86 protein-coding genes are annotated in these 93051 nt (G+C 37.4%); 28 read left to right on the plus strand and 58 right to left on the minus strand.

Annotated features, from left to right (window positions below):
* Positions 1-102 precede the first annotated feature (102 nt).
* Together PKC55_RS13690 and PKC55_RS13695 are read right to left on the minus strand one after the other, a co-directional pair.
* Positions 103-771, minus strand: coding sequence for a hypothetical protein (locus tag PKC55_RS13690; protein ID WP_291130292.1), 669 nt, complete (start codon positions 769-771; stop codon positions 103-105).
* A gap of 167 nt (positions 772-938) precedes the next feature.
* The gene (locus PKC55_RS13695) at positions 939-1169 is read right to left on the minus strand and encodes an ISAon1 family transposase N-terminal region protein (protein WP_422653383.1); all 231 of its coding nucleotides are present in this window, start codon (positions 1167-1169) and stop codon (positions 939-941) included.
* A gap of 257 nt (positions 1170-1426) precedes the next feature.
* On the opposite strand from PKC55_RS13695, the gene PKC55_RS13700 reads away from it, so the two are divergent.
* From PKC55_RS13700 to pdxB, 3 genes are all read left to right on the plus strand, one after another.
* The gene (locus PKC55_RS13700; RefSeq protein ID WP_135107132.1) at positions 1427-1933 is read left to right on the plus strand and encodes a ferritin; all 507 of its coding nucleotides are present in this window, start codon (positions 1427-1429) and stop codon (positions 1931-1933) included.
* Positions 1934-2019: 86 nt separating this feature from the next.
* The gene (locus PKC55_RS13705) at positions 2020-2712 is read left to right on the plus strand and encodes an ABC transporter ATP-binding protein (RefSeq protein WP_291130284.1); all 693 of its coding nucleotides are present in this window, start codon (positions 2020-2022) and stop codon (positions 2710-2712) included.
* Positions 2696-3811: a 4-phosphoerythronate dehydrogenase PdxB gene (pdxB, locus tag PKC55_RS13710; RefSeq protein WP_291130281.1), complete on the plus strand. Its 1116-nt coding sequence runs from the start codon at positions 2696-2698 to the stop codon at positions 3809-3811. The genes PKC55_RS13705 and pdxB overlap by 17 nt, the downstream gene beginning before the upstream one ends.
* 39 nt (positions 3812-3850) lie before the next feature.
* Here pdxB and PKC55_RS13715 read toward each other — a convergent pair whose 3' ends face one another.
* From PKC55_RS13715 to glyA, 4 genes are all read right to left on the minus strand, one after another.
* Positions 3851-4591 (minus strand): NUDIX hydrolase, encoded by a 741-nt coding sequence (locus PKC55_RS13715; protein WP_283687439.1) that lies wholly within the window; start codon positions 4589-4591, stop codon positions 3851-3853.
* An 11-nt stretch (positions 4592-4602) separates the two neighbouring features.
* The gene (locus tag PKC55_RS13720) at positions 4603-5445 is read right to left on the minus strand and encodes a hypothetical protein (RefSeq protein ID WP_291130279.1); all 843 of its coding nucleotides are present in this window, start codon (positions 5443-5445) and stop codon (positions 4603-4605) included.
* A gap of 227 nt (positions 5446-5672) precedes the next feature.
* On the minus strand, positions 5673-7628 hold the full coding sequence (locus tag PKC55_RS13725; RefSeq protein ID WP_324373444.1) for an LTA synthase family protein: 1956 nt from the start codon (positions 7626-7628) through the stop codon (positions 5673-5675).
* Positions 7629-7740: 112 nt separating this feature from the next.
* Positions 7741-9021: a serine hydroxymethyltransferase gene (gene glyA, locus PKC55_RS13730; RefSeq protein WP_291127124.1), complete on the minus strand. Its 1281-nt coding sequence runs from the start codon at positions 9019-9021 to the stop codon at positions 7741-7743.
* A gap of 381 nt (positions 9022-9402) precedes the next feature.
* Between glyA and PKC55_RS13735 the strand changes: the two genes are divergently transcribed.
* From PKC55_RS13735 to rlmD, 7 genes are all read left to right on the plus strand, one after another.
* Positions 9403-10554 carry a sensor histidine kinase gene (locus PKC55_RS13735; protein ID WP_283687435.1) on the plus strand — a complete coding sequence of 384 codons (1152 nt, stop codon included), beginning with the start codon at positions 9403-9405 and terminating at the stop codon, positions 10552-10554.
* A 91-nt stretch (positions 10555-10645) separates the two neighbouring features.
* Entirely contained in the window at positions 10646-12142 is a 1497-nt protein-coding gene (locus PKC55_RS13740) for a POT-type proton-dependent oligopeptide transporter (RefSeq protein WP_283687434.1), read from the plus strand.
* 122 nt (positions 12143-12264) lie between these two features.
* Complete coding sequence (locus tag PKC55_RS13745) at positions 12265-12762, plus strand: RNA polymerase sigma factor (protein ID WP_291127125.1); 498 nt, start codon at positions 12265-12267, stop codon at positions 12760-12762.
* A gap of 2 nt (positions 12763-12764) precedes the next feature.
* Positions 12765-13358 (plus strand): hypothetical protein, encoded by a 594-nt coding sequence (locus PKC55_RS13750; RefSeq protein WP_291127127.1) that lies wholly within the window; start codon positions 12765-12767, stop codon positions 13356-13358.
* A 162-nt stretch (positions 13359-13520) separates the two neighbouring features.
* Positions 13521-16025, plus strand: coding sequence for a DUF2339 domain-containing protein (locus PKC55_RS13755; RefSeq protein WP_291127129.1), 2505 nt, complete (start codon positions 13521-13523; stop codon positions 16023-16025).
* Positions 16026-16037: 12 nt separating this feature from the next.
* Positions 16038-17243, plus strand: coding sequence for a hypothetical protein (locus tag PKC55_RS13760; protein ID WP_291127131.1), 1206 nt, complete (start codon positions 16038-16040; stop codon positions 17241-17243).
* A gap of 224 nt (positions 17244-17467) precedes the next feature.
* On the plus strand, positions 17468-18877 hold the full coding sequence (rlmD, locus tag PKC55_RS13765) for a 23S rRNA (uracil(1939)-C(5))-methyltransferase RlmD (RefSeq protein WP_291127133.1): 1410 nt from the start codon (positions 17468-17470) through the stop codon (positions 18875-18877).
* Between the two features lie 83 nt (positions 18878-18960).
* Here the strand turns inward: rlmD and PKC55_RS13770 are convergent, their stop codons facing one another.
* The 5 genes from PKC55_RS13770 to PKC55_RS13790 all read right to left on the minus strand — a co-directional run bounded on the left by PKC55_RS13770 (position 18961) and on the right by PKC55_RS13790 (position 23045).
* On the minus strand, positions 18961-19206 hold the full coding sequence (locus PKC55_RS13770) for a GlsB/YeaQ/YmgE family stress response membrane protein (RefSeq protein ID WP_252638448.1): 246 nt from the start codon (positions 19204-19206) through the stop codon (positions 18961-18963).
* Positions 19207-19285: 79 nt separating this feature from the next.
* Positions 19286-19570 carry a winged helix-turn-helix domain-containing protein gene (locus tag PKC55_RS13775; RefSeq protein WP_135107109.1) on the minus strand — a complete coding sequence of 95 codons (285 nt, stop codon included), beginning with the start codon at positions 19568-19570 and terminating at the stop codon, positions 19286-19288.
* The gene (locus tag PKC55_RS13780; protein ID WP_291127135.1) at positions 19563-20183 is read right to left on the minus strand and encodes a hypothetical protein; all 621 of its coding nucleotides are present in this window, start codon (positions 20181-20183) and stop codon (positions 19563-19565) included. Before PKC55_RS13780 ends, PKC55_RS13775 begins: the two co-directional genes overlap by 8 nt.
* 15 nt (positions 20184-20198) lie before the next feature.
* Entirely contained in the window at positions 20199-20852 is a 654-nt protein-coding gene (locus tag PKC55_RS13785) for a hypothetical protein (protein WP_291127136.1), read from the minus strand.
* Positions 20853-20882: 30 nt separating this feature from the next.
* Complete coding sequence (locus PKC55_RS13790; RefSeq protein WP_291127138.1) at positions 20883-23045, minus strand: TonB-dependent receptor; 2163 nt, start codon at positions 23043-23045, stop codon at positions 20883-20885.
* A 162-nt stretch (positions 23046-23207) separates the two neighbouring features.
* Between PKC55_RS13790 and PKC55_RS13795 the strand changes: the two genes are divergently transcribed.
* A complete protein-coding gene (locus PKC55_RS13795; RefSeq protein ID WP_006841975.1) occupies positions 23208-23450 on the plus strand; it encodes a putative signal transducing protein in 243 nt (80 codons plus the stop codon).
* 22 nt (positions 23451-23472) lie between these two features.
* Here the strand turns inward: PKC55_RS13795 and PKC55_RS13800 are convergent, their stop codons facing one another.
* From PKC55_RS13800 to PKC55_RS13845, 10 genes are all read right to left on the minus strand, one after another.
* Complete coding sequence (locus PKC55_RS13800) at positions 23473-24678, minus strand: ABC transporter permease (protein ID WP_006841976.1); 1206 nt, start codon at positions 24676-24678, stop codon at positions 23473-23475.
* On the minus strand, positions 24675-25844 hold the full coding sequence (locus PKC55_RS13805) for an ABC transporter permease (protein WP_291127140.1): 1170 nt from the start codon (positions 25842-25844) through the stop codon (positions 24675-24677). The genes PKC55_RS13800 and PKC55_RS13805 overlap by 4 nt, the downstream gene beginning before the upstream one ends.
* 3 nt (positions 25845-25847) lie before the next feature.
* Positions 25848-26840, minus strand: a complete 993-nt coding sequence (locus PKC55_RS13810) for an HlyD family secretion protein (RefSeq protein ID WP_135107097.1) — start codon at positions 26838-26840, stop codon at positions 25848-25850.
* 155 nt (positions 26841-26995) lie between these two features.
* Positions 26996-28390 carry a TolC family protein gene (locus tag PKC55_RS13815; protein ID WP_291127142.1) on the minus strand — a complete coding sequence of 465 codons (1395 nt, stop codon included), beginning with the start codon at positions 28388-28390 and terminating at the stop codon, positions 26996-26998.
* A gap of 163 nt (positions 28391-28553) precedes the next feature.
* Entirely contained in the window at positions 28554-30347 is a 1794-nt protein-coding gene (gene rpsA / locus PKC55_RS13820; protein ID WP_135107148.1) for a 30S ribosomal protein S1, read from the minus strand.
* Positions 30348-30532: 185 nt separating this feature from the next.
* Entirely contained in the window at positions 30533-31582 is a 1050-nt protein-coding gene (locus PKC55_RS13825; protein WP_135107093.1) for an inorganic phosphate transporter, read from the minus strand.
* Between the two features lie 10 nt (positions 31583-31592).
* On the minus strand, positions 31593-32240 hold the full coding sequence (locus PKC55_RS13830) for a DUF47 domain-containing protein (RefSeq protein ID WP_135107091.1): 648 nt from the start codon (positions 32238-32240) through the stop codon (positions 31593-31595).
* 158 nt (positions 32241-32398) lie between these two features.
* Positions 32399-33040, minus strand: a complete 642-nt coding sequence (locus PKC55_RS13835; RefSeq protein WP_291127146.1) for a carbohydrate-binding family 9-like protein — start codon at positions 33038-33040, stop codon at positions 32399-32401.
* 75 nt (positions 33041-33115) lie between these two features.
* Positions 33116-33721, minus strand: coding sequence for a ribosome biogenesis GTP-binding protein YihA/YsxC (gene yihA / locus PKC55_RS13840; RefSeq protein WP_291127148.1), 606 nt, complete (start codon positions 33719-33721; stop codon positions 33116-33118).
* A 15-nt stretch (positions 33722-33736) separates the two neighbouring features.
* Positions 33737-34099: an MmcQ/YjbR family DNA-binding protein gene (locus PKC55_RS13845; protein WP_291127150.1), complete on the minus strand. Its 363-nt coding sequence runs from the start codon at positions 34097-34099 to the stop codon at positions 33737-33739.
* A 125-nt stretch (positions 34100-34224) separates the two neighbouring features.
* On the opposite strand from PKC55_RS13845, the gene PKC55_RS13850 reads away from it, so the two are divergent.
* Both PKC55_RS13850 and PKC55_RS13855 read left to right on the plus strand, forming a co-directional pair.
* Positions 34225-34641 (plus strand): hypothetical protein, encoded by a 417-nt coding sequence (locus PKC55_RS13850; protein ID WP_252638458.1) that lies wholly within the window; start codon positions 34225-34227, stop codon positions 34639-34641.
* 21 nt (positions 34642-34662) lie between these two features.
* On the plus strand, positions 34663-35148 hold the full coding sequence (locus PKC55_RS13855; RefSeq protein WP_283687421.1) for a GNAT family N-acetyltransferase: 486 nt from the start codon (positions 34663-34665) through the stop codon (positions 35146-35148).
* Here the strand turns inward: PKC55_RS13855 and PKC55_RS13860 are convergent.
* From PKC55_RS13860 to PKC55_RS13875, 4 genes are all read right to left on the minus strand, one after another.
* Entirely contained in the window at positions 35143-36363 is a 1221-nt protein-coding gene (locus PKC55_RS13860; protein WP_252638460.1) for an FtsX-like permease family protein, read from the minus strand. The two genes, PKC55_RS13855 and PKC55_RS13860, sit on opposite strands and share 6 nt — an antisense overlap.
* A 2-nt stretch (positions 36364-36365) precedes the next feature.
* The gene (gene rbfA, locus PKC55_RS13865) at positions 36366-36722 is read right to left on the minus strand and encodes a 30S ribosome-binding factor RbfA (protein ID WP_006841989.1); all 357 of its coding nucleotides are present in this window, start codon (positions 36720-36722) and stop codon (positions 36366-36368) included.
* A 117-nt stretch (positions 36723-36839) separates the two neighbouring features.
* Positions 36840-37484 (minus strand): O-methyltransferase, encoded by a 645-nt coding sequence (locus PKC55_RS13870; protein WP_291028484.1) that lies wholly within the window; start codon positions 37482-37484, stop codon positions 36840-36842.
* 3 nt (positions 37485-37487) lie between these two features.
* Positions 37488-37688, minus strand: a complete 201-nt coding sequence (locus tag PKC55_RS13875) for a bacteriocin immunity protein (RefSeq protein WP_135107076.1) — start codon at positions 37686-37688, stop codon at positions 37488-37490.
* A gap of 233 nt (positions 37689-37921) precedes the next feature.
* On the opposite strand from PKC55_RS13875, the gene PKC55_RS13880 reads away from it, so the two are divergent.
* Positions 37922-38167 (plus strand): cupin domain-containing protein, encoded by a 246-nt coding sequence (locus PKC55_RS13880; RefSeq protein ID WP_245530981.1) that lies wholly within the window; start codon positions 37922-37924, stop codon positions 38165-38167.
* Between the two features lie 46 nt (positions 38168-38213).
* Here PKC55_RS13880 and PKC55_RS13885 read toward each other — a convergent pair whose 3' ends face one another.
* The 7 genes from PKC55_RS13885 to PKC55_RS13915 form a co-directional block, all read right to left on the minus strand.
* Complete coding sequence (locus PKC55_RS13885; RefSeq protein WP_324373467.1) at positions 38214-39821, minus strand: hypothetical protein; 1608 nt, start codon at positions 39819-39821, stop codon at positions 38214-38216.
* Positions 39822-39828: 7 nt separating this feature from the next.
* Complete coding sequence (locus PKC55_RS13890) at positions 39829-40575, minus strand: phage tail-like protein (protein ID WP_291127155.1); 747 nt, start codon at positions 40573-40575, stop codon at positions 39829-39831.
* Between the two features lie 395 nt (positions 40576-40970).
* Positions 40971-42557 (minus strand): SusR-related protein, encoded by a 1587-nt coding sequence (locus PKC55_RS13895; protein WP_291127157.1) that lies wholly within the window; start codon positions 42555-42557, stop codon positions 40971-40973.
* Between the two features lie 181 nt (positions 42558-42738).
* Entirely contained in the window at positions 42739-44205 is a 1467-nt protein-coding gene (gene pyk / locus PKC55_RS13900) for a pyruvate kinase (RefSeq protein ID WP_135107069.1), read from the minus strand.
* Between the two features lie 52 nt (positions 44206-44257).
* Positions 44258-44686 (minus strand): type II 3-dehydroquinate dehydratase, encoded by a 429-nt coding sequence (gene aroQ / locus PKC55_RS13905; protein ID WP_135107067.1) that lies wholly within the window; start codon positions 44684-44686, stop codon positions 44258-44260.
* Between the two features lie 105 nt (positions 44687-44791).
* Positions 44792-46054, minus strand: coding sequence for a PLP-dependent transferase (locus tag PKC55_RS13910; RefSeq protein WP_291127159.1), 1263 nt, complete (start codon positions 46052-46054; stop codon positions 44792-44794).
* A gap of 74 nt (positions 46055-46128) precedes the next feature.
* A complete protein-coding gene (locus PKC55_RS13915) occupies positions 46129-46743 on the minus strand; it encodes a hypothetical protein (protein WP_324373472.1) in 615 nt (204 codons plus the stop codon).
* A 281-nt stretch (positions 46744-47024) separates the two neighbouring features.
* Here PKC55_RS13915 and PKC55_RS13920 point away from each other — a divergent pair, with 281 nt between their 5' ends.
* Positions 47025-49235 carry a RelA/SpoT family protein gene (locus tag PKC55_RS13920; RefSeq protein ID WP_291127162.1) on the plus strand — a complete coding sequence of 737 codons (2211 nt, stop codon included), beginning with the start codon at positions 47025-47027 and terminating at the stop codon, positions 49233-49235.
* Positions 49236-49350: 115 nt separating this feature from the next.
* The gene (locus PKC55_RS13925) at positions 49351-50043 is read left to right on the plus strand and encodes a DUF6146 family protein (RefSeq protein ID WP_291127164.1); all 693 of its coding nucleotides are present in this window, start codon (positions 49351-49353) and stop codon (positions 50041-50043) included.
* Between the two features lie 23 nt (positions 50044-50066).
* Here the strand turns inward: PKC55_RS13925 and PKC55_RS13930 are convergent, their stop codons facing one another.
* From PKC55_RS13930 to ybeY, 7 genes are all read right to left on the minus strand, one after another.
* On the minus strand, positions 50067-50693 hold the full coding sequence (locus PKC55_RS13930) for a 4'-phosphopantetheinyl transferase family protein (RefSeq protein WP_291127166.1): 627 nt from the start codon (positions 50691-50693) through the stop codon (positions 50067-50069).
* Positions 50694-50697: 4 nt separating this feature from the next.
* Positions 50698-51462 (minus strand): DUF5040 domain-containing protein, encoded by a 765-nt coding sequence (locus PKC55_RS13935; protein ID WP_324373475.1) that lies wholly within the window; start codon positions 51460-51462, stop codon positions 50698-50700.
* 197 nt (positions 51463-51659) lie between these two features.
* On the minus strand, positions 51660-53441 hold the full coding sequence (locus tag PKC55_RS13940) for a hydroxymethylglutaryl-CoA lyase-like TIM-barrel protein (RefSeq protein ID WP_006842002.1): 1782 nt from the start codon (positions 53439-53441) through the stop codon (positions 51660-51662).
* Between the two features lie 406 nt (positions 53442-53847).
* A complete protein-coding gene (gene gltA / locus PKC55_RS13945) occupies positions 53848-55320 on the minus strand; it encodes an NADPH-dependent glutamate synthase (RefSeq protein ID WP_006842003.1) in 1473 nt (490 codons plus the stop codon).
* A gap of 78 nt (positions 55321-55398) precedes the next feature.
* Positions 55399-56181, minus strand: a complete 783-nt coding sequence (locus PKC55_RS13950; RefSeq protein WP_135107047.1) for a sulfide/dihydroorotate dehydrogenase-like FAD/NAD-binding protein — start codon at positions 56179-56181, stop codon at positions 55399-55401.
* Complete coding sequence (locus tag PKC55_RS13955; RefSeq protein ID WP_291130859.1) at positions 56181-57104, minus strand: YeiH family protein; 924 nt, start codon at positions 57102-57104, stop codon at positions 56181-56183. The genes PKC55_RS13950 and PKC55_RS13955 overlap by 1 nt, the downstream gene beginning before the upstream one ends.
* A gap of 6 nt (positions 57105-57110) precedes the next feature.
* On the minus strand, positions 57111-57530 hold the full coding sequence (gene ybeY, locus PKC55_RS13960) for an rRNA maturation RNase YbeY (RefSeq protein ID WP_291130857.1): 420 nt from the start codon (positions 57528-57530) through the stop codon (positions 57111-57113).
* 249 nt (positions 57531-57779) lie between these two features.
* Between ybeY and PKC55_RS13965 the strand changes: the two genes are divergently transcribed.
* Both PKC55_RS13965 and PKC55_RS13970 read left to right on the plus strand, forming a co-directional pair.
* The gene (locus PKC55_RS13965) at positions 57780-59006 is read left to right on the plus strand and encodes a peptidase associated/transthyretin-like domain-containing protein (protein ID WP_324373481.1); all 1227 of its coding nucleotides are present in this window, start codon (positions 57780-57782) and stop codon (positions 59004-59006) included.
* 115 nt (positions 59007-59121) lie between these two features.
* Positions 59122-59280, plus strand: coding sequence for a hypothetical protein (locus PKC55_RS13970; RefSeq protein ID WP_006842008.1), 159 nt, complete (start codon positions 59122-59124; stop codon positions 59278-59280).
* Positions 59281-59340: 60 nt separating this feature from the next.
* Here the strand turns inward: PKC55_RS13970 and PKC55_RS13975 are convergent, their stop codons facing one another.
* The 11 genes from PKC55_RS13975 to rnr all read right to left on the minus strand — a co-directional run bounded on the left by PKC55_RS13975 (position 59341) and on the right by rnr (position 70287).
* Entirely contained in the window at positions 59341-59805 is a 465-nt protein-coding gene (locus tag PKC55_RS13975; RefSeq protein ID WP_291128055.1) for a DUF3788 family protein, read from the minus strand.
* A gap of 32 nt (positions 59806-59837) precedes the next feature.
* Positions 59838-61031 carry an MFS transporter gene (locus PKC55_RS13980; RefSeq protein WP_324373483.1) on the minus strand — a complete coding sequence of 398 codons (1194 nt, stop codon included), beginning with the start codon at positions 61029-61031 and terminating at the stop codon, positions 59838-59840.
* A 503-nt stretch (positions 61032-61534) separates the two neighbouring features.
* Positions 61535-62410, minus strand: a complete 876-nt coding sequence (locus PKC55_RS13985; RefSeq protein ID WP_324373485.1) for a carbon-nitrogen hydrolase — start codon at positions 62408-62410, stop codon at positions 61535-61537.
* A 6-nt stretch (positions 62411-62416) separates the two neighbouring features.
* The gene (locus tag PKC55_RS13990; protein WP_006842014.1) at positions 62417-62641 is read right to left on the minus strand and encodes a hypothetical protein; all 225 of its coding nucleotides are present in this window, start codon (positions 62639-62641) and stop codon (positions 62417-62419) included.
* Positions 62642-62654: 13 nt separating this feature from the next.
* The gene (locus PKC55_RS13995) at positions 62655-63689 is read right to left on the minus strand and encodes an agmatine deiminase family protein (RefSeq protein ID WP_291128061.1); all 1035 of its coding nucleotides are present in this window, start codon (positions 63687-63689) and stop codon (positions 62655-62657) included.
* Between the two features lie 49 nt (positions 63690-63738).
* Positions 63739-64548 (minus strand): peptidoglycan editing factor PgeF, encoded by an 810-nt coding sequence (pgeF, locus tag PKC55_RS14000; RefSeq protein WP_291128064.1) that lies wholly within the window; start codon positions 64546-64548, stop codon positions 63739-63741.
* A gap of 56 nt (positions 64549-64604) precedes the next feature.
* Complete coding sequence (gene obgE / locus PKC55_RS14005; protein ID WP_283687400.1) at positions 64605-65783, minus strand: GTPase ObgE; 1179 nt, start codon at positions 65781-65783, stop codon at positions 64605-64607.
* Positions 65784-65868: 85 nt separating this feature from the next.
* Positions 65869-66441: an adenylate kinase gene (locus PKC55_RS14010; protein WP_006842018.1), complete on the minus strand. Its 573-nt coding sequence runs from the start codon at positions 66439-66441 to the stop codon at positions 65869-65871.
* A gap of 67 nt (positions 66442-66508) precedes the next feature.
* Positions 66509-67048 carry a hypoxanthine phosphoribosyltransferase gene (gene hpt, locus PKC55_RS14015; RefSeq protein WP_006842019.1) on the minus strand — a complete coding sequence of 180 codons (540 nt, stop codon included), beginning with the start codon at positions 67046-67048 and terminating at the stop codon, positions 66509-66511.
* Between the two features lie 165 nt (positions 67049-67213).
* On the minus strand, positions 67214-67906 hold the full coding sequence (locus tag PKC55_RS14020; protein ID WP_006842020.1) for an AIM24 family protein: 693 nt from the start codon (positions 67904-67906) through the stop codon (positions 67214-67216).
* A 224-nt stretch (positions 67907-68130) separates the two neighbouring features.
* Positions 68131-70287 (minus strand): ribonuclease R, encoded by a 2157-nt coding sequence (rnr, locus tag PKC55_RS14025; RefSeq protein WP_291028439.1) that lies wholly within the window; start codon positions 70285-70287, stop codon positions 68131-68133.
* 185 nt (positions 70288-70472) lie between these two features.
* Between rnr and tsaB the strand changes: the two genes are divergently transcribed.
* A complete protein-coding gene (gene tsaB / locus PKC55_RS14030) occupies positions 70473-71174 on the plus strand; it encodes a tRNA (adenosine(37)-N6)-threonylcarbamoyltransferase complex dimerization subunit type 1 TsaB (RefSeq protein WP_308600148.1) in 702 nt (233 codons plus the stop codon).
* A 4-nt stretch (positions 71175-71178) separates the two neighbouring features.
* Here the strand turns inward: tsaB and PKC55_RS14035 are convergent, their stop codons facing one another.
* A complete protein-coding gene (locus PKC55_RS14035) occupies positions 71179-71379 on the minus strand; it encodes a helix-turn-helix transcriptional regulator (RefSeq protein ID WP_283687397.1) in 201 nt (66 codons plus the stop codon).
* 7 nt (positions 71380-71386) lie between these two features.
* A complete protein-coding gene (locus PKC55_RS14040) occupies positions 71387-71770 on the minus strand; it encodes a DUF2178 domain-containing protein (protein WP_324373494.1) in 384 nt (127 codons plus the stop codon).
* Between the two features lie 164 nt (positions 71771-71934).
* Here PKC55_RS14040 and PKC55_RS14045 point away from each other — a divergent pair, with 164 nt between their 5' ends.
* The 3 genes from PKC55_RS14045 to PKC55_RS14055 all read left to right on the plus strand — a co-directional run bounded on the left by PKC55_RS14045 (position 71935) and on the right by PKC55_RS14055 (position 75416).
* Positions 71935-72297, plus strand: a complete 363-nt coding sequence (locus PKC55_RS14045) for a BlaI/MecI/CopY family transcriptional regulator (protein WP_135107019.1) — start codon at positions 71935-71937, stop codon at positions 72295-72297.
* A 179-nt stretch (positions 72298-72476) separates the two neighbouring features.
* Positions 72477-74036 carry a TonB family protein gene (locus PKC55_RS14050; protein ID WP_324373496.1) on the plus strand — a complete coding sequence of 520 codons (1560 nt, stop codon included), beginning with the start codon at positions 72477-72479 and terminating at the stop codon, positions 74034-74036.
* 81 nt (positions 74037-74117) lie between these two features.
* Complete coding sequence (locus tag PKC55_RS14055; protein ID WP_324373498.1) at positions 74118-75416, plus strand: tetratricopeptide repeat protein; 1299 nt, start codon at positions 74118-74120, stop codon at positions 75414-75416.
* Here the strand turns inward: PKC55_RS14055 and recG are convergent.
* Positions 75413-77509, minus strand: a complete 2097-nt coding sequence (gene recG, locus PKC55_RS14060) for an ATP-dependent DNA helicase RecG (RefSeq protein WP_291125591.1) — start codon at positions 77507-77509, stop codon at positions 75413-75415. The genes PKC55_RS14055 and recG overlap by 4 nt on opposite strands.
* A gap of 444 nt (positions 77510-77953) precedes the next feature.
* Here recG and PKC55_RS14065 point away from each other — a divergent pair, with 444 nt between their 5' ends.
* The 6 genes from PKC55_RS14065 to clpB all read left to right on the plus strand — a co-directional run bounded on the left by PKC55_RS14065 (position 77954) and on the right by clpB (position 86077).
* Complete coding sequence (locus PKC55_RS14065) at positions 77954-78778, plus strand: ROK family protein (RefSeq protein WP_135107011.1); 825 nt, start codon at positions 77954-77956, stop codon at positions 78776-78778.
* Positions 78779-78825: 47 nt separating this feature from the next.
* Entirely contained in the window at positions 78826-80808 is a 1983-nt protein-coding gene (locus PKC55_RS14070; protein ID WP_324373501.1) for a glucosamine-6-phosphate deaminase, read from the plus strand.
* A gap of 88 nt (positions 80809-80896) precedes the next feature.
* Positions 80897-81706, plus strand: coding sequence for a glucosamine-6-phosphate deaminase (gene nagB / locus PKC55_RS14075; RefSeq protein WP_135107007.1), 810 nt, complete (start codon positions 80897-80899; stop codon positions 81704-81706).
* Positions 81707-81870: 164 nt separating this feature from the next.
* Entirely contained in the window at positions 81871-82650 is a 780-nt protein-coding gene (locus PKC55_RS14080) for an IclR family transcriptional regulator (RefSeq protein ID WP_283687391.1), read from the plus strand.
* Between the two features lie 4 nt (positions 82651-82654).
* Positions 82655-83302, plus strand: a complete 648-nt coding sequence (locus tag PKC55_RS14085) for a DUF1349 domain-containing protein (protein ID WP_283687390.1) — start codon at positions 82655-82657, stop codon at positions 83300-83302.
* Between the two features lie 183 nt (positions 83303-83485).
* Positions 83486-86077: an ATP-dependent chaperone ClpB gene (gene clpB, locus PKC55_RS14090; RefSeq protein WP_283687389.1), complete on the plus strand. Its 2592-nt coding sequence runs from the start codon at positions 83486-83488 to the stop codon at positions 86075-86077.
* A 73-nt stretch (positions 86078-86150) separates the two neighbouring features.
* Here clpB and PKC55_RS14095 read toward each other — a convergent pair whose 3' ends face one another.
* The 5 genes from PKC55_RS14095 to PKC55_RS14115 all read right to left on the minus strand — a co-directional run bounded on the left by PKC55_RS14095 (position 86151) and on the right by PKC55_RS14115 (position 92979).
* Entirely contained in the window at positions 86151-88622 is a 2472-nt protein-coding gene (locus PKC55_RS14095; RefSeq protein WP_324373506.1) for a bifunctional UDP-N-acetylmuramoyl-tripeptide:D-alanyl-D-alanine ligase/alanine racemase, read from the minus strand.
* Positions 88623-88635: 13 nt separating this feature from the next.
* Entirely contained in the window at positions 88636-89616 is a 981-nt protein-coding gene (locus PKC55_RS14100) for a GSCFA domain-containing protein (RefSeq protein WP_291127046.1), read from the minus strand.
* A gap of 193 nt (positions 89617-89809) precedes the next feature.
* Positions 89810-91360, minus strand: a complete 1551-nt coding sequence (gene ahpF, locus PKC55_RS14105) for an alkyl hydroperoxide reductase subunit F (RefSeq protein WP_291127048.1) — start codon at positions 91358-91360, stop codon at positions 89810-89812.
* 66 nt (positions 91361-91426) lie between these two features.
* The gene (ahpC, locus tag PKC55_RS14110; RefSeq protein WP_135106925.1) at positions 91427-91993 is read right to left on the minus strand and encodes an alkyl hydroperoxide reductase subunit C; all 567 of its coding nucleotides are present in this window, start codon (positions 91991-91993) and stop codon (positions 91427-91429) included.
* Positions 91994-92541: 548 nt separating this feature from the next.
* Complete coding sequence (locus PKC55_RS14115) at positions 92542-92979, minus strand: hypothetical protein (protein ID WP_135106927.1); 438 nt, start codon at positions 92977-92979, stop codon at positions 92542-92544.
* Positions 92980-93051: the final 72 nt, after the last annotated feature.

Genomic DNA, 93051 nt, shown 5'->3' on the forward strand with positions numbered 1-93051 from the left:
GTATTGAATAATATATGGTTGATAGGTGTGGTTCACAAGCCCCCGCTTCCGCAAATCGTCTAGTAGATAGATGATTGTAAAACAAAGGGACTAAAATAAGTTTTAGTCCTTTTTCTTTTTCAACCAAGAAAATAATATGCACTTTTTACCTTTTTTTTCTTTCTTGTCATGGAAATCATTTATCATATCGATTTGAGCCTCGAAAAAAGCAACTAATTTTTCCATAACAGTTTTAAAATTTTCTAAGTCTATTGTACTCATCTTTAAACTGTCTTCTCTATTTGGTGCTTTCGTAACAGGATATCTAAAACACATAGAAATTTTATCAATCTCTTCAAACTCTTTAATAAGTTTTCCAACATTTGTCATTATATCTTCATAGAAAGAACATTTTATCTTTTTTAATAGAGACTTATATTCATTCCATTGCGTTGATAAAATATGAATATCTTGAAATGTTCCTCCACCATTGCGCTTTTTTATTTCGTCAATTAAACTCTTTAAAGTTAGTTCTATATATTGTCTATAATTAAAAATCATAGGATAAACCAATGAATTTCGCATATAATTATCAGAATCTTGCGCCAAACATTTATCTAATAATAATTTTCCAGCATTTTTATATCCTTCACTATATAGAAAAAAACCTCCTGCTGGATTTTTAATCCATGCTCCTTTTGCTGAATCAGTTTCATCTATAAAAAGTTTATCCGCTTTTTGTGGGTATTGTTCTTTGGTTAATTGCTCTGATGTTTTTTCTTCATTTTCCATAATTTATATTTTAAAAGTGAACAGCTATAAAATTAGGAATATAAAATGAATAGTTAACTGATAGATAAACAATATATTTTTAAATATATATCAAACTATCTTCTATCTCTCACCAATAAACAAAACTTAAAAATATACAATAACAAACTTCATTCAACTTAACAATATTATTTCTCTTTTTCTTGATTATATAAAATAACACCATTGAGTAGTATATTAATTAAAAGAGCTTTACCTCGTACTGGAAAGTCATTAACTAAAACATTCGGGTAAAAACCCTTGCTTTCTAATTCTGGATTATTTATGTTGTTCTTATCTTCTAAATAAATATTAATCTGACTTTTATCGTCTTCTACTTTCAATGTTTCGAAATAATCTAATAATCCTGAGGGCAGCAAATAACTATAACCATCCTTTTAGCATATCTTTTTATTTCAAAAATAAAACATTTTGATTTCCCTCTCATGTTTTTAAGTTGATTCCATTTTTTTTAATAGGTTTTTTCGATAACTCATTAATGATTATAAATAGTTTTTGAAATAATAATTATATTTTGTAATATTGCATAACGTATTTGTGTATTAGACGAACTATTGAACAATTGCCATTACACAAGTGTTGAAAGAATAAACTAACATCAAAAATATCATCAATTATGTTAAGTAAAAAATTAGAAGCTGCATTAAATGCACAAATCAACGCTGAATTTTGGTCAGCATATTTATATCTGTCTATGGCTGCTTATTTTGCAGCAGACGGAAAACCGGGTTTTGCAAACTGGTTCGAAATCCAGTTTAAGGAAGAACAAGATCACGCAATGAAATTTTTCAAATACGTTACTGATAGAGGCGCAAAAGTAGAATTGAAGCCAATTGAAAAAGTGGATTTGGCTTGGGAATCTCCTCTTCATGCTTTTGAAGAAACTTTGAGACATGAAAAGATCGTAACAGGGAGAATCAATGACTTGGTGGCGTTGGCTAAGGAAGAAAAAGACTATGCAACCGAAAGTATGTTGAAATGGTTTGTAGACGAACAAGTAGAGGAAGAGGCTACAGCACAGGGTTATATCGATGCGTTGAAAATGATTAAAGATAACGGTTTTGGAATCTATACAATGGATAAGGAATTGCAATCAAGATCTTATTCTCCAGTAGCAGGTTAAAAGACAATGTCTAAATTATAAATGTAAATCTCCCCGGAATATTCCGGGGAGATTTATTATTTTTACACCATCATAACAATTATCATTTGATACAAATAGAACACATATCCAAAACGTATGGAGATCAGGTAGCCTTATCTGATGTGAGTTTTTCGATACAGAAAGGTGATATAGTAGGGCTTCTCGGAGTAAATGGTGCGGGGAAGTCTACCTTGATGAAAATTCTTGCTGGTGGTATGACTGCCGATATAGGACGGGTGACTTTTTCAGGAGAAGATATTCTTTCTAACCCTTTAGCGATTAAAAAACGTATAGGCTACCTCTCGGAAGACAATCCTTTATACGAAGATATGTACGTAAAAGAATATCTGGAGTATGTTGCAGGAATCTATAATGTACGGCACGATGCTGTTTCTCGTGTTATTGAACAAACCGGACTGGAGAGGGAATACAAGAAAAAAATAAAGGCTCTTTCAAAAGGAAATCGTCAACGAGTTGGTATTGCTCAGGCATTGGTTCATAACCCTGAATTTCTTATCTTGGATGAAGCTACTTCCGGCTTAGATCCGAATCAACGCGAAAGCCTTAATGCTCTTTTTAAGGAACTGTCGAAAGATAAGATGATACTTTTTTCTACTCATATTCTATTTGATGTAAAAGCTATTTGCTCTCGTGTGATCTTTTTAGATAAAGGAAAGTTGCTGATAGATAAAAATATAGATGAAATAGATTCTATAGAAAATACATTTCATATTCTTGCAAATGAAAATAATAGCTGACAAAAATATACCCTATCTCAAAGGTGTAGCCGAATATTACGGAGACGTTACTTACCTCGATGGTGCTGCTTTTACCCACGATGCGATCAAAGAGGCTGATACCTTAATTGTGCGTACTGTTACTCGCTTTGACGAAGCAATACTAAAAAATACGAATGTAAAGCTTATATGCTCCGCTACTATTGGCTATGATCATATCGATACCGATTACTGTGATGCACATGATATCGTTTGGCATAATGCTCCGGGGTGCAATTCCGGTTCAGTGCAGCAATATATCGTTTCTTCATTGATAAGAATCTCCTGTAAGAAAGGCTTTGTACTCAAAGATAAAACGATAGGTGTTGTTGGTGTTGGCAACGTAGGGAAAAAGGTAGCGAAAGCTTGCGAAATGTTAGGTATGAAGGTTCTGCTAAATGACCCACCACGTCAAAAACCGGAACAGAGTAATTTATTTGTAAGTCTGGATGAAATAATAGATAAAGCTGATATTATCACTTTCCATACTCCTTTAACAAAAGAAGGCGAATATAAGACTTATCATTTAGCAGATTCCGAGTTCTTTTCGTCTCTCAAGAGAAAACCGATTATAATAAATTCGGCGAGAGGAGGCATTGTAGATACAGCGGCTATAAAAATAGCTATAGCTAACAACCTTATATCGGGAGCAATTATCGATTGCTGGGAAAAAGAACCCGATATAGACCTTGAATACATGGAGATGGTTGATATTGCCACTCCGCATATAGCAGGTTATTCGGCAGACGGAAAAGCCAACGCAACGCGTATGTCTCTTGAATCTGTTGCCGATTTCTATGGGATGAGCAAAGAGCCGTTATCTCGCATAATAGCGCCTGATCCTGTAAACCCTATAATAGACCTCACAGGACTAAAAAACTCCGATAATCTTCTCTTTGATGCTATATTGCATACATACGACCCCATGTCTGACTTCGAAAGACTAAAAGCATCTCCTGCGACTTTCAAGCAGCAGCGGAATAACTATCCTTTGCGTAGAGAGTATTTTGCTTATAAAATAACTGCTGATATTTCTTCTGATGTGAGGCAATCCCTTCTGGACTTCGGTTTTGCTGAATAATTATAAATTAATGTTCCGGGTTATTTCCTTATTTTACGATTACAAGTTGTTGCTCATTAACTGAATTCCAAGTCTTTCGGCTTCCTCATATTTTTTCTTGTCGAAAGAGTACAAATTGGGCGATTTGTGAGCTCCTACTTTCCGTGTTTCATTCAATGCCTTTATAAAGCCAATAGAGAGCATTTTGCGCTGGAAGTTTCTACGGTCTAGTTCTCTTCCTAATATTGCCTCGTAGATACTTCTTAATTCGGGCATTGTGAATTTTTCGGGTAGAAGTTCGTAACCGATAGGTATGAATCCAATTTGTTTGCGGAGGGTAGAGAGAGCGGTTTCAAAAATAATCTTATGTTCCGGGTGTAAATCTGAGATATTATTTATTTCGAACCATTCGATATGTTCAGTATCGTTATCTTCGACGAGTTGTGCATCTCCTGATTTGATAAGGGCAAAATATGCCAGACTAATTTCACTAAGTATTTCGGGGTTTTCGTTTTCTTCTTGTTTTTTATCTTTTCTCCCAAAGAATGAGAACTGCTTCAGATAGGTATCGCTTAACCCTGTTTTTGCTTTTAAGATCCGGCGTGCCGTTTCATCCGGTATTTCATCTCTTGTTATAAGCCCTCCGGGAAGCATCCATTTTTCGCCGGCACTGGGTTTACATAGTAGAACTTTGAGGCTTCCTGAGTGAAATCCGAATATTGTACAATCGACCGAGATATTAAGATTGAAAATATCCTTTTCTTTTCTCTGAGGCTCGGCAGTAGATTTTTCTTTTTTCATAAAAATTAGAGTTATTGTAGCTTTGTGTTGTAAGTGTTTGTGCTGTCTTTTTTATTATCCAGATAATAGATGTGAAATTCGGCTTTCTCTTTAGCTGTTTTAAGGCTATCGAGCTGCAACATCATTACTGATAACTGATACGATTTGGAAATCGCAGACTTTACCTGTTGCGATAAAGTATATGTATATTTTCCTTGTCCATCTAAAGTGACTGATAAGGGTTTGCTGGTATTTGAGAAAATGAACTTCGCAATTCCATTTTCCTTACTACCTGAGAATCGGATTACTTCATACGTTTTGCCCATGTTTGAGAAGCGATAGTTCAAACCATCGTCATTCACTGGTATAGACTCTGCGAATGAGCCATCTTTTGACAAAATCTTTATCTTATTATGTTTTTGTCCGCCAATAAATACACTTTCAATATATAACTGTCCATTTTCTTCTACTCCCGAACGAAGAGTTGTAGATGTAATAGATGAGGTTACACTCTCTTTGGGGATATAGCTTCCTGTTTCTTGATATTGCTTGTTTTGTTGAAAGCTAAACTTCGTTTTCTCTTGTTCTACTTTGGGTTCAAAAGAAGATATAAGCGAATCGCATTGCGCTATTATTTGCTCGTTTTCCCCTCTGCGGATCGAGTCTAACAGCAAGATCCCTGCCTGTAATTGTGGAAAAGCTTTCGGGTGATTTGCTTTTAGGCTATCAAGAGTCTGCTTAGCTAAAGCGTATTCAGCCTGCGAATAAAGCTGTCGGGCTGTATTTAATTGTCTTTGTGCTTCTTCGTTTTCAGATGTACAAGCGAATAGTAAAAATGACAAAAGTATAAATATACTTCTATAATAAGTTTTCATTGGACTACACTCTGTATAAGTATTCTGGGAAATTGTACTCATGTAATTTTAGGCTAAATTACAAATTAATTTTTAATTTAACATTACTATTGTTTAATAATTGTCTATATTACACTATACGGTATTGGTTTCCACCTATTTGATATAGATAAAGCTATTTATGTTTTAGTTTGAAAATACTATGCCGCTGAGTGGTTGGTGTCTAGTCCGTTTGGGATATGTGGTTTTTATTTCTTTACTCTTGTCAGTTCATGTTTGAGCATATAGTTAGCAGTTTGAAACATGGCTGCTGAATATAAGTTCATGCTATCTGCTTTCTGTTTGAATTGAGAAAGAACATTGTCGCTACTATTTTCACTATATTTATATAACCCATCTATCTTCGATTTGAAGTTATAAGTATAAAAGTATTTCTCATCGATACATCCAAGGGCATTATCAGAAGAGAAAAACATATACGGACGTTTTGTCTTGAACATGTCTACCCCAAAAGTATTATTCATGTACGAACGGTCTAGTAAACCCATAATGGTAGGGAATACATCAACTTGTCCACCCGGACTGGAAACCGTTGTGGGCATATCTGTAAACGCCGGAGAGTATATGATCAGTGGGATATGGTTTAGCGAAAGAGGCATTTCATAGGTTTGTGTGCCCACTATTTTTCCATGGTCTCCAAGCAGTACAAATATTGTGTTTTTAAACCAGCTTTGTTTTTCTGCATCAGTAAAAAATTGTCGTATAGCATCATCTGCAAATGCTACTATTTGGAATTCGGATTTTGTGCTTACATTTTCAAATTTTTCAGGTACAATATATGGAGGATGATTGCTCACTGTGAGTATTGTTGCAAAAAAAGGAGATGACGTCGGAGCCTTTTCATTTATTTTGTTCAGCGAATAACTGAGTAGAAAATCATCTGCAACACCAAAGCTGTTTTTTCGCATTTTGGGTGGATAGTTTTCTTGAGAATATATTTCTTCAAATCCATTTTCCAATAAGAAAGCATTCATATTGTCATATTGGGACTCGTGCGGCATGAAGAACATCGTTTTATAATTTTGCTCTTGTAAAGTATTTGGTAACCCCTGGCATAAAGGGATTGTTACATTTTTCATCATGTTCTTATCAAACAAGGCCGGTAGTCCGTACAGTGTGGCTAAGATACCATGATTGGTATGTGTGCCGGCTGAATAAAAATGATCGAAATAGTATGATTTCTTTATAAGCTGGTTGAGAAATGGAGTTATTTCTTTTCCGTTTTCTGTGACTTTTAGCAGATTGGCAGACATCGATTCCATGAGTATGACAACTACATTCATATCTTTTGCCGGACTTTCTGCTTTAATATATCGGGCAATAGGCGACTTTAGCTCATCAGCCGGGTTTAGTCCGAAAAACTTCTGTGTATATGAGATAGCGTCTTTTTCTGAAATAACATTGTCTATGCTATGATGAGTTTTCGATGATTCGATAACATCCCGCAAGAAATAAAAAGAGGGGTTTATTCCCAACTGATTTAAGAATGAATTGTTGCAAAAGTAAGCTTGGCTTGTTTTTATCGGATTGTATCCGAAACGCCCCCTGATACCCAATATGCATAGTATGGCAAGGATAAGACAAGTGGGAATGTAAATGAAATATTCTTTTCCTTTTATATTTTCTTGCTGTAGTTTTAAAAGCCTTTTGCTCAACTTGAAAACCAGATATCCAAAAGCAATGACTACTAGAAGAAAAACACCCATATATATGTAATATGATGTTTCTTCGAATATCATTTTGGCAGTTGTACTGCTTTCTTCATTCCAATTGAAGATGGAACTGTTCAGATGTTTGAAGAAATAAGCGAAGTAAGGAATGTCTGCAAAACCAATCGCAAAAACCACTGTATAGATCAGTATATAGTATACGTTGAATGAATTGAAGGTAATTTTATTTACTTTATTAAGAAGACCTAGAATGCAAATAACTATGAGCGGTAATGCTGAGATGTAGGATGCTATAACATTGTCGAACCAGATCCCTCGGAGCAAAGCTGAGAAAATCCAACTGGCTTTTGAGGTTACACTTTCTATATGTTGTAGATTTGTCAGTAATAATAAGGTACGTTGCAGTGACATTATGATTAATGCCATTATATGTATCGACAATACATATAGAATGCTTATTTTTATTTTTTTCATCGGAATACATACAGAAGCTGTTTAAAAGCAAACACTATGAGGTGTAATTGCCTTATTAAACAGCTTCTTATCTTTGTATATTAGTTAAGTTCTATCAAACAGGAATAGTATTCTACCAAGCAAATAATGGATAATCTTTCATTATTCCATTTACTTTCTCACGTACAGCTTTTATTACTTTTCCGTCTTCCGGATTAGAAAGAACTGTATCTATCAATTCCACTATTTCTCCCATCAAAGGCTCTTTTGCTCCACGTGTAGTGATTGCCGGAGTACCGAATCGAAGACCTGATGTAAGGAATGGACTGCGGCTATCGAACGGAACCATATTCTTATTGGTGGTGATATCGGCTTCTACAAGAACTTTTTCGGCAAGCTTTCCTGTCAGTTCAGGGAATTTTGGACGCAAATCTATAAGCATAGAGTGATTGTCTGTTCCTCCTGATACTACTTTGTAGCCTTTATCCATAAAAGCTTGAGCCATAACAGCCGCATTCTTTTTTACTTGAGCCTGATAAACTTTGTATGAAGGATCGAGCGCTTCGCCAAATGATACCGCTTTAGCTGCAATCACATGCTCTAGCGGCCCGCCTTGAATGCCCGGGAATACAGCCGAGTCTAGCAATGCAGACATCATGCGTACTTCTCCTTTCGGGGTTTTCTTGCCCCAAGGATTTTCAAAGTCTTTGCCTAGCATAATTGCACCACCACGTGGTCCACGTAATGTTTTGTGAGTTGTTGTAGTCACAATGTGTGCGTGAGGAAGAGGATTGTTAAGCAATCCTGCTGCAACCAGTCCTGCCGGGTGAGCCATATCTACCATAAATATAGCACCTATTTCGTCGGCTATTTTGCGGATACGTGCATAATCCCAGTCGCGAGAATAGGCCGATGCTCCGGCGATGATAACTTTAGGTTTCTCTGCACGGGCAACTTCTTCCATTTGCTCATAGTCTACTTGCTCTGTTTCTTGTTCTACATTGTATTCCAATGCATGAAACATCAATCCTGAGAAGTTGACAGGCGAACCATGTGATAAGTGTCCTCCGTGTGAAAGGTTCAGTCCAAGAAATTTATCTCCGGCCTGCATACAAGCAAGGAATACTGCTGCATTTGCCTGAGCTCCAGAGTGTGGTTGTACGTTGGCCCACTCCGCTCCGAATATTTCTTTTAGCCTATCTATAGCTAGCTGTTCGCTAAGGTCTACAATTTCGCATCCCCCATAATATCTTTTGCCCGGATACCCTTCTGCATATTTGTTTGTTAAGCATGATCCCATAGCCTCCATTACTTGTTCACTGACAAAGTTTTCAGAGGCGATAAGTTCAATCCCTTTCAGTTGTCGTTGATACTCTTTTTCAATAATATCAAAAATGGCTGTGTCTCTTTTCATAAACTGATAAAATTATGAGGTAAATAAATCATCGAGCAAAGGTAACTATTTTAGTAATTTATATCGTAGTCTTTTCTTTAATTATTTTCTTGATGTAAAAGCTAGTTTGTATCTTAGATGCAGAAAATATATAATTTTTCGAAGGAAGACTTTTCCTTTAAGGGAATGGATAAAAATATTGTCTCTGTGTATATCGCATATAAGAAAGATTAAATTTTATCTATATATACTGGTATCGCAGTAAAGAGAAAAGTGACATCTAAAAACATACGAAAAACTGTCACTTTTGTCACCTTTTATTGAAATGTCTGTTTGTAAGTTGTTTGAAATCAAATATAATAGACGTATAAAGCGTTAGGTGTATAATAAAGCATATATTGAATGAAATTATTCGAAAATAATAAAATACTATTCAGGTATCTGTTTGTAGTCATTGCTCTTCTTATTGTGGTGGCATCTCTTATCGTGTCACATTTTTTGGTCGAAAACCTGTCGAAGGAAGAGAGGAATAAAATTGAGATTTGGGCTGAGGCTACAAAAGAAATGGCAAGCAATGCTGAAAATATGAATATGAATTTGGTTGCTCAGATACTGAAAAGTAATACGACGATACCTGTTATACTATACGATAAAAAAGAGAATTTTTACACTTCGGCAAATATCGATCTTCCCGAGCTTGATGACCAGATCTTTCTGAAGCAAAGAGCAGAATCTTTTAAAAAAAGGCATGAGCCTATCATTATTGAAGCTGAGGGGTTCGATCAGTACATATATTATGATGATTCGTATACATTAAAACAATTGCAGCTATATCCTTATGTTCAATTGGGTGTGCTGTTTATATTTATGATTACAGCTTTCTTCGCTCTGTTTACTACTATGAGAATGGAGCAGGATCGTCTGTGGGTAGGGTTGTCTAAAGAGACTGCTCATCAGTTAGGGACGCCTATATCGTCTTTGTTGGCATGGCTGGAATATCTGAAACTCAAAGAAACGGATCAGTCTATTGTAAGAGATATGGAGAAAGATGTAGACCGACTGCAAATGATTACGGATCGGTTTTCTAAAATAGGTTCGGTTCCTGCCTTAGAATCTCAAAATATGGTAGATATAATTCATCGGTCGATTGCTTATCTCGAAAAGCGGATATCAAAGAAAGTTGTTTTTGTTGTAGAACTGTCAGATAAGCCTCTCTATGCACAGGTGAACGAGCCATTGCTAAGCTGGGTAATAGAAAATCTTACCAAAAATGCCGTTGATGCTATGAGCGGACAAGGGCAAATAATATATCGGCTTTCTGAAAAAGGGAAGTTTGTATCCCTCGATATACAAGATACAGGGAAGGGAATTCCCAAATCTAAGTTCAGAACTATTTTCAATCCCGGTTATACAACAAAATCTAGAGGCTGGGGGCTCGGACTCTCATTGGCGAAGCGTATCATTGAGTCTTATCACAAGGGGCGGATTTATGTCAAAACATCAGAAATCGGTGTGGGGACAACATTCTGTATTGAGTTAAAAAAGGCTGAATAGTGTCATCCGGACAACTTTTTAACTGTTAAATCGGATAATTTTCTTATTTTTGTCGCAATTCAATTTATTTTTAATAATTCTATAAAGACTGATGACTAAATTCTCAAAAGCCTTTTGGGTCGCCAACACAGTTGAGCTGTTGGAGCGGCTAGCGTATTATGCAATTTTTATTTCATTAACCTTATATCTATCCAATGTATGGGGCTTCAATGATGTTGAGGCCGGTATTATCGCCGGTTCGTTTTCTGCATTGTTGTATTTCTTACCCACATTTGTTGGTGCATATTCCGATAGAATCGGTTTCCGTAAAGCTATAATGGTTGCCTTTGCTCTTCTTACCGTCGGGTATTTCGGGCTGGGCTTAGTGCCTACTCTTTTGGAGAGTGCGGGGCTTGTTCAATATGGTGCTGCCAATGCAGTAGGATTAGAGTCCGGCGCTAAAGATAGCGGACTGGTAATAGAAACTTTCCGTTCCTTTTTTACCTCTTTAGGAGTCGGTAATTTTGATAGATACACTACGTTTACAGGTCTCAGAGAAAGTATCCAACAATGGACAATTGTCCCTATACTGTTGCTGATTGTTGTGGGTGGAGCTTTTATAAAATCAGTGATTTCGGGTACTGTGGCTAAAGAAACGACTACCGAAACACGAGCAAGAGGTTTTGCTATTTTCTATATGATGGTGAATATCGGAGCTTTTACGGGTAAGACTGTAGTCGATCCGCTTCGCAAAAGTATTGGGGATCAGGGATTGGTTTACCTGAACTATTTCTCGGGAACGATGACTTTAATTGCTCTTGTTATCGTTTTCTTTATGTATAAGTCGACACAAACGGCAGGACAAGGTAAGAGCCTTTCGGAGATATGGCAAGCCTTGATAAAGGTATGTAAGAACGGACGCCTTGTTGCTTTGATACTTATCACCAGCGGTTTCTGGATTGTACAGCAGCAGATGTATGCCTCTATGCCTAAATATGTAATCCGTATGGTAGGAGCCGATGCTTCTCCGGGATGGATTGCTAACGTAAATCCCTTCTTTGTCTTCCTGTTGGTAAACCTGATTACCACGATAATGAAAAAGCGCTCGCCGTTATCGTCTATCATGGTAGGTATGTTTATTATACCTTTTTCAGCACTGATCATGTCCTTTGGAAATATAATGGGTGGTGAACCTATTTCTGTATTTGGACTGACTACCATACATCCTGTAACGCTTACCCTTATCGTGGGTATCGCCTTTCAGGCCATAGCTGAATGTTTTATCTCTCCTCGTTTTCTCGAGTATTTTTCATTGCAATCGCCTAAAGGAGAAGAGGGGCTTTATCTTGGATTCAGCCATTTACATTCATTCGTTTCCTCGTTGGTCAGCTTTATTGTTGCCGGTTTCTTATTAGAAAGATTCTGTCCCGATCCACTGTCGGAGCGCTTTGCCAATTCTACCAACTTTGCCGCTGATTATGCGGCAGCTACAGCCAACGCTCATTACCTTTGGTATGTGTTTTTTGCCATAGGGCTTGTTTCTGCCATTGCTTTGGTTATATACGGCATAGTCGTGCGAAGAATAGATGCAAAGAAAGTGATAGAATAATTTATAGATAGTGAAAATATCAGAATCCTCAGAAGCATTTTTCTGGGGATTTTTTTTGTTAAAATTTCTATTAAATGCCATTTTCTTAAAATCTTGTCGACTAACATATAAAAGGCTGATAAATGGATAGAACCAAATTAGAAGAATCTTTTATAGAGATGATTCGCTGTAATGAGCGTGTTATTTATAAAGTATGCTCATTCTATGTGTCGGACGAATTCCCTATGGCAGATTTGTATCAGGAAGTTGTAAGCAATCTTTGGACTGCATATCCGAAGTTCGGGAACAAATGTTCGGTATCGACTTGGATTTATCGCATAGCTCTCAATACTTGTATTACAGGTATGCGAAAGGAGATGCGAAGGCCAAAGGGGACTTCTATATCGATTGTTCAGGATTTATTTCTCGAACCGGAGAGTATGGATGAACAGATTAAAGAGCTATATCACTTTATCCATCAGCTGAAAACAATGGAACGGGCTATTGTCCTGCTTTATCTCGAAGAGAAATCGTATCAGGAGATAGCCGAAATAACCGGATTGACTGTAACGAATGTGGCCACAAAGTTGAAGCGGTCGAAAGAAAAATTGAAACAAATGTCGAATACAAAAGTGTTATAGATATGGAACTTGATGAATTAAAAAACTCATGGCTTTCGTTGGACGAGCGTCTGAAGAAGCAAGAAGTATTGAAAGAAAATATATTAAAAGAGATGCTGCATACCAAATCAGACAAAGCTCTCAGTCGATTGATTGGACTTGAAGTATTTGGTGCAATCGTTTTAATCTTGGTGCTTCCCGTTATTATTTATGGGATGAATTTACATGTAGGTTTAATGGCTTATAAGACTTTCATGTATATTATGTTGGTAGTTTCTATCCTGCTGTTCTTTTGGCAGGCTTATAAAGTCTATAGGTTGATGCAGATTGATTTTTCTAAACCTGTCAGATTAAATATAGAGCATACCAACAAATATAATATTTGTATTAAAAGAGAAAAGATAGGCATGATCTTTTTTGTTCCTATACTTGCTTTGGTTTGTTCTTATTTATATGCGCAGCTAAATGTGAATATGACTTTGTGGGCTTTTATGAGCTGTACATTCGTTGCTTTGATATTATTTACAGTATGGTCTTACAAGAAATATGACAAGAATATTAAATCGATACTTCAGAGTCTCGATAATCTGAAGGAATTGGAAGAAGAGAAAGAATAAATAAAACGAAGGGTAAAATCTGAACAAGGCTCATTAGATTATGATATCTAATGAGCCTTTTATTTAGTAAATTATCATATTTTATATAAAAAAGTGTGATTGTTCGATATTACATGTATTTTTACAGGATTATAAAGGTATCATCAACTTAACAAGAATCTTATGGAAGGCTTTCTGATATTACTAATTATCATTATTTTTATCGTTATAGTTGTATTTCCAATTATCATATATGTAAAAGTAAGTTCTATTCGGAACGATATTGAGTACCTGAACAATAGTTTCAATGACCTTAACTTCAGACTAACAAGTTTTTTCAAAGACGCTGGTTCTCTGGAAGCTGTAAAAGAAAGGTTTGAATCAATTGATGAACTATCGGCTATAGAGAACGTAAAACAAACAAATGCAGAAATCAAGGAGCCGGAGGTGGTAGAAGAAGCTCCTCTTTCGGATGTTCATATAACTGCGTTTAAGGAAAGGGTGCTTGATGACGAGCCTGTTGAGGAGATTATATCAGTAGTTGATGAACTGAAAGAAGAAACTATTCCTTCGTTTACAGCCTCTATTAGTCATGAAAAAGAAGATGCTAGAGAGAGGATACTTCAAGCATCCGAGTCTGTTTCTACAAATGAGACTATAGAAACTGAACGAAACTTTATAGAAAGATTACTAGGTGAAAACTGGCTGAGCAAAATAGGAATTGTAACTTTGGTATTGGGTATTGCCTTCTTTGTAAAGTATGCTATAGATCGTGATTGGATCAACGAAATCGGACGTGTAGGTATAGGGTTACTTACCGGAGGTATAATCATAGGTATAGCTCATAAGCTCAAAAAACAATACCATGTTTTTTCTTCGATACTGGTAGGCGGTGGTATTTCAGTCTTTTATATTACAATTACACTGGCATTCAGAGAATATGAATTGTTTAGCCAACCCATTGCTTTTGTATTGCTTATAGCCATAACAGTTTTCTCTGTTATTCTCTCACTCTTATATGACCGTAAAGAATTAGCCATATTTTCTTTGCTTGGTGGATTTGCATCACCACTGATGATAAGTACAGGAGCAGGAAATTATATTGTATTGTTCTCTTATATATTTATTCTGAATACAGGTATGCTTGTCATTTCTTTTGCTAAGAACTGGCGTATTATAGGTATTATGTGTTATATGCTTACTTTGGGATTTTTTTGGAGTTGGTTGTTAACCGCTTATCGAAATCAAAGTTTAGTACTTGTTACTCTGTTTACTGTATTGTTTTTCGTGCAGTTTTATCTATTGGCTATAATAGATCACCTGAGGACAGAAAAAAAGGTTACGACCTATCAGAGTTTTCTTATATTATCCAATAACCTGTTTGTATTCCTTGCCTGTTTATATGTGTGGAATCAATGTCAATACGATGTAAGGGGGCTGATAACAATAGCTTTGGCGGTGTTAAATGCAATTGTTATGTTTACCTTATTCCGACGTAGCAAAGTGGATCGGAACCTCATATATCTGATTATAGCTGTAGTGATGTCTTTTGTCAGTCTCGCTATTCCGATACAGCTCAATGGACATGTTATTACCATGTTTTGGGCTGCTGAGGCTGTTGTCTTGTTATTGCTGTGGCGTAGATCACGCATTAATGTGTTTTGGTTCGGCTTTGGCTTTATCTGTTTGCTGACTGTAATATCTTATGTAATGGATGTTCACGAAACTTATTCTTACGATTCCGAATTACCAATATTGGTGAATAGGATATTTATCACAGGAATAGTGGTAATAGTTGCTTCTGTCATTTGTTTGTTTATCTTGAGAAAAGAAGATCCTAATATGGAAATCGAAATACGAGGATTTGATTTATTATCCGTCGGTGCTGTAGTCAAGGTATTTAAATATGTTCTTATTACCTTGGCTTATGTAATGCCATTCCTAGAGCTAAATTATCAATTACAACGTTTTACAGATGTTGAGTTTTACTCGAGCTTTAGGTATTTGTGCATGGCTACATATACCGCATTGTATGTCGCATTATTGGCTTTTATATACAGGAAAAAAGCTTCGGCAGCTTTTACTTATGTTTTATTGCTTGCTTCTATGATTTGTTATGGCGCTTTCTATTCATATATGGCTATAGACCTGCGCTTCGATATATTTTCTTCCGGAATGTATAGTACAGCTCACTTTCTGATACATTATCTATCGCTGCCGGCAGTTATATATATAGCTTACCTGCTTGTGAGAAACATAAAATCATTGCCTCAAGAATGGTTCTCTTCTATATGCTGGGTGTTGGTTGTCTTGTGTGTAGTGATATTAAGTATAGAAACCGATCATACCATCATCGCATTGCTTGGGAATGCAGAAAATTATGACTTCATCTTGTACGACGTCCATACCTTTGGCTATCCTATCTTATGGGGTGTTTTAGCGATGATTTTGATGATATGGGGCTTGAATATCAAAGAGGTATTATTGCGTAAAATATCACTGATATTCTTTGGTATTATTATACTCAAGTTTTACGCTTACGATGTGTGGCATATGTCACAGGCCAGCCGGATCGTATCGTTTATTATTTTAGGGGTTATTCTGCTGTCGGTATCTTTCTTGCAACAGAAGATAAAGACATTGGTAAAAGCTGATGGAGTAGAAAAAATTGAAGAAAATAAGGAATAAAAACCAAGCCTGATGAAAAAAATAATATTTACATATCTGCTTTCTCTTTTTGTCTTTCAAGTCTATGGACAGTCACTTTGGCGTGCTGATGTAAAACCAGTAGAAGAAAAAGGGTATTATAATATAGAACTCGATCAGCATATAATAGCGAAGTCTGTTGCGTCTGACTTATCCGATTTGAGGATATACAATAGTAAAAATAAAGAGATCTCTTATTTTCTGCGAGCGGTGAGTCCGGTGCAGGAAGTAAGTCGATTTGAAAGCTATTCATTAAAGCAGAATATTGAAAAGGATAGTCTTAATATTGTTATTGTAGATAATACAAAGTTAGATGATATAAGTCGTTTTTATATTTTTATACGTAGTGCCGACGTCAATAAATATGCTTCGGTGAGAGGGAGTAATGATTTGTCGCAATGGTATATTGTAAAGCAGAAGACTCATATCTACAATCTGGAGCATAAGGCGGATAATAACGAAGATGCCTTACTGCTCGATATTCCCCAAGGAAACTATAAGTATTATGAGATAACGATTGAAAATGATCAAAACAGTCCGTTAAAAATATTAAGGGTAGGAAATTATGCAAGCTCAAATATTTATGCACAGTTCTCCGAAATCAATCTGGGTCGTTTCGTAGCTAAGGATAGTATAAACAAGAAAACATATATCAGTTTTCCCGATTTGCAGGACACATATAAGATCAATCGACTGGAGATATCGGTACAAAGCGATGCTCATTATTTGCGACATGTTCTTTTGTCTGATACAATTAACAAAAAGTCTTTAAAGTTCGATTTGTCTTCCAAAACGGATAACTCTTTCATCGTCGATTATTTTCCTCTTGGCAAGCACACTTTTATAGCTATTGAGAATAATAATAATCTTCCGTTAGATATTGTTTCAATCAAAGTGTATGGATTGAATCGTTATTTGTGCGCTTATCTAGAGAAGGGTGAAAAATATTATTTGGAGGTTGGTATGAGATATAAATCATCACCTGATTATGATATAGATCACTTTAAGAATGATATTCCTGTAGATTTGCCTATTGTTAAAACGGAGAATCTTTCACAGATTAATATGCCGGTTGCAGTTCCTGAAAGGCAGCCGTCACTGATCGAAAAGCCTCTTTTCTTATGGGCGGTTATTATTCTAATTGGCTTATTCCTGACATTTGTTTGTTACAAGACTATCAAAGAGATGAAGAAAAAATAGGGCAGAAGCCAATCCGGTTATGTCTTCTATTCTAATTTATCTTATATAAGTGATCTGTGATATGGATATGCTCTTTAATATGGAAAGTGACAATAAAAAGCAAGTAAAAAAGTGTCACTTTTGTCACCTTTTTCTAAACCTATCAAGATAGCGGGTGTAGCTAATACCAAAAAGCGAAAAAATAGAATTATCTTTGCACGCATTTTATACTCAAATAAAGATCAATGGCCAGAAAGAAAAAAGAACTTCCGTTAATAGAAAATGTAGAGATCGTAGATGTAGCCGCAGAAGGCAAAGCTATAGCTAAGGTAGATGATTTGGTTGTGTTTATACCATACGTTGTGCCGGGCGACGTGATCGATTTGCAAATAACCCGCAAGAAAAATAAATATGCGGAAGGGAAGCCTGTTCGTTTTATCTCATACTCACCAAACCGTACAGAAGCATTCTGTGAACACTTCGGTATCTGTGGCGGCTGTAAATGGCAAGTCCTGCCCTATGCGGAGCAATTAAAGTATAAGCAAAAGCAGGTTGAGGATAATTTGACACGTATAGGCAAAATAGAGTTACCCGATATTCATCATATATTAGGTTCCGAAAAAACACAGTTTTACAGAAACAAATTAGAGTTCACTTTTTCGAATAAGAAATGGCTTACCTTGGAACAAATCAATTCCGGCGAAAGCTTTGATAATATGAATGCGTTGGGCTTTCACATTCCTGGTATGTTTGATAAAGTATTGGATATAGACAAATGTTGGCTACAAGATGATATATCGAATCAGATTCGAAATTTTATACGCCAATACTGTTACGGTAAAAACTATACCTTCTTTGATTTAAGAAATAGAGGTGGATTGATGCGCAACCTTATTGTACGGACATCCACAACGGGTGAACTGATGGTGATTGTTGTATTCTATGATGATGAAAAAGAACAACAAGAAGACTTATTGACGGCTGTTGCCACAGAGTTCCCTCAAATAACGTCATTACTCTATATTGTCAATCAGAAAGCGAATGATACTATAACAGATCAAGACGTTCTGGTATGGAAAGGAAATGATTGTATTTATGAAGAGATGGAAGGCTTAAAGTTTAAGATAGGCCCTAAGTCTTTTTATCAGACAAATAGCGAGCAAGCTTATAATTTGTATAAAATAGCACGTGATTTTGCAAACCTATCGGGCGATGAACTTGTATATGACCTTTATACAGGTACAGGTACTATTGCCAACTTTGTAGCCTCTAAGGCAAAGAAAGTGGTAGGAATAGAATATGTAGAGGATGCTATCTTGGACGCGAGAGTTAATTCCCAAATAAATAAGATAGATAACACGCTGTTTTATGCGGGAGATATGAAGGATATTCTTACACAGGACTTCATCAATGAGCATGGACGCCCTGATGTGATTATCACAGACCCTCCACGTGCAGGTATGCATGATGATGTGATAAAGACAATTCTTTTTGCGGAGCCCGATCGTATTGTATATGTTAGTTGTAATCCGGCTACTCAGGCGCGTGACCTGTCTTTATTGGACGAAAAATATAAAGTGGAAAGAGTACAGCCTGTAGATATGTTCCCTCATACACATCATGTAGAGAATGTAGTATTGCTGGTGAAGAAATAAGAATTAGTTAAAAGCAGAGAAAGAGGCATACTCGTTGGAATATATCTCTTTCTCAGCTTTTAAGAATTATCTCTTTTTATACTCTATTCTTTTTTCTTAAATAAGGATATTATCCAAAGCAGTACGATTGCTCCTATAGTAGACATTACCAGGTTACCTAGAATACCGTTTACATCTAACCCGAGCAGCGTAAATATCCATCCACCGAGTAATCCTCCGACAATACCGACTATAAGGTTTAGTATAAGTCCGAAGCCACTGCCTTTCATAATCTTGCCGGCTATAAATCCGGCAGCTATACCTATTATTATCGACCAAATGAATCCCATACTCTTTTATTTTTATGTTAATAAAATTGAACTCTATCTTTTATAACACGCTTAATAAAGATATGGTTTGCTTCTTGCATTATTTCTTAATATAACTTTGCAGATTTTTTACGTATTTGTCAAATGCATCTATGCCTGTTTGAGTTATTTTGCAAACGGTGCGGGGTTTCTTCCCATCAATGAATTTGCGGACGTTGATATATCCGGCTTCGCTTAATTTTTCTATTTGTACGCTCAAGTTACCCGCAGTTGAACCTGTCTTCTCTCGGATAAAGACAAAGTCAGCTTCTTCTACAGATAGCAGCAATGATATTACTGCCAGCCGCAGTTGCGAGTGTAAGAGTGGATCAAGATCTTTAAACATTTTTAACGGCTTTACGGTTTGCTATATGTCCCGGTACGCAAAGTCCAAGGATAGCACATATACCCAAGATAATAAATTGAATATCACCACTGGCAAAAATATAACTTAATGTGCAAATTAAGGCTCCTCCCCAAAAAATACATGCTCCATAAAGGTATGGTCTGAATCGGCAAGCGATCGAGGTTGTAAATTGTGCTGCACCCATCATTGTTAAAATTATAGGGGTTATAAGGATTCCCAGAAAGCCTGAATGTAAAGCGTACGCTGTTCCATAAATAGTTATAAGAAAGATACCAACAGATATGGCAAATGCATTCCAGATGTGTCTTACTATTTTATCTATATGTGTTTTCACTGTCGCACTTCTCGAATATCTCCTCTTTATTATTCTTGATATTATTATCATTGGTATCATTGTTAGCCAAATCCAGAATGATTGATTCGGATTTTCTAATGTATGGATGAGGATGAAATTGGCAAAAGCGGTTCCTGCCACCACATATCCACTGAATATACTCGTTCTAATGCCTCCTTCCTGAAAATTGTTTCTCGCTTGCGAGATCATTTCATTGATAAGCTTCAAGCTATCTTGTTCGGTGAAATTATTTTCCATTATGCCGGTATTATTTTATTTATTGCACTTCGCTGAAATTTGTATCATAAAAGCTTCGCCCCAATGCGGTTTTTCTATTGTTTTTTGTTCTTTCTGATATAATGACTTTGCCTTATTTATCTCTTCACAAAAATCACGTTTCGAGCGAATAAAGTCAGGTAAAAAACTTTCATAAAAAGCTAATAAAAAGATTGGTCTCGGATTCTCCGGATTCAGCTTTATAGCCTTCTCATAGTTACTGATTACATCATTAAAATATTTTTGCCCATTTACTGCCGGATTAGTCATCGATAATCCATTGTAATAATACCCATACAAAGTACTGACTTCTGACTTGTCAGCATTGGTAAATGAATTTAGCTTGTCAAGACTTGCTTTTACAGTTTCGAGAATGGCTTCATTGTTTTCTGCCTTCGGGCTGTAATATACCATTTGTATTCCTGTGTATGCTACATAGTAAAGAGGGAGCCATTCCTTGTCATATTTCAAAGATATCCGTTCGAATTGATTCCGGATTGTTTGTAACTCGTTTACTGATTTGGCAGAATCTAATTTTAATACTGTTTTCTCCATTACTTTCAAATAGGTTGAATCAGTATTTGTTATTGCTGATAAAGCCATTGGTACAATTAGTATTGCTATACAAAGATAAAATTTAAACGTTTTCATAAGAATATAATTAAGGGTTAATGTTTCATTTTAGAAAGTTGCCGGATCATATGCTACTTTTCCACTTATTGTCCAGAAGAATCCGATGAAGAAGAAATTATTTTGATACGACTTTATAGGTTTTGCTTCATATCTGCCTGACGTATTCGGGTTCGGATTATAATCATACCCATATACGTTGGTTCTGCCAAGAATATTTGAAGCACTTGCATATATGATTAGCCTTTTGTGTGCCAATACAGTCCAGCTAACATCCAAAGAGTTATAAGCGGGAGTTGTTTCGTTCATCACTCCGGGCAAATTGGGATTGTGATATGCACGTCCACTGGCAAATCTGTTTGTTACTCCGATTATGCTTTTTAACTTTTCGTTCGAATACCTTAGAATGACCGATGCGTTATGTTTTGTCGTAAATGGAGGCATAATTTTTTCATTGTATTCGGCATACTTTCGCTTCGAATCATTGTATGAATACGATAGCATATATTCTAAGGATTGCTTGTTTCCTGTTCTGAACCCATCTTTATACATTAGGTCTACACCTTGGCTATATCCATGTCCATCAGAGTGATAAAAGTCGTCATATATGGTAGTCAGTTTGTTGTATTTCTTGTGATAAACTTCGACCCTGAATACTCTATAATTTGTAATTGTATTCTGTGCACTCAGTATATATTGTGTTGTATTCTCTTGTGACAGGTGATTGTTGTAAATCAAATTTTCGTTGGGAGAAGTCTGCTGATATTTTCCTGCGACAGCCGACAATACAATGTCTTTTTTTATATTGTAGTTTAAGGCAATGCGGGGAAGTAGTGCAAATGACTTGTCTAACGAAGCATACTCGATACGTGATGATGCGTTTAAGAGCAGCTTGTCTGATAGGCTAAAATCATTACTGACGAATAATCCTTCGATGTTATGATTTACTTTTCTTTCTACGCTCTTCTCGTCCAGATAAGTCATTTCATATTTTCTGATCAGAGCTTCTGTTCCTACTCCTAGCTTATACAAGCCAGAGAATCGTTTCTCTGCCTTTGTCTTTAGATGGAGCTCACTTTCATCCGACTTAAACAAGTCATTTGGTACTCTGGCATTATTTATATTCTTCTTATTCCAAGAATAAGCTACTCCGGCGAAGTAATTGATCCCATTGGTAAATCGCTTTTTGAATGTGCTGTTTAGGTATAGGTTATCTTCATCAAAATCTAGTTTGCGGTCAATATTGCTGAATGCGGGAGTCTCCTTTTTCTTAAAAAGAGTTTTGTCGTAAGTGAAATATGTTTTAAGATATGTTTTGTCTCCTAGCTTAAACCGAAGCTGATTGGCTGCCGATATTCCTTGATAATACTTATCCCAATCCGGCTTTTCGTCAGGGAATATCAGTTTTGTATATGGTTCAAGGTTTGTATAATTTACATCAAAAGAAGCTGATCCTTTATCCCACGATTTTGTTCCTCCCGTTCCCAATCCTACGCTAGTTAGACTGGCTCCTATCTTCGTAATAGTACTTTCGTCTTTAGTCGATAAGGGCAGTACGCTCGACAAACTTTGAGTATACTCCGGAGAGAAGCCTCCCGTTGAAAAATTTATCGCATCAAATATAAATGTAGAGTGCCTTCCCCTCACCGCTGTGTTTGCCGGCATGGATGTATATGGCGACATTACGTGCATCTCGTCTATATAGGTCTGAGTCTCATAACTACTTCCGCCTCTTACTTGCAGTTTGCCGTCTGTACCCGATATTTGAGCGCCGGGTAGGTTTGTTATCGATTTGTATAAATCTCCTTCCGAGCCTGCAGCTGTAACTAAATCGATAGCATTCTTTTTTTCCAGATTCGATCCTCCTTTTAGCTGGAAACTACCTGCCGTAACGACTACTTCATTTAGGTTTGTTAGGTCGGGCTTCAGGTTAATAGCTAAGTTGTTCAATTTCGAAACATCGGAAGTGATAGAGAACGGTTTATATCCTACAAATGAAGCTATCAGCGTAACAGACCCTTTCTCTTCAGTTTCCAAAGTAAAGTGTCCGTTCTCATCGGTGCTCGTTCCATCTACTGTGTTTTCTATATAAACATTTGCGAAAGCTATACCTTTGTTATTCTCGTCTCTTACATATCCTTGTATTTGAGACTGACTAAATGCCCTGACTGATAGCGTTAATAGAATTATTATTAGAGTTAACCGGAGTATCATATTTTTTTCCTTAAAGTGGTTTATCATATTTTATTCCGTAAATGTAAAGTAGTTTATATTATAAACCAAATTATTTTATAAATAATTGAAATAAATATTGTTCGTCTTGTCTAGTTTGTTGATTATATCTACATTTATAAGTGGATAATAAATCTAAAGATTATGGATGAACTGGTTACTTTAAAAAGCGCTGACTTTGAAGCTAATTTGGCTATAGCAAAATCATTTCTGATTGACAATGGCATAGACTGTGTTGTAAATGGAGAATATCTTACTGTTTACACTGCAGGGTTAGGTACAGCCAGATTACAGGTCAGATCGGAGGATTACAGGCGTGCCGCAGAGTTACTTATAGAAGGAGGCTTTGCTAAGCGAGAAGATTTTGACTTCGAGAAATATCAATAGAAGATGAAGAAGAGTTGAAGATTTATTCAACTCTTTTTCTTATCATACCTTTGTATTCCGGGTCGTAATTCTGTATCCACCATTTATACATTATGGTTGCCGTAATACAATATATTCCTGCCTGTATCCAAAGAGCTATATATTCGAACCATACATCATTCAGAGTAGCTCCCATTGTGTTTATTTTAATGAACCCGTGAATACCCGGTGTAGACGGAACAATGTATGCTATCGCCTTTATGGCTGTAGGTATCTCAGTCCAAGGCCAAGATATACCAGATATAAATATGAATATGACACTGGTGAATACAAACAGCATCATTCCGAATTCACGCTGCGAGCAGAAGTAGGAGAGTGTCATTGTAAAGAATGTAGCCGACAAAAGGAACGGCATAAGAAATGCTGCAATTGTCAGTGGGTCTCCTATCTGCGGAAACTTAAAGATATATGGTATTACTCGCAGCACCCATACCGAGATCAGCATGTATAAAGAGGCATAGCAAAAGGCTTTACCGATTGTTAGCTTTATGGCTCCTACATTTTTGCCTTGGGCTGTGTGTGATGCTATTGTAAATCGTTTCTTGTCGTTGTGTGTACCAACAATAGTAGCTATACCCAAAAACATTGTTTGCTGTATAATGAGTATAAGTATCGCAGGAACAAGGAAGCTTGCAAATCCATTCTGTGGATTATACATCGGAACCCATTCATTTTCTACTGTTTGCCGGGTCGTAGCATCTTCTTCCTGACTGCCGCTTCCGGTTTCAACTACGCGTATATCAGCACCCATATCCAGCGATACTTCGGTAGCGCTGAGTATCATTGCTTTGTAAAACAACAAACTGCTCATATCGGCATACACGCTGACTTTCGTTTGTTGCTGAGTATGTATGTCTTTGCTGAAATCTCTGGGTATATACATTATCCCGTAAGCCTCTTTTCTTCGGAGAGCTTCACGGGCTTCCTCCATGTCCGAAGCGTACCCTATTACCTTTACATCGGCTGTGGCATCTACCTTTCTTTTAAATTCCCTTGAGAGCGAAGAGTTTGAATCATCTACAAATATAACTTTTACCTCATGTACAGTTTCGTTATTGTATATAAAGCTATACAGTACAGGATAGGCCAACGGTACTATAAAGAACAGCAATATAACCGCCGGGTCTTTGAATATGACCTTTAGCTCGTTGATCCAAACATAATATATGTCAAGTAGTAATCTTTTCATAGCTCATATACGTTATCCTTCAGTAATTTTCTTACAGTACCGAAGAAGAATATTGATAGCAACACAAAGCCAAGCAGTGCCGCATAATGATACATGGAGTAGCCCACCGCTATACCATTCAATGCCTGATCTACATAGATAAGGAAAAAATGCCTTAGCGGGAATAAGTTGCTCAATGCACTCAGGCTTCCATCCATCGCCAATGTAGAGAATGAAAATCCTGTAATGGAAAATGATACCATCCCTATAAGGCTGGCTATGCTTAGGGCAAACCGGTAATTGCGGAATATTCCCAGAAGTATGATGCCTGCTCCCTGTGCTGCCAGAATGAGGCATGCATAATTAAAGAACATAGGCCAAAAACCATTATGCAATGGAAATCGATTGATGTAATAAAGGACTGCCATAAATAATAACGCTATCCCCATATATATGATCGTGTACGGAAGTAGTTTCCCTATCATTACTTTGATGATGGAGTTGTCTCCCATAGACATAAGTTTTGGCCCGTTACCTGCTTTTATTTCTGAACCAAAAGCCGATACGGTAAACATCAGGATAATCAATTGTAATATACCCGGCAAGAGAACATTGTTCAGATATACCGAATAGTTGAGCCAAGGATTCCCTGTGGGATGCGCATCTATCGTAATCGGTTGCAAGATCGGCATAATCTGGTTTTCTGTATAACCCTTTGCCATTGCAGTCTTTAACCCTACTGAGGCCGAAGCCAGCGTAGATATTGTTTTCAAGTCCTGAAATAGCAGAGAGCCCGATATCAAAAAAGCATTGTTGGTATAATAAACCAATTTGGGGCGATTGCCTGAAATTGCATCTTTCGTAAAATCTTTCGGGATGGTTAGTACAGCATATACTTCCATTCGCTCCATCTGATGCCTTGCTTCTTTAAACGAAAGGCTTTTATACTGTATATTCGTTTTTTCAAAAGCATCCAACTGGCGTATCAAAGAGCGTGTTGTAGTCGTATTGTCTAGGTCTACCACCGCAATAGGTATACGTGAGGGTAGCCCTGCGCTCATCATCCACATCAAAATAATCATGGATAATAGCGGAGCAACGAATATCCCCCATATACATATTTTGGATGAGGATATACGTATCCACTCCCTTTTGAATATGGCTAGTATACCGGTTTTATAGCTCATTTGTTATTCTTTAATGATAAGTGACATTCCCGGCAATACATCGATGGCTTTGTCGTTGAATCGAGCTTTTACCTCAAAAGTCTTTCTGTCGTACTGTCCTGTTGTTTTGGTGGCTTTCCATGCTGCGTACGATCCTAAATCTTTGACATAGTATACGGTCATCTCTACTTCCTGATCCAGTGCCGGAACGTATGCCTTGAATGTCTTACCTATATCTTTATAGTTCTTTAGATGGTCTTCTCTGATATTGAATGAACCCCACTTATCGTCTAGTTTAGCAACATTCATTATCGGAGCACCTGTACCTACCAACTCTCCTTCGTTCGGAAATTTTTCGGTAACCTTTCCGTCAATAGGTGAGATCAGATAGCTTTCAGAGATGTAAGATGATACTTCTGCTACAGCACCTTTTGCTCTTTCCAATAAGGCAAAGGCGGCTTCTTTGTCTTCTTTTTCTGCACCGTTTACAGCCATGTCGTATTGAGACTTCGCGGCCTTTTCTGTTGCAACTGATGCGTTGTATTGTGCTTCGGCTTCATCTCTCTTTTGTGCGGTTACAACACCTTTGTCAAACAAGTTTTGAACACGCTTGTACGACTTCTGCGCTATGTCTGTTCCTACTTTAGCCTTTTGCCACATTTCGTATGCTCCTTGGATTTGCTCTACGCGTGCCCCTTTTATTGCTTTCTGGTTTTGTGCCGCAGCTCCTTGCTGTGCCGCATTTGCCTGTGCCAGCTTAGCATCGATGTCAGGAATGCTTAGTATAGCAAGAGTGTCACCTTTTTTTACATAGCTTCCTTCGTCTACCATATATTTTGCGATACGTCCGGGCACTTTGCTGGATATACGTACTTCGGTTACATCTGCCTCACCTTGTATGATGTTGTCTTCTTGGTTGAGGAAGAAGAAACCGTATAAGCCAACTAGAATAATAACGGCGGCAAAAATCAGAATAGGTATGAGTTTAGAACCTGTTTTTTTGTTTTCTGTATCCATATCTTTATTTGTTACTTTTTTTCAAATGTATATCGATTTGTTAATCAGTGATTTTAGGTCTAAAAGGTGACAAAAGTGACACTTTTTTTATTGTTTTCCCAATTGTATACTTTTATCATCTTAGTTCTTTATATATAGATAAATATAAGATGTTTTTAAAACTTACGACCCAATGCTTTGTTCAGGTATATTCGGCATAAGATAATGTCGATCTGTGCATCTATCAGATCCGAGTGAGCCGATAGCCAAGCTGTGTGTGCTGCTATAACATCCGACGAAGGGATTACTCCTTCTTCGAATCCTACGTTTGCGTATCTTAGATTTTCATCCGCCTTTTCTGTGTTTTTTTGCGCAGTCTTTAGCTTTTTGTTTGCTTCCGACAGTTTGTATGCTGATTGGTTTATTTGCAATTTAATTTTTTCCTTTGCATCCTCCATTTCAAATTGTTTGATACGTGTTTCGGCTTTTGCTACATTAAGCTTTGCCGAATTAGAAGCAAAATTTAAAGGGACTTTTAGTAGTACTCCTACATTCCACATTCCGGCGAACTTGTTTTCCAGACCGTCAAATAAGTTCGGATTTGTCCATAAATAGTTTGCTGTAAGTGCAACATTCGGCATAAACTCGGCTACAGCAATCTTTTCTTTCTTCCCATATATTTTTGTGGCTAGCTCGAGACTTCTTATCTCTGTCCTGCTCAATATGGCTTCGTCTATGTTGGGCATAGCGTCCACGTCTTCGTCGGTTGCAATGTTTGTTATATTTTCATCTTTCAATGTAAGCTGATCGTTGATCTCCAGTCCGCATATTTGTGCCAATAGCATTTTTGAAAGACTCAGCCCGTTTTCCGCTTTTGTAAGAGTCATCTCTGCCTCATTTAGTTTTACGTTCACTGATAGCCTGTCGGCTTTTGTGGCTACGCCCTCTTGCTCCATTGCAGATATATCAGAGTCCATCTTTTGCATGAGTTTGACATACGCCTCTGCCAACTTCTTCTTATTGGCTACTGATACAACCTGCCAATATGCATTGTCTACCTCCACGATAACCTCTGTCATCTGAGTCTCTTTCATCGTTTTGGCTAGGTCTTGGGCATAAGATCTCAGATCATTGTAAGCAACGATCTTTCCTCCCATAAACAACGGTTGTGTGAGCGTAAATCCTCCCACCCATACGTTTTTAATGTCTACCTTTCCTAGATCATGAATGCTATTACGGATTTTGTCGTCTATCGGAATATTATTGCCTATTCCGGGAATCTCTATCGGGAGAGGTATGGATGTAGGTATGGCAGAAGATGGAATGAGGTACAAATTCTTCTGATTGCGCAAATATGCTCCCGTAAACGATATCTCGGGGAAGAATTTGGTAAGTGCATCCTTTTTCTCATAATATGCTATTCTCTCTTGCTCAGAAGCTATCTTGAGCGATTTGTTGTTCTCTATTGCAAGTTGTCGGCATTGCTCCAGCGATAGAAACTGTTGTGCCCAAACTGTGGATGCTATACTAAAAAAGAAAAATAAGGCTAATCCTAAACTCTTAGTATTCATATAGTGGTTTTATGTGTTGATTGCTTATGCAACTAAGCTGCAAAATTAGATAGTCTTTTCATATATACAAAATGTACAGAGAACTTTCACTTTTATTTTAACATTTTAAACGAAAAAGGGTTCACTATTAGTGAACCCTTTTATCAGAATATCAAAAAGATATTTATTTGTTATCTCCCGAAAGTTTTTCTTTCAATGCTGCAAGCTCTTCTATATCGCCTAATGTAGTTTTTTCTACGTTAGATTGAGTTGAAGTTTCAGCTTGTTCTTTCTTAGAAGATTTTTTTGCTCTTTTTTCAGCAGCAGCTTCTTTAGCTTCCGGTTTTTCATCTTCAAACACACGGCTGTGAGATACGATGATTCTTTTAGAGTCTTTGTTGAACTCGATTACTTTGAAATCAAGTTTTTCATCGATCTTAGCTTGAGAACCATCTTCTTTTACCAAATGTTTAGGAGTTGCAAAACCTTCAACACCATAAGGAAGAGAGATTACTGCTCCTTTGTCAACCATTTCAACAAGAGTACCTTCGTGTACAGAACCTACAGTAAATATAGTTTCGAATACATCCCAAGGGTTTTCTTCAAGTTGTTTGTGACCAAGGCTTAAACGACGGTTTTCTTTGTCTATTTCAAGTACTTGTACTTCGATGTCAGCACCTATAGCAGTAACTTCGCTAGGGTGTTTGATTTTCTTAGTCCAAGAAAGGTCTGAAATGTGGATTAGTCCGTCTACGCCTTCTTCTATTTCGGCAAATACACCGAAGTTAGTGAAGTTGCGAACTTTTGCAGTGTGCTGGCTTCCGATAGGATATTTTTCTTCGATATTTTCCCATGGATCTGGTTTCAATTGTTTGATACCAAGAGACATTTTACGTTCGTCGCGATCAAGAGTAAGCACTACAGCTTCTACTTCGTCGCCAACTTTCATAAAGTCTTGTGCACTGCGTAAGTGTTGAGCCCAGCTCATTTCTGAAACGTGGATCAAGCCTTCTACACCCGGAGCGATTTCGATGAATGCACCGTAGTCAGCCATAACCACAACTTTACCTTTCACCTTGTCGCCTACTTTAAGCTCAGCGCTAAGAGCATCCCAAGGATGAGGAGTCAATTGTTTCAATCCTAATGCAATACGTTTCTTGTCATCATCGAAGTCAAGAATAACAACGTTGATTTTCTCATCCAATTTAACCACTTCTTCTGGGTGTTGTACACGTCCCCAAGAAAGGTCTGTAATGTGGATTAGTCCGTCTACGCCGCCAAGGTCGATAAATACACCGTAAGAAGTGATGTTCTTAACTGTACCTTCAAGTACCTGACCTTTTTCAAGCTTAGAGATGATATCTTTTTTCTGTTGTTCAAGTTCAGCTTCGATAAGAGCTTTGTGAGAAACAACAACGTTTTTGAACTCGTGGTTGATTTTCACTACCTTGAACTCCATAGTCTTACCTACAAATACATCATAGTCGCGGATTGGTTTCACGTCGATCTGAGATCCTGGCAAGAACGCCTCGATACCAAATACATCAACGATCATACCGCCCTTAGTGCGACATTTAATATAACCTTTGATGATTTCGTCTTTTTCAAGAGCTTCGTTAACACGATCCCAAGAGCGTGTAGCACGTGCTTTCTTGTGAGAAAGGATAAGTTGTCCCTTTTTGTCTTCTTGGCTTTCGATGTATACCTCTACTTCGTCACCAATTTTTAGATCCGGGTTATAACGGAACTCGTTCATAGAAACGATACCGTCTGATTTGTAACCGATATTAACAACAACTTCGCGTTTGTTCATAGCAGTTACTTTACCCATTACCACTTCTTTGTCGTTTACTTTGTTCAACGATTGGTCATAGGTTTCTACAAGTTCTTCTTTGCTCTTACCTGTGTAAGAGTCTCCTTTTTCGTACGAATCCCAGTCGAAATCTGCAACCGGTTGTACATTTTTTAAATTATCAATCATTCAAAATTAGATCTGGCACCAGTCCTGATCAGTATCATTAAAAAGTTAAACATTCTTGCTTCGAAAAGCGGTGCAAAGATATTGTTTTTCAATGTATAAAGCAATGCTTTTATAGAAAAATTTAAATGAAGAAAGCGGATAGTTAACTTTAACCATCCGCTTTTATTTTATAGAGAGTGTTCTTATTGAACGATCAGTCCCAGAATGTGATAGAATACAATAGCCATCAGGGCACTAACCGGAATAGTCAATATCCATGCTATCAATAAATCTTTGGTTACTCCCCAGCGAACAGCTGAAAGACGTTTTACCGAGCCTACACCTATTATACTACCTGTGATTACGTGGGTTGTACTTACCGGCACGTGCAGCATTTCGGATATATATAAGGTTATAGAACCTGCTGTCTGAGCACAGAAACCTTCGATAGGAGTGATTTTTGTAATACGGTTTCCCATCGTTTTCATGATTTTCCATCCTCCGCAAACTGTACCTATTGCAATCGCAGTAAAACATGCGAGTGGCACCCAGTCGTGCATATCGTTCATGTCGTTCATATATAACCAAGGGTGAACGTCGGGTGTAGTTGCTGTATATGAAATCAATGCTGCTGCAATGATACCCATTACTTTTTGTGAGTCGTTCAATCCATGTCCTATACTAAGGCCTGCGGATGAGATGAGCTGTAGATTCTTGAACCAACGGTCGGCCTTACCCGGTTTTATCTTTTTTACAAAGTGGAGGGTGATCAGCGTGATGATGTTACCCGAAACCATACCAATCAGAGGTGCTACTACAATGAACAGCGCAATAATACCAATAACGCCTGAATGTACAGCTTGAAAACCTGAAGCGGCGATACCGGCTCCTGCAAATCCTCCGATAAGAGTATGCGAAGAAGATGAAGGGATTCCTAACCACCATGTAATAAGGTTCCAAGAAATAGCAGCTATCAGTCCGGCTATGATAACCAGAGATGGGTTGCCAAAGCTTTGAATTATAAATTCCATATCCACGGTTTTGGATACAGTGTCTGCAATACCAAATCCGCCGATAATATATTTTGCGATAAAATAAGCTACGAAGTTGAAAAAGGCAGCCCAAATTACAGCTTGGGTCGGTGTAAGAACTTTCGTAGATACGACGGTTGCTATTGAGTTGGCAGCGTCGTGAAAGCCATTTATGAAATCAAATATGATCGCTAAAATAATGATTATTATTAATAATGTCATTTCTTTCTTATTATGAATACTTAACGATCATTGTTTTAATAATTTTTCCTACTGATTCTGCTGCATCGGTAGCACGTTCGAGTTCGTGAAGAATATCTTTTAGTTTAATAACCTCAATGGCATCTTTTTCATTCTCAAACAGGTCGATAAGAAAATGTTCGTACACATCGTCGGCCTTTTTTTCAATCACACCCAGTTGCTCACAGTATTCTTTTATTCGGGATGTACTTTTTTTCAATACATCAAGTTCTCCGATTGCCTGAATCAGGAAGCCGGAAGATTCTCTTACAAACATAGCGAGTCGTACAGCACTCTCTGGCATTACCTTCGGGCTGTAAAGCATGATACGCTTAGCACAACTATTGATAAGATCAATAACATCATCCATTGTTGACGAAAGATGGTTTATATCTTCCCGGTCAAAAGGGGTAATAAATGTTTGGTTGAGCTCTTCGAAGATTTGATTTTGGATGGTATCGGCTTTTCTTTCCTGGTCTTTAATTTTTTTGTAATACTCTACAGCTTCGTTGTGGTTAGTTACTTGAACACATTCAATGATGAGATCCGATGCGGTGACTATTACTTCTGCCATTCCGCTCAAAAGAGGGAAGAATTTGTTTTCTTTAGGTTTAAACCTATCGAATAAGTTATTTTTCATAAAAGATTAAAAATATATTCATCAAGAAAAACAGTACCAACTGCTTTTGTCCCGCAAAGATAGAAAAAAAAATCGGTCGTAACATTTTTTTAACAAAAAAGTAATAACGAGTATTCTCCTCTATTCTTGCTCTTTAAGTATAGTGCTATCCTATAGTTTTATTCGAAATTAAGTTCTCCGAAAAATTGTGGAACATGGAAGTTTGGCTTTTCTGTATGGATCGGATTCCATGATAAAAAATGAGGAATAGTCAGGTTATCTCCACATTTATAGAAATTTGCATGGGCTTTTATTCCATTCAGAGATTTTAGGTCAGACATCCAATATGCTGTAACGGGAATAACAAGCAGCAAATTCCATTTGAAATCGCCTTGTTTTTTATCAAATGGCTCTATTCCAAGACTTGGGTATCGCTTAATGGAGTCCAATATCTGTTGGCTTGCATGCCGGGAATCTTTTTTTTCTTTACGATAGCCCATCAGTGCTTTTCCGATGCAAGAAAACTCTGTATTGTAATAATATAAACTATCGAAAGAAATGAAAAATTCTACACACGAATCGGTCCATACATGCCCATTATCTTCTGCTATTTTTGCAAGAATCTCATTTTCTTCAACAAAGAATTGCAGGAAGATATGGTTACCGTCGTGTGCTATTTTGAATGCAACTTCAGGCTTGGAAGGGTATAGCTCCGGCCAATTGACAGTAGAGATGTTATTCTTTTGTATATTTTGCATCTTCTCCAGAACCAGATCGGCTCTGCTAATATCTGCTATATTTATTAAAGGTACAGATAACATATCTTGACTTTTTATGATTAGTTTATGGAATTGAGTTGATTCGTATTCTGCCCTTTTCAGGGTTTAAGTCAAATTTTATTTCCCTTTCAAGCTTTTATTTATGTTGTCTATATAATCCAATATCTCATCGCCTCCTGCTCTCTGCTCGGAAGAAGTATAAAATATTGTCGGGATTTCCTCCCATGTTTCATGTAATTTGTTTATATATATATCGGAGTTATCTTTTAGTCGTCCTTTGCTTATTTTGTCTGTTTTGGTGAATACAATCACAAAGGGTACTCCTTCTTCGCCTAGCCAATTGATGAAGTCAAGGTCTATTTTCTGAGGTTCGTGTCTGCAATCTAATAATAGAAAGAGACAGGTTAGTTCAGATCTCTTAAGTATATAATTGTCTATTATTTTACGAATCTGTTCTCTGCCGTCTTTTCCTCGTTGCGCATATCCATATCCTGGTAAATCTACCAGATACCACTCGTCGTTGATTATGAAGTGGTTGATGAGCTGAGTCTTTCCCGGCTTGGACGATGTCATAGCCAATCCTTTGCGGTTGGTAAGCATGTTTATCAGGGATGATTTGCCGACATTGGAACGTCCGATAAATGCATATTCGGGCTTACCGTCTTGAGGACATTTTCTATAATCGGTATTGCTTATTACAAATTGAGCGTCTTTTATTATCATTGCTTTATATTTCTTTTACAAACTTCGATATTCTGTTTGTTTATTCTTCGGTAGTTTCTTTATAACTTCTTCGACAGAATGATCTATTAATTCTTTTATCAACTTATCGGGTACATCACTCGCAAGATAGACGGCATTCCATAAGAGTCCTCGTGTGTGATTACCGTGTGTTACTCCTTCATATCTTGTGCGTAGTTCAGATGATTTTTCCGGGTCACATTTCAGATTTACTTTGAAAAATCCATCTTTGGGATCTAAGCCTGTGTATGCGAACATTTTTCCCATGACTTTAAAGACTAAAGTAGATTCGTCGAAAGGAAAGCTTTCCGATGCGCCCTTTACAGATATACAGTATTCTCTGAGTTCTTCTATATTCATAGAATATTCGGTTTTTACTGTTATGTTTTTAAACTGTAGAACAAAAATAGTTTAAAAATATGAATATCTTTGTTTTCAGAATAAAACATCTTCAATTTTTGTTCCATCTTACATTTTATAATATTATGGCAAAAAGAGTTGTTCTTATAATTTTAGCAGTCCTTATAGCAGGTCTTTTTACCTTCCTGTATATCCGCTATTATGTACCTTATAGTGATTCGGGGGTAAAAGCCGGTATGCTTAACAATGTGAAGCATAAGGGGATTATATTCAAAACCTACGAAGGAGAGCTGATTCAATCCGGATTTCGTCCCGGACAGCAAGGTTTGCAATCCAATGAATTCCAATTTTCGATAGAAGATAAAGAGTTGGCTATAAAACTGATGTCACTCAGTGGACAGAATGTGAAGCTGCACTACAAAGAATATTACGGGGCTTTACCTTGGCGGGGATATACGAAGTTTATTGTAGACAGTATTGTGGCTGCTAGTCCTGCTGTGCCAAGTCAAGGACAAGAAATTCCCCCTTATACCGGAGAGTAAAGATTATTTATTTTATATCGAATGATAAGAGATGTAACGCCCGCTGATGCTGCGCAGATAGCAGCCATCTATAATTATTATATTGAGGAAACAGTCGTGACCTTTGAGTATGACCTTGTTACTGACGAAGATATCCGGAAGCGGATAGGCAAGGTGCAGGCAAAGGGGTTTCCTTATTTTGTATACGAGAAAGATGGGCAAATAATTGGTTATGCTTATCTCAACAATTGGCGTGAGCGTGTAGCTTACGATATAACGCTAGAAACAAGCGTATATCTTGATCGCAATGCCATAGGAAGCGGAGTGGGCAGTATTTTATATCAGGAACTGATAAACAGAGCCCGAAATATAAACATACATTCACTGATTGGTGTAATATCATTGCCCAATGATCCAAGCAGGAAACTTCATCGAAAATTTAACTTTGAACTGGTCGGCAATTTCAGGGAGTCGGGAGTTAAATTCGGGAAACTGATTGATGTCGAATTCTGGCAACTGATCTTATAGCCTTTTCCTTAGATTATTTACAGGATAGATTACAGCGAGGAATCCAATGATACTCACAGTAACAAATATCAGTACAATATCCAAAGCTTGTACCGATACAGGGTATGCATCTATAACAAAGGCTCCGGGAGTATTGCCTAATTTCAATAATCCGAAGTATTGTTGTAGCAGGCAAAGCGTGAGTCCGAGAGTTACACCTACAACTGCTCCTACAAATGTGATCAGCCAGCCTTCGAAGAGAAATATCCGTGTGATCAATGTATTGTTTGCTCCGAGGCTTTTTAATATCCTGACATCCTCGTCTTTCTCTATAATTAGCATCGTAAGCGAGCCTATAACATTGAATACTGCTATTATGAGAATGATACATAAAATGAGAAATGTAACCCATTTTTCAACGTTTACCATCCTATAAAGATCAGCCTGTTGTTCGAATCTGTTCTTTACCAATAGTTCATCTTTGCCAAGTATAGACTTTATTTTATTGTGTACCTTGTCTACATTATAACCGTCTTTTACTTTTATGTCAAGGGATGATATTTCTTTGTCGTAGTGGAAGAGTTCCCGTGCCAAGTCTATTGACACAATGAACATTTGGTCGTCATACTTCTGCTGATTGAGTGCAAATACACCCGATACGAATACTTCTGACTGAGTAAATGCTGTTGCCGGATTTGCCAGATTGATGCGTTCGTTTCGTTTGGGAGCGTATAGCTCTACCGGGTCGAGGAATCCGGCTCTTACCCCAAGAAACATGGCCATACCTGCACCTATAACTCCATTTTCGATATCACCTTCGCGTAACGAAAACTTTCCATCTATAATCAGATTGTTTACGTTGGCGAGATTGATGAAATTGGCTGATACACCTTTTAATATAATCGGTTCTTGTCGGTCTGCGAATTTAATCAAAGCATTGTCTTCCAGTGATTCGGATGTGAATTCTATTTCGGGCAAAGCTTTGATTTCTTCTATCTTCTTACTTGTCGGGTCAAATACTTTCCCTTTGGCCGGAGTAATTTGTAGTTCGGGGTCGAAAGCGCTGAATGTGTTTGCTACTACGTCTGTAAAACCATTAAAAACCGATAAAGCACATACCAGCGCCATTGTGGCAACAGTTATCCCACATACCGAGATCATCGATATGATGTTGATAGCATTATGCGATTTCTTTGCGAAAAGATAACGGCGGGCTATGTGCAGCGCAAGATTCAAGCTTATTCTTTTACTTCGTTATTATCCTTGTTGAGAAGCCTGTCTATATTTTCCAGATAATCGAGCGAGTCGTCCAGATAAAAAGCCAGCTCGGGAATTACACGTAGTTGTTTACCTACTTTTTGTCCCAAGTCGAAACGAATGCTTTTTACATTGGTTCTTATATTTTCAAGCAATTCTTTTCCTTTCTCGGAAGGGAAAATACTCAGGTATACTTTTGCTAGTCCTAGATCGGGTGTTACACGCACAGTGCTCACTGTTACAAGTACACCTTTCATCTGTTGGGTTTGTTTTCTGAAAATCTCACTCAGCTCTTTCTGGATGAGCCTGTTTATCTTTTGTTGTCTGGTCGTATCCATCCTTAATTATTTTAGCTTACAAAGGTAATACAAAATAGTTACAAGTAGCAAGCTATTTAAATCGTTAGCAACTTTAATATATCTATCCGTACATTCAAGTCTGTGGAGATTTGACTCTTATTTTTTCCATATCAATGTCAATCCGTCGCGTATTGGCAAGATTACTTTTTCTACTCTGTCATCCTTCGCTATCATGTCATTGAACTGTTGTATCCCGATGGTTTGTTTGTCCGATGGTTTCGGGGTTTCCAGTACATGCCCGTCCCACAGTGTGTTATCGGCAATGATAAGTCCACCGGGGCGTACCTTGTCGAATATGAGATTATAATATTCAATGTAATGGCGTTTGTTTGCATCAATGAATACGAGATCGAACGTGCGGTCTATCTGAGGGATTATTTCCATTGCATCTCCTATATGAAGATGTATCTTATCTTTAAGTTTCGATTTGTGCAGGTGTTTTAAGATGAAGTCCTCGAGTTCGTCGTTTACTTCTATGGTATGTATTTCTGCATCGTTGTCGGCTCCTTCCGCCAAACATAGGGTTGCGTATGCCGTATAAGTTCCTATTTCGAGAATATATTTAGGATTCATCATTCTGCAAAAGATTTTGAGCATACGCCCTTGCAGATGTCCCGATAGCATTCTTGGCTTTAATAAATTTACGTGAGCGTCCCTGTTTAATTGTTTGAGTAGCTCGCTTTCTTGATCGATACGAGAAAGAATATAGCTTTCTATAGCTTCGTCCTTTTCCAATGACATGGTTTATAACTGAATCGGTTTATAATTTAACGCTTTGTCTACAATTTCTTCCGAAGATAAATTTTCATAGTAGATCAAATCAGATATTGCAGGGTGGGGCACATTTCTGTGTAATAACTCTAACATCTCATTCAATTGATCTTCTGTGTACTTCTCTACATCCAGAATTTGTTCTACTAATTGTATCAATTCTTTTCTGGTCATAGCCTGCAGATATCGGTGTATTCTGCAAAACTAAGATATTTATTTATAAATTGTTGCTTAAAAAAGCATTCTTATGTAATTTATTTTTTATATTTAGCATATTGTTACATCTAAATTTAATTATCATGGGAAGAGCAGTCGATAAAAATTCAGCACCCCATTATTTTTGGGGAGACAAATGTAGCAGTTGGATCCTAATGAGTAGGGATTCTTTATCTGTAAAAATTGAAACCATGCCGGCAAATACAAGAGAAACTTTACATTACCACTCTCTTGCAAGGCAATTCTTCTTTGTGACAAAAGGAACAGCAATATTTTACGTTGAAGGCGAGCGTGAAGTTGTTAATGAGCAGCAAGGCATCTTAATAGAGCCTATGGTGAAGCATTATATTGCTAATGAGACTTCAGAGCCTATCGATTTCCTTTTGGTCTCTCAGCCTGACAATGATTCAACGAATGACCGAACAGATTGTGAATAAAAAATAAAGGGTGTAATCACACCCTTTATTTTTTATTCACGGATTGTTATTGTATAATTTTTGCTCTTAAGTGGGGATTTATATAAATATAGGTAACGCAATCCTTGACTGTAATATTTAATGTGACTTCCTTGTCGGGCATTAGTCCATTAGAATTATAAGGGTTTGTTCTTATCGTTTTAATTCCACTAGATGTATATGTATGTTTTATTTTATGTAAATTGTCTGTTGGCCATGGTTTGGTTGATGGGTCAGCTAAAGGGTGGTCTCCTGTATAATATTTAGTATTATCTCCCATATCCCATTCTATATACTCAGCTCCATATCCACTTGTTCCCTGTTCAGCCTCCAATATAAATTCACCTTCTGCTCCTGTACATAGTTCTGTCGGTCCTGTAAGAGCTTTGACTAAGAAAAAGCTTGGCATAAAATTAGGCAATCCATTAAAAGGATAAACGTTGGCTCCTTCACAAGCAAAAAAATTAGGATGTGCCTTGTATGTATTCGCCGGTACTGCTGTGTCTGGATTGTTAGGGTCATCTATTGTATATAGTGTAGAACTGCCTCTAACGATCATGTACATAATACCTTTGGGTCCCATAACTGCATTGAATTCGCCTGTTGTAATCATATTCCTATAGTTGTTCATAGAGCCATTGGCAAGGTCACTGAACTTTATAAAGCCGGCACTTCCCATATTTGTCAGATATAACCATTCGTTAGATGGCGAAAATTCGACACCATAGGCTGCGATATTTTTAGTGGCGTGTTTCGACGAAGTTACCTCTCCTGTAGAATTATTGAAAAAAGCTGTTCCGAATACCCCTACAGGGGTAGTATTACTTGCTTGATCTATAGCGTATGCTATTCTGGTTCCGTCGGCAGATATTCGGATATGTCCCAATCCTCCACGATAAGAATTGGAAGAGGTTGTACTGGCAAACTCATATGAAGATAGAGATAATACAGGGGTATCCGACACTCCGTCTTTCGTGACTTTCCATGCATGAAAATGACTGCCGAAAATGCTTACCAGCCAATAGTTTCCATCACTAGAGGGTGTTAATGTAATATTCTCCATTACGTTTGCTGCCGTGTATCTTTCCGTCAAACTATTTTTTTGATAGCCATATGTAACTGATTTGTTTATCTTGCCTGTGACAAGTTCTCCAATTCCATTATTGGCAGCTAAGTCGATAATAGAATAATTAATACCTTTTCTGGGGTTAGATTGCTTATCATCGATAGTGAAAATGTAGTACAAAGACGTTTCACCCGGAACTGGACACATGATACCTGATTGGGTAGCAGAGGAATTTCCAAATAATATATTGTTTTTATTTATCGAAAAATCACCATCTGCCGAATTCGTTGGCAAAGGAAAAGTGGCTCCTTTTATACTTCCGGGAGTGTAGACATACTTTCCATCAGAGCTCATTAACCAATTCCCATTTTTATCCGAGATAGAGAATACCCCTTCGTTCTGGCGTAAGGGGGCATTGCATATAGCTTTTGGATAGGTGGCATTGCCATTAAATACCTCAGTGAAATCGAAACCTACATTATAGCCAAAGTGCCACCAGGTTCCCTCTCTTTGTGCATTTGCTGAAATGACAGGGAGGAGAAATATGCATATTATAAAATATTTTTTCATCATATTTCTACTTTACGATAGCTATAACATTAATATATGATTTCGCGCTTGGAGCTGTACCATTGGTTGTATAGTGCATTGTGCCATCCGGATCTATTTTTGCTATAGACATTATACTCGTATCATAATAAGTAACTACATAGTATAATTCACTATTTTCATATAGTTTACCATTAAGTGGAGATGGTATTGTATTTATGCTAGTGTCGCTAGATATAAATGCTCCATTCCCGGTTTGGGTAAATTGGTTTTTATATATATCATGTAATTTGATTTCTCCAGAATTTACACTGCCTAAGGTTATAGATAGATGAAATGGTGGAAGGTAGAACCAGCGAGCACCTTCACTTCCTTTACCACCTGATATGTTCCATTGCTTCCCGTCCCATACGTATGTACCTGGTTCGAATGACTCGTCAATAGAGTTGGTAATTTGTTGTTTTATATTATATACAGTTAGCCCTACATGTTTCATTTTGGTCTGATCGTCTATTGATCCTTGAATGAATGGCTCCAATGTTTTTCTATTTACAAGTTTTACCCTAGGCAAACCTAATCCTCCTTTGTCTGAGGTAATATTGCTGTCGTCGGTAATAGAGATTATGTGCGACGCATTGTGCATTGTTTTAATTTCTAGAATAGCTGCACTGGACGGTTCTGCGTTAGATCCAATTGTTACTTGAGCATTTGCTACAGTCGTTACTATTATTAGTAAAACCAAAAGAATTGTTTTTTTTAGATTAATTATTTTCATAATGATAAAAATGAATTTAGGAACTCTTACTGCATTTATTCATTTGTAGTTTGCGATTTTCTGAAAGAATATCTTTTCTGGTAAAGATTATTCGTAAAGAAGAATATCTGTAAAGAATCTTACAAGTAAAATTTCTACAAGCAATGAACATATAAAGTTATACTCCAGATAAATTCTAACTCGGATAGATTACATGTTGGCAATTTCTCTTAGTGTAGTAAAAAAGTGTATTTGTAAGTTTAATTGTTTGACTGCAAAGGTAAGTCCTACAATACTCGCTAAGTGCTCTTTTTTATATTAAGTAGTTCTTTGGTAAATATTTTTTCTCTTTAGTTGATATCAACTATCTGTATATTAGTGTGTAGTGTGTTTTTAGAATTGTGCTTAAAGTAAAGTTATTTTATGATAGCTCCTATGTTTTTTATTTTTTCTTCAAAATTTTCATTATCAGCCAAAGCTTTTGCTTTGACTTTACTCCTGTAGTTGTATATCGTTTGCATAGAATAGCGAAGAAAAGATGCGATATGTTTATTATCTGTTATTCCGAGGCGGATAAGAGCAAATATTCGTAACTCTGTATTTAATTCATTTGACTTTAATTTATATCGTTCTTCTTCTTTTAGCAGGGCATTAATTTCATTCACAAAGCTTGGGTAGATATTAAGGAAAGCCATATCAAAATTGCTATATAATTCTTCTATTTCTTTTTTTGTATTTGTTGATACTGACATTGTTGCCAATAAGTCGTTTGTTTGGCCCGCTTTTATCTTTCGATATACAGATTGTTTAAATTCTTCCAATTTCTCTATATTAATCGAGTATTGTTTCAGAAAGTATCCAATGTATTCTTCTTTGATATTGTTCGCTTTATCCAAACTATCATTAAGTAGTTTTAGTTGCTTCCGATTCTTTTTAATAATACGAATTTGTCTGTATACGCAAAGGCATGTAAAAAGAAGTCCGATAGCAAATGCTATCATAATAATAAGGTACATTGTTAAATGTTGTCTTTGTTCTATTATTTTGTTTTGATACGTTTCTTCGATTATCGGAAAGGTTTCTAATATGATTTTGTTACGATGTTTTGAATTGTAAAAATTTGCATCGTTAAGTGCTTTTTTTGCGATTTTATAAGCTCTCTCCGAATCGTTAGTTTCATGAAGTAAGAGGGCTAGGTTCATTAGTATTATTGGATCTTTGATTGCAGACTTGATATTCACCAGAGAAGCTTGGGCTAAATACATTATTGGCAGTTCTAGATTATCACCACGTTCCCAATACTCTATTCCTATAAGAGTAGAGATAATAGCATAATCTTGAGACTCGGGATTTAATGTTGGTAGAAGAGTTAATAGATGCTCAAGATGTCCGGTTTTCTTCTCCCAATAGTCAATATAAACATAATCAATGATGTCATTTTTATCTTTTGAATATATTTGACGTGCTGAATCCAAAAAAGCGATCATCTTTTTTTCATACCTAGCGGAGTACTTTTCATTATTTATATGATCTATCAGTGCTTCATATGAACGGGCATAGGCTGAATAATATTTTTCTCGTAAATCATCAGGTAACTTTTTTACTTTTATCGATTTTAATATTTCCTCTGCTTGAGTAAAAAGTCCCCCACGGGCATATGTTCTGGCAAGTAATATCTGGGATTCATCTTCATCTCGTTTTTTGTTTAGTGCTTTAGATATCTCTACATTTCTAGCAGCATAAAAAATTGCAGAATCACTTATGTACGTATTATATTCATTTACTATAATTTTATTTATATCGTATTGTTTTTCTAGAGATTGGGTTAGGCTAACTTTCTTTTTTAATTCGCTCAAACGTTCTTCTTTTAATTGGTCGTATTTGTTTTGATTGTCAAAAGCATCATCTAATTCTTTTAGTATTTTATTAATATCATGATTTTGCCCAATGATATAAACGATCGGCGAAAGAAGGAGAATAAATAATAAAATATGGATTTTCATTTTGTGGGCCTTTGTCTATTTTGTTAGTATTGCGTTTGTCCGGTTTCAAATATACATGATTTCTCATTGTTTTCGAGATTAATGGTTTTTATATTAAGCTATTTTAGGAAGAGTCAACAGATGCAAAATAAAAAGGGTGCTTTTGGAAGCACCCTTTTATATGAATAAATTTTAAGTTCGATTAGTCTACAGGAACGAAAAATTTCTCACCTTGTTCCATTACAGCACCAACTTTTTCGATTTCAAGGAAAGATGTTCCACCTTTACCATCAGAGAAAGTTCCACTCAAATAAGTAACATAGTCACCTGAGCTTAATACTCCGTCTAATTGAAGTTGGTTTAATGCTCTAACGAAATATTCTTTGTGGTTTTTAGTAAGACCAGCATCTTCTTGGAAGTGAGGATCTACACCGTAACTCAAAGATAACCAGCGAGCAACTTCTTCTTTGTTGCAGAATGCATATACAGGACATTTGCTGCGGAATGCGGCAAGAGTACGTGCTGTACGTCCGGTCATACTGTCTGTAACAATAGCTTTCACCCCAAGTTGGTTGCAAGATTTAACAGCTTGCTTAGCTAGGAATGATGTTCTTCCGTATTCTCTATCTTTGAAAGGAACCGGCATTGCTTTTTCTTCTAATTTAGATTGTTCGGCAGCAGCAGCAATTTGAGCCATAGCGCGAACAGCCTCAATCGGATATTTACCATAAGCAGTTTCTCCACTAAGCATCACTGCATCTGTTCCATAATATACTGCATTTGCAATATCTGTAACCTCTGCACGAGTAGGACGTGGATTTTCGATCATTGTGTGCAACATTTGAGTTGCTACGATAACCGGTTTTTTATATTCTACGGCTTTACGGATAAGCAAACGTTGGATTCCAGGTATTTTTTCTTGTGGAACTTCAATACCAAGGTCGCCACGAGCTACCATCACGCCATAAGCTGTTTCGTAGATTTCGTCGATATTGTCAACACCTTCTTGGTTTTCAATCTTAGCGATGATTTTGATAGGGCTGTTGTATTCGTCCAAAATCTTTTGTACGTCTAATACGTCTTGTTTATGTCTTACAAAAGAGTGAGCGATGAAGTCAGCTTTGTTTTTGATAGCGATTTCAATGCTTCTTCTGTCTTTTGCTGTAATTGAAGGAAGGTTTACTTTTACTCCAGGGATATTAACGCTCTTGCGGCTACCGATTGTACCATCGTTTTGTACTTCGCAAAGTAGATATTCTGCAGTTTTGTCGATTACTTTTAGTGCAGTTTCTCCATCGTCAATCAATAGTGTGCTGCCTACCGGCACGTCTTCTATAATGCTTGGATATGAAAGTGAAACTTGCTCGGGAGTAGATAGGATGTTGATATCACCGATAACTTTGATTTTGTCTCCGGTTTTAACAACTATTTTTTCTCCTGAAGCTGTAGCTGTTGTACGTATTTCCGGTCCTTTAGTATCCATCATAATACCAATGTGTGAAGATACGGCACGTACATTAGTCATTACTTTGATAAACCCTTCTTCTGTCATGTGGGCAGAGTTCATCCTTACAACATTGATCCCTTCGTTATATAATGCACGAATAAAATCAACATCACAACGCATGTCTGAAATTGTAGCTACAATTTTCGTTTTTTTCTGAGTCATAAATGGAATTTTATTTAATATATAGTTCTTTAAAAGATTTGCACTTGCAATCTTATATTTTCTTTGCTTTCAGAAAATAGTCGATAGCAAATTCGTATGATAACAGACCTAACCCAACGACAGAACCTTTGCAGGCTGCAGCGATCATTGATTTGTGTCGGAAATTCTCACGGGTATGAATGTTTGAGATATGCACCTCAACTACCGGAGTTGTTACAGCCTTTATGGCATCATGTATGGCAATGGAAGTATGCGTATATGCTCCCGCATTGAGCACAATGCCATCGTATGTAAATCCGGTTTCATGTATTTTGTCTATAATAGCTCCTTCGTGATTGGACTGAAAATAAGATAATTCGCAATCTGGATAGTTTTGTTGCAATTGGGTAAAATAATTTTCGAAAGAAATGTTCCCGTAAACTTCCGGTTCACGTTTTCCCAACAGGTTCAAATTTGGTCCATTTAGTATCAATATCTTCATTATATCAGCTATTTAGCCCCAATTATTTGCGTTTCGCATAATCAGAGCACAAAAGTACTACTTTTTCTTTGAATGATATAATCTTATAACAATTAAAAATCAAGATTAGTTTTGTTTACCTAAAGCTTGCAATATGTCAGCTTTAAGGTCATCCGGATCTTCGAGACCTACAGAGAGGCGCATAAGATTACTTTCTATACCCATTATCTCCTTCATCTCGGGTGTAAATGTGCCATAGATGGTTGAGTCGGGGTGTATAATTAATGTTTTATTATCGAACAAGTTTGTTGCTCTGCGGATAATGCAAAGTTTATCCATGAAGTCGTAACAAGCTTTTTTGTCTTTCAGGCTAAATGTCAGCATAGCACCCGGATTACCAACAAACAGGGAATCCGATATATTTTTATATGCAGAGCCGGTTAATTTTGGATAACCTACTTTTACAACATCCGGCAGTTCTGAAAGGAATTGCGCCAATTCATATGCCGTTTCAGACATTTTTTCGAAACGTAATTCCAGCGTTTCCATACCTAACGATTGCTGATAGGCGGTATCTGGATCCATTGCAGCCCCTATGTTGCGGGCTATCTCACGTTTCAGCTTAAATGAGAACTGAGATACACCTTCTGTTTTTGCTACATTAGCTAAACGCTTGTTGTGCGTCCAGTCGAACGTACCGTAATCGAGGATTGCACCTCCAATACTCGTAGCTCCACCTGATATATATTTTGTTGTAGAAACAACCTCAATATCTACACCTGCTTTTCTGGCATCGAAGCCACACCAAGGAATAATAGTGCTATCAACGATCATAGGTACATTTCTAGCTCTCAATATCTTTGATATTTCGGGGAGATTGGCGATCTCTAAATGCGGGTTAGTAATTAATTCGCAAAAGAAGGCACATGTGTTTTCGTCTATAGCTGACGCTATCTCTTCCAGATTGTCGGTGTTTACAAAGCGCACTTCAACTCCGAATGCCGCAAGGGTAAATTTAAATAGCGAAAATGTATTGCCAAACAAGTGAGGTGATGTCACAATGTTACTTCCGGCATAAGCAATGGTAAGGAAAGTATTCGAGATTGAGGCCATTCCTGATGCTACCATCATTACGTTTTCTGCTCCCGATGCTGTTTTAATCTTTCGTTCCAGATTTTCTACAGACGGGTTCGTTATGCGTGTATATGTGTGTGAAGGGATCTCTTCTTTGTACTGAAAAGCAGCCGCTATACTTTCAGAGTCGGCAAACTCGAAAGCAGCATTGCGATAAATAGGCATAGATATTGCACCATGCACATCTTTTTTGAAAAATTTTTCACTGATAATGCGGGTGGAAAATTTCTTGTTTTTGGAGTCTTTTTCAACCATGAATTATGTTCTTTGATATTTTGAGTGTCAAAGGTATAAAAGACTTGTGAAAATCCTGTTAAGATGAAATTGAATTATGATTTCCTCACTAAATCTTTTCTTCTTATTATCGGAACATTTTTGTCGTTTATATATAACACCGGAAAATAACCCTCGCTTAAGCTCCATCCTGCATTCCGTTTGTTTATTTCTTTTTTAGGATAGGCTTTTACATATATATCACTGTCACTTTCTTCGTCGTGTATAAGAATAGCTTCTTTTTTGAAAGACACTTCATGTTTAGCCAAGAGGTCGTGAAGAGATATTTCTTTTACCAGATTTGTGATATAGTATTTATCATGTCGGCGTGTATTGTTTGCAAATGCGGCATAAGTGTAGTCACCTTTGTCTCCCAATGGTGTGGCAAGACAAATATGAAAAGCCCCTTCTGTAGCCATCGCAGCTTTCAATATGTGTCTTTTCAGTGCTTTTAGCCAAATAGTGCCAACAGTGAACAAAAAAAGATAAGGGATAATATACCACGATACGAGCATGTCACTATTGAACAAGTATATTATTCCTACAAGTCCTACAAACAAGAAACATATAGGTGGCACCATCAGTAGTGTTTTCCACCAGAATGTGTTATTAAAGTAATGCCTTTTGAAGTCATAATCTTTCTCGAGTTTAGCGTAATCGTTTGCCTTCATCTTAGCTTTATATAAATTGTTTTTTTTGAAATCTATACCGTTTCTATTCTAGAGAAACAAGGTTGTTTATTTAACATAAGCAAAGTTAAAATGCTTTGATCATTAAAACGTCTGCTAAAAGCATAAAGTTTCTAAATATGAAAAAATTAAAACATCTGTTATAAAAAAGACGTGTCACTTTCAAAAAAGCGTTAATTTTACAAACGGATACGAGATTAATATGATTTATCTTTTCCTGTCTTTGTCAATTTAATTATATATACTCATATTTTGTAGAGAAAATGAATGACAATTTCCCCACATATAACGATAAAGGCCTGACTTATTCCAAATTCAAAAGATTGATGAGAGGGTTGGATTCTAATCTCACTCCTGATGAATTTGAGAAAATAAGGAAAGTCATAAAGAAGGCATTGGCTGATGGAGTCTATGCTAAAGATCAGAAGATTGGTAGTATTACAGACCTTACAGTGAGTTCATCTATTATTCTTATGGAAGAACTTGGGCTGAAAAGTGCTGCAATTCTCGCTTTATTAGTCTATCGTCCTGTAATGCACAAGTCGATATCTCTGGAAGAAGTATCTACGATATTTGGTAAAGATATAGCAAATATTGTGTCGGGGTTGATGAAGATCAATGCTTTGGAAATGAACGAATCGGCTATGGCTTCGGACAATTACATAAAGCTGTTGATAACACTCGCCGAGGATATGCGGGTAATTCTTATAAAAATAGCGAGTCGGCTTCATCGTATCCGAAATGCCGAAAAGTATAGCGAACAGCATCGATTGCAATTGGCTGTAGAAGTTTCATTTCTTTATACTCCATTGGCACACAAGCTGGGACTGTATAATATAAAAACGGAGTTCGAAGACCTTTATCTGAAATATACCGACAGAGAGTCTTATGACTATATTGTAGAAAAAATAAGTGAAAGTAAAGCTTCACGTGATAAATATATTGCCGAATTTATAGCACCGATAGATGCCAGACTGAAAGAGACCGGGCTGAAGTATGATATAAAGGGGCGTGTGAAGTCTATTTCATCTATTAATAATAAGCTAAAAAAGCAAAAGATAGATTTTGAGTCAATTTATGACTTGTTTGCTATTCGCATAGTCTTAAACTCCCCTTTAGATAAAGAAAAACCTGAGTGTTGGCAGGCCTATTCGATTGTAACCGATCTTTATACACCGAATCCAAAAAGGCTGAAAGATTGGCTTTCTATTCCCAAAAGCAATGGTTACGAGTCGTTGCATACCACGGTTATGGGGCATGAATCCCGTTGGGTAGAAGTGCAGATACGTACCCGTCGTATGGATGAGATTGCTGAGCGTGGATTGGCAGCACACTGGAAGTATAAAGGTGTGAAAAGTCAGTCGAAGATGGACGACTGGTTGACCGGGTTGCGTGAAATGCTCGAAAATAAAAGTCTTGATTCGGGTGAGAAATTAGAGAACTTTAAGCTCGACCTCTACGATGACGAGATTTATGTATTTACTCCAAAGGGAGACTTGCATAAACTGCCGAATGGGGCAACAGTGCTTGATTTTGCATTTTCGATACACTCTCGTATTGGTTCTACCTGTGTTTCGGGTAAAGTGAATGGACGTAATGTTTCTATCCGCCATAAATTGTCGAATGGAGACCAAATAGAAATACTCACTTCGCCCAATCAGTCGCCAAAACAAGACTGGCTCAATTTTGTAACTACGTCGAAAGCGAAGAATAAAATACGTCAAAGCCTCAAGGAAGAAGCGAATAAGCAGGTGGAGATTGCCAAAGAGCAGCTTAAGCGTCGGGTAAAGAACAGGAAGATAGAGATCAACGAGTCTATAATGATGCGTTTGATTAAAAAGCTTGGTTTCAAGACAATCACCGACTTCTATATTAAGATAGCAGAAGAAAGTCTTGATGTCAATTCTGTTATAGATCAATATCTTGACCTAGAGAAAAAAGAAACTGAACAGCATGATAAGCATGAGGCTATAAGTGCCGAGAATTACGTTGTATATACTCCCGAAACAAAGAAAGATTCTTCGAGCAAAGAGGAGTTAATTATAGATCAAAATCTGACAGGTGTAGATTATAAGTTGGCAAAATGTTGTAATCCAATATATGGTGACGAGATATTTGGCTTTGTATCCTCACAGGGAATAAAGATACATCGAGTAAATTGTCCCAATGCCCATGATATGTTTTCGCGTTTCGCTTATCGTGTGATTCCTGCCAAGTGGTCGGGCAGATCCGGGTCTACCTATACTGTTACGCTGAGGATAATAGGGAATGATGATATAGGTATCATCAACAACTTGACCTCTATTATAGCCAAAGAACAAGGGATAAATATGCGCTCCATCAGCATCGACTCGAATGATGGACTGTTTCAGGGTAATATGTCGGTGACGCTGAATAATACAGATATGCTTAACGGGCTCATAAAAAAACTGAAAACAGTGAAAGGTGTGAAGGAAGTTAGTCGCCTTGCGTGAGTTGACATTCTTTATTTGAAAATATAGAGTAGCATGGATTTTATTCATGCTACTTTTGTTTTTTATTTATTGTAATTGGTTATATTTGAAGAAGGTAATCTGAATCGGAGTGGCTATGAAAAAAATAATAGTTGTTTTTTTATTTATTATTCCTTGTTTGTGTTTTGGACAAGGGGAGGTTTTGGCTGATATAAAAATAGACAATAGAATGAAATCACTTTCAATTTTATCGTCTTTTAATTACCCTGCTATACTAGATATTTTAAGTCCATCATTCGAGCGAGGCTTTCGGATTATAATAGATATGCCTACTATTAAAAACTCTGTTCCACCTCTTTTTATTGTGGATGGAATAGTTATGGAGTCAGATAGTTTAAGTACTCTTAGTTTAGATGACATAAAGTCTATAGAAGTTTTTAAAGAAAATCCTCCACTGATATGTTCTAACCGTTTTAATGGTATTATTCTTATTACGACAAAAGGTAATGAGCCGATTGATTTAGATGATCTTTACGAAATAACAGTCCTTGATCCCGGTTATGAAACTTTCTTGCTTATGCAAAAGCCCAAAGAATTCTATTCTGCTTCTTCGTTAAAGATACAAAATGCAATGATGGTAAGCGAATGGAATTATCGTTATAGTCAGCCGCTGCACTACAATCCCGATATCTATGAAGTGAAAATTGATTATGAAGCAAATAGATATTATGGGTTAGAATTTGAATATCGCCTGTATATGTTTTTTAAGTTTATGGAAAAAGAACATCGGATTGCTATATTGAATGATTCGCAAACTACCGTTTTATAATAATCTTTGAATGGTTTCGTTCTTTAGCTTTTCTCCTCAATACATACCAACACAAACTCTTTTTCGACCTTGTAATATGCTTTAAATTCGGTGTGTTGTGGCGACCGTGTTTCTTTGGTATTGAATGCTCCTTTCTCTTCAGGAGTAAACTTACTTACAAATAAATTTTTTCGGAAATCAACACCTTCGGTATCAAGGTACTTAAACATAGCTTCTTTTGCCGACCAGTGGAGTAGGAGGTGGATGAGTTCATTGTCCTTGTCAATATATTCCTTGTCAGAAATAAGACGACTTTGTACTCTTTTTATCTTTTCTGATATATACTCCACATCCAGCCCTATGGGTTTTTTTTTATTGATCGCTACAGCTACATAACCTTTGGTGTGGGACACGCTCATGTGATATGATTCATCGGCAAGGAATGGTCTCCCTGTAGTGTTGTAGCGCACTACCTTTTCCTCTCCCGTAAGTGCTTTTATTAGTATCCTCGTTGATAATATTTCGAGTACTCTCGATTCTGCCTTTACTGTATATATATTCTGAATCCATTCGTGATGGGCAAGTAGAGAAAACAGCTCTTCGCTGGTTTCCTCTATCTTCCATATTCCCAATAGGGTTGAATCGGTTATATATTCTTTGTAATATAGCATAATTCTACTTCAAAGGTAGAACTTTTTTCATCAAATCGGTGAATATAGCAGCCATACGTTGTTGTATATACTTGTCTTCTCCGTTATACGGATGCCATCCATACTCTACACCATTTACCTTCTCGTTATTATGAGCATATAAAATGCTATATTGCTTTCCGGTAACAGGGTGTAAGTGATTTTTAGAGAACCCGATATATTTGTCGAATTCTACAACCGGAAAGCCCCATCTGTCAGCCAGCTTGCGTATTGCTGAATTGTATATTATGCGTGCGTCATGCCAGTGCGTGCATAGAACTATTGTTGCAGGTTTTCCGCTCGGGGTATTATAATACTTTGAATTTTTATCAAATTTCAAATTGTAACAATCTGTAATGTAATGCTTGATAACATAGTCGTATGCAGCTGCATAATTTGACCTGTCGAACGGTGTCTTATAATCTTTATAGTTTTCTTTAAGACCGTTTTCACTGGCAACATCTTCATCGTGTACATGCATTATTACGAAAGCATCTATATCTTCTAGTTGCTGTTTTGTATAAAGCGTATCGGCTGCCATCTTATTTGCCGCATCAGCAATAGCCTCTCCCCCTATAGCCTTGTTTATGGGAGTAGCATCGAGCGTTTTGCAAGCTAATTCGAACCAACCGTTGTTTGATGAGGCAAACGATGCGCCTGTTAATAAGATAGTGTATTTGTTTTTTTCTGGAGATTGGGCGTAGATGTTTAATGCCCCTAACAAAATTGTAAATAATAATAGCTTTTTCATTTTTCCCTTTATTTTTCCGCGAAACTTTCTTTCAAAATTTCGCCAAAGGTAAATGTTTTAGAGCTATTGTGATAATTTTATTGGGGGTTTAATATTGTTAAATAATACATAATGCCTTTTCTTCAATTTCAATTGGATATATGCAAAAAAAAGCATCATTATTAATGATGCTTTTTTATATATGAAATCAGATACTTTTAGTCTATATAAGCTAAAACCTGATTCTTTTGAACTTTTGCGCCTTGTTTTGTTTCTATTTGGATAATCTTTCCTGAAGTAAGAGCTTTTACTTCTTCGATACCATAATAAGTTTGAACAAAACATACAACATCACCTTCTTTTACAGATGTGCCAACAACAGGAGCAGTAGAAACGTCGTCTACATCCACTTGCCAAATAACTTGTCCGCTAACAGTAGCTTGAAGAGGTTTTGCTTCCGGATATTTAGCTTTAATCGCTTCCGCATCAAATGCAGGAACTTCTACTACCTGACGTGTTACGATGATTGGAGCACCGGCTTTTTCCTTTTCTTTTTCAAGGTCTATATTGAAACGTTCTTTTGCCAGTCCTGATTTGTAGTCACGGTATTGACGGTCGTGCATTGCTAATTCAAACAATTCTTCGTCATCTTGTCCGTAATCCCAGCCGTTTTCATCCATTTCTTTGCGATATGAATCAAGAGCGTCAGGGTATTCATCCTGTGGATTGCCTGTATAGAATTCAAGTCCTTTTGCTTTAGCCAATTCAACGATTTCTTCATCCAGCTTGCCAGGAAGCGTACCTGTTTTACCAAGTATCATATTCCAGCTGTCTTTGTCGATGTTAGAGAAACGAGGTTGTCCCTGAGCCATCGAGAATATGTTCATCAATGCGATATTTTTCACATATTGGCTGAATGGTGTTACGAGTGGCGGATAACCAAGTTTAGGCCATATATATTCTACTTCTTCGAATAATTGTACTACAAGATCATTCAACGTAACTTCAGCTTTACCATTGTTGCGAAGAGCCATATTGATAGCCGAATGCATACCTCTAAGGTCGGCCATCATAGAGCCCATCATACCTCCCGGAAGACCGCAGCCTACAAGCAGAGATGTCATTATTTTGTTTGAAGGGTCGATCCAATATCCTAAGAAGTCGTCTATGAATGATTGCGTCAATGCGCGAGCTTCCATATAAGCGCTCATATTGATATCAGGTACAGAGAATCCTGCATTTTTGAGCATTGCCTGTATTGTGATAATATCAGGGTGCACCATTCCCCATGCTAAAGGTTCGATTGCTGTATCTACATAGTCAGCACCTGCACGTGCAACTTCGAGCATAGAAGCTACAGAGAAGCCCGGACCTGTGTGTCCATGATACTGAATCGGAATATTTGGATGGCGGTCTTTTAGAGCTTTCACTAATTTACCGAGGAAAGCAGGACGTCCTACACCGGCCATATCTTTTAAGCATAATTCGTCAGCTCCAAACTCTACTAATTTGTCAGCAAAGTTTACATAGTATTCTACAGTATGGATAGGGGACGAAGTAATACAAAGAGCAGCCTGAGAAATCATGCCGGCTTCTTTTGCATATTTTACAGAAAGTTCAAGGTTGCGAGGGTCATTCAATCCATCAAACGAACGAGAGATATTAGTCCCTTGTGCATGTTTTACTTTAAACATCAATTGACGAACATCTTTTGGAACAGGGTACATGCGTAGAGCATTTAATCCACGTTCAAGCATGTGTGTTTGGATGCCAACTTTGTTGAAAGGAGCTGTCCATTCACGAACTGCTTTGTTTGGATTTTCTCCGTAAAGCAAATTTACTTGTTCAAAAGCGCCACCATTCGTTTCAACACGAGCAAAACATCCCATGTCAATAATAACCGGTGCAACTTGTGTCAATTGGTCAACACGCGGCTGGTACTTTCCCGATGACTGCCACATGTCACGATAAACGAGGCTGAATTTAATTTCTCTTCCCATAACTTTTTTTAGGTATTATACTGATAAGAGTAACATAAAATGCAGGCTATGTACACTCTAAATATATTAATTCATTAATTGTATATCAATCCTTTAATAGCCTCACAAATTTAGCTTTTTATATCCGAATAAATAAACAAAAACAATATTAAAATTGTCAATTTGTCATAAAAAAAACGTAATCTTTCTATTTTTTGTTCACTACTCATATAGGTTGCACAAAGAAGATAAAAGTGCGCAATCTTTTTGATTCTAAATGTAAAATTAACCCTTCTATAGAAAGAATGTGATTCTATAGTACTTATGCTGCGAATGGATTGAAAATCTTATCTGTATTTTTTGATAAAAAACGAAACCCTCATTGATAAGAATCAATGAGGGCTTACTTATATAAATAGATCTTTTTTTATCCTTTTAATGCTTTGTCCATTGCTGCAGCAGCTTTACGTCCATCACCCATGGCCAGAATAACTGTTGCCCCTCCACGAACGATGTCACCCCCCGCATATACATCCGGCAGGTCAGATTGCATTGTTTCCTGATTCACAATGATTGTTCCCCACTTAGAAACTTGAAGACCTTTAAACGTTGAAGGAATTAATGGATTTGGAGATACTCCAACACTGACGATTACTTCATCTATGTCGAACCATTCAGTAGCTCCTTCGATTGCGATAGGCTTACGACGACCAGATGCGTCCGGTTCACCAAGCTCCATCTTCTGTAGGAGCATTCGTTTTACATGACCTTTTTCATCACCTTCGTACTTAATTGGATTATGCAGCGTATAGAACTCAATACCTTCTTCTTTGGCATGTTTTACTTCCTCTATACGGGCTGGCATTTCTTCTTCCGAGCGGCGATAAATGATATATGCTTTTTCTGCACCTAAACGTTTTGCTGTACGTATCGCATCCATAGCAGTGTTACCTGCACCTATAACAGCAACTTTCTTACCCATTTGCACAGGGGTGTCACTTTCCGGGTTTGATGCATCCATCAGGTTGACACGGGTAAGATATTCATTAGACGACATCACTCCAATCAGATTTTCTCCCGGAATATTCATGAAGTTAGGAAGCCCTGCTCCGCTTGCAGCAAAAATCCCTTTGAAGCCTTTTTCTCTCAGGTCTTCGTGGGTAATCGTTTTTCCAACAATACAATTCTTGACGAACTTAACCCCCATATCACGAAGCACATTTATTTCAACGTCTACTATTTCGTTTGGAAGACGGAACTCTGGTATACCATATTTAAGAACGCCCCCAATCTCATGTAGTGCCTCAAACACAGTTACGTCATATCCTCGTTTTGCCATATCTCCGGCAAAAGAAAGTCCGGCCGGGCCTGAGCCTACAGCCGCTATTTTTATGCCATTGGCAGGAGCTAGTTCGGGTATAGCTACTTGTCCGCTTTCACGCTCATAGTCTGCCGCAAAGCGTTCTAAGTATCCGATAGCTACGGGCTCTTTTTTCATTTTTTGTATATAGATACATTTCGCTTCACACTGCTTTTCTTGTGGGCATACACGTCCGCATACAGCAGGCAAGGCGCTTGTTTCTTTCAGCACTTTAGCTGCTTCAAGAAATTCACCACGTTCTATGTTTTTAATGAAGGTTGGTATTTGGATTCCCACCGGACAACCTTCCATACAAGTAGGGTTTGCGCAGTCGAGGCATCGTGCCGCTTCTGCCATAGCTTGTTCGGCGGTAAGTCCTAAATTAACTTCTTCTTTCAGGGAGTGGCTTCTGTATTCAGCATCCAACTCGGGCATGTGTACACGAGATTTTTCTCCTCGTTCTTTAGCCTTCATGGTTTTACGCAGTTCCTCTCTCCATGGTTCGCTTCGGCGTGCTTGTATATATTCTTGTTCTGTCATTTTTAGTCGTAAGTTGTAAGTAATTAGTTATAGGTAATAAGACTGAGCTGATATTTTTAATTTTACTCAATAATTAATTTAACTATAAGCTCTTAGCCTCATTAGCATTTCGTCGAAATCTACTTCGTGAGCATTAAACTCGGGACCATCAACACATACAAATTTAGTTTTTCCTCCTACCGATACACGACAAGCACCGCACATGCCTGTGCCGTCTACCATAATGGTGTTTAATGATGCCATTGTAGGAATATTGTATTTCTGGGTCAGTAAGGAAACGAATTTCATCATAATAGCAGGGCCTATGGTTACACATAAGTCTACTTTTTCACGATTAATTACCATCTCAACACCATTTGTAATCAATCCTTTGTGTCCGTACGAACCATCATCGGTCATAACTATTACTTCGTCCGAGTATTCGGCTACTTGTTTTTCGAGTATTACAAGGTCTTTGGTGCGTGCTGCCAAGACAGAAATAACTTTATTTCCGGCTCTTTTCATCGCTTCTATAATTGGAAGCATTGGCGCAATACCTACTCCACCCCCAGCACAGATAACCGTTCCGTAGTTTTCGATATGGGTTGCTTGTCCTAGCGGACCAACAATATCGGTTATATAATCGCCCACATTCAGTTCGCAAATCTTTTTTGAAGAGGCTCCTACAGCCTGAATAACAATAGTGATAGTTCCTTTGTTAAGGTCAGATGCTGCAATGGTTAAAGGTATACGCTCGCCTTTCTCGCCAACACGTACAATGACAAAGTGGCCGGCCTTACGGCTTTTAGCGATAAGAGGTGCTTCAACCTCAAACTTAACTACGTTTTCAGAGAAATACTCTTTGTCTACAATTTTGTTCATTAAAACATTAGTTTAATCCAGTATAAAGATAATACAGCTATTACAAACCAAAGAAGAATGCCTAGAAGAAAGGTGTTTACGCCTGTTTTTTTTACTTCTTCCAGATTAATAGAGGCTCCGATAAAGAACAAAGAAATCATCATTCCTTTTTTTCCAAGCCAGCTGAGATGTTCGTTTGTTTCTGTCATTCCGGGAATATAGTTTCCTATAATGATAGCAACAACAAACAGAAATATAAACCAAGGGATTGTTATTTTCGAGGTTTTATTTTTATTAAAGAACGCAATGCATAGTGCAAGCGGTATAATCCAGAGTGTACGTGTTAGTTTTACCGTTGTACCCACTTGCAGGGCCTGCTCTCCGTATGCCGAACAAGCTCCTACTACCGAGCTGGTGTCGTGTATAGCTATTGCAGCCCAATATCCGAAATGGGTCTGATCCATTTGAAGCAGATGTCCGATAGCAGGGAAAATAAATAACCCTACAGCATTTAATACGAAAACAACAGCAAGTGAAAAGCTTATCTCGTTGTTTTTTGCCCCCAAAACCGGAGCTACGGCAGCAATGGCACTCCCTCCACAAATAGCTGTTCCGCTAGATATAAGTAATGTTGTGTTTTTTCCTACTTTCAATAATAATCCGAGTCCGATACCCGCCAAAACTGTTATAAGAACAGAGCCTACAGTGATCATAAACCCTGTCTTCCCTGTTTGGATAACCTCGTTTATAGACATAGAAAAACCCATGCATACAATAGATGCTTGCAGTAGATATTTTGTTAGCTTGCTTGTTTTAACTACTTCCTCCCCTTTATAGAAAAAAGCGAGTATTATACCGAGAAATAAAGCCAACGGTGCTGAGAAGAACGGGAAGAAACAGCAGATTGGTACGATATAATATAATTTGCTCAGAAACTTTTGCACGATTGTCTATGCCTCCAATATTTTTAATGCTTTGTTTTCGCATTCAGTCATATATTCTCTTTCTCCGGGCCCTTTGTCATTGATCCCACACAGATGCAGTATTCCGTGTATTATAATACGGTTAAGCTCTTCATCGTAATTCGTTCCGAACGTTTCAGAGTTGCTTTTGACTGTATCTAAACTGATAAAAATGTCCCCCGATATTATATCATCTTCACTATAGTCGAATGTAATAATATCAGTATAATAGTCGTGTTGCAAATACTGGTTATTTACTTCAAGTATTTTTTTGTCGGAGCAAAAAATAAATGAAATATCTCCAATCTGTTTACCATAAGATGTGGCAACCAGTTTTATCCAGTCTGTAGTTTTACGTTTCTTTATAGACGGAAGTTTTACTTCCTCTGCTTGATAGAGTATAGACATGGTAACTGTATGATAGTTTTATGTATAGCGATTTATTAAAAAATGCTATTAAAAATAGAATTTTAATAACTGCGCGATAAAGGTACAAAAATACAATGTACATTTACTGTATTCCATACTAAAATATATGAATTTGTTTTCGTTAAATGTTTTTTACTGTCTGTTTGCTGTGTAAATATATGATTCGATTGAAAATCGCGTTTTTATAAATAGGGTTCCATTTATGCATAACTTACTCAAAACTTTTATATGAGAAAATGTCTTTTTCTAGTCTTATTGACCTTTATCGGTAGTCATCTTTTTGCACAAACTTTAATTCAAGGAACAGTCATCGATAAGGATAGCAACAAACCTATAGCGGATGTGATAGTACAGTATGGAGCCACTTCGAGAGACTATGTTAATACAGATACTAAAGGAAGATATGCTATTCCGACTGTAAGCGAAGATGTTATTCATTTCCAATGCATTGGTTACAAAGTGAAATCTGTTGCTAAAAGTTCCCTTTTGATAAACCCTGTTGTTCGGATGGAATTGAATCCTGTATATCTTAACCCCATTGTTATTAGCCCGGGAGATGCAGATGCTCTGTTGGATGAAGCAATGCAAAACACGAAGAAGAAACTCCTGCTCGATCTTCATCTGGGATATTTGTTGCACTTTCAGCAGACAAAAAAGTCGGATACATTGCAGAATGAAATATATATGAAGTATGCAACAATACTGAAAGAGAAGGATTTGAAGAAAAATATGAAAAGGGAGAGAGTCCCTTATATGCTCAATATTATTGATATAAGGCGTGTGCAACGAACAGTGACTCCTACTTCGGAATTGTACGGCGCAGAATACCATGCTTCACATCTATTTACCTTTGGCAAAAGCGAGAATAACGAAACTACGCGTTCTTTCACATCTGATAGTTCATATATCGTTTTGCAGATAGAGCCTCTTCAGGGCAAGGATGGTTGGGCAAGAGGTGAGATACTTATTAATAAAGAGGATATGACTATTGCTTCTATGGAGATAGAGTCTATCGACTCTGTTTTGGCTAGTCAGCCGTATAAGCGGTATATGGGAAGCCGAGTTAAAATAAAGAGAAAGGTCGGTCGTTTCTCTTTCAAAAAGATAGGAGATAAATATTATATGTCTGATTGCTATACTTACTATCGTTTTCAGACTCTAGACGAATTTGGCAAGGAGGATGAGATCACTTACTTTTGTGATGTTGAGTTTAAAGGTGTCATAGAAAAAAAGCAGATGCGTAATCGGCGTTTGTCCGGGTTCTGTCAAGAGCTGTTTTATTTTCCCGACTCTACCACCCGTGAATTCTGGAATGAAAATTTTGCTCAGGATCTGGAGACGTACTATCAAGGATCGGGGATAGCTCCAACAAGGCAGGTGCCAATGAGTAAAAAAATATTTAATGTAGTTAAGTTTGTTGTTCCTGCCGTGGCAATAGCTCTTTTGGTAAAATGATATGAATAGCCTGAAGATAAAGAATGGTTGGAATTTTATAAATTATCAAAAATAGATGATCAAATCACGCCTTACTTTGTTACATAAATAAGTTAATACACAAAAAATAGATAATATGGAAAATCATGAATGTGACTTATTGAATGAAAAGCAAATACAAGAGTTAAAAGCTCTGAAACGCAAAAATAGGAGGAGAAATGCATTCTGGCTCTTAATGGGATTGCAGGTTGGTTCGCTTGTCGTATCTTACTATTTAGGACGTTCGCATAAATAATAGATTGATTATCGAACTAAACTAGAAATGCACCTTTTGCGAAAACAAAGGTTTATCGAACTAGTTTGTCGCTTCTCTTTTCTCCCTCTTTATCGCTTTCTTTATCATTATCATGCGTTCCAGCTCTTGTAATAAAGAACCGTCCTCAACTCTGATTAGCATCCATTTACCATCATGTAGCTGAGGTGTTTGATCGAATATCGTTGTGAAGATATTGTTGAAGGACTCCCTGTACGCATTAAAAGTTATAACTTCTTTCTTACCATATATAAGGATTACTGAGAATGCATCTTTTTCGGGAAGTATGGATACTAGTGTTTTACCATTCTTGCGGTAGCGAATAATTACCCCATAATTTTTCCCTCCAAAAGAAATCTCTTGTTCGAAGTTATAGTTTTCATTCAGAAAGTCAAGTAACGAATCAAAGGCTTGCACAGCTTCTTTCTGTGCAATAAACTCTCTTATCTCATCCATATTGGGCAATGGATCTTCCCTATAAATTCGTTCAGGTAATGGTGTATTCATAAACATCTTATTTCTGATAGTTGTAAAGATAACTATTTTTCGTTGAATTTTGGTTTTCTGCTTATAATTAAATGTACGACAAGACATAAGCTTACAAAAAAGGCTCCTGTAAATACAACGCCATTCCATCCATAAGCTCCCCAGGCCTTACCTCCTACGAATGTACCGATAGAACCTCCTATGAAATAAGAGACCATATATACCGTATTCAAACGATTGGCAGCTTCTGGCTGGGATGATAGTACAATTGTTTGATTGGTGACATGCATTGCTTGCAGCCCCATATCTAAAAGAATAATACCCACAATGATTCCTATATAAGTGCTATCGGCCACCCCAAACACTCCCCACGAAACGATCATAATGAAGGTCGCTATGGCTATAAGCTTGTTTTTGTTTACTTTGCCCGATGCTTGTCCTACAAGGGTAGTCGCCAGCGCGCCTGCTATTCCGAACAAGCCCAAAGATCCGGCCACATCGCTTCCCTGAAAGTAAGGAGCTTCCTGAAGTCTGAAAGTGAGGGTAGTCCAAAATGCAGAGAAAGAGGCAAATCCCAAAGCTCCCCTTAATGAAGCTAATTGTAAGCTCGGAATGCTTCTTGCATATCGTATAACAGATCCCATCAGTTGTCCGTAAGTGCCCTTAAAGGTTGGTTGCATATTTGGTAACATCCATGCAATGAGTACGGCAAGTATAATCATGAGTCCTGCAGCAATGAGGAATACATTCCGCCAGCCGAGATATTCTCCTACAACACCACTGAAAACACGTGAGCCTAAAATACCTATCAGCAATCCACTCATAACGATACCTACATTTCGTCCCTTCTCTTCGGGGCGGGATAATTGGGCTGCTATGGGCACAAATATCTGAGGAACAACAGATGTAAGCCCGATACAAAAGCTCGCTGCGAGCATGACTATTAAGGACTTACTCAAAGCGAAAACGACTAATGAAAGGATTATGAAAAAGAAATCGATAAGGATAATCTTTTTTCGTCTAAACATGTCACCAAGTGGAATTATAAGTAATAATCCGGCAGCATATCCCATCTGGGTAAACATTGCGACCTTACTTGTTGCTGACTCAGATTCACCCAGTTCTTTGGCTATAACGCCCAGTAAGGGCTGATTGTAGTAATTGTTGGCTACTACAAGGCCTGCACCTATTGCCATCAGCCAAAGGATGCTTTTTGATAAAAACAATTCGTTTTCTTTTTCTGGCATTGTTGTCAAATTTACTTTTATTCAGCTTAAAGCCTTTTATCGTTTTTACACCTTAGTCGTAGACTTTACGGTGATTTATTTAAAATATTGTGAAATGCTTAAGTTGCATCTAAAGAGATATTTATTGTCAAAAAGGTGACAAAAGTGACACTTTATTTACTGTTTTTAATTGTTACCTTTTTTCTGTTTCTAATTTTATCAAAGGCTAAAAACAATATATAACATTCGCTATTGCTTTCTACTTAATAGATAATTTTATACTTATAAGATACTCTTTTTATGGGCTCGGTTTCGTCGGTTTTGGAGAACCGGCAGAACTAAAAAACATTTCTCAACGAAGTGAAATCCTTTATAGGAAAAGATATATTCTTATCTTGAGATTACAAACAGAAGTCTGTCTACAAGACTATTCTTATTATCTCTACTAAGAATCCTTGTATTATATAACTATCCAAGTTATATGTACGAATGAATAATATGAAGCCTACAAATGTATACCTACATTAATCGATAAAACGCTTTGTAATATCACCGAATGCATCTATACGTCTGTCTCGGAAGAATGGCCACCAACGTCGTACCTGTTCAGAACGCTTCATATCTGTTTCTACTATTTGTACTTCTTCTTTGTGGTTGGATGCCTGCCATAGAATTTCGCCTTGAGGGCCTGCAACGAAGCTGTTTCCCCAGAAAGTGATTCCATTGGTTTGTCCCGATGGGTCGGGTTCATATCCTGTGCGATTTACAGATATAACGTGCAGTCCGTTAGCAACTGCGTGTCCTCGTTGAGAGATCACCCAAGCGCCAAGCTGGCGGTTTTTTTCGTCTTCTGTATCGGTCGATTCCCAACCTATAGCTGTAGGGTAAATAAGAATATCAGCCCCAGCCATTGCCATCAGGCGTGCAGCTTCGGGGTACCACTGATCCCAACATACCAAAACTCCAAGTTTACCTAATGATGTTTCGATCGGCTTAAAGCCAAGATCTCCGGGAGTGAAATAAAATTTTTCGTAATAAGCAGGATCGTCGGGAATATGCATCTTGCGGTATTTACCTGCAATAGTTCCGTCTTTTTCTATTACTACAGCTGTATTGTGATACAGTCCGGGAGCACGACGTTCGAATAGGGAAAGTACAATGACAACTCCTAACTCTTTAGCCAGAGTCCCAAAGTCGTCGGTAGACGGTCCGGGTATTGTTTCGGCCAGATCAAAAATATTTGTATCCTCTACTTGACAGAAATAAAGCGAATTGTGAAGCTCTTGTAAAACAATGAGTTGTGCACCTTCGTTTGCTGCCTTACGGATTTTATCTTTTAGTCCTGCTATATTTTTCTGTATATCAGGAGTATTTGCCTGTTGTATGATTCCTATTTTCATAATCCTCTAATCTGGTAATTTAATTGTATTGGGAGACATTTGTATATGTTTCTCAAACTCATCGATCCTTAACTGAATGTCATCCAGAAACTCTTGCGTGCATCCGCCTTTTTTAGCATCCAGATAATATTGTTTAAGTAAAGGTAAAAATAATATGTCGTTTCCCGAAAATACCATCGCCGGAACATCATTTTTTATACACCTTAATAATAATGCTTTTTGATCTTTCATAAACGCTTGGGTATTATACAAAATTATCGGGATATTGCATTGTTATACAGTGCAACGAACCATGTTGACGTATCAAGGAAGAACAATCTATTCCTATGATTTCTCTTGTTGGAAAAGCTATTTCTAATTTCTCTTTGGCCTCTGTATCTCTTTCCTGATCGTTGTAGAATGGAAGTAGTACAACATCGTTCATTATAAGGAAATTGGCGTAAGTCGCCGGAAGCCTTTCATTGTCTTCGTCGTATACGGCTTTTGCCATAGGCAGCGAGATTAACTTATATGGATTGCCTTGATAATCGGTGAAGGTTTTTAATTGTTCCTCCATCTTGGCCAGAGCCTCATAGTGTTCGTCTTTTTTATCTTCACATTTTACATATACAATTGTGTGTTCGTCGCAATAACGAGCCAATGTATCTATATGGCTATCAGTATCATCTCCACTTAGGTAACCATGATCCAACCATAATATCTTATTTAGTCCGAAGACTTCTTTTAGATACTTTTCTATTTCATCTTTCGACATGAAGGAATTTCTGTTCGCAGAAAGCAAGCATTCGGATGTAGTCAAAAGTGTGCCTTTTCCGTCCGATTCCAATGCGCCTCCTTCGAGGGCAAAATCCTTCTTGTTGATTAACTCTACATCACTTTTAAATATACCGTTTTTGAACAAGCCTCTGCTTATTTGATTGTCGTAGTTCGATGCAAACTTTAATCCCCATCCATTGAATGTGAAATCATACACTTGTTTTTTCCCATTATTAATAACAGATATCCCGCTGTGATCACGTGCCCAAGTATCATTGGTTGGCAATTCTACCAATGTGAGATTTCGGAATAAGTCTTTATACTCTTTCAACTCATACTTCACGGTCTCTGCATTGTGACACACAACAATTAATTTTTGCCTTTTCAGTATTTCTACTGCTATATTAACATAGCATGCAGTCACTTCTTCGAGCATATAATCCCAATCGGTATCGGGATGAGGCCATGTTAACTGTATTGCACTTTGCGGATACCATTCGGGTGGAAAAAATATAGGATTCATTATCAACGGTCTTTTTATTGTTTGTTTGCTACACAAAAGTACAAAATTATTACTTCAATACACCTCCTGTTAATATCCGCCCCGAATTGATTGTTTGTCTTCGGGCAGAGAAGAAAAGTTCGGGATGAGAATAAGTACATAAGTTCGCAACTTCTATATTCTTGTTGTTGATGCCGGCTTCAATTAACAGTAATTTATTTGCCAATTCAAGATTTATGTGCATTTTCCCGCTCTCAGTATTGCGATATGCTATATCAGTGATGGAAAATCCTGTCTGAATAAAAGCATCCACAACTTCATCTCCTACTTCAAAGTGTTTCTGTGAGATGCAAGGGCCTATTCCTGCCACTAGATCTTGAGGTTTGCTGTCGAAGTGCTCTGTCATCTTTTCTATTGTTTTCTCTGCAATTCGGGCTACAGTACCTTTCCATCCGGCATGTATTGCAGCAAGCACATGTTGTACAGGATCAAATATAAGAATGGGCACACAATCGGCAGTGGTAACTCCTATGCAAATATCTTTTTGATTGGTGATTAAAGCATCAATGTCATTCAGATATTTTGCTTTTTCCAAATCACTTTTGTTCAGAAAGTCACTATCAATGATTCGTATCTGATCGTTATGAGTCTGATAGGGGATGTATAGGTTTTCTATGGATACATTTATTTCATCAGCAAGAAGTTCCTGATTTTCACTGACACAATCTGCATCATCTCCCGAATAAGGACTAAGATTTAGAGAAGCGTATGCTCCTGTGCTAATTCCTCCCTCAATGGTAGTTGTGAAAACAGATACGCTCTTTGTTGGAAAAGAGGGAAATGTTAGTAGATTCAGTCTGTTGCTTCGAATTGTATCCATATTCCTAATTTTAAGAAATGCCCTTGATCTCTGTTGATAAAGGGCATTTGCTTTTCTTATTTATTTTCTTCTTCAGTATCTTCTCCGTAATAAAAATCCGGATCGAAATCTTCATCCTCTTCCTCATCCCAGTCTTCTTCCTCGTAGTCATCTTCAGGGATAGATTCGTCATCATCATCGAATTCCACAACTTTTATGTCGAGGTTGCGATGGGTGATGCTTTCAAATGATTTTTTGTATTCACCGTCTGCATTTAGTTCACGCCATAGCATATCTTTTAGGGCTGTAATATTATAGCCTGTAATGGATGAAATAAATATATGAGGTATTTCGGGTAGATCAGCTTCCAAAGCTTCCATTAGTTCATCGTCGAGCATATCAGCTTTCGAGATCGCTAATATTCTTCGCTTATCTAACAATTCGGGATTGTACTGAGCCAATTCATTCAATAAAACTCTGTATTCTTGATGGATATCGTCAGCATCGGCAGGTACCATAAACAGTAAAAGCGAGTTACGCTCAATATGTCGTAGGAAACGCAATCCGAGTCCTTTCCCTTCGCTTGCACCTTCTATAATACCCGGTATGTCAGCCATTACAAATGATTTGTAATCACGATAACTTACGATCCCGATTTTAGGTTCAAGAGTAGTAAACGGATAATTTGCTATTTTGGGTTTTGCTGCACTAACGACTGATAGAAGTGTTGATTTTCCTGCATTCGGAAATCCTACGAGTCCTACATCGGCAAGAACTTTTAGTTCCAGTATGACCCTGCGCTCTTGAAATGGTTCGCCGGGTTGTGCATAGCGGGGAGCCTGATTTGTTGAGGTTTTGAAATGGTTGTTTCCTTTTCCCCCTCTTCCTCCTTTCAATAGAACAACTTCTTTTCCGTCTTCAGTAACGTCGCAAAGATATTCTCCTGTTTCGGCATCATAGGCTACTGTTCCGCAAGGAACATCTATGATTTTAGAATCACCACTTTTACCTGTACTCAATCTGCCCGATCCGCTTTCTCCATGTCCTGCAAGGACATGGCGTTGGTATTTCAGGTGGAGCAGTGTCCACATGTTTCGGTTGGCTCGGAGAATAATATCACCTCCGTCACCTCCGTCACCTCCGTCAGGGCCACCTTTCGGTATATACTTTTCCCTGCGGAAATGGGTTGAACCTCTACCACCTTTACCCGACCGGCAGTATATCTTGACGTAATCTATGAAATTTGATTCTGCCATATTTTTATTTATTCTATTTAGATAACAAAGGAAGTTATAATACCGTTCACGGTTTATAACTTCCCTGTATATATAAATAATTCAATTATTTAACTTTGTCCACGGCTTCGGCTATAAGATCAAATATTTGATCTATGGTGCCAACTCCTTTTATTGTGGCCAATTTCCCCGAATTCATATAATGATCTTTCAGTGGGGAAGTTTGATTTTTATATACATCAAGGCGGGATTTTATAGTCTCCAGATTATCATCTGAGCGTCCCGATTGTTGTCCGCGCTTAATAAGTCTGTCTATCAGTTCCGGCTCTTCTACATCGAGATTGATAACGATAGAAATTTCTTCTCCGCGTTCTTTTAATATTTTTTCAAGAGCCTCGCCCTGAGCGATTGTTCTTGGAAAACCATCGAATATAACGCCTGCTTTATCTTTCTTGCTATCCAAAACATTTGCCAGCATCCCGATAACTACATCGTCCGGTACAAGCTGACCTTTAGAGATATATTCTTCGGCCAATTTGCCTAGTTCGGTTCCATTTTTTATCTCAGCGCGTAGCACATCTCCTGTCGAAATGTGAGCGAGATTATATCTTGTGATGAGATTTTCACTTTGAGTTCCTTTTCCTGAGCCCGGAGCTCCAAAAATTATAATATTCAGCATACTGTTAGAATTACGAGTTACAAGTTACGGGTTGCAAACAGCAAGGCGTAAATCGTAAATATTATTGTTAAGAGTTTTTTATTTTGTATATGTCAGCAAGATTGCGGCCATAACCATCATAATCGAGTCCGTATCCAACGATAAAATCGCTAGGGATTTCTAATGCCACATAGTCTAGCTGTACTTTATGCTTTAAGGCATCAGGTTTAAGAAGGAGTGTAGTTACAAGTATTTCTTTCGGACTATCGCATGCCAACTGTTCGAGCATTAAAGACATCGTATAGCCTGTGTCTACTATATCTTCAACAATAACTATTGTACGATCTGTGATATCTTCTTCAAGTCCGTATATTTCTTTCAATTTACCTGACGATGACGTACCTTGATAAGATGACATTTTCACGAAAGATACTTCGCTTGGAACAGTAACACGCTTCATCAGTTCCGAAGCGTACATAAAAGAACCGTTGAGAACACAGATAAATAAAGGATCCTTACCTGCTAAATCTTTGTTCAGTTTTTCTGCGATATCATCTATTGCTTTTTCAATTACCTCCTGTGTCAGAAATAGTTCGAATTCTTTATCTTTGATTTTTACTGTCTTCATAGAAGCTCTTCTCCTTAAATATTTATTAAAGTGCAAAAGTAGTACATTTAGCTTAAAAATACATAACGAATTATGTTTTTTAATAAATAGAAATGAATAATTAGGGAGAAAATAAAAAAAGGCATTCTGAATGAATACCTTTTTATATATAAAGAACTTTACTTGTTATTGAGGTGCGCCGTACACTTCTTCACACGGCTGTACAATAACCCAACCTTCTCCTTCAAACATCATCTGGAAGCTTTCGCCGCTACCACGTCCGATGAATGTTTTGAGGGATATATCTGTTTTTATAGTTGGAGTCAGATTCCCCGACCATGCAACAGTGGCGTTAGGGTCCGTAAATATCGGTTGTCCCGGCTTCACCAATAACGTCATGGGTTTACCGTGAGTAGTGATAGCAACATGTCCTGTCCCTGCCAGACGTACTTGAAACAGTCCGCCGCCCATAATGCCGGCAATGCTTTTCATCATTTTTACATCTGATTGTATCGAATTTTCATGAGCAAGGATGTCATTTCCATTTACATTGATAGCTTCGTTTTCAAGATATAAGATTCTCACTCTTTTTTCGAAATCAGCCGCATATACACGTCCGGTTCCTGAAGTTCTCATCATAGTAGTTCCTTCTCCCGACATTGTTTTCTTTAGTAGGTTTCCGATGCCTTTGCTCAGCATACCCTCTCTTTCAAACTTTATGTTTCCTGTATAAGCAACCATTGCTCCTTTTTTTAACATGACCGTTTGGTTGTTGATGTTAAGTTCAAGCATATGAGTGCTTTCTAGCTGGAAGAAGTCGTTTTTTGACTCGTCTTGTGCAGTTTCTTCGATGAAAGATCTAATAGAATATTTGTTCATACACGTAAAGTTGTTGATAATGATTAATAAAAGTTGACTATAATTGAACAAAAGTAATAAAAATAGAGTATAAATAAAAAAGAACAGCTTTTAGAGCCTGATTCCAATATTTAAACAGAGTGAAACATTTCATCTCATTGAGATTATTTGTTTCACTCTGTATATCATAAAAACCGGATTGTCTCTTGATAGTTTTTCTTTATGTTTGGTGGCAGAACCTTATTTTATTCTTCAACCAGCGCAAAATCGAGTTGTTTCCGTTCCAGATTGGCTCGGGCAACTTTAATTTTCAGCGGGTCGCCAAGGCTGTAAGTGCGTTTTTTGCGACGACCTCGTAAGCAGTAATTCTTTTCATCAAATTCGTAGAAGTCATCATCCAAATCTCGTATCGGAATCATGCCCTCACACTTGTTTTCATTTATTTCTGCATAAACACCCCATTCTGTTATACCGGAGATCACAGCATCGAAGACCTGTCCGAGTTTATCAGACATATATTCTACTTGTTTGTACTTGATAGATGCTCTTTCTGCATTAGCGGCTAGCTGTTCCATTTCAGAGCTGTGTTCACATTTACCTTCGTATAGATGTTTGTTTACACTGCGCCCTCCATCCAGATATCTGGTGAGTAGCCTGTGCACCATCATGTCGGGATAGCGACGTATAGGGGAGGTGAAATGTGTATAGTATTCGAATGCCAGTCCGTAGTGACCGATATTGACTGTGGAATATATTGCTTTTGCCATCGCACGTATAGCGATCGTAGAAATAAGATTCTCTTCGGGTTTTCCGCTCACTTCGTCCAGTAGGTGATTGATAGCTTTCGATACATTTGTCTTTGTTCCATCTACTTTGATTTTGTAGCCAAAACGACGGATAAACTCAGAGAGGTTTTCCATCTTTTCGGTATTTGGTATATCGTGGATACGGTAAACAAATGTTTTCGCACTTTTATTCTTCGGAACATTTCCTACAAACTCTGCTACAGTTTTGTTTGCTAAAAGCATAAACTCTTCTATCAGTTTATTCGAATCTTTGGCGTATTTAAAATAAACACTCAATGGTTTTCCCTTCTCATCGATCTCGAATCTCACTTCGTGACGATCGAACGCGATAGCTCCGTTGTCGAAACGTTTAGCCCGCAATTTTTTTGCCAGATCGTTTAGTTGTAAGATTTCTTCCTTAAAGTCTCCCTCGGCCCCTTCTATTATGTCTTGAGCTTCCTCGTACGTAAATCGTCTGTCGGAATGGATAACAGTGCGGGTAATTCTATGCTTTTTTATATTTGCTTCATCATCTAGCTCGAAGATAACAGAGTAGCATAATTTATCTTCGTGAGGACGTAGTGAACACAGATTGTTACTCAGCCTTTCGGGTAGCATCGGGATGGTGCGGTCTACAAGATAGATGGATGTAGCTCTACTCTCACCTTCTTTATCTATCGTGTCTCCCTCTTGTACATAGTGCGTTACATCAGCTATGTGCACACCTACTTCCCAACGTCCGTTTTTTAATTGTTTGATAGATAATGCGTCGTCGAAGTCTTTTGCATCTCGTGGGTCGATGGTAAATGTCGTTGTACTACGCATGTCCTCGCGCTTGGCTATCTCTTCGGCGGTGATGTCATCCGGTATTTTATTTGCTGCCGCTTCTACCTTTTCAGGATATTTGTATGGTAATCCAAATTCGGCAAGGATCGCATTCATCTCGGTGTTGTTTTCTCCTGCCTTTCCCAGTATGTCTATAACTTTTCCTATCGGGTTCTTGGCTTTCTGAGGCCATTCTACTACCTCTACCAATGCTTTGTCTCCGTCATTTCCTCCTTTGAGGTTGTCTTTCGGGATGAATATGTCATTCGCAAGTATCTTGCTATCCATTACCAAGAAAGCAAATTGCTTTTGTACATCGAGCGTGCCAACAAATGTTGTTTGTTTCCGTTCCAGTATTTCTAATACTTCTCCTTCCGGATCACGCCCTTTTCGCTTTGCCAGCATTTGTATTTTCACACGGTCGCCATTCATTGCGTGAGCCGAATTGCGTTCGGCAATAAATATATGAGCCGAATCACTTTCTCCATCCGGTACGAAAAAGTTTTTGCCATTGCTTCTTCGTTCGAATACTCCTTCAACAAAGATTCCTCTATTGTTCGACTTATATTTTCCCTTTCCGGTTTCTATTATAAAATCATCTTCTTGGAGGTCGTATAGTATATTGCTTATTAGTTGTTTCTCTGCAGGTTTTTTGAATCCTAATTTTTCGGCTACCTGTTTAATGCCAAATGATTCGGAAGAATTCTTGTTGAAAAAGTTTACAACGGAATTTGTAATGTCGCTTTTAGTCTTCCTTTTGTCTTTTTTATGAGGAGCTTTATTCTTACTCATATTTCTCTTATTAAATTATTTCTTAATATCTATAACAACCGTTTGTTGTTAATTTTTATCTGTATATCTGTTAAAACTACTCAAATGTACAAAAAAGTATGGATATTAGATATTAGATAAAGTATGAATAAAATTTAATTATCAAGATTTTGTGTAATTTTACATCCTGTAAAAATGAAAATATAATGTCTTGTATTTTAAGTATAGAAACTTCTACAGAAGTATGCTCAGTAGCTGTCTCTAACCGAGGTGAAATAATATTTGAAAAAGAAAATATAGAAGGTCCTTCCCACGCTGTTCTCCTCGGAGAATATGTAAATGAAGCAATCCAATTTTTGAGATTGGAGAATATGTCGTTAGACGCCGTTGCTGTTAGTTGCGGACCGGGCTCTTATACGGGGCTTCGTATCGGAGTGTCTGAGGCAAAAGGTCTTTGCTATGGATTGAATATTCCTCTGATTGCAATTAATACATTAGAATTGATGGCTTATGGGGTTGTAAAATCAAACGTGATTGATCGGTCAATTCTTCTTTGTCCGATGATAGATGCCCGTAGAATGGAGGTTTATGATGCCTTGTTTGACTTTGACTTAAACTTGAAAAAAGAAATATCAGCTGATATTATAGACGAAAATTCTTTTGCTGACATTCTGAATGAAAATAAGATAGCCTTTTTCGGTAATGGTGCAGACAAATGCAAAAACGTCTTGTCGCATGCGAATGCTCAATTTATAGATAACGTATATCCGAAGGCTGCAAATATGGTGACATTAGCAGAGAAAGCCTATGAGGAAAAATCATTTGTAGACGTTGCTTATTTTGAACCATTCTATCTCAAAGAATTTGTAGCAACTACACCTAAAAACAAGGTTTTGTCGGGGAAATAATATTTTAGTCGAATACAAAAATATCTTCGATCGGGGTCTTCAATGTTCTTGATATATCAATAGCTAATTTTAGAGAAGGATTGTATTTTCCTGCTTCTAAACGGATAATTGTTTCCCTGCGTACTTTTACTATTTCCGCCAGTTCTTCTTGTGTCAGCCCGGCTTTTAATCTATAGTCTTTTAGGTATGATTTAAATTCAGACATATATAAACTATTCTCTTTCGTAATAGAAAAAAGCACAAACCTGAGTTACTATTGTGCAAAAGAATCCTATTGCTGCTGTTCCAATAAAAAAAGATGGTGAATATGCTAAACCAAAAGAATGATACAGTATGTTTGGTATTATACCTAGTATAAGTAGTGTGCCGACAGCTATTATTGCTGCTATACGATTCGATTTAGCTATATTTTCTTCTGTTCTCTCGTCTACTCCTTTTTTTAATTCTCTATATAGCGGGATGTAGGCTAAAAATGCTAGATATGACAGGTTGAATAAGTTTTGCAGATCATAATCTATGAAATAGTTTAATCCAGACAGCCCAAAAATCCCTAAGAATGATAGATTCTTATATGTCCTAATTTGCTTCTCGGTCATAATATTTAATTTAAGTCATAAAAATAATATTTACGTGACAAATATATCACTTTTATTTATGGTGACAAATATATCACATGAAAAATAAATGATAAATATTTGTATTATAAAAAATAACATCTATATTTACGAAAAAATAGTAGATTTACGTAAAATTTATAATAATGGAAAAGTTAACCCATCAGGAGGAAGCGGTAATGCTTCATATTTGGCAATTAAAAGAGTGTGTAGTAAAAGACATTCTAAATGAAATGGATGATCCAAAGCCGCCTTACACTACTGTTGCTTCTATTGTTCGTAATCTGGAGCAAAAGGATTATTTGAACTCTAAGAAATATGGAAATGTGTGGGTTTATACTCCGAAAGTAGCCGAAGATGATTATAAGAAGGCTTTTATGTCGAATGTGGTGAAGAGTTATTTCGAAAACTCGTATAAAGAGTTGGTCTCGTTCTTTGTGAAAGAAGAAAAGATATCCCCTGAAGAGTTGCAAGAAATAGTGAAAATGATAGAAAAAGGAAAAGAGTAAATCATTTAATTGTTAACGCCATGGAACACACAATTATACCTTATTTGATTAAAGCTTCTGTATCATTGGCTTTATTTTATGGCTTATATATGTTGCTGTTAAGAAAGGATACTTTTTTCCGCCTGAGGAGATTTTATTTTCTTTTTTCAATCGTTTTTTCATTACTATTTCCTTTTTTGATGATTGAAGTGACGGCTAAAGAAGAGGTTCCTGTTCAGATACCGGCATATTGGCTTTCGCAAATAGAGGTATCGGCAATGCCCGCACAACAGGTTTCGGTGATTGATTGGAAACTGATTGCTTTATTTGCAATAGGAGCAGTATCTCTGATTTATGCACTAAGATTTATAATGCAATTATTTTGTATACTAAAGTTGAAGGTCGGTCATGATTCTGAAAAATTGGATACATGTTGTATTGTAAAAATAAAAGACAGGAAAATCTCGCCATTCTCATTTTTTAGATGGATTTTTATCGGCTCTCAAATTGACGGAGAAGAAAAGTTAAAAGAAATTATAGCCCATGAGATGGTTCATGTCAGACAATTACACTCTGTAGATGTATTACTAGCCGAAGTCTTGTGTGTATTCTTCTGGTGGAATCCTTTTGTCTGGCTTTTGAAAAAGGAAATAAAAATAAATCTTGAATATCTAGCGGATGAGGGGGTCTTGAAGGAAGGATTCAGTCCCAAAGAATATCAATATATATTATTGCAAGTATCAAACGTAAATACTGGTATACCAATTATAAACAATTTTAATGTATCACAATTAAAAAAACGAATTACCATGATGAATAAAAATAGGACATCGCTAGGTAAAGCAACTAAATATTTATTGCTTGTTCCGGTTGTTTTTGTTTTGCTATTAGGAAATGCTGTGCAGGCTTCGCCGGATATAGCAGATATGATAACGATACCTTTTGTTAATGATGGGCAACAAGTGCCTCAGAAAAAAGGAGATGTATACGTGACTGTAGACAAAATGCCTGAATTTCCGGGAGGACTGAATGCTCAGCAAAGGTTTATTGCGCAAAATTTGAAGTATCCTGTTGAAGCTCAGGAAAAAGGCATTGAAGGGCGTGTGACTGTACGTTATGTAGTGAAAAGCACGGGAGATATATCAGATGTAGTGGTTATAAGAGGTGTTCATCCGTCTTTGGACAAAGAAGCTGTTCGTGTCGTGAAAGCTATGCCAAACTGGATTCCCGGAAAGCAAAATGGAAAAGCTGTTGATGTGTACTATACATTACCTTTGATATTCAAAATATCAGGCAGTAAGAAAAATTTTTCGGAGGGAGAAAAAGATAAAGATGTTATGGTTGCCGTCGGATATGGAACTCCTAAAAAAGAAGGTATTACATTGAAAGAAGGTGGTGCTGAACCATCAGTAGGTCATCCTTTCATTACCGTGGAGGATATGCCGGTGTTTTCCGGAGGGGAGTCGGCAATGCAGAAGTTTGTAGCAGATAATCTGAAATATCCTGAATCTGCACAAAAAGCAGGTGTACAGGGGCGTGTAACTGTTCGCTTCATAGTGGGCAAAACAGGAGAGATCTCAGATGTAAGAGTTATTAGAGGTATCGATCCTGAATGTGACGCAGAGGCTTTGAGAATGATACAATCTATGCCAAAATGGACTCCCGGCAAGCAGAATGGAATAGCTGTACCTGTGTATTTCACATTGCCGATTGTATATAGACTTAAAAAAGATACTGTAGTAAATACAACAAAGAAATAGCAGATTTTTTTCTCAAGATTATATAGAGGCTGGGTGATAAATAGCCTACCTCTATTAGTCTTGAATTGCAAAAGATAATCTATGAAAAAGACCTTGATACTCCTTTCTTTTTTAATTGTGCATTCTGTTTTGTTTTCTCAAACTGTAGAGAATGAACTGGAAGCTTACATTCAAAATTTTCAATACCAAAAAGCGTTGGAGTATATTTCCGATAAAGAACCTTCGGCGTATCTACAGTTTCAGGAAGCGATGTGTCATAAAGCTTTGGGTAATTATTTGAAATCGATCGATATTTTACAAAGACTATCTACCAATAATCCCGAAAATGTTCGGGTTAAATCTGAATTAGCCAATTGCTTTGCGATAACAGGACGGAGGCAGGCTGGGATAGATTGTTATAATGATCTGATTCGTTTGGATTCAACGAACTTATATTATAAGATACAAAAGGCTGAACTGCTATTCCAGCAGACGAAGTATGAAAAAGCGTTGTGTTTGTTTAAAGAGATATACGGTCGGAATAATTCTCCCAACACTTTAACTCAGATAGCTCAGTGTTTTGAGAAGATGAATCAAGCTGATAGCGCTATGGTGTACTTCAAAGCGGCATGGGATACTAATCGCTCTGATAGTTATTCTGCGGCAAGTCTTACTAACCTATGCTTAAAGGCTGGTCGTAGCCTAGAGGCTTTAGCTCACTCTACAGTATATCTTGAAAAAGACAGCACCGATCAGCAGATGAATTTGCTGAATGCGTTGACGTATTATGTGATGGATAATTATGAGGAAGCCATCTTCCGATTTAAGAAGTGTTATGAAGCCGGTGATTCCTCGCTTATTGTTAATCGTAGTCTTGGAATTTCTTACTATTCATTGAGGGAGAATTACGAAGCTGAGATTTTTTTAGACAAAGCATTTCGCCAGGATACTACAAATAATAATGTGCTCTATTGCCTTGCTGTAAGTTCGAACGAATTGGCAGATCATAAAAAGGCAATTCCCTTGTTTCGGAAATTGTTGGATAGGACAATTCCGCCTGATCTGACTTTATATCTTTATTATAAAGGATTGGCATCGGCTTATGATAAGGGCTCTCTTTTCGAAGATGCTGTAGAGGCATATAAAAAGGCATTGATATATGCCGGTACAAATCAGAAAATGACAATAAATTTTGCGATAGGTCAATTGTACGAAAATCAGGTAAAAGATAGTTCGAACGCTCTTATATACTATCAGAATTATAGACACGATTTGAACGGATACCTAGAAGGTCTGATAAGAAAAAATGAAACGGATGAAAATGTTGACGATACGAAGAAGCGACTGAAATATTTAGATGAACATATCAAAGAATTAACAAAAGCGATGTCTGTTAATTAGCTGATCAAACCCCAGTTGTACTTGTTACCACCTAGTTTGCGTAATTGTCTCTTTAGTAATAAGCTGTCAGGCTTTTCCATTTGCGGATCTTCATCCAGTACTTTCTGTGCGACTTCACGTGCATATTGCAGTATCTCCCCGTCTCGTACAAGATTTGCTATCCGCAGATTGAAAGGGATGCCGCTCTGCTGAGTTCCTTCCAGATCGCCCGGGCCTCTTAGTTTTAGGTCGGCTTCGGCTATTTCAAAGCCGTCATTGCTTTCTACCATTATGTCGATACGCTTCCGTGTGTCGGCTGATAGCTCGTAAGGCGTCACCAGAATACAATATGATTGGTCTGCTCCACGACCAACACGTCCTCGTAATTGGTGCAGCTGTGATAGCCCGAAGCGTTGAGCCGATTCTATTACCATAACGGATGCGTTTGGTACATTTACACCTACTTCAATAACGGTAGTAGCTACCATTATTTGAGCCTCATTGGTTACAAAGCGTTGCATTTCTGCATCTTTTTCTTTGGGTTTCATTTTGCCATGAACCTTGCAGACCGTATACTCGGGGAAGATTTCTTTTATATGCTCAAATCCCTCTTCCAGATTTTTGAGGTCGAGTTTTTCACTTTCTTCTATCAGTGGATACACTATATATACCTGTCTTCCCTCTTGCAATTGTCTGTGAATGGACTCGTATAAAGCCCCTCGCTTTTTGTCATACTGATGAATTGTTTGTATGGGCTTGCGTCCCGGTGGAAGCTCGTCTATTACCGATACGTCCAAATCGCCATATATGGTCATTGCCAGCGTGCGGGGAATAGGGGTGGCAGTCATTACTAAGATATGTGGCGGGTTTACATTTTTCGACCACAACCTGGCTCGTTGTGCTACACCAAAGCGATGTTGCTCGTCAATAACCACTAAGCCTAAGTTTGAAAACTGTACGGTGTCTTCTATAAGTGCATGTGTGCCAATTAATATTTGAAGGTCTCCCGTCAATAGAGCATTGTGTATGCGTTCTCTATCTGATTTTTTTGTTGAGCCTGTTAGTAATTCTACATTTACATCAAGCCCTGCTAATGCTTCTGTGATTGTTTGGTAATGCTGGGTTGCCAATATTTCCGTTGGAGCCATCAGAGCTGCTTGGAAGTTGTTGTCCAACGCAATTAACATGAGCATAAGTGCTACAAGCGTCTTTCCGCTACCAACATCTCCTTGCAGTAAGCGATTCATTTGTTCGCCGGTAGCCATATCTAGCCTGATTTCTTTTATGATTCGTTTTTGTGCATTGGTCAAAGGAAAGGGGAGGTTTTCATCATAAAACCTGTTGAGGTAATCGCCTACCTTAGAAAAAACGAATCCTTTTAACTTTGACTTTCTGTCGGCAGTATATCTTAGAATGTTTAGCTGAATATAGAATAATTCCTCAAATTTCAATCTGTATTGCGCTTCTCGTAACAATGTTGTACTTTCCGGAAAATGGATGTTGCGCATAGCACTTTTTAACCCCATCAAGCGTGCTTCGTTGATGATGCTGTCCGGTAGCGTTTCGGGTAAGCTTCTTACAACTGAAGAAAATGCGGCTGCCATTATTTTCTGAATTGCTTTTGAGTTCAGATAATGGTTTTTCATTTTCTCTGTTGTGTTGTAATAAGGCATCAAGCCTGTAGGGCGTTCTTCTTCGCTGATATATGGGTCAATATCGGGATGTGGAATATTAAACTTGTCTCCAAAAAGAGTAGGTTTCCCAAAAACAATATAGGGTAAGTTCACTTTATATTTATCCGTAATGAACTTTGCTCCTTGAAACCATACCAGATCAATAAATCCTGTGCCATCCGTAAAATGTGCTACGAGTCTTTTTTTTCTGCCTTCACCGAATGTCTCAAAAGCTGTAATTCTTCCTCTTATTTGTATATATGGCATATTACCGTCTATCTCGTGTATAAAATAGATACGGCTGCGGTCTATATATTTGTAGGGAAAATAATATAGTAAGTCTTCAACCGAAAATACATTTATTTCCTTGTTGAGTATTTCGGCCTTCTTGGGGCCTACTCCTGCCAGATATTTTATGTCCGTCTGAAAAGAATCTGTCATCTTTCGGTTTAATGCCTAAATTCAAATAAAGTTAGCTTTCTGTTATTTTTGTTCTACGAAGATAATAAATAAAAATGTTTTGCGATCAAGAGGAGGTTGTTATTGCCTATTGGGAGGATAATGTTTAATGTGTCTTGTTTTAATAAAGGATGAAATTTTTATTAAAAAATTTAAATTAAAAGGCTTGAAGGTTAAAATCGCAAAGCTTATTCGTTTATTTTTAGTCTCATATGATGTCATATTTAAATAATAACGAAAGTAAATGTTAATTAACATTTGTGCTAATAGATATTCTTAGAATGCTCTGTATATTTGTATTACCTGACGATTTATTATGAAAAATGAGTAAAATAAGGATGTCCGGCAGTTTTGGCGATGATCACATGAATGAACATTAATTGTGTAATTGCATTATAATAACATAACAGGCGCATGTAGTTTATTATGAGAATCGGAATAGATATAGGTGGATCAAAAATCCGTATGGCAGTGGTTGATGGCGGGCAGATATATAAAAAAATAGAAGCTCCTACGAATGCTGCTGAGTCAGAAGAAGCGATCCTTGCTAACTTGTGTGATATGATCCGCAAGATAATGAACTCAAATATTAGAGGGATTGGCATTGGAGTTCCATCCGTTGTTGATGCAGAACAGGGAATTGTATATAATGCTGTGAATATTCCATCTTGGAAAAGAGTCTACCTAAAAGATATTCTGGAAAAAGAATTCAGAATTCCTGTTTTTGTAAATAATGAGTCTAACTGTTTTGCTTTCGGCGAGCGTTATTATGGAGAAGGCACAGCTTACCGGAATATTGTTTGTGTAACTCTCGGTACCGGGGTAGGAGCAGGAATTATCATCAATGACGTATTGTATAACGGAAATAATACCGGCGCCGGAGAAATAGGGAGTCTTCCTTATCTCGATGCCGATTATGAATATTATTGTAGTCGTAAATTTTTTGATCGTAATAATATTTCCGGTCGTGATGCTTTAAACATGGCTTTGGTTGGAGATACACAGATGATTTTACTGTGGGAAGAATTTGGTAAGCATATCGGCAAACTGATAAATGCTATCTTGTTTACTTACGATCCGCAAGCTATAATACTAGGGGGTGGGCTCTCGGCAGGATATCAGCTGTTTTCGGAGAAAATGTTTGATGTGATTACGACCTTTCCTTATCCTGAGACAATAAAGAGAATGAAGATACTACTATCTCGTAAAGAAGATATATACCTACTTGGAGCAGCTGCTTTAGTTGTTTGATTTTTTATAATAAATATTTACAATAGAACCATTAATAAATTTTTAACATGAGATTGGATTTAAGTTCGCAAATCGTATTAGATCGGGTGTCACCACGATATTATCGTCCCGAAAATGAATTTGAGCTTTCTGCTTTAACTCGTTTCGAGAAAGTACCCACCCAAATATATGAATCTTCAGTAGAGGCTTCGCTAAGCATCGCTAGAGATATTGCGCAAAAGATTAAAAACAAAACTATTGCCGGACAAAAATTTGTTTTGGCACTTCCCGGAGGACATTCACCTCAAACTATTTATCAAGAGCTGATACGTTTGCATAAAGAAGACGGACTAAGCTTCAAAGATGTTGTGATATTCAATATCTACGAGTTTTATCCTCTTGTGCCTCAGTCTAGTGGTAATCTGAAACTACTGAAAGAGTCTTTCTTGGATTATATAGATATTGATCTGAACAATGTATATTCTCCTGATGGACAAGTACGCAAAGAGGAAATATTGAACTATTGTAAAGCCTACGAACAGACTATACAAAACGTTGGAGGAATTGATTATTTGTTATTGGGATTAGGCCGTGCTGGTAATATCGGAATTAACATTGCCGGATCGAGTATGAATTCAAATACTCGCTTAGTCCTGTTGGATCAGCAATCGAGAAAAGAAGCTATAAACACATTCGGATCATTAGAGCAGGTTCCACCTAGTGCAGTAACGATGGGGATATCTACTATTATGAGAGCTCGTGAGATAGCTCTTATCGCTTGGGGTGAGGATAAAGCAAAAAGTATAAAAGATGTGGTAGAAGGCCCGGTTTCTGAGTCTGTTCCTGCTTCATGCTTGCAAGCTCATCCAAATGCAACTGTACATATTGACCTGAATGCGGCATTTAGTCTGACTCGTATAAACCAACCATGGTTGGTAACAAGCTGTGAGTGGACTAGCAAAATGATTCGCAGAGCTATTGTTTGGCTTTGTTTCAAAGTGAATAAACCGATCTTGAAATTAACGAATAAAGATTATCAAGATAATAGCCTCGAAGAGTTGTTAGCGCTATACGGTTCTGCTTACAATGTAAATATTAAGATATTTAACGATCTTCAACATACAATTACCGGTTGGCCCGGAGGTAAACCAAATGCTGACGATACTAATCGTCCTGAACGAGCAACTCCGTATCCAAAAAAAGTAATCGTTTTCAGCCCGCATCCCGATGATGATGTAATTTCTATGGGAGGAACATTCAAACGTCTTGTTGACCAGAAGCACGATGTGCATGTGGCATACCAGACATCAGGTAATATTGCGGTAGGCGATGAAGAGGTAGTTCGTTATGTTTCTTTCTTAGAAGATGTGAGAAATAAATATGATGCCAATAATGAAGTATTGAAGAAAAAATATGCTGATGTTTTGCAGTTTTTGTTGCAAGATAAAAAAGAAGGTGATGTTGATACCGCAGACATTCTTTTCATGAAAGGGCATATTCGCCGTCAGGAAGCTACAACAGCTTGCCGTTATGTAGGAGTGCAACCTGAAAACGTTACATTCTTAGATCTTCCATTTTATGAAACCGGCCGTGTGAAGAAAAATCCGATTTCAGAAGCAGATGTAGAAATTGTGAAAAACTATTTGGTAAGCGTGCAACCTCATCAGATATTTGTTGCAGGTGACTTGGCTGACCCACATGGAACTCACAAAGTGTGTCTTGATGCTATACTTGCTGCTATTGACGAGCTAAAGGGCGCAGAGTGGCTCAAAGAATGTCGTATCTGGATGTATCGTGGTGCTTGGGCTGAGTGGGAAATTGACCATATTGAAATGGCTGTGCCTATCTCTCCCGAAGAACTTCGTAAGAAAAGAAATGCAATATTGAAACATCAATCGCAAATGGAGAGTGCTCCGTTCTTGGGCAACGATGAGCGTCTTTTCTGGCAACGTTCCGAAGACAGAAACCGTGCTACAGCCGAATTGTACCGACAGTTAGGATTGGCATCATACGAAGCTATTGAAGCATTTGTAGAATATCATCCTTTATAATATTATTACGAAGACAAACCTTTTAGTATATTGTACTAAAGGGTTTGCTTTGTTTTTTATAAACTAACATATTTAAGATTTAATAATCATGAGATTAATTATTCAACCAGATTACGATTTACTTTCGCAATGGGCGGCAAACTATGTAGTTTCTAAGATTAAGGCTGCAAATCCAACTGCTGAAAAACCTTTTGTGTTAGGATTGCCCACCGGTTCTTCGCCTATGGGTATGTATAAAGCGTTGATAAAGCATTATCAGGAAAAGAGAGTTTCCTTTCAGCATATTGTCACTTTCAACATGGATGAGTATGTGGGTTTACCGAAAGATCACCCGCAGAGTTACCATACTTTTATGTGGAGCAATTTTTTCAGCCATATAGATATCAATCCGGCAAATGTAAATATGCTGAATGGTAACGCATCAGACCTAGAGGCTGAGTGTGCGGCTTACGAAGCTAAAATGAAGGCTGTAGGCGGTGTTGATTTGTTCTTAGGAGGGATTGGTGCAGATGGTCATATTGCTTTTAATGAGCCGGGATCTTCTTTGTCTTCTCGTACTCGTATAAAAACGCTGACACAGGATACCATAATTGCGAACTCACGCTTTTTTGATAACGATGTAAACAAAGTGCCAAAAACATCAGTCACTGTTGGCGTTGGAACAATTCTTGATGCTAAAGAAGTGCTAATCATGGTGAATGGTCATAACAAAGCCCGTGCTTTGGCTCAGGTGGTAGAAGGTTCTATCAACCAAATGTGGACTATCACCGCTTTGCAATTGCATCCTAAAGGAATTATTGTTTGCGACGAGATGGCAACTTATGAACTAAAAGTAGGAACATACAATTACTTTAAAGATATTGAAGCCGTAAACTTAAATCCGGATAGCCTCCTTTAATTTTACAGTATTAACGATATGTAAGCTGTGTACATTTTTGTATGCAGCTTTTTTTATTGAATAAGCTTTTGATATTTATTCAAAATTTATATATTTATCCTTATATATGGATTGAATCTATATATGTATATTATTTGTTGTTTTTGTATATAAATATAGATTGAATGGAAAATAGGAATGTATCGATGATAACCAAGTCGATGGAGTTGCTTGAGCTTTTGTCGGAGCATCCTCAAGGACTGACTTTGCAAGAAATTGTTGGGCTTCTCGATTATCCAAAATCATCCATTTATAAAATAGCGACAAATCTTCTCGAGATCGGTTATATAGGGCGAGAACCCGGTAACTTTCGTTATTTCCTTTCCCGAAAATTACTTTTGCTCGGACTTAAAGCTGTAAGTAGCTACGATATCATTGAGATGTCGGAAGAATATATGAAGCGTTTGCGTGATAATGTCGGAGAATCGGTCATGATAGGAACACTTGTTGATGCAGAAGTGGTTTTATTGAAGCAAGTGCAGGGGAATCTAGACTTTGTGTTCATCTTACAGCAAGGGATGCGCTTCAATCTTCATTCTACTGCTCCGGGGAAAGTATTACTGGCTTTTATGTCGGGGAAGAAACAAAAGGAAAAACTTTCGGAGATACGCTTTGAGGCTTTGAATGAATATACGATAACAGATAAAGAGCAACTGGAGAAAGAGTTGAATAAGATAATTCAGGACGGATATGCAATAGATCTTAATGAGACTGTTGAAGGTGTGCATTGCATTGCAGCCCCCATATTTGATGAAAAAGGAAATGCAATAGCCTGTATTTGGACTTCGGGTCCGGCAGGACGCTTACCAAAAGAAATAGTGAAAAACATAGGACTCCAGATTAGGGATACAGGATTGGAGATATCTCGTAATATCGGATATAATCGTAAATTAAAAACAAGATAGAAAAATGAAAAAAATCGCAGTTAGTTTATTTGCTGTAGTATTAGCCCAATTTGCTTCAGCACAGAGTTTAGAAAAAATGCAATGGTTTAATGAACCTGAAAAATGGGAAGTGAAAAATAAAACATTAAGTATGTTTGTAACACCTCAGAGTGATTATTGGCGTATATCTCACTATGGGTTTACTGTCGATGATGCTCCTTTTTATTATACGACATATGGAGGAGAGTTTGAGGTGAAAGTAAAAATTACAGGAGATTACAAAGCTCGTTTCGATCAAATGGGCTTGATGCTTCGTATAGATCACGAAAACTACATCAAGACAGGGATCGAATTTGTAGATGGAAAGTATAATTTAAGTACTGTGGTAACTCATAAGACCAGCGACTGGAGCGTTATTGAATTGGATAAAAAGATATCTTATGTATGGATCAAGGCTGTAAGACGTATTGATGCAGTGGAAGTTTTTTATTCTTTCGATGATAAGACATATACTATGATGCGTAATGCTTATCTGCAAGATAATACTCCGGTAATGGTAGGTTTGATGGCCGCCAGTCCCGATGGTAATGGTTTTGAGGCTAAATTCGAAAACTTTAAGGTGACTCACTTGCCTGATCAAAGGAGACTGAAATGGCTGGAAAATAATAAATAACCGTCAGTAAAAGTAGAATACACGATATGAGAGGCTATCCTTCAGGGATAGTCTCTTTTTTATATTCTGTTCGTTATCAGGTATAAAGTTGATTGCTGACATTTTGTCACTATTGTTGTTTGGCAAGTAATTTGAACGATAGAATATAAATACTATAAATAACGAAATAAAGAAACTAAAAATATGAATTTCAACAATTTTACAATCAAATCTCAAGAGGCTGTTCAAAAAGCAATTGAGATAACGAAAGAGAAAGGACAGCAAGCTATCGAGCCTGCTCATATTCTACTTGGAGTGATTATGAGTGGTGAGAATGTTGTGAATTTTCTTTTTCAAAAGCTTGGAGCTAATCCGGCGTATATTACTTCTGTGCTTAATAAAGAAATAGACTCTTTTCCGAAAGTATCGGGTGGGGGCGAAGCATACTTAAGCCGCGAAAGTAATTCAGCTTTGGACAAAGCAATGGATTATGCTAAGAAAATGGGAGATCAATATGTATCTATCGAGCATTTGCTGTTAGGTATTTTGGCTAGTAAAAGTTCGGCTTCGCAGATATTGAAAGATGCGGGAGTTTCAGAAAATGAGTTGCAGCAAGCTATAAGTGAGCTGCGTAAAGGTAGTAACGTAAATAGCCAAAGTGCAGAAGATACATATCAGTCTTTGGAAAAATATGCTATCAATCTGACTCAAAGAGCAAAAGACGGGAAACTTGATCCCGTGATTGGTCGTGATGAAGAAATTCGTCGGGTACTTCAGATTCTGAGTCGTAGGACAAAGAATAACCCGATACTTATCGGTGAACCCGGTACAGGAAAAACAGCTATTGCAGAAGGTCTTGCTCATCGTATTGTTCGTGGTGATGTGCCCGAAAATTTAAAAAGCAAACAAATCTATTCTTTGGATATGGGTGCTCTGATTGCAGGAGCTAAGTACAAAGGAGAATTCGAAGAGCGTCTCAAATCGGTAGTGAACGAAGTGACAAAATCGGAAGGGGAGATTATTCTTTTCATCGACGAAATACATACTCTGGTGGGCGCCGGTAAGAGCGAAGGTGCTATGGACGCAGCCAATATTTTGAAGCCTGCCTTAGCTCGTGGAGAACTGCGCTCGATAGGAGCTACCACTTTGGACGAATATCAGAAATATTTTGAGAAAGATAAAGCACTCGAACGCCGTTTCCAGATAGTGATGGTAGATGAGCCAAGCGAAGTGGATGCAATATCTATCCTGCGTGGCTTGAAAGAGAAATATGAAAACCACCATAAGGTACGTATCAAAGATGAGGCTATTGTTGCTGCTGTCCAGCTATCGAGCCGTTACATTACAGATCGTTTCTTACCCGATAAGGCAATTGACCTGATGGATGAGGCTGCTGCCAAATTGCGAATGGAAGTGGATTCTGTTCCCGAAGAACTTGACGAAAAGAGCCGTCGTATCAAGCAACTAGAGATTGAACGAGAAGCTATCCGTCGAGAAAATGACAATCAGAAAGAAGCTGAACTGACTAAAGAAATCAGTAAACTCAAAGAAGAGGAAACAGAACTTAAAGCAAAATGGCAATCAGAAAAAGACGTCATTAATAAGATACAGCAGAATAAGATAGATATTGAGAATGCTAAGTTTGAAGCTGAAAAAGCAGAGCGTGAAGGTGACTATGGTAAAGTCGCAGAATTGCGTTACGGCAAAATAAAAGAACTGGAAACAGGCATTGCTCAACTCCAATCTCAATTGCATGACATGCAAGGCAATCAGGCAATGGTAAAGGAAGAGGTCGATTCTTTTGATATTGCAGATGTTGTTTCTCGCTGGACAGGTATACCTGTGAACAAGATGCTTCAAAGTGAAAAGGATAAGTTGTTAAACTTGGAAGAGGAACTGCACCGAAGGGTTGTTGGCCAGGATGAGGCTATCTCTGCCGTATCCAATGCTATTCGCCGTAGTCGTGCCGGGTTGCAAGACCCGAAACGTCCGATAGGTTCGTTTATATTCTTGGGTACAACAGGTGTCGGTAAAACTGAACTGGCAAAAGCCTTAGCGGAGTTCTTGTTCGATGATGAGAATATGATGACACGTATAGACATGAGCGAATATCAGGAGAAATTCAGTGCTACTCGTCTTATAGGAGCACCTCCGGGATATGTAGGTTATGACGAAGGAGGACAACTTACCGAGGCTATCCGCCGTAAACCCTATTCAGTCGTTCTTTTCGATGAGATAGAAAAAGCGCATCCCGACGTGTTTAATATTCTGTTGCAAGTGCTTGATGATGGACGATTGACAGATAATAAAGGACGAGTGGTAAACTTTAAGAATACGATTATCATTATGACATCCAATATGGGATCTCCACTGATTCGTGAAAACTTTGCAGGTATTACGCCAAAGAATCATGATGAGGTAGTAGAAAGAACCAAGAAGGAAGTTCTCAATATGTTGAAAGTTAATATTCGTCCTGAATTTCTGAATCGTATTGATGAGATAATCATGTTCGAGCCATTAACTTTGAAAGAGATAGAGCAGGTTGTTCGTATTCAGCTCGATGGCGTTGTCCGCATGCTGAAAGGAAACGGTGTCGATCTTAAATTCGAAGATGAAGCAGTCAATTGGATTTCTCAAATGGGATTCGACCCAGAGTTTGGCGCACGTCCTGTAAAAAGGGTTATTCAGCGAATGGTGTTAGATCCGCTATCGAGACAGTTGCTTGCCGGTACTATAGATAAATCGAAGTCTATTATAATTGATATGAGAGATGGAGAGTTAGATTTTAAGAATTAAGTATAGTGGATATATATAATAATAAAGGCTGCAAAAATGCAGCCTTTATTATTATATATATGCTTAACAAAACTTATTCTTTATAATAAATATGTTTTACCCTGCTAGAGATAGACGTTAGTATCTCATAAGGGATTGTATTTATTTCCTTAGCCAAATCTACGACAGATGGATTTTCCCCAAAGATGACTACCGAGTCTCCTTCTTTCACATCTACTCCGGTAACATCGATCATTGATAAATCCATACAAATATTTCCAACAATAGGCACCATGCGTCCATTGACCAATACCTTACCAACTCCATTACCAAACTGACGACTAAGCCCGTCGGCATATCCGATACGGATAGTTGCTATTGTGGCATCTTTATCGAAATGACCTTTACGCCCATAACCAACAGTTTCTCCGGCCTTGATATATTTGATTTGTAGAATGGTGGTCTTCAAGGTACATACGTTACGAAGTCCGTTCAAACCACTTGCACTTACTCCATAAAGACTGATTCCCAGCCTCACCATATCCATTTGCTCGTTGGGGAAACGTTCTATACCTGCCGAATTAAGGATATGTTTCATTACCTGATAATGGCAGTTCTTCTCTATTTCTTTCGTTATTTTCTTAAAGGTCTTGATCTGATCTACTGTAAAATTATCAAAGTTCCAACTCTCACTTGCCGCTAAATGAGAGAAGACAGATTGGATACGTACTCCTGTTTGCGACTTAATACGCTCCATCAATTCAGGAATATCTTCTTCTGTAAATCCTAACCGATGCATTCCTGTATCTATTTTGATATGTATCGGATAATTTGTAATCCCCTGCAATTTGGCTTCCTTTATAAAAGCATCCAATATTCTGAAATTATACACTTCGGGTTCGAGTGCATACATCGCCAATTCTTCAAATCCCCCTACTTCGGAGTTGAGAACAATGATAGGAACTTTTATCCCTTGTTTTCTCAAGAATACGCCTTCTTCTGCGACTGCAACAGCCAGATAATCGCACTTATGATACTGCAATGTTTTTGCTACTTCTGTCGCTCCTGTACCATAGCCATCGGCCTTAACCATACATACCATTTTGGTTTTAGGGTTCAGCCTTGATCTATAAAAGTTATAATTGTGAACGATTGCATCTAAATCTATATCGAGCACTGTTTCGTGCGTTTTCACCTCCAGTAGTTTATTTATACTCTCGAATGAGAAACTACGTGCCCCTTTCAGCAAAATAAACATATCATGAAAATCGCTCCATATATTCGAATGGATAAAATCATTGGTCGTATTGAAGAAGTGCATTTCACCATTCTTAAACAATTCCTTATATGTAGAAATTTCTTTACCGATACCGATAAGTACATCTATTTTTTTATTCAACACCAGATTCGATGCCAAATAATACAGTTCTTTAGGTACTAACCCCGACTGTGGAATATCTGATATTATAAGCACCTTTCTCTTTTGGCTATCCGTTGCCCTTTGAGCCAGAAAGTCAAGAGCAATTCCCAAAGAGTTTATATCAGAATTATATGTATCATTTATCAGAATTGTATTATTTTTCCCTTGACGTACATCAAGACGCATTGCAACAGGCTCGAGACCGGCCATACGCTGATTTATATCGGGTAAAGACAAGTGCAAATAAATGGCAGTAGCTAATACATGGATAGCATTTTCGATAGCTGCATTATCAGCAAAAGGAATCGTAAACTGAGAGGCCATTCCCAGTATAGAATAATGAATGGTTGTAGAATTTCCGAGCTTCTCAACTTTCATTATATGCAATGGACTTTTGTTAGATCCCTTGCGAGACCATGTCAGACGTTTGTGAGAAAGACAGGCTATCTCCATACATTCGTCTACAAGCTCATTCTCTTCTTCACAAATAATGACATCGCAGTTTATAAAAAGCTCCAGTTTCTCGAGACATTTTTGTTTCATAGATTTGAAACCTTCCTGATGAGCCTGTCCGATATTGGTAAATATACCAATAGTAGGATTTATAATCGCCTCGAGCTTTGCCATCTCCTCAGGTTGAGATACCCCTGCTTCAAATATGCCCAACTGCGTATGAGTATTCATCTGCCAAACAGAAAGAGGTACACCAATTTGAGAATTATAGCTCCGAGGAGAATGCGTAATATTAAAATCATGATGAAGTACTTGATAAAGCCACTCCTTCACCACTGTTTTACCGTTACTTCCTGTAATACCAATAACAGGCACATTAAACTGATTGCGATGATATGCTGCTAGACGTTGAAGAGCAAATAGCGTATTTACCACTACAAGAAAGTTTGCATCTTCATATTCTTCCCACTCGGGTTGTAAATCAGATACTACAAAGTTACGAACGCCCAGCTCATACAGCTCGGAAATATACCGATGTCCATCATTATTCTTAGTCTTAAGGGCAAAGAATAATGTTTCGTCGGGAAAAAAGACCTGACGGCTGTCAGTAAGTAGAATACTAATGGCAGTTTCGTTCAGGTCGGTTGGCATAGCATCAATTATCTTAGCTACCTGATATATAGAATATTTCATTCTTCTTTTTTAATTAAGATCTGTTTTCCAAATCCACAATTTCTTGTTGGCAACAAATGTATGGATATTTCTTATTGAAGGCTTTCAACTTTAACAAAGTTTGCCTTAAAAAATGCTTATAATCATCACTTTGGTTATTTATAGGCCTATGATTCAGAGCCTGATATATTTTTTGCCATTCCTTTATTATAGGGGGAGCTTCTTCATCAAAATATGTCTCTGACAATCGTTGCCAGATATATTTAATTGCTATCTGATTTGGATGAGTCATGTCTTCATCATAGAATCGATAATCACGTAATTCATCCAAAACAATTTCATAAGAAGGGAAATAATGCAAACCTTCTACCATGCTACAAATTTTATCTACAGCCAAAAGCAAAGTAGATTTGCTCAACTGGTTATCATGGGCTCCATCTTTGAGGTGACGAACAGGACTTACCGTGAACACTATTCGCAACGATGGATTTATTTTTCTCAAATCCTTTACCAAACCTTCCCACTCTGCTAAAATATCTTCAACAGAAAGACGAAAACGTTCGAATTCAGCAGCAGGCAGCTTATGGCAATTACCAACTACCATATTCTCTTTCAAAGAACGAAAGACATACGCTGTTCCAAATGTAACAAAAAGGACATCGGCCTTGCGAATATCGTTTGATCCATTCATCAAACTATGGTTTATCCCTTGCAGGCATTTATCCTTATCTACATCTGAAAAAGACCCATGATGCCAAAAACTTTGATAAAGTCCTTTGTATTCAAAAATTTCTTTTTCTGTAAATACCTTTTGATCGATAAGCAGCCTCAAAGCCTGACTAATGGATAAGGGATTGTAGAGAATCCCGAAAGGATTGAGATTTGTATTGAATTTATTTTCCAAAAACAACCTTCCCATATTCTCAGCAAAACAAGAGCCAAATATCATGATATGACTCTTATGAGATATCTTAAAGTCTGACGTTGGAATTTCTATTTTTGTTCTGAAGTCCATATTTTACAAACACTACTAAACACAAGTAAAGGTAAAAAGATTGCATGGAATTATTCGAAACTTTATCTTAAAGTTTCATCGTATTTTTTAATTCATACATTTACAGACAAAAAAAATTACAAGCAACATATACCTGTAATTTTTCCGTCTTCAATCTCTCGTCATACAGACGATAAAATATGCTATTCTTATATCAGATAACTCCCCGCATACGGTCTTCGAATGCCGAAAGGGAAGCCTTCGCTCCTTCGCCCATTGCTATTATAATTTGCTTAAATGGCACATTTGTAACATCTCCTGCTGCATAAACGCCGGGTATACTCGTGCGGCAATGAGTATCGATAGCTATTTCTCCAAAACGATTCACGTCCACCAAGTCTCTAAAAACAGAACTATTAGGAGCCAATCCAATCTGCACAAATATGCCGTTCAGCTTGACGATGCGTTCGTCCCCAGTAGTACGGTCTTTGACTTTTATTCCGGTAACCTTCTCGTCACCGATTACCTCTGTTGTTTGGGTATTCAGTATGATCTCTACATTAGGGAGGCTTTTAGCTTTTTCTTGCAAAATCTTATCAGCCTTAAGTTCTTCTGCATATTCAAATAGAGTTACCTTAGTGCAAATACCCGCAAGATCTATTGCGGCCTCTACACCCGAATTTCCACCACCAACAACAGCCACTTCTTTACCTTTATAGAATGGTCCATCGCAATGAGGACAGAAAGCAACTCCTTTTCCTATATAATCTGATTCGCCAGGTACATTGAGTTTTCTCCAACTCGCTCCTGTAGCTATTATCACAGCGGGAGTAATTATCTTTTCTCCGCCTACAACGGATATTGATTTTTTACCATCAATCAACTCTACTTTCTCTACCTTTCGATGCTCGAGTATATCCACAGGATAATCTTGCAAGTGTACCTTGAGGTTGTTCGACAGCACTTCACCTGTTGTCTTGGTAACAGAAATCAGATTTTCTATTCCTACTGTTTCCTTTACTTGCCCTCCTATGCGTTCAGCCAACAAAGCCACCTTTAAACCTTTACGAGCCGAATAAATAGACGCTGCAACTCCTGCGGGGCCTCCACCTATTACAGCTACATCATACTCTCTGACTGTTGAATTATTATCTGCCACTTCTTTACTTCCATACTGATCTTCCAGTTTGGATAATAATTCGCCGAATTCGCCACGGCCAACATGAATCAATTTACCATCAGCAAATACCGCAGGAACTCCTTGCAGCTTAAGAGCATCAACCTCTTCCTGATTTATCGCTCCATCTACCATCTCGTGATATATCTCAGAGTTGAGAGTAGCCATAACATTAAGTGCCTGAACAATATCAGGACAATTGGTACACGTCAGCGATACATAAGTAGTAAGATGTATAGGCCCCCGAAGAGCTTTAACTCTGTTTACAACAAATTCGTCAGGGATATTCTTCCCCTTGCCGTCACTGTTCAGTATAGCCAATAATAAAGAGGTAAACTCATGTCCGTTAGGTACTCCCCTGAATTTAATACGTGTATCTTCTCCATTTTTCAATAAAGAGAACTCGAGCCCTTCACCTTTATTAATCTGACAGGAAATATTATCGGAACAAGAAGCCACATCATCGAGAAGATCGACAAGTTCACGATAGGAGTCATGCTGGTCGAAAGCAGTAATATTTAATGTATACTGATTTTTCAGTTCAGAGAATATCGAGCGTATTTGTTCTTTAAAAGATGAATCTAGCATGTATTTTATTTTTAATTAGGTTGATTTAAAAACCGGCTCTGTTAAGCCGGTCTGCAAATTTGAATATTAAATCTTACCAACCAGATCTATACTTGGCTTGAGTGTTTCTTCTCCTTTTTTCCATTTAGCAGGACAAACTTCACCGTCGTGTGTTGCTACAAACTGAGCAGCTTCCACCTTGCGAAGCAATTCGTCTGCATTACGCCCAATTCCATTGTCATGGATTTCGGCAATCTTAACTTGTCCCTCAGGATTTAGAAGGAAAGTTCCTCTATATGCCATTCCTTCCTCTTCGATCATCACGCCAAATGCACGGCTGAGTACCCCTACGGTATCAGCTAACATCGGATATTTGATCTTGCGAATACTTTCGGATGCATCATGCCAAGCTTTATGCACAAAATGTGAGTCTGTACTTACAGAATAAACCTCTACTCCCATTGCTTGCAGTTGATCATATTTGTCAGCTACATCAACAAGTTCTGTTGGGCAAACAAATGTAAAATCGGCAGGGTAAAAGAAGAAGATTGCCCACTTCCCTTTTACGTCTTCATGTGTTACTGTCTTAAAAGCTCCATTGTGATAAGCTTGTACTTTAAATTCCGGTAATTGTAAATTAATAATAGGCTTCATAATAAATTTTATTTATATTTAAATTATACTTATGTTTTTTATCTATACATCGCAAAGATATATAGTTTTTATTTATACACAAATATATTTCAATAGAATTTATCTATAAACTTATTCCTATCTTTCCGATGATAGAATATTGGAATTAATTGCACGAGCATGAGTGTAGATTGAAGTATTTATAGTCTTTGTGTGGGTAATTAGGGAGCGAAAAAGGGTGCTTGTGGGGTAAAACAAAAAGAAAGACTGCTATAATTAAGCAGTAGAAGGGATGAAAGCCATTAAGGACAAACGTATGCTGTAAAACCAATAACAATTAAAATAAAGAATACAAAAGCAAGAATATACATAACTATTGCAAAAATCTTATATTCATTTTTCCAAGCTATATAGCCAATTATTATTAGAATAATTGCAATGGAGAATCCTGATTGCTGTAAAATCTTCATTACACTCATAAAATAAATATAATAAATCTAACGTATTAAGGAAATATCCGAATTACGAATCCGAAGAAACAAGAGTATCTTTATTTTACAAACAAGATATTATTCTTTTGACATTTCTTCTAAATAATAAGTTGAGTTAGGAATACTATCTGGAAATATGTTTTGTATATCATATTTTCCTCTTTCAGAGCCTAATTCTTTTGCTTTTAATAGATAATATAAAGCTAAACATCTAGTTTTATTCTCTAAACTGTCTATAGGTTTATTTTCTGTAAGGGTTAATGTTACAAAAACATCATAATACGCATCCGGATAATCATATTTATTAGCCATCTTTATTGCATAATAACAAAAATCCTGAAGTCTTTCTTCTGAAAAATAATGAGCTCTTACTTCACTGTATGCAAATTCATCATTTTCATTCAAGGCTTTATCTATTAAGCTGCGTAGTGTCTTGTCATCCTTAATTAAAGGTGATCGGCTATCACAATTACAAAATAGTAGGCAAAGGCAAAATATTATACTAATTTTTCTCATATCTACTTCCTTATCTCCATGTTATGAAATAAAGGTAATATAAATAATATAAGATGTATACGAAAAGAGAGA

Origin of the sequence: Dysgonomonas sp., assembly GCF_035323175.1 — a bacterium.
In the GTDB taxonomy this organism is placed as follows: domain Bacteria; phylum Bacteroidota; class Bacteroidia; order Bacteroidales; family Dysgonomonadaceae; genus Dysgonomonas.

Excerpts from the sequence above, each read along its gene's own strand:
- PKC55_RS13690 (WP_291130292.1), bottom strand. The coding sequence starts at position 771 with ATGGAAAATGAAGAAAAAACATCAGAGCAATTAACCAAAGAACAATAC.
- PKC55_RS13700 (WP_135107132.1), top strand. The coding sequence starts at position 1,427 with ATGTTAAGTAAAAAATTAGAAGCTGCATTAAATGCACAAATCAACGCT.
- pdxB (WP_291130281.1), top strand. The coding sequence starts at position 2,696 with ATGAAAATAATAGCTGACAAAAATATACCCTATCTCAAAGGTGTAGCC.
- PKC55_RS13715 (WP_283687439.1), bottom strand. The coding sequence starts at position 4,591 with ATGAAAAAAGAAAAATCTACTGCCGAGCCTCAGAGAAAAGAAAAGGAT.
- PKC55_RS13720 (WP_291130279.1), bottom strand. The coding sequence starts at position 5,445 with ATGAAAACTTATTATAGAAGTATATTTATACTTTTGTCATTTTTACTA.
- PKC55_RS13725 (WP_324373444.1), bottom strand. The coding sequence starts at position 7,628 with ATGAAAAAAATAAAAATAAGCATTCTATATGTATTGTCGATACATATA.
- glyA (WP_291127124.1), bottom strand. The coding sequence starts at position 9,021 with ATGAAAAGAGACACAGCCATTTTTGATATTATTGAAAAAGAGTATCAA.
- PKC55_RS13735 (WP_283687435.1), top strand. The coding sequence starts at position 9,403 with ATGAAATTATTCGAAAATAATAAAATACTATTCAGGTATCTGTTTGTA.
- PKC55_RS13740 (WP_283687434.1), top strand. The coding sequence starts at position 10,646 with ATGACTAAATTCTCAAAAGCCTTTTGGGTCGCCAACACAGTTGAGCTG.
- PKC55_RS13745 (WP_291127125.1), top strand. The coding sequence starts at position 12,265 with ATGGATAGAACCAAATTAGAAGAATCTTTTATAGAGATGATTCGCTGT.
- PKC55_RS13750 (WP_291127127.1), top strand. The coding sequence starts at position 12,765 with ATGGAACTTGATGAATTAAAAAACTCATGGCTTTCGTTGGACGAGCGT.
- PKC55_RS13755 (WP_291127129.1), top strand. The coding sequence starts at position 13,521 with ATGGAAGGCTTTCTGATATTACTAATTATCATTATTTTTATCGTTATA.
- PKC55_RS13760 (WP_291127131.1), top strand. The coding sequence starts at position 16,038 with ATGAAAAAAATAATATTTACATATCTGCTTTCTCTTTTTGTCTTTCAA.
- rlmD (WP_291127133.1), top strand. The coding sequence starts at position 17,468 with ATGGCCAGAAAGAAAAAAGAACTTCCGTTAATAGAAAATGTAGAGATC.
- PKC55_RS13770 (WP_252638448.1), bottom strand. The coding sequence starts at position 19,206 with ATGGGATTCATTTGGTCGATAATAATAGGTATAGCTGCCGGATTTATA.
- PKC55_RS13775 (WP_135107109.1), bottom strand. The coding sequence starts at position 19,570 with ATGTTTAAAGATCTTGATCCACTCTTACACTCGCAACTGCGGCTGGCA.
- PKC55_RS13780 (WP_291127135.1), bottom strand. The coding sequence starts at position 20,183 with ATGGAAAATAATTTCACCGAACAAGATAGCTTGAAGCTTATCAATGAA.
- PKC55_RS13785 (WP_291127136.1), bottom strand. The coding sequence starts at position 20,852 with ATGAAAACGTTTAAATTTTATCTTTGTATAGCAATACTAATTGTACCA.
- PKC55_RS13790 (WP_291127138.1), bottom strand. The coding sequence starts at position 23,045 with ATGATACTCCGGTTAACTCTAATAATAATTCTATTAACGCTATCAGTC.
- PKC55_RS13795 (WP_006841975.1), top strand. The coding sequence starts at position 23,208 with ATGGATGAACTGGTTACTTTAAAAAGCGCTGACTTTGAAGCTAATTTG.
- PKC55_RS13800 (WP_006841976.1), bottom strand. The coding sequence starts at position 24,678 with ATGAAAAGATTACTACTTGACATATATTATGTTTGGATCAACGAGCTA.
- PKC55_RS13805 (WP_291127140.1), bottom strand. The coding sequence starts at position 25,844 with ATGAGCTATAAAACCGGTATACTAGCCATATTCAAAAGGGAGTGGATA.
- PKC55_RS13810 (WP_135107097.1), bottom strand. The coding sequence starts at position 26,840 with ATGGATACAGAAAACAAAAAAACAGGTTCTAAACTCATACCTATTCTG.
- PKC55_RS13815 (WP_291127142.1), bottom strand. The coding sequence starts at position 28,390 with ATGAATACTAAGAGTTTAGGATTAGCCTTATTTTTCTTTTTTAGTATA.
- PKC55_RS13825 (WP_135107093.1), bottom strand. The coding sequence starts at position 31,582 with ATGACATTATTAATAATAATCATTATTTTAGCGATCATATTTGATTTC.
- PKC55_RS13830 (WP_135107091.1), bottom strand. The coding sequence starts at position 32,240 with ATGAAAAATAACTTATTCGATAGGTTTAAACCTAAAGAAAACAAATTC.
- PKC55_RS13835 (WP_291127146.1), bottom strand. The coding sequence starts at position 33,040 with ATGTTATCTGTACCTTTAATAAATATAGCAGATATTAGCAGAGCCGAT.
- yihA (WP_291127148.1), bottom strand. The coding sequence starts at position 33,721 with ATGATAATAAAAGACGCTCAATTTGTAATAAGCAATACCGATTATAGA.
- PKC55_RS13845 (WP_291127150.1), bottom strand. The coding sequence starts at position 34,099 with ATGAATATAGAAGAACTCAGAGAATACTGTATATCTGTAAAGGGCGCA.
- PKC55_RS13850 (WP_252638458.1), top strand. The coding sequence starts at position 34,225 with ATGGCAAAAAGAGTTGTTCTTATAATTTTAGCAGTCCTTATAGCAGGT.
- PKC55_RS13855 (WP_283687421.1), top strand. The coding sequence starts at position 34,663 with ATGATAAGAGATGTAACGCCCGCTGATGCTGCGCAGATAGCAGCCATC.
- rbfA (WP_006841989.1), bottom strand. The coding sequence starts at position 36,722 with ATGGATACGACCAGACAACAAAAGATAAACAGGCTCATCCAGAAAGAG.
- PKC55_RS13870 (WP_291028484.1), bottom strand. The coding sequence starts at position 37,484 with ATGTCATTGGAAAAGGACGAAGCTATAGAAAGCTATATTCTTTCTCGT.
- PKC55_RS13875 (WP_135107076.1), bottom strand. The coding sequence starts at position 37,688 with ATGACCAGAAAAGAATTGATACAATTAGTAGAACAAATTCTGGATGTA.
- PKC55_RS13880 (WP_245530981.1), top strand. The coding sequence starts at position 37,922 with ATGCCGGCAAATACAAGAGAAACTTTACATTACCACTCTCTTGCAAGG.
- PKC55_RS13885 (WP_324373467.1), bottom strand. The coding sequence starts at position 39,821 with ATGAAAAAATATTTTATAATATGCATATTTCTCCTCCCTGTCATTTCA.
- PKC55_RS13890 (WP_291127155.1), bottom strand. The coding sequence starts at position 40,575 with ATGAAAATAATTAATCTAAAAAAAACAATTCTTTTGGTTTTACTAATA.
- PKC55_RS13895 (WP_291127157.1), bottom strand. The coding sequence starts at position 42,557 with ATGAAAATCCATATTTTATTATTTATTCTCCTTCTTTCGCCGATCGTT.
- pyk (WP_135107069.1), bottom strand. The coding sequence starts at position 44,205 with ATGACTCAGAAAAAAACGAAAATTGTAGCTACAATTTCAGACATGCGT.
- aroQ (WP_135107067.1), bottom strand. The coding sequence starts at position 44,686 with ATGAAGATATTGATACTAAATGGACCAAATTTGAACCTGTTGGGAAAA.
- PKC55_RS13910 (WP_291127159.1), bottom strand. The coding sequence starts at position 46,054 with ATGGTTGAAAAAGACTCCAAAAACAAGAAATTTTCCACCCGCATTATC.
- PKC55_RS13915 (WP_324373472.1), bottom strand. The coding sequence starts at position 46,743 with ATGAAGGCAAACGATTACGCTAAACTCGAGAAAGATTATGACTTCAAA.
- PKC55_RS13920 (WP_291127162.1), top strand. The coding sequence starts at position 47,025 with ATGAATGACAATTTCCCCACATATAACGATAAAGGCCTGACTTATTCC.
- PKC55_RS13925 (WP_291127164.1), top strand. The coding sequence starts at position 49,351 with ATGAAAAAAATAATAGTTGTTTTTTTATTTATTATTCCTTGTTTGTGT.
- PKC55_RS13930 (WP_291127166.1), bottom strand. The coding sequence starts at position 50,693 with ATGCTATATTACAAAGAATATATAACCGATTCAACCCTATTGGGAATA.
- PKC55_RS13935 (WP_324373475.1), bottom strand. The coding sequence starts at position 51,462 with ATGAAAAAGCTATTATTATTTACAATTTTGTTAGGGGCATTAAACATC.
- PKC55_RS13940 (WP_006842002.1), bottom strand. The coding sequence starts at position 53,441 with ATGGGAAGAGAAATTAAATTCAGCCTCGTTTATCGTGACATGTGGCAG.
- gltA (WP_006842003.1), bottom strand. The coding sequence starts at position 55,320 with ATGACAGAACAAGAATATATACAAGCACGCCGAAGCGAACCATGGAGA.
- PKC55_RS13950 (WP_135107047.1), bottom strand. The coding sequence starts at position 56,181 with ATGAACAAAATTGTAGACAAAGAGTATTTCTCTGAAAACGTAGTTAAG.
- ybeY (WP_291130857.1), bottom strand. The coding sequence starts at position 57,530 with ATGTCTATACTCTATCAAGCAGAGGAAGTAAAACTTCCGTCTATAAAG.
- PKC55_RS13965 (WP_324373481.1), top strand. The coding sequence starts at position 57,780 with ATGAGAAAATGTCTTTTTCTAGTCTTATTGACCTTTATCGGTAGTCAT.
- PKC55_RS13970 (WP_006842008.1), top strand. The coding sequence starts at position 59,122 with ATGGAAAATCATGAATGTGACTTATTGAATGAAAAGCAAATACAAGAG.
- PKC55_RS13975 (WP_291128055.1), bottom strand. The coding sequence starts at position 59,805 with ATGAATACACCATTACCTGAACGAATTTATAGGGAAGATCCATTGCCC.
- PKC55_RS13980 (WP_324373483.1), bottom strand. The coding sequence starts at position 61,031 with ATGCCAGAAAAAGAAAACGAATTGTTTTTATCAAAAAGCATCCTTTGG.
- PKC55_RS13985 (WP_324373485.1), bottom strand. The coding sequence starts at position 62,410 with ATGAAAATAGGAATCATACAACAGGCAAATACTCCTGATATACAGAAA.
- PKC55_RS13990 (WP_006842014.1), bottom strand. The coding sequence starts at position 62,641 with ATGAAAGATCAAAAAGCATTATTATTAAGGTGTATAAAAAATGATGTT.
- PKC55_RS13995 (WP_291128061.1), bottom strand. The coding sequence starts at position 63,689 with ATGAATCCTATATTTTTTCCACCCGAATGGTATCCGCAAAGTGCAATA.
- pgeF (WP_291128064.1), bottom strand. The coding sequence starts at position 64,548 with ATGGATACAATTCGAAGCAACAGACTGAATCTACTAACATTTCCCTCT.
- obgE (WP_283687400.1), bottom strand. The coding sequence starts at position 65,783 with ATGGCAGAATCAAATTTCATAGATTACGTCAAGATATACTGCCGGTCG.
- PKC55_RS14010 (WP_006842018.1), bottom strand. The coding sequence starts at position 66,441 with ATGCTGAATATTATAATTTTTGGAGCTCCGGGCTCAGGAAAAGGAACT.
- hpt (WP_006842019.1), bottom strand. The coding sequence starts at position 67,048 with ATGAAGACAGTAAAAATCAAAGATAAAGAATTCGAACTATTTCTGACA.
- PKC55_RS14020 (WP_006842020.1), bottom strand. The coding sequence starts at position 67,906 with ATGAACAAATATTCTATTAGATCTTTCATCGAAGAAACTGCACAAGAC.
- rnr (WP_291028439.1), bottom strand. The coding sequence starts at position 70,287 with ATGAGTAAGAATAAAGCTCCTCATAAAAAAGACAAAAGGAAGACTAAA.
- tsaB (WP_308600148.1), top strand. The coding sequence starts at position 70,473 with ATGTCTTGTATTTTAAGTATAGAAACTTCTACAGAAGTATGCTCAGTA.
- PKC55_RS14035 (WP_283687397.1), bottom strand. The coding sequence starts at position 71,379 with ATGTCTGAATTTAAATCATACCTAAAAGACTATAGATTAAAAGCCGGG.
- PKC55_RS14040 (WP_324373494.1), bottom strand. The coding sequence starts at position 71,770 with ATGACCGAGAAGCAAATTAGGACATATAAGAATCTATCATTCTTAGGG.
- PKC55_RS14045 (WP_135107019.1), top strand. The coding sequence starts at position 71,935 with ATGGAAAAGTTAACCCATCAGGAGGAAGCGGTAATGCTTCATATTTGG.
- PKC55_RS14050 (WP_324373496.1), top strand. The coding sequence starts at position 72,477 with ATGATTGAAGTGACGGCTAAAGAAGAGGTTCCTGTTCAGATACCGGCA.
- PKC55_RS14055 (WP_324373498.1), top strand. The coding sequence starts at position 74,118 with ATGAAAAAGACCTTGATACTCCTTTCTTTTTTAATTGTGCATTCTGTT.
- recG (WP_291125591.1), bottom strand. The coding sequence starts at position 77,509 with ATGACAGATTCTTTTCAGACGGACATAAAATATCTGGCAGGAGTAGGC.
- PKC55_RS14065 (WP_135107011.1), top strand. The coding sequence starts at position 77,954 with ATGAGAATCGGAATAGATATAGGTGGATCAAAAATCCGTATGGCAGTG.
- PKC55_RS14070 (WP_324373501.1), top strand. The coding sequence starts at position 78,826 with ATGAGATTGGATTTAAGTTCGCAAATCGTATTAGATCGGGTGTCACCA.
- nagB (WP_135107007.1), top strand. The coding sequence starts at position 80,897 with ATGAGATTAATTATTCAACCAGATTACGATTTACTTTCGCAATGGGCG.
- PKC55_RS14080 (WP_283687391.1), top strand. The coding sequence starts at position 81,871 with ATGGAAAATAGGAATGTATCGATGATAACCAAGTCGATGGAGTTGCTT.
- PKC55_RS14085 (WP_283687390.1), top strand. The coding sequence starts at position 82,655 with ATGAAAAAAATCGCAGTTAGTTTATTTGCTGTAGTATTAGCCCAATTT.
- clpB (WP_283687389.1), top strand. The coding sequence starts at position 83,486 with ATGAATTTCAACAATTTTACAATCAAATCTCAAGAGGCTGTTCAAAAA.
- PKC55_RS14095 (WP_324373506.1), bottom strand. The coding sequence starts at position 88,622 with ATGAAATATTCTATATATCAGGTAGCTAAGATAATTGATGCTATGCCA.
- PKC55_RS14100 (WP_291127046.1), bottom strand. The coding sequence starts at position 89,616 with ATGGACTTCAGAACAAAAATAGAAATTCCAACGTCAGACTTTAAGATA.
- ahpF (WP_291127048.1), bottom strand. The coding sequence starts at position 91,360 with ATGCTAGATTCATCTTTTAAAGAACAAATACGCTCGATATTCTCTGAA.
- ahpC (WP_135106925.1), bottom strand. The coding sequence starts at position 91,993 with ATGAAGCCTATTATTAATTTACAATTACCGGAATTTAAAGTACAAGCT.
- PKC55_RS14115 (WP_135106927.1), bottom strand. The coding sequence starts at position 92,979 with ATGAGAAAAATTAGTATAATATTTTGCCTTTGCCTACTATTTTGTAAT.